Origin of the sequence: Pelosinus sp. UFO1 (assembly GCF_000725345.1) — a bacterium.
Taxonomy (GTDB): Bacteria; Bacillota; Negativicutes; order DSM-13327; family DSM-13327; genus Pelosinus.
Genome location: NZ_CP008852.1, coordinates 724,887 through 840,229 on the forward strand (window position 1 = coordinate 724,887; position 115,343 = coordinate 840,229).

Here is a 115,343-nt window from a genome sequence, read left to right on the forward strand (position 1 = left end):
CTTTTTTTCGCAGCTTTTGCGTGGATTAACAAATGCTTCTGAACGATATGGTTATAACATTTTTTTATATGGAACAGATGATAGTGTAGAGAAAGAGCATCGTTTTTTTCGTTCGGTTAAGGCTGAACGTTTAAGTGGTATTATTGTTATTCCTATCGATGCAAATAATACTGAAAGTTGTAAGCGGTTGCTGGAATTTGAGAAGGCGGGCGTTCCGGTTGTCCTTATCGACCGAGGCCTTAAACATTGTCGTTTAAACAGTGTGTTTTCCGAAGATTTCAACGGTTCTTATGCTGCTGTCGATTGTCTTTTACGGGAAGGGCATCGCCAAATTGCCACGATAAAGGGACCAGAGAACTCTCGTCCCGGAAATGAGCGTTGGCTGGGGTATTTAGCGGCCTTAGAAAAATGGGATATCAAGCCGGAAAAACGTTATATACGGCAAGGGGATTTTCATGAAGAATTGGCCTATGAGCTTATGCACAGTCTTATGGAGCAATCAGAACCGCCGACTGCAATTTTTTCATCAAATAATATGACCTCGTTGGGATGTCTTCATTATATTACGGAAAAAGGGATGAAGCTCGGTGAAGATATTTCAATGATTGGATTTGACGATATGGAGATTTTAAAATGTGCGAATATTCACTTAAGCGTTGTGGATCGTGACGTATATAGTATGGGATGGAATGCCATTGAGCTTTTAACAAGACGGTTAGAGGAGCTTCGTAATAAGGATAAAAATGAGACACCGTGCCGGCAAGAAATTTTTTTGCCGACAAAGCTTATCCTTAGGGGGTCGGAGAAATGGAGAGGATCGAAAAAATGACTTATCTGGAACTTTACGAACTACTGCTCGAGGAGCATCGGCAAGTATTTGCAGCACAGGATGAAATGCAGTTAGAAAGCATGATGAAGATGATTATTAAAGCTGCACGCATTTTTGTAACCGGTTGCGGACGTGAAGGAATTGCAGCCCGCAGTTTTGCGATGCGGCTGATGCATCTGGGAAAGGAAACCCATTGGCTTTGGGATGATACGACGCCAGGTATGCAGAAAGGAGATTTATTTATTGTAGTTAATGGTTATGGCAAGATAGGTCATATCAATTACCTTTTTGATCAGGCGGGAAAAACAGGTGTCAGCCGCCTAGTTATCACGGGTGCACCGCTAGAAAGAACGCCGCAAGAAGCTGAATACTCTTTATTTGTCCCTGCATGTGTCTATAAAGGAAGTGATATGAGGGTAGTGAAATCTGTTCAGCCTATGGGAAATCTTTTCGAGCAGCATTTGTTTCTTCTTTTTGATATTGTTGTTATGCTGCTAACGGATAAAATGAATTTGACACATGGGCAGATGGAGTCGCGCCATCGTAATATTGAATAAGGAAGGGAGATTTTTTCATGGGGAAAAAAGTTGCGGTTTTCGGAAGTTTTGTTGTCGATCTTATGGCACGAGCATCACATCTGCCGAAGCCGGGCGAAACGGTTAAGGGGTCTATATTTAAGATGGGAGCTGGCGGCAAGGGCTTTAATCAAGGCGTTGCTGCTCATAAATCAGGAGCGGACGTAGCAATGATTACTAAGGTTGGACATGACACGTTTGCAGATGTTGCGCTAAATGTCATGGATGAGCTGAATTGGAGCAAAGAATACATACTTTATAATCAGGATGTTAGTACAGGTTCTGCAATTATTATGGTGGATGAACAAACAAGCCAGAACAAAATCATCATTGTGCCTGGTGCGTGCAGTACGATTACGGCACAAGAGGTTGATGATTTGAGACCGCTACTGAAGGGGTGCGCTTATGTGCTTTTGCAGTTGGAGGTCAATCAAGATGCAAATGAGCGAGTAGTTGATATTGCAAACGAATGTGGATGCAAGGTAATTTTGAATACAGCTCCTTATCAGTCGGTCAGGGATGAATTTTTATCAAAGGTCTACATGGTGACACCAAATGAAGTTGAGGCAGAAATGATAACGGGTATACATGTAGAGGGTTTGGATGCAGCGAAAAGGGCTGCTGAGGTATTTTATGATAAAGGCGTCCAAGTCGTTTTAATAACATTAGGTGAACGGGGGGTGTTCATTTCTGATCATGGGCGTGAGGAAATTATCAGTGCATTTAAGGTTGATGCACTCGATACCACGGGTGCAGGGGACGCATTCAATGGTGGCCTCTTGACAGCTTTATCGGAGGGGAAAGACCTTTGGGAAGCTTCTCGCTTTGCAAGTGCATTGGCAGCGCTTTCTGTTCAGAGAATTGGAACGACTCCAGCGATGCCATCGCGAGAGGAGGTAGAGGTATTTCTTAAACATCATAAATAGATAGGAGGAAGGGGCATGTTAAAGGGGATTCCTAAATGCATTAATCCAGATTTATTGAAAGCATTGGCCGATATGGGACACGGTGATCAAATTGTAATTGCCGATGACTTTTATCCGGCAGTATCTATGGCGAAAGATGGTATTACAATTAATGCTGACGGTATCGGGGCGGCTGAGATGGTTGATTCAGTACTTCAGCTTATGCCGCTTGATGTCGATTATGTAGACCATCCGGTGATGATTATGGACATGATGGATCATTTAAAGGGTAAGATGGAAAGACCGAAGGTTTGGGATGACTTCATTGCTGCGGTTAAGCGAAATGAGCCTAAGGGAGAAAAGTGTATAGGATTTATCGATCGATTTGATTTTTATGAAAAAGGAAAAATCGCCTTTGTTACTGTATCCACGGGGGAACGGCAGCCATATGGCTGTATTATATTACAAAAAGGTGTCATGTAAATTAAGGAGGGGATATTCATGGGTAAGAAAAAGTATCTAGCAGTTGCGTTAGGGTTACTTTTCTGCGTCGGACTGGCTGGCTGTGGAGAAAATTCTAAGAAAGCTGATGCTCCGAAGGCATCAGCACAAAAGGTTGTTACAACAACGGACGTAGCGACACAGGGCCAAAAGAAGGACTGGAAAATTGCAGTTGTTGTAAAAGACTCTTCAAATGGATGGTTTGCCCGTATGGAGCAAGGTGTTAAACAGTATGCTGCTGATACTGGCATCAATGCTTACCAGAAAGGTCCTGCTTCGACGGATGCCGCACAACAGGTTCAGGTTATTCAGGATGTTATCAATCAGGGAATCAATGCGCTTTGTGTTGTACCAGTTGATCCGGCAGCTTGCGATCCTGTATTGAAAGAAGCCCGGGATAAGGGGATTGTTGTTATCACGCATGAGGGATCAAGTTGTAAAAATGTAGATTACGATTTAGAGGCTTTCAATAATGCTGGATATGGTGCTTTCATTATGGATAAGCTTCAGGAATCTATGGGCGGGAAAGGTGTTTATACTACAATGGTTGCTCATCTTACTAACGCTTCACAGAACGAATGGGCAAATGGCGCCGTTGCGCAGCAGCAGTCGAAGTATTCGGGGCTGCAATTGCTTGATAATCCAAAGCGTGTAGAATCGCAAAATAATTCGGAAAAAGCGTATCAGGTTGCTAAGGAAGTCTTGAAATCACATCCAGAGGTTAAGGGATTTGTAGGTACCTCCTCTATGGATACACCGGGGATTGCTCGTGCAATCAATGAACTTGGTCTAAAAGGAAAAGCTTTCGTTGTTGGTACCGGTATGCCGAATGAATGTCGCTCTCTTGTTAAAGATGGATCGCTTTCATATATTACGCTTTGGGATCCGGCAGAAGCTGGCTATGCAATGTGCGTTATGGCTCGTCAAATCCTCGAGGGCAAAAAAATCACTGATGGTACCGACCTTGGCTTAAAATCTTACAGCAAACTTATCCAGAGCAAGGATAACCCAACGCTTTTCATGGGTGCAGGCTGGATTGCTATTAATAAGGAAAACGTAGACAACTACAATTTCTAAGGGGTGTTTAGGCAAAAGCGATGCAGCATTGGATGCCGCATCACTTTTGCCGATACATAGTGACGCCATAACAAAGGCGACATGTATTGTGTAGAAGCAAGGGGGGAGAAGTGTGTCAGATTATATTATAAAAGCAACAAATATTAAAAAATATTTTGGTGGTGTCAAGGCACTTGATGGCGTAAATCTTGAGATAAAAAAGGGCGAAATTCACTGCCTGGCAGGCGAGAATGGTTGTGGCAAATCGACAATTATCAATATCATTTCAGGCTTCTATACACCGGATTCAGGGACCATTGAAATCAATGGCATAAAATATGAAAAAATGAACCCCAAACAAGCGATAGCGAATGGTATACAGGTTATTTACCAGGATCTATCTTTATTTCCAAATCTGACGGTCATGGAAAACCTTGCAATCAATATGGAAGTCGCAGCGAGTAGAAAGTTTGTGAGTAAAGCACGTATGCGTAAAATTGCGGAAGAAGCTGTAGCCAAAATCGGTTTTGAAATCGATTTAGATGAAACTGTGGAAAATCTTACAGTAGGTATGCGTCAAATGATTGCCATTAGCCGCGCTTTGTTAAATGATGCGAAGCTCATCATTATGGATGAGCCAACAACGGCTATAACGAAGCGGGAAGTCAAGGCATTATTTAAAATCATTCAACAGTTACAGGTGAAAGGTATAGCGGTGCTTTTTGTTTCACATAAGCTGGATGAGGTATTCGAGATTGCTGAACGATTTACGATTTTCCGCAGTGGAAAAAATGTTGCTGAGGGAAATACGAAAGAGCTTGGTCAGAATAAGTTTACATATCATATGACGGGGCGTGAAATAGTTTCATCGCGGTATGAATATACGAGAGAAAATGCGCCAACAGTGCTAGAAGTCAAGAATCTTTCCCTGAAAAACGGATTTAAGGATGTTAGTTTTTGCCTCAAACAAGGTGAAATTATCGGCATAACAGGTCTCTTAGGATCAGGTCGTACAGAATTAGCAGAGACTTTATTTGGTTATCACGAGGCAGATTCAGGAGAAATTTTGATTGAGGGAAAACCGGTGGAAATCCGTTCAATAAAGAAGGGCATTGAAAATGGTATAGGCTATCTGCCTGCGGATCGTGTTACGGAAGGCCTCTTCTTATCGCAACCGATTGCAGACAATATTTCCATTGAAAAATGGCATGATTATGCGAATTGCTTAGGTAAAATTAATCGTAGGTCGGTTGAGGAGATGACAAGGCATTGGGCTAAAGAATTGTCTATTACCCTTCACAACATTGAAGACCCTGTGGGGACACTTTCAGGCGGTAATCAACAAAAATGTATTTTAGCAAAGTGGCTGGCACTGGATCTTAAGGTATTAATCTTGAATGGACCGACAGTTGGTGTAGATATCGGTGCTAAATTTGATATTTATGAGTTGGTAAAACGCTTAGCCAAACAAGGACTTACGGTTATTATTATCTCCGATGATTTGCCGGAGGTGCTCACGAACTGTAATCGTGTTATGGTTATGCAGTCAGGCCGACTAGTTGAAATTCTCTCGACACAGGGCCTCGAGGAGAGCTGCCTTGCCGAGCTGGCAAATTAGAAGGATAGGAGGATTCATATATGAATTTGCAGAAAACGGTGAAGTCAACCGAATTTTATGTAGCATTGATCATCCTGCTCCTATGTATGGCCATTCAAGTAAAAAGTGGACAGTTTTTTACGGGTAATAATCTGGTTGATGTTGTGCGGGCATTTTTGGTACCAGCGATGTTCTGTATCGGCGAAATGTTTATCATTATTACTGGTGGTGTAGATGTTTCATTTCCGGCCATTGCTTCCCTGTCTATGTTTGTAGTTTGTTCACAGCTAGAAGACGTTGCCTCGAACCCACTGGTCTTTTTTGGGGTTGCGATGTTTATCGGATTGATGGTTGGTATACTCAATGGTGTGATTATCGCGCGTTTTAAATTTCCAGCGCTTATCGTTACCCTTGGTACGAGCAGTATATGTTTCGGAATTATGCAGGGCGTGTTCAAATCGCGAGAATACCCACTTTGTGCGCCTCTTAAGGAACTTGGCGAGATGAAATTGTTTTCAGCGACAAATCCTGTTTCAGGACTGACTTCCAATATGCCAATCGGTTTTATTCTTATGATATTGCTTATTTTTTTGGGATGGTTTATTTTGAATAGAACGATGTTGGGACGTGGTATTTATGCGATCGGTGGCGATGTGAAAGCGGCACAGAGAGCAGGTTTCAACGTTTTTGGCATTTTACTGTTCATTTATGCTTTTTCTGGCTGCATGGCAGGACTCATTGGTATATTGCGTTCGACGATGCTCCTTGCCGTACATCCAAATAATTTAGAAGGTATGGAAATGACAGTTATTGCTGCTTGTGTCCTTGGCGGTGTGCGGATGACAGGGGGCAAAGGCAGTGTGCTTGGTGCAATGCTTGGTATGGCACTCTTGACTATTGTAGATAATAGTCTCATTTTATTGGGCATTTCGACGGTTTGGCAGAAAGTGTTTACTGGTGCGATTATTATTATTGGTACTGCAGCTTCTGCAATCCAAGCGAAGCGTAACGAAAGAAAGCTTGCCATCAAGATGAGCGAAGGAGGAAACTGGTATGGATACAATCAGACATGCAATAAATAGAGATAAAAACTTGGCTCGACTCCTAGTTGTTTTCCTGATGGTGTTTATACTTTGTACAGCCCTTAAGGGATCTATGTTCGTTAGTGTTTCAAATTTCCAGTCTATGGGCAAACAGTTTCCCGAGTTTGGCCTTCTGTCTATCGCTATGGCATTTACTTTGTTTACGGCGGGGATCGATCTTAGTGTTGTAGCAATTGCTAATCTTTGTGCCGTACTTATGGCAAAGTTTTTGTCAATTGTTATCGTGCCGGATATGAGCAGCAGTGCTGTATTTATGATGATTGCAGCGGCCTGTTTTATGGCACTGGCTGTTAGTATTCTTTGTGGTGCGTTCAATGGTTTTTTGATTGGGGTTGTTGGTATTACACCAATTTTGGCAACCTTGGGAACGCAGGCTCTTTATACAGGTTTTGCTATTGTCATGACAAATGGTAGTACACTCGGGGGATTGCCAAAGCAGTTGGCAGCTACAATCAACGGCAGTGTAGCGGGCATACCCGTTCCGATTATTATCTTCTGTGTATTTGCGGCAATCTCTGCGTTTATTATGAGTAAGACTACTTTGGGGTATAAGCTCCGTATGCTTGGTACAAGTGAAAAAGCCTCTACTTTTTCAGGGTTTGATAATGTACGCCTTTTTATTATTAACTATGTACTTAGTGCTGTGCTTAGTGCTGTTGCAGGGATTATTATGCTGGGACGATTCAATTCGGCTAAGGCGGATTATGGTGCATCTTATTTGATGGAGGCTATTCTTATTGCTGTTTTGGGCGGTGTAGATCCATATGGTGGAAAAGGTAATATAAGCGGTGTCGTTATGGCAACCCTAATTGTGCAAATGGTTAGCAGTTGGCTCAATATGTATGAGGATATATCAAATTTTTATCGACAGATCATTTGGGGTGGACTACTGATTTTTGTCCTTATTTACAACTATATTGTCAATGAACGTGAAAAAAAACAAGCTATGAAGGGGTGATGGTATGGATATTGCACAGATAATTGATCATACAATGCTAAAACCAGAAGCAACGCAAGAAACAGTTCGCCGTTATTGCGCCGAGGCACGTACTTATGGATTTGCGACCGTCTGCGTCAATAGTTGTCATGTGGCATTGGTTACCTCAGAACTGAAGGGTAGTGGAATTAAAACGTGCTGCGTTGTTGGTTTTCCATTGGGGGCGATGATTACTGAGGTCAAGGCTTTTGAGGCTGAAGCTGCTGTAAAAGCTGGAGCAGAGGAAGTCGATATGGTCATCAATATTGGCGGAATCAAAGATGGAAATATGGATCTCGTAACGGACGATATTCGTGCGGTTGTTGAAGCAGTTAAACCTGCTCTCGTCAAGGTCATCATAGAAACGTGTTTACTCAGTGATGAGGAGAAGATTGCCGCCTGCGAAGCAGCCGTGCACGCTGGGGCAGCTTATGTTAAGACTTCAACTGGTTTTAGTACAGGTGGAGCAACGGTGGATGATGTCAAACTTATGCGCCAAACTGTTGGTAATCAGGCCAAGATTAAAGCTAGTGGTAGTATCCGCACCCATGAATTTGCCTGTCAGCTGGTTGAAGCCGGAGCTGACCGTATTGGTGCAGGCAATGGGGTTGTTTTACTGAAATAGTATTAAAGTTATTAAAATAGAAGAGCAAACTTTTCAGTCCATCGACTAAGAACTTCTGTTGGTATTTGCAGCAGAGGTTCTTTTTGTTATGTGTATGAATTAATAAAATATAGTTTCACCCTATATGCCTAATATAGGGCGCGACGGAAGTAGACGGGGGTTGGTGGCTTTGTGATATTAACTTTTAACAAAGTGCTTGATAATGATGCTTTACAGATAATCATTATCATCATATAATAAAAGTAATCAAACAAACACATTTAATCTCTGAGTAGGGATTTTAGATAAGAGAATTGATAATAAGAAAGGATTGATCATAATGAAAACTTGTTACGGCGGATATTGCTATGAACATAAAGAAGACAAAGAATTTAGTAGTGTTTTATCTTCACCGATGAAGCCATTTCTAGTTTCCTTGGCCATTGTACTTGCACTAGCTGTGGTGACAAGATTTTTGCGTCTGTAATTCGTGGTTGTGACGTTGATAAACCAAGGAATTTGGCGAGGTCAGTAACAGTAGAATAGGTAAATGAGTACCGCCCCTATCCTCAAAATATTGAGGGTAGGGGCGGTTTGTTAGGGAAAAACTATTCTTTTTAGAAGAGATATTTTTTCTGTAAGGAGGAGAAGGGTCAATGTTATTAACGCTACGCCGTGATACTTAACCTTCGCTTATAATAACATTGACCATTTCGACTATTTAGGTAGACTCATCAAATTTCATCATAAGTTAGTCCAGCCCTGCCAATGATTCTAGAAAATGAATGATGAAATCCTGGAAAGGAGATAAAATTAGTATTGTGGATGAGGCGCAGCCTTGTTCTTCATTGGTTAAGCTACTTATTCGTAGATAGTTACTGAATTTTAATATTGTATAGTACTTAAGATTAATCGGGGGGAATCGTATCATTGGTAATGGCGAAAAAATAAGCCATTTCCAAATTGTATTAATCTGGAAATGGCTTGTTTTTGTCAGTTAGAATGCATTGATGATTTGATCAGAATATAGCGAAACAATGCTTGCTGATATATTACACTCGCGTAAAGTACATCTCTTAAGGCGGTAATGGTTTTACAATTTTTTAAAGAAGGGGTTTATTAAAGCTTTTTTTCGGGCGATATTAGATAAAGATTAACTATTGAATCGAAAAAATCTGCAGCAAGAAGCATGCTGCAGATTTATAAGGGAATTGTGAATTTCAGGCTTGAGTAAGTTTATGGTTTATTGCTTTATATTTTTATATAATATGTCAATTAAGGTTCCATCCATATCTTTACTTAACTCCCACAGCATAACACCTCCAAGGTTATGATCGCGAACAAACTTTACTTTATATTCCAGTGCCTGCGGGTCGTCGTAGGTAATAAAAACTTTGGTTTTAGGATTGAACAAGTAGGCCGCTTTGGCTGTCTCATCCCAGTAGCGGGTAAACCCTGTTTGTTTGGTATAGGCGAAAACTATTTCTTTGTAGGAAACATCACGAGCATTTTTTGTGGAGGCTTTTTGATACAAACCGTTGTTCTTTGGCTCTACTTGTTCCCAGAGGCGTCCGTAAAACGCAGTGCCTAGTACAATTTTGCCGGAAGGGACACCGGCGGATATATAACGGAGCGCCGCATCAGCCGCGCCGCCGATGCCCAAAGTATCCAATTTGTTGGCATAGAGGGCGGTATGGTGTCCGGTTTGGGCTTCCCAGCCGCCATGATAATCATAGGTCATAAGATTGATGTAATCAACTAGCGGTATTACTTTGTCGATTTCAATATTGTCAATAGCCCATTGATTCACATTAGCGGCGTAGGTTAGCAGATAATCCTTTTTGGTGATTGTGCTCAAGTTGTCCAATTCAGCACGAATGGCTTGTAGGAATAAGGTAAAGTTTTGCTTGTCTTCCGGTCTGGCTTTAATAGCGCCCCAGCCGCCTTGAACCGGAAACTCCCAATCAATGTCGATTCCATCCAGATCATGTTTGCTCAAATAGTCAGCAACACTTTTAGCAAATATATCACGGGATTCCGGTGTCAGCGCGGCGTCGGAAAAGCCGTCGCCGCCCCAGCCGCCAACTGCAATTAATACTTTTAAGTCGGGGTTTTCCAGTTTGGCTTTTTTCAATTCTTGAAATTGAATAGCTTCAATCCCTTTTCCATCAATTTTTACGTTGGCAATTTTTCCGTCTTCAATTCGCGCAAACGATAAATTGATATGCGTTAATTTTTTAGCTGGAATGTCTTGTGCTGACCAGTTTTCCCAAGCAGCCAGATAAGCAACAATTTTGTGGTCTGTAATAGCATTGTCCTGAGCAAAAACGGGTGTGATGACAAGCGCACAGGAAATTAAAATTAATACCAGAACTGCCCCAAATGCCCTCTTAATCATTCGTAAAGATCCTCCCTCAAAATTTTGTAGGTCTATCACCGGTAATTGTTATCAGTCTTGACCTATTTTTTGATTATGCAAATAGCATGCCAGCTGGATCGCATTTTTAAAAACGTTGAAATGCAAGTTTAAAATAAGATAATTACTTAACGGATTCTAATTTAAATAGATTTTCAGGACATCTATTAATAAAGAAAAAACAGTGTAAATGCATTACACACTGTTTCTCTTTGTTCTACACGCTAGGTTTGAGTTTTACACACCTGTGGCTGGCTTCTGGGGAATGTTAGTATGGGTACCATGACACTTTGTGATGTTGTGGTCTTCATGCCCATTGCCTTTATGAATGCATGAGCGAACAGTATTGCCAAATTTCGCAGGAATTTGGCAGGAGTTCTTTATGATATGACAAATATAGATGGTTAATCAACACTCGTGTACTAATGTAAAACTATTTTAAATCAGTATTTATTTAGGATGAACATAAAAAGCATCATTTCTTTGAACCGAGAAATATTTGTTGCGAGCGCTTGGTCAAATTTTATGAAAGATTTGCAAGAGTCAGAGTGATTTCAATGGGAGGTGTTTATTTTGAAAAGCTTTGGGAAATTACAGGGGACACACTTGTTTAGTCAATTACCAGAATCTGTTATAGCTCAATACTTTAGTCATTGTCGTACACACAAATTCAAAAAAAAGGAAGAAATATTTGAATTAGAGGAACACTCGGACTATATTTATATTGTTCTTCAAGGGCGGATTCGCGTGTATTTACGGTATCCAAATGGCAAAGAATTTACGCTTACTATTTTAGAATCTGGTGCTGTTTATAGCGGGCATACGCGTGCTTTTGGTCAAGCCCTTGATGATGGTGAAATTGTATTTCTTCCTATACAATCATTTCGTAAATTGCTAATGGAAGTACCGTTGTTTGTGATGAGTGTAATTTCAGTGCTAGGCGATTCGTTAAAGAACTCTATTAATACAATTGAAAGTTTAGTGTTCAAAGAAGTGAATAAAAGATTGTATCAGTTTGTGTATAGTCTAGCCCTCGCTGGTGGTGAGCAGAGTACAGCAACCTTTCAAATTACTTTAGGTTTAACACATCAACAGATTGCAACGATCGTCGGTAGTACAAGACAAACGGTGAATACTTTCTTTAATAATCTTCAAAAGGAAGGATTGATCGTACTAGAAAAAGATAAAATTATCATTCGAGATTTTAATGAAATAACAAAGCGTGCAAAGGATGATACAGAGTAGCAAGTCGTTAACGCTATAAGTATACAATCAAGTAATTTCAACTAAAAAGGAGAAAGATGTCGGCTAGCTGACATCTTTTTTTTCATGTTTATGTTAGTTTATAAGTAGAGAAGGCTAAGATTCAGGAGTTTTTTTGCAATATAACGCCTTACAGGACTTGATTATCAGATAAATGGTGAGGGAGATGTATATATTATGCATAAATCACAGAAAATTCAGTCTATTAGTTTGGATCATGATATTGAGATTCTTTATAAAAAAGCCTGTGAGGAAGGAATTGAAACCGCTTTTTCTCGTGCGGAGCAAAGCGCTGCTCGTTGCCCTTTTGGTTCAGCTGGGGTTTGTTGTCGGCATTGTTTAGAAGGACCATGCCGCATAGCACCAAATGGTAAAGGAGCGCAACGAGGGATATGCGGAGCTGACGCTGATACAATTGTTGCGCGAAATCTATTAACCAACCTTATTGAAGGTGTAGCTGGCCATGCTGAACATGGCAGGGAAACGGCCTTGGCTTTATTAGAAGCAGCTGAAGGTCATTCCGACTATACAATTAAAGGGATAGAGAAGTTATATCAGGTGGCGAAAGGTCTAGGCCTTAATACCAATGAAAAAACAGTAGAGGCTATTGCAAAAGAAGTGGCTCTCAAGGCATTAGAGGACTATCAAAAACAAGCGGGAATTATGAATTGGCTGACTCTTCATGCGCAAAAGCAATCAATCGATAAATGGAATGAGCTTGGTATTACGCCTGTTAATATTCATTTGGAAATTTCAAAGGCGATTACTAGAACTTCAATGGGCTGTGATGCTGATCCAGTAAACCTTCTGTTGGGCTGCTTGACGATGGGGCTTGTGGATGGTTATGGCGGTTTGCATTTGTCTACAGATCTGCAGGACATACTCTTTGGTGTACCTAAATTAGTAAAGTCAAAATTCAAACTTGGTGTGATAAAACCAGAAACGGTTAACATTGCAGTGCATGGCCATGTTCCCCTACTATCGGAGAAAGTTGTGGAATGGTCTCGTAAATTATCAGAGGAAGCAAAGGAAGTAGGCGCAACAGGAATTAACGTTGTTGGGGTGTGTTGTTCCGGTAACGAAATATTGATGCGTCACGGTATACCGGCAGCGTCGAGTTTCTCTTCTCAAGAACTAATTATTGTAACTGGTCTGCTGGAAGCAATGGTGGTTGATGTACAATGTATTATGCCAGGTCTGCAAAAAGTGGCAGAGTGTTATCATACAGAAATTATTACAACCTTACCCTATGTTAAAATTGCTGGCGCCACTCATATTGATTTTCATACGACTGAGGCAGATCAAGCAGCACAGGCGATTGTTCGTAAAGCAATTGCCAATTTCAAAAAGCGAGATCCTCAAAAGACCTCTAATTTTACAGGAACAGTAGAAGCTTATGCTGGATTTTCTACAGAACAAATTCTAGAAGCTCTAGGCGCACTGAATGGAAAGGAGCCTCTACAACCTTTAATTGACGCCATCACCAGTGGTGCCATCCGTGGTGTTGCGGCTATCGTCGGCTGTACCAATCCTCGTGAATTACAAGACTTCGGGAATGTTACAGTAGCAAAAGAGTTGCTTAAAAATAATGTCTTGGTGGTTGCCACAGGCTGCGCAGCTCATTCTTTGGCAAAGCATAATCTGATGAATATGGACGGGTTAGAATATTGTGGTCAGTCTTTGCGAGGGGTTTTGCAGGCCATTGGGCAAGCAGTAGGGCTTCCATCATTGCCACCAACCTTGCATATGGGAAGTTGTGTTGATAATTCACGTCCTGCTGCTCTGCTATTAGCCGTAGCAGATTTTCTAGGGGTGGAAATTAAGGATTTGCCTGCTGTTGGAACTTGTCCAGAAACTCATAGTCCCAAAGCGCTAGCAATCGGTACTTTTTTTCTAGCAAATGGTGTAGACGTTCATATCGGCGTTGATCCACAAGTGTCTGGTTCTAAGCTTGTTACTGACGTTCTCTGCAACGGCGCTGAGGATGAAGGTTTAAATTTGGAAAAATTATTTGGTGGCAAATTAATTTATGAACAAGATGCTGTAAAAGCAGCTAATATTTTGCTTGGGCGAATTGAAGAGAAAAGATTGGCGCTAGGCCTAAGTTCAAATTTTGATAGGTGGCAGGAGAAATGAGACAGAAAGGAATAAAGATTGCTATATCTGGTAAAGGTGGTGTTGGGAAAACTACACTAGCCTCACTACTGTGTCATGTATTATCTTCTAGAAATATCAAGGTATTAGCTGTTGATGCTGATCCTGATGCTAATCTTGGTATGGCATTAGGGTTTAACCCGGAAGTTCTTGCTAAGGTTAGCACCATCGCCCAAGATGAAAAACTCATTCAAGAACGTACAGGGGCAACACCTGGTGGATTCGGGGAGTGGTTTACTTTAAACCCTTTGGTGGACGATATACCTGAGAAGTATCTGGTAAGAAAGGATCATATCGGCCTTTTGCAAATGGGTACAAAATCGATAGGCGGTGCAGGATGCGCTTGTCCAGAAAGTATATTGCTAAAATCTCTTTTAAACCATTTGGTGCTTGAGCGAAATGAGGCAGTTATTGTTGATATGGAGGCAGGTTTAGAACATTTAGGTCGTGGCACTGCTGAAGGAGTGGATGCATTTATTATAGTAGTTGAACCTGGACAGCGTAGTTTTGTGACGGCGCGTGCCGTGGCAAAAATGGCGAAGGATTTAAATATACAAAAAATATATATTGTAATTAGTAAATTTCAAGGCATAGAAATGACATCCATAATAGAACAATTAGAAGATTTAAAGATAATGGGGGTCCTTCCTTACAAAATGGAAGCGATTTCTGCTGATTTCCAAGGAAGGACCTTATTCGAACTATGTCCTGAGTTAGTAGAAGAAGCGGCCTGTATTCTAGATAGGATCATGAATGAAATCTAATATACAAGAGGAGTAATGGCAACTTAATAGTCCATTACTCCTCACCTCTAACGGCGAAAAACTAGCATTAAGCTTTGCGTGTCATTAGCGACCTACGCTTCACGCGCACAATAGCGAAGCATAAACTAAGCACTTTAAAATAAACTTTAGGAGAAACCAAAAGAAATCTTCAAGATACTGGACTGCTACAAGATTGAGGAAGAAATCGTACAAGCACTACAACGGGCAGCCGTAGCAAATGAATAGGAGGTCATTAGTATGCTTATTGAAGTTGGTTCAAAAGTATCTCTCTATTTTAATACCTGTCATAACGGAACGATAACTAATATAGATGGGGCTAAGGTTTTTGTAAGGTTCGATGATAAACCAGATCAGGAAGAATCGTATTCTATGAATGAATTTCTGAAGATGTTGAAGGTAACTGAAGAATAGAACTTTAGAGGTGAGACGTAGAACCGTATCATTGGTAATAGCGAAAATAGTAGAACTCCTGCCAAACTTGTGGATTTGGCAGGAGTTCTGTGTGTTTTAGGGAATAAGACTATTGTATTCTGTTTTGCAGGGCCGGTATTACTGAGTCAGCTAAGCAAGAAAGAAGATAAAAGGGACAAGTCACTTGTCACAATAAAAAGCAGTGTGTTATAGAATAAAAGAAAGGCTTATTTCAATATTCGATGACCGTTTATAGTCAATCAGAGAGTATTTAAGTGTTTTTTTAGTTAAAAGCTTTGATTAACAGTGAAATATAGCCTAATAACCCTATACGGAGGTTTAAATGTCTATTTTGTTTATTCAATTAAATGATTGGTTATCCAAAAACATGTTCATCGTAGTGCTTTCTGGACTATTCTTAGGCTTTTTCGTTACTATTACTGATTCCCCGTTTCTACGACAAATTGTGGTGGCTTTATTCGCTTACATGACCTTTATCACCGCATTAGGTACAAGTTTTAAGGAATTCACTACCGTGCTAAAGAAGCCCTGGATTCCTATATGGGTGCTGATTTTAGTTCATTTTGTTACACCGTTGACAGCTTGGGCTGTTGGCATGATCTTCTACCCCAATGATCCTGACATCCGGCTAGGCTATCTAATCGGCTCTTCAATTCCAATTGGGGTTACATCTATCATCTGGACTTCGTTAATCAAAGGTGATTTAGGCATATCTTTTGTTGCAGTAACATTGGATACTTTAGTTGTACCTACAGTATTACCGTTATTTTTCCATATTGTTGTTGGCCAAACCATCGACATTAGCTATAGTAAAATGGTTATCGACCTTATGCTCATGGTTACGGTGCCTAGCATCATCGGTATGCTCCTGCATGATTGGACAAAGGGGAGGAGTGTTAATTTCGCTAACAGCATTGGGGGTGCCACATCAAAAGGAGCACTTTTTCTGGTCATCCTAATTAATTCAGCAGTCGTAATGCCACAAATTAATTGGGACATCTCCATACTAAAAACATTACTCGTTACCTTATTTGTTGTATCAGCAAGCTTCTTTGTCGGTTACCTAGGATCATTTGCATTAAAAGAACGAACTCAGAGTATTATACTAACAATGATTTTTAATGTGGGCATCCGTAATAACGCTTGTGGACTCGTCATTGCACTCACCTATTTTCCGCCAAGGGTTGCAGTTCCTATGACACTGGCTATTTTGTATCAGCAGCCACTCGCAACAATTGTATCTCATTTATATAAACGTCTTCAAGCAGCAAAGTGTCAAGGGGACAGGTTCGTTGACATTAGGTAAGCAAAATATAAAATGTATAAGTAAGAAAGGCATCTATGTCAAAGGACCTGTCCCCTTGACGTTGGACATTAAAAATAAATTTGCCGGTTACGGTGGTTGGATGACCACTGTAACCGGCTTTTTACTTTTACAATTAAGAATGTTATGTTCTGTACTGCCTATTATTTTGAGTTTTTTTGTAGTGTTTGACATGAAGTATTGCCTAGGACAATATTTTGCGCTTCGCGAGCATATTGACCATCTGACATTGGAGAGATATCGTTAAGAACACCAGAGTAAATACTATGAAAGAAAAACATTACTCCTGATATGAGTACTACGACGGCAGTTTGGCGTGCTTTGCTTTTTATCATAAATACAACTCCGTCAACGGGTAGTACCGAAAAATTTACTTTTTCGTTTTCACCCATATTGTTATAGAACAATTAATTCATAATCGCGGCTGCCCATGCCGATTTCTTCTCCATGCCGCATTTGGATAGTGCCGTCGATGTGAGGACGCAAACCATAAAACTTGTCTGCCCCGGCTTCAAGGTTGGAAGAAAGCAAAGAGTGAGAGAAACCAAGCTGTTTATTGATTAGGTCATAGCTTGCCTGATCAATAGCTACAGGGTCAGTGGATGCCAAAAAGCCGATATCAGGAACAATCGGTGCATCGCTCCATGATGCACAGTCACAATCAGGCGTAATGTTCAATAAAAAGTTTATATAACCGATACGTTTCTCATGAGTCTTATGAACTCCATAGCCGTACTCGGTCATTCGTTCAAGAAAATCTGCTAGGTCTGTTGCCCAGTCCATTCCGTTGGCTTTTACCGGACAAACGGTCAAACACTCCCCGCAGCCAATGCATGCATCAGGAGAAACATTTGCCTTCATTTCACTCATGCGAATGGCCGTTTCTGGGCAAACCACGCTGCACTTTGAGCAACCAACACATTTTTCTTGATCAACTACAATCTTAAGAGCATGCTGCTCTTTTTTTCCAAGCGCCGGTGCTCCGCCCATAGCCAGATTTTTTATAGCGCCGCCGAAGCCAGCCATCTCATGACCCTTAAAGTGAGACAATACAATCATACTGTCGGCACTGACAATGTCTGTAGCCAGTTTCACTTTACTAAAGTGTTTTTTATCAATCTGTACTTCGGTCATGCTTTCGCTGCGCAGTCCATCGGCTATGATAATGGGAGCTCCTGTAACCGTATAATCAAAACCATGTTCCAATGCGGTTAGTAAATGATCAACCGAGTTATGTCTGCTTCCCGAATAAAGCGTATTCGTATCGGTTAGAAAAGGCTTAGCTCCATTTTCTTTTATCTTATCTACCACTTGCCGCACAAAAACCGGACTAATAAAGCCGTCACTTCCGTGTTCGCCGAAGGTTAGCTTTATAGCTGTAAGGGCATCCTTTTGGATAAATTCATTAAAACCGGCACGATCAAATAAACTTCTTATTTTGCTGATTTTATTACTTTTGTCTGTTCTCGCTCTAAGGTTTACAAAATATACTTTGTTGGACATGTATTCATTCCCCTTCCTAAAACAAGCTATGTATTGCTCATATTCTATGTTACAACTTTGAGTCTACTCAAAGTCAATAGGGTTGATGCAATTTTTTATCACCCTAGTCAACAATTTTGGGTAGATAGGCTATCCATTACAAAAAATGCTTGACTTAACTTTTAGGATGGTTCCGGAGCTCGACCAACTGTCAGAACCCGATATTCCCACATGGTCTCCATAACCTGGATAGACTGTTCTTCTAAGCACTGGACGATGATCGTGATTTCGGGTAATTTTTTCGGAAGATGTCGATGCGTACCCTTGTTGATGAGAAGATATATTCCCAAAGCGATTGTAAAGCCAATAACGGCAGCTATTAGCCCCACAAAGATGGGCCCCCATGGCAAAATGAACCCGATACTCGTACCAATGACAGCGCTTCCCGTAGCACAGGCTACGCCTACCTCAAAACCTTTGGTATAAAGGTCGCGTGCTTTGGTAATAAACCGGACTGAGGGAGTGGGTTCTGTATCCATGGGTATTACCAGGATATGCTTTCTGGCAATCCCGTTATGTTCCAATACTGCTAAGACCTGTTCTAACTCAAGGGAATGCTCAAAAGTTCCAATAATTAGCAAATTTTCAGCACCTACTTTGCGGGGAATATGCGAACTTCGGAATTTTGGTAGCGATCGACGAGATGTTGGCGCTGTTCCAGACGAAAAAGCCGATTATGTTCCAAGGCTGTATAAAAGGCATGATAAATCGACCCTCCCCAAACGGATGGCATAAATAATAGCCAGTGCGGGTTAAGTATGGAAATCGATTCTTGAACATTGTGATGTAACAGGTACAAGAGGAAAGTATGTGCATGGGATAAGGAAAGGTAAATCCACCACCAGGTCATTCCGTAAAATGCCAGTAACCATTGATGATTGTAAAGTTGACCCAGACAGGGAAAGAAGAAAGAATATAAAGCTGCTATCCATGGATTTCTTTGTTCCAGATATTGAATTTCAAACGGATGAATGATTGTACATCGTAATGGTTCATTTTCGAGCTCTGCAAGCTGACACATTTTGTTTTGCACCAAGGCAGATCGATAACTGTCCCATATTGCAAAAAAATAGATGATGACATAGCCCAAGAGCCAGTGTGTTTTTATGACGGCTTTGGCCATTTCAAATTGTCCGCAAAAGGAATAAATAATTGCTTCGTTTATATGAATTAGTGTATTTGTAGTTACTTCAAATAAAGTTAATAAGGTAGCCCGTGCATATTGATTAAGCAAATAGTGACCAAAACCGGGGTATGAAGCGGATAACCAAGCTACCATATAAGGATTCTGCCGTTGGAAATATGTAACGCCATACAGGCTGATGGTCATGAGGGGACGGCGGGGTTGATTATGCATAGTAATAGTACCTTCTTAATAAAAAGTTGAGCGATATGCGTGTCTTACTATATTCTACCAGTTATTTTTGTAATTATTCTTCTTCTGTTGGTATGAGTCATGACAGTTTTGTGGATTTGTATTTGCTGGGTTATTTTGCCTTACAACATTTAAAGGGATAGGCTGATTGGCGTGGAATTAGTGGATAGCACTTTTAAAATTGGATTTTACACTTTAAAGGTTTAAACTTGGGACAGGAAGTGAGGTGCCAAATTACATGACACCGGATGTAGTTCATTTATCAGTAAAAAACTTAGTTGAGTATACCTTGCGTTCGGGTGATATTGATACTCGCTTTGTGGGTACTAGCAGAGCGGTAGAAGGAACCAAAATACACCAAAAGCTTCAAAAGGCTGGTGGCGACAAGTATTTGGCAGAAGCCCAATTGAAATATGAAATTAGATACAAAGAGTTTTTATTCCTTATAGAAGGCCGTGCGGACGGGATCATTATCGAGGATCAGCAGGTGGTGATCGATGAAATCAAAACAACGGCTGTTCCTTTGGAACGGATCGATGAGAATTTTAATCCCCTGCATTGGGCTCAGGCGAAATGCTATGGACTCATTTATGGTGAGCAAAATAATGTAGAGCAGCTGGAAATTCAATTGACGTATTACAATATTGATACGGATGAAATAAAAAGACTAAGAGAAACCGTTACTATGCAGGAGCTGCAAACTTTCTTTTACGGATTGTTGGATTCCTATTTAGTATGGGCAAAACATCTCAAGGAATGGAATATGTTACGAGATTCATCCATAAAAAAGCTGAAATTTCCTTTTGCAACTTACCGCCAAGGCCAGCGTGAATTAGCGGTGACCGTATATAAAACCATTTCGGATAACAAAAAAATGTTTATACAAGCACCCACCGGGATTGGGAAAACCATTTCTACCTTGTTTCCGGCCGTCAAGGCTATAGGAGAGAATAAAACGAGCAAGATTTTTTATTTGACGGCCAAAACCATTACTCGTCAAGTGGCTGAGGAAGCAGTAAACGCCATGCGGGGATGTGGCTTGGCCTTTAAATCGATTACGATTACTGCGAAAGATAAAATCTGTTTTAAGGAAAAGGCCATCTGCAACCCGGACCATTGCGAATATGCCAAGGGGCATTTTGATCGAGTAAATGATGCCATTATCGATTTATTTGTGAAGGAGAGGGCATTTACACGGGAAGTGATAGAAGCCTATTCGCGAAAGTATATGGTGTGTCCATTTGAGCTTTCCTTGGACTTATCCATGTGGGCCGACTGCATTATTTGTGATTACAATTATGTTTTTGATCCCAGAGTGTATTTAAAACGTTTTTTTCAGACGAGTCAGGGTGATTATACCTTTCTAATTGATGAAGCGCATAATTTGGTGGATCGAGCAAGAGAGATGTTTTCCGCAGAACTAACAAAAAGCTCTTTCTTGAAGTTAAAGAACATCTATAAAGGCCATAGTATTGGCAAGACCCTGGGTAAAATCAATACGGTTATGCTGGGAATGAGAAAGGAGTGCAGTGAAGAGGGGTATTATACACAATTACATCAACCGGAGGAAGTCTATCCCTTGCTTTGGACGTTTGTTAACAAAGCGCCTGCTTTATTAACTGACAATAGTAAAACAGAGGGTTATGATGCATTATTGGAACTCTATTTTAATGTACTCATATTTTTGAAAATGGTAGAGTTCTATGATGATCACTATATTACGTACGTAGAAAAATCCTCATCAGAGGTTACGCTGAAACTGTTTTGCCTTGACCCATCCAAGTTGTTAGGGGAAGCTGTTAAAAGGGGCAAGTCCAGCGTATTTTTCTCGGCAACCCTGGCTCCCTTGGATTATTTTTGTGAAATTTTAGGTGGTGAGGCAATGGATGCAAAAATTGCCTTCCCATCGCCTTTTAAGACCGAGAACTTATGTTTATTGGTAGCCGATCAGATATCTACAAAGTTCAAAAATCGCGAAAGTAGTTATGATGAAATTGCTCAATATATTCATTTGGCTATCCAGCAGAAAACCGGGAATTATCTAATCTTTTTCCCATCCTATCACTACATGCAGGAAGTGCATCATGTCTTTTCACAGTTGCATCCTGATACTGAGACTATAGTGCAAACCAATATCATGTCTGAAGAGGAGCGGGAAAGTTTTTTAGATCGGTTCCAGCCGAATCGTAATCGCATGTTAGTTGGCTTCTGTGTGTTAGGGGGAATTTTTTCCGAAGGCATTGACCTCAAAGGGGATAAACTGTTGGGGACTGTCATTATAGGAGTAGGACTTCCTCAGATATGTATAGAGCGCAACCTTATAATGGAACATTTTAAAAAGAAAAACCAACTGGGATATGAATATGCCTATATGTATCCAGGTATGAATAAAGTGTTACAAGCAGCTGGGCGCGTAATTCGTTCAGAAGACGATAAAGGCGTAGTACTTTTGATTGATGCAAGGTTTTCCAATTACTATTATAAAAAGCTATTTCCGGCACACTGGCGTTATCCTAGGGAAGTGCGAAACGGCAGTAAGCTCAATGCATTGATTCAAGAATTTTGGGATAAGTAAAGGATTCACACTTCGAATAAAGAGGTACAGGTCTAGATAAGGGGACGTTCCGTTGATTCGATTGAAAAAATGTGATAAGGATTATGTTTTGAAGAATATATGTGCCAATCACATATACTGTCTACACAAAATATAGCAGTCGCTTGTGAGGCGGAATATAAAAATAATTCTTGACCGATCGTTCTCAAAAGATTATTATTACTATTAACAGGAGGGGATGTAATGGGACGAAGCAAAGAATTTGAGGAAAGTGTAGTTCTCCAGAAAGCCATGGAATTATTTCGGAAACAAGGCTATGAAAAGACATCTTTGAGCGACCTGGTAGAGCATATGGGAATCCATCGTAGAAGTTTATATGATACCTTCGGTGATAAACATACATTATTTTTAAAAACAATAGACTGCTACGGAGAATTTATAAAAGCCAGACTAACATCTGAAATCTTACGCGCAGAAACGGCAAAACAAGCTATACAGTGTATCTTTGACTTTACGATCGAAGGAAGCGGGGATAGACTATTGGGTTGCCTATTTGTAAACGCAGCAACTGAGTTGGCTTCCCGAGATAAGGAGGTAGAAGAAAAGACGAAAGAAGCATTTATGCAAGCAGAGCATTTTCTTGCGGAACTTATTCGCAAAGGACAGCAAACAGGTGAATTTTTATGTGATCTTGAAGCTGAAGTTGTGGCAGAAAGCTTGCATAATACTTTGCTTGGGCTTCGGGTACTTGCAAGAACCTCAGCTAGCAAAGAAAAGTTACATCGTATAGCGGATTTTTCCTTAGCAATATTGAACAAATGAATTTTTTTTACATCAATTAGAACGATCGTTCTCAAAAAAACACATGCTTTACGCTCTTTGAAAATCTTGTTGCACAATAAAGTAAGTAAAGCCACTATATAAATCATTTATAGGAAAGGATTTATTTTTATGAAAATGGATTCCAACACAATTCTCATAACAGGAGGAACATCTGGGATTGGACTCGAGCTTGCTACTCAGCTCCTTAAGCTTGGGAACACTGTAATTATTACCGGGCGGGATCAGTCCAAACTAGAATTAGCCAAAAAGAAACTACCAAACGTTCACACATTTCAGTGTGATGTAAGCGATCCAAAGGCAATTTCTGACCTTTTTGAAAAAGTAATCAGTCAATTTCCAAAATTGAACTTTCTGATCAATAACGCTGGGATTATGCGTAAATTGAACTTTCAGGCTGAAGAGGTTGATTTAGAGGATATCACTCAGGAGATTGAAATTAACCTCAACGGTTCGATCCGCATGGTGAAACAATTCTTATCGCATTTAAAGACGAAGAAATACGCTGCGATTATGAATGTCTCATCCGCACTTGCATTTGTTCCTTATCCGATATCGCCAATTTATTGTGCGACGAAAGCCGGTATTCACTCATTTACACAATCACTGCGAATCCAGCTAAAGAATACGAATATTAGAGTGTTTGAATTAGCACCTCCAGTTACTCAGACCTCATTAATTGGAAAAGATTTTGATGCCGACGATTTCAAAGGCATAACGGCAATGGATGCTGGTGAGATGGTTAGGGTCACAATCAAGGGGTTGGAACAGGATCGCTTTGAGATCATGCCGGGCTTTAGCAGTACGCTGAAGTTCATGAGTCGGGTTGCACCTCAGTTTATGTTAAAGCAGCTTAGCAAACCCGTTGATAAAATGCTGACTAAAATCAAGCGTAATTGATGCCTGTAATAGTGAAAGCAAAAAAATATGCGAAGGAGCAAATTTAATGAAAACATTATTTGACCAAACAAAATTAACAGGAAATAAAGTATTTGAGCCATTTACATTGGCAGGTATAACATTTCCTAACCGAATTATTAGATCGGCAACTTTTGAAGGAGTGAGTGATGAGAGTGGCAAGCCTACAGAGCAATTACTTAAAAAGTACGAGGCATTAGCTAAAGGCGGTGTTGGTGGAATTATTACTGGCTTTATTGGAGTGGGTCAGCAAGGAAAGGCTTCAGATAATACGCCCATGATTGATAAAGCTGAAAATATTGAGGCCTTCAAAGAATTAACGAAGAGAATGCATGAAATGGGAACCCCTATTATAGCACAGCTTAATCATTGTGGCGGTCAGTCAAAAGAAGAAAGTAGCCATATGCCAGTTGTTGCACCTTCTAAAATATCTGACTATAAAGCAAAAGAAATGACTAAAACTGAAATTTTAGAAGTAATAGAAGCGTTCGTTCAAGGAATAAAAAATGCCAAAGAAGCAGGTTTTGATGGTGTACAAATTCATGTGGCGCATGGATATTTACTTTCAGAATTTGTATCACCCAGAATGAACAGGCGAAAAGATGAATGGGGAGGAAGCACAGAAAACAGATTTAGAATTCTTAAAATGATATTTGAAAAGGCTAGGGAGGAAGTTCTAAGTTACCCAATCATTGTAAAAATGAATGGATATGAAACATTAAAAAATGGTATGACCGTTGCAGAGTCTGTAAAAATTGCTAAACTGCTAGAGCAGGTGGGATGTGACGGAATTGAAGTTTCAAATGGAACAATAAAAGCTGGGCTGGCGACAATGCGCGGGCAGGTGCCTTGGAAAATGATGATAGCTCAAAATCAGAAGTTAAATAAAATGCCGGAATTTATGAAAAATTTCGTTGGTATAGTAGCAAGAAAAATGGTACCACAACCTCAGCCGAAAAACTTATATAATTTGGAAGCAGCCATGTCAATCAGGGAAGCTGTAAATATTCCAATTATTGTAGTAGGAGGAATAACTAATTTAGAAGAAATAGAAGACGTAATTAACAATGATAAATGTGATATGGTTTCCATGTCAAGGCCATTTATAATCGAATCAGATTTAGTAAATAAATTCAGAATAGGAAAACAGACACAATCAAAATGCATACAATGCAATTTCTGTATAGTCGGCTTGGAAAAAGGACCGCTTAAATGCTATTATGGAAAGCTTCCAGTAAGCAAGGCTTAGCATTTACTAGATAATTGATTTTTCATATAGGAAACTCCGTCGTGAACTTTTGAGTAAAAATTTTGGAACGAATCCCTGTCTCCGTTTTTTTAGGTTGCGACTGAAGCAGACGGGGGACGTGGTTTTTTAGTGAAGTCATTAACAGTAGAGTAATAAAACTTTCCTGAACGTGGCTAGAAAACATCAGCAACTTAAATAGAGAGCCAATAAACAGAGAACACAATATTAATGCCCGTTGTCAGATAGACAACGGGCATTTGTTATAAGTATGTTTTGGACTATTTGGATGTATTTCATTCAGAGGTAGATGTCTATGCGTAAGGGTATACTAGTGTAGACTCACGTGAACGCAACTGCAGCACTTCAAGTAGCGCAATCGTGGCGGCAAATGTTTTTTCGTATCCATCCTATTTCAAATACTTGGAAAAGAAGGATGTGAGCTTGTCAAAGGGGATATAATTCACCCGGTCGTACAGATCCACATGACCTGCGCCCGGAACAATGTAGAGTTCCTTCGGTTCGGCCGCCAGCTTGTAGGCGTCTTCGCTGAACTCTATGGAATGAGAGTTTTCACCTGCGATGAAAAGCATAGGACGAGGAGAGATCGTCTCTATGTCATTGAACGGGTAAAAATTCAGAAACTTAACGTTACTGGTGAGCGTTGGGTGCGTTGTAAGTTTTGGTGACTGGCCTTTGGGAGTGAATTCACCTCTTGGAGTACGATAGAAATCATAAAATTCACGTGCAATTGGAGGTGAATTTTCATCCAATTCGTCTACAGTACCACTGGTGTATTTTGTTTTGCCACCTGAAAACTCTACATAGCGTTGTTCTGCTGCGCCTTCAAGAGTCTCTTTTCTCTGTTCGAGGGTCGCGGAATGCCTGAGTCCGTTACGGTTGGCGGCACCCATGTCGTACATGCTGACTGTCGCAATGGCTTTCATGCGCGGGTCGATCTTGGCTGCGCTGATGGCAAAGCTCCCGCTGCCACAAATCCCGATAACACCAATCCGATCCCTGTCAACAAACGACCGGGTGCCCAGAAAATCCACCGCGGCACTGAAATCCTCGGCATAGATATCCGGCGAAACAGCGTTGCGAGGTTGACCCTCACTCTCTCCCCAGAAAGACAAATCCAAGGACAAAGTAACGAATCCCTGTTCAGCCATTTTTGTGGCATACAGATTCGCACTTTGTTCTTTTACTGCGCCCATAGGATGTCCGACAATGATCGCGGGATTTTTGGTGTTTTGATTCAAACCTTTGGGAATAAAAAGATTACCTACAACCTTCATGTTGTATTGATTTTTAAATGTAACCTTCTGCATGGTTACCTTGTCGCTCTTGTAAAAGTTGTCTGCTCCATTGGACATGTCTGCTGCGGATGCAACACCAGCGCCCGTCGTGGATAAAACCAAGCCCAGTACCATTGCTGTAAGTAGGTGAAGGCCACGTGTGATAATCGATTTTTTTTTCATTTTAAACCCCTTTCAATATTTTTCTGATTTCATTACTCTGTTCATGTTTATAAATTTTACAAAATATATGTTGCTGGAATTCCTTATTCCCCCTCTCTAGACAAGTTAAAGAATGGATAACATGTCTAATACCATATTTTTGCTAACGGTTTTTCTATTAACAGTTAAAACGTATCATCTGGTGTTAACACCAAGTCAATAGATTTAACAAAAATTTTTTGTTACTAAGTTATAAAGAGAGTGGCAATTGCTTTCACTCAAAAAAATAAAAAAACTTGACCTGGAGTTAAGACAAGGTGATAGCCTTAGAGTATAACGAAAAATATTGAGGAAAGACTTGAAAGAATGAGAGGCAGTCCATTTGATTCATAATGATTGAAAGAGGGGGTATTTTGTGATTAAAAAAACTAATTTACTTATTTTTATATTAACCATAGGCGTTTTTGGCATTTTAAATACGGAAATGGGGATGATCGGCGTATTGCCTTTTATGGCGGAGCGGTTCCATGTAAGTATATCCCAGGCGGGACTGCTCGTTAGTCTCTTTGCGCTGGTGGTCGCCATATCCGGCCCGACGATGCCGCTCTTGTTTTCTGGGATTGATCGTAAGAAGGTCATGCTGCTGGTATTGGGGGTTTTTATTGCCGGCAACATTGTTTCGATCTTTGCGACAAACTTTACGATTGCTCTGATTGCCCGTGTGATTCCGGCCTTTTTCCATCCGATTTATTGTTCTCTGGCGTTTACCGTAGCGGCTGCGTCGACCAGTCAGGAGGAAGCTCCTAAGGCTGTTGCAAAGGTGTTTGTCGGAGTATCGGCAGGGATGGTTATTGGCGTACCAGTCAGCAACTTTATTGCCGGGGCAGCTTCACTGGAAATGGCAATGGTGTTTTTCGCTGTCGTAAACGTGATAGCATTTGTTGCTACAATTTTCTTTGTACCATCCATGCCGGTAAAGGCAAGGATTTCTTATGGAGCACAGGTAAGCGTCTTAAAGAAAACAACGACCTGGATTTCCATTATTGCTGTTGTCTTAATGAATGGTGCAGTATTTGGAGTGTTCAGCTATCTGGCAGAATATCTAGAAAGGATTACAAAGTTTTCCTTGCATACAATAAGCCTCGTATTGCTGGTGTATGGTTTGGCAAATATTCTAGGCAGCATTATCGCTGGAAGACTGCTTACGAAAAATGCGCTGAAAACGGTAGTTGCTTTTCCGTTTGTAATAGGAGCAGTTTATGTTATATTATTCGTGACTGGGCAGTTTACGGTGCCTATGGCTTTGCTTACTTTGGCATTGGGAACTTTAGGCGGCATAGGGGGCAATATTAACCAATATTGGATTTCCACTGCAGCTCCGGAAGCACCTGATTTTGCGAATGGATTATTTTTAACAGCAGCTAACCTAGGAACGACCATGGGAACAACGGTATGTGGCTACTTTATATCCGGCCTCGGTATAAAGTACGTTGTGCTTGGGGGACTGTTATTTTCGCTGTTAAGTATCGTATTCATTTTTATAAGAATTTACATGCAGCCCGGGAAAACCAAGTTCTGTTATGAGTGATATGGTTGAAACGGGAACGAATTAAGGTAAAACAATGGAGAACTAAGGAGTGAATCAAATGATAATTTCAGAGGTCAGTGAAAAATATGGTATGACACAAGACGCATTGCGCTACTACGAACGAGTTGGTTTGATCCCACCGGTTCCGCGTAAACCAAATGGGATTCGCGACTATGACGATTACAGCTGTGGATGGATTGAATTTATTCACTGCATGCGGAAAACGGGTGTTCCAGTAGAAGTCCTTGTTGAATATGTCCAACTTTATCAGCAGGGAAGTAAAACAAAGGAGATAAGGAAGGAACTTTTACTGGCAGAATTAAACCGTTTAGATGAACGTATTGCAAATTTGCAGGCAACAAGGAAACGATTGGCCTCAAAAATTGAAAACTATGATGATCTTGAGAAATCTTGATATGCGGCAACAACCTAGTCAATCTTCATCGCCAAAGAAACCTGGGGTGACTGAGACAAGTTCTATAGAAATCGTTCAGATAAATCGGGAGGGAGATTTAGATGAAAATAAAGGGCTCAAAAAAAATCTTTCTTTTGCTGCTGTCTGTGCTTTTAATGTTCTCCCTGACTGCTTGCAGCGCTGCTAAGATCTCTGGAGAAACAGCAGCAGGCAGTTCAATTTTCGCCAATTCGGGTTCAACAATGCTAAATTCTGAGTCATCTAAGGAAAGCAAAGGGAGCAAGAAGACTAGCGGTGTTGAAGGTGAGAAAATGAGAAACGCGAAGATTACAGTAGGTAATAAAGTATTCACTGCGAAGTTTTATGATAACGAAACAGCACAGGCTTTAGTTTCAAAGTTACCGATGACTGTCAATATGAGTGAACTGAATGGCAAGGAGAAATATTACCATCTGGTGGAGAATTTGCCTGCCCAATCGACAGAGACGCCTGCAACAATCCATGCAGGCGAGATTATGTGTTGGTCTTCTAATTCCTTGGTGCTATTCTATAATACGTATGCCAATTCGTATGGAGGATACGTTAAGCTCGGGTTTATAGAAGACGTTTCCGGACTTACAGAGGCTTTGGGGCAGGGGAATGTGCAAGTGACATTCGAAGTTAGCAAATGAAAAACTGGATTCCGCATTTGGCGAAATCCAGTTAGAGAATTTTATCTTTATGATTTGATTGCCCAACGCAATTTGGCAGAACGGGCACGGCTATTGATATGGCATTCTTCTGCTGATGCCCGAATAGGATCGGGTGCTATTTCACAATAAACGCCTTCACGAAAAAATTGTCTAAAAGATTTTTTAACGCGACGATCTTCCCCGGAGTGAAAGGAAAGTATGGCAACGCGCCCACCCGGTGCCAAAGCATTAGGAAGCTTTTCTAGAAATTCGTCTAATACATCAAATTCCTTATTGACATCAATCCGCAATGCTTGGAAGGTTCGTTGACAAGATTTTTTAATATCATCTTTGGTGACTTTTTGAACATATTTCAGAGCATCTGTGATGATATTTCGAAGCTCAGTTGTTGTCGATATAACAGTTCCTTTTTTAATGTTGGAAGTAATAGCACGAGCGATTACCTCGGCATGAGGCTCGTCAGCATTTTCTATCAGCATATCTTGTAATTCATCTTGAGATATCTTCTTTAAAAGGCTTGCTGCAGAGTAACCCGCTTTCGGATTAAGCCTTAAGTCCAATGGTCCTTCATACTTAAATGAAAAGCCTCTTTCAGGATTATCTATTTGCATAGAGGAAATACCCAAGTCTGCCAAGACAAAATTAAATAGCCCTGATTCGGGAATGATTTGATCTATTTTGGAAAAGTTCATTTGCTTGATCTCTAAAATTTCGGGACCATAACCCAAACGCTCTAAACGCTCTTTGGTGCGCGGCAATTCAAGAGGATCTACATCCGTTGCATACAAGCGCCCCTTTGAATTTAAACATTTAAGCATCTCTAAGGTATGACCACCATAACCTAGTGTTGCGTCTAAGCCTATTTGTCCCGGTGTAATTTGTAAGAAATCCAATATTTCTTTAACGCAGATTGAAATATGCATACCAGCAGGCGTATTGCCCTTTTGGATAATTTTTGCCACATCATCCGCATATTGCTCTGGTTGCAGTTCCTTATATTTTTCTTTAAAATTCTTAGGGTGAGTGCCTTTATAGCGAACACGTCGCTGATGTTTGGGCTCTTGCTCATCCAATGTGTGATCTGGGGCCATTCTATTCCCTCATTTTTATCATATATTTTTGTACTTTTGTTACAGATATATGATAGCAGGTACAATTTATTAAAGCAACTGCAACAGTAGAATAGGTAAATGAGTACAGCCCCTATCCTCGGAATGTTGAGGATAGGGGCTTTTTTGTCGTTGGGAGATATGGTTTATGCTCTTTTTAGAAGGGATTTTATTGTTGTAAGGAGGGGAAGGGTCAATGTTATTAACGCTTCGCCGTGATACTTAACCTTCGCTTATAATAACATTGACCCTTTGCTCTAGATAAGAAAGGCACTATGTCGAAGGACCTGTCCCCTTGACATTCGCGTTTAGCTTTTTCAAGTTTTTTTGTGCAAATAAGTCAATTTTAAACAACTCAAGCCTGACCCCACTGACTTCCGTCCGTTTACGAGAACCATATTATTTACAATGGTGGAATAGAGAGAATTCCTGTCAAATCCTGTTGGATTTAGCAGGGATTCTTTGTTTTTTATGGAATTTTATAACTTATAGAATAAAATGCTGTGGGAATAACCCGATGGAGCCGTCCCCTTGAGTACTCGGGTCAAACCCGGTTTTAGCGAGCAACCTTATAAAGGGAGTGATTACTTGGATAACGCTCAATATATTTTAAAACAAATACTTGAGGGAAAATACCAAAGAATAATGCAGTTTATAAGTGACGGGCAGGAAGAGCATCTTTGGTTGGACTTTAAGGAGAACTCAGACCCAACGCGCCCAGGTATCTCAGGTGACGATAAAAAGAACTATGCCAAAGCTCTTTCTGGGTTCTCAAATGCCAACGGTGGAGTAGTCGTATGGGGTATTAAGGCACGAAAGGAGAGCAGTCATTCTCCTGATGTCGCTTGCGAATCTAAACCAATAATGAATGTTAAGCGCTTTTTAACGGACTTAAACAGTATAACGGGTAGTGCGTTAGTGCCAGTTAATAATGGTATTCAAAATCAGATTATCTTTGTCGATAATGATGAAAGCAGAGATGAAGGTTTCGTAGTTACATATGTTCCCGAAACAGATGGATTACCCCATCGTGCAATGTGTAGAGAGAACATTTACTATACCAGGTCAGGCGATAGTTTCTATATGTTAGAGCACCATCAGTTGGCAGATATGTTTGGAAAACGCCAAAAGCCAGATTTACATATTTTCTATCGTTTGCAAAAAAGGCAGGTTGGTGACAAATTTAAGTTAGAACTTATAGTAGGTATCGAAAATAAAGGGCGGTATCTTGCAACGTATCCTGCACTAAGGCTAAAGCCTATCCAACGCTTAGAATTATCTCGTTTCGGGGTTAACGGAAACAGTGGAGGGTGGGTACTCTTTCCTCAGGTTCAGTCCCACGAGTCAATTCGTGATCAGGGACAACTTTTCTCTGGTGGCGTTAATGATACCATATACCCTCAAACAAAGCTTGAGGTTGCAGTGCTCGACTCGACAATTGAAATTCATCGTGACCAGTACATATTCGAAGTAAATCCCAACACTACAGTATTCCTATTCAGTTATGAGATATTCTGTGAAGGATGTCCGACGAAAAGCGGTGAAGTAGCTGTTACAGAGGATAAACTTAAATTATTTATTGAATTGTAAACCCAGCACTTCGATTGTCAGATCGCCATACGGAAAGGAGGACATTATGCCGCTCGACCATTACGTGTCGCAAGTCCATCTCAGAAATTTCTACTCACAGAAGCTTGAAGTCTTAATGTATGCTATCCGAAAGACTGATCTAAAGTCATTCAAAACCAACTCGGAATCAGTGTGTAGAATTGAAGAAGGAAATACGAACTTGTACCTACAAGAAGATCAACGAGCAGTCGAAAAGTTTCTTAAAGGCATTGAGCCGAAGTATAATAAAGCGCTCGAAAAGTTAACAACTAACAACATCGACCAAGAATGTGTATATGTAATCGCTGGATTCGTCGCATATGTTCTCACGTGCTCACCAGCAGGTATGCGCATTCAGTCAGTACCGCTAAAGAATTTTGTTGAGGAGACTGAGCGGATAATTGACTCACAGGGGATATCTATTCCTCCACCATCTGAACTCGGTGGTGAAAGTCTAACCGAGTTATTGATCAGCGATAAGGTGCAACTAACAATCGATCCCAAATATCCACAGGCAATTGGCATTGCTTCGATATCCTCTCTGACAGCGGCGTTTGGGAATTGCATATGGGACGTTCTCATTAACCCCTTTGACGATACCCCTTTCTTTACAAGTGACTTTCCTATCGCAATTGAAGAGACCGAAGATATTCGTATTATCAATAGAATTGTTCCTCTTTCTCCGAAGATCGCGATTAGAATACGTCCCAATCTCACGATCGACAGAGATCACACTGACTTCTCTTTCTCAAACTTTCGCTATGCCGTTCGAAAGTTAAGTCGTAAAGAAGTGGTTGGCATTAACAGGCTAATTGTTCGTTGTGCTGAGAGTGTAGTATTTTTTCGCGATGACCACGAGTGGATTAGCAAGTTTGTGAAGAAAAATGCTACGTTTCGCATTGAAATGAATACATACAGGATGCCTCGTGGAAAGGGGACACTTCTTGGGTCTATGCTAAAGGTAGTTGATAACAAACGTGGTATTATATCATAAAACTGACAGTTGGTACGATCCTTTTTTGACAACTTTATGTTGCAGGAAAGGGAACGTCCCCAGTGTCCTTATTTTTATCGGACAGTAATTTTTTGAAAATAAGTAAGGGGTGGTGGGGTAGAATGGAACTTAAACACGTATTCATCAATCAGTATCGAGGAATTAGAAACCTGTCATTAAATTTTGGAATTCCTAAATCGAATGCGGATCTATTTGGTGATTTAAAGATCTCTGTTTTAGTCGGAGAAAATGGAACTGGGAAGACATCAATCTTTAAGTTGTTAACACTTGCCCTATGCCCACAACTTAACGTCGCTGAAGAAAACTATTCTTGTAGAATTCACTATACTATTAATAATCAGGATTACAAATTTGAAAATGGAATACCAGAGAGCATGGGCATCAATGAGTATCCTAATAAAGTTATAGTTTCTTCTTTCTCGGTATTTGATCAGTTTGTCCCCCCGAGGAAAGTTAACAGAGATTCAAAAATAGAGGATGGTTCCCGCTATGTCTATGGTGGACCACTAAATGGCATAAATTCATCTAGTTTGACTACTGTTATTCAGATTTTGTTAGAAACCTTTTATAAGACGAAAAAAAATAATGAACAATATAATGCATATAGAAAGATGTTAGAGGTAATTGGATACGGAGATATTCAATATCTAGAGTTTTCCTTAAATTCAGATAATTATGGAATAGGTTCGCGCTATCAGGATAAGTTACTTGAAAATGAAGAGTATCACGTAGAATACAATAATCGAAAAAAACTACGAGAGAAAACTCGGAGAATTAGAATAAAAAAATCCAATTTCCCTCATCGAGCTGGATATATTGTCGCAATAGACGATATTGACGAGTGTCTTTTTGAGCTGATGCTTGATGTTATAGCACAAGGGTTTTGTCCAATACGCGATGTCTGGATACGTAAAGATAATTCTGTTGTACCACTATCACGTATGAGTTCCGGGGAGTTAACAATGCTATTCAGGTTTTTTCCTCTAATTTCAGAAATTACTCATAACTCACTTGTTTTGATTGATGAGCCTGAGACACATTTGCACCCCAAGTGGGTGCAACGATATATTTATCATTTGGTAAAAATCTTCAGTAGCTTTAAGGCTCATATTATTTTGGCTACACATTCTCCACTAATCACAGCAGATGTTCCTGTAGAATGTATTGTGGGATTGATGAGAGACAGTCACAATATAATAAGTCAATATCCCATTCCGGAGAAAACTTTGGGTGGAAATCCTGAAGATATTATGAAAGCCGTTTTTGGCTTAAACCAAATAAATAGTGAATTTACAAACGGTATAATGGAAAAAATTTCGCAGCTCCTAGGAGAGCAGAAAAGGGATACTGCTTTAGAGTTATATAGTAATTTAAGTAACACAACTGAAAAATATAATCTATTTTTGAAAATTAGGGATAAATTGGAGTAGAACTATGTGGAAGATACAAACAACAAAAATCAATGAAATATATAGATTTACCGATTACTTCATAAAGGATTTAATGGACTGGGCTATTGCTAACCCTAATATTCAATGCACAGAGTTTGATACAATACAGAGTACAAAAATTAATGATAAGCTAAAAAGTCTTGCAGAAAGATATGAAGTCTTAAGACGAATCATGTCTCAATTATCCTGTGCACCGGATATTAAAAACATATCAGAAGCATATGTAATGTGTACAACTTGCTACAAAGATATTCTGAATGGAAGTATGAACTCTCCATTATTAGAAGCTGAAACTAAGACGATGGTTATAAAAGCTTTTAGGTATTTTTATAACTACTTGATTGACCAAGAATATTTCTGGCATACTTATAATCAATACGATCCATTTGTCTCTAAGTCGCAATTTAGGCAGGATGTAGGGATGAAAAGGAAGGTTTGTCCGTATTGTGATGCTAGTAAAATTACTACTTCTCGGCGAACAAACACTGATCATTTTTTGCCAATAACGCAAGTTCCTTTGCTGGGAATATATTGGGAGAATTTGATTGTATCATGTGTTTCTTGTAATAATATTTTGGTTAAGGGAGATGATTTTAAGCTTCCGATAACACATCCCTTTTTTGACGAAACAGCAGATCATGTCTTTTTTTCGTTTGATGATAAATTACATACTATTGATATAAATGGTGCTACAGATGCCGAAAAGAATTTTATCGAAGTTTTTAAGTTAAAAGATACATATAAAAATGAATGGGATCAAGTAAGTTTTACTCACAAATTGTTGACGAAAAGAATTATTAAACGGTTTAAGAATACTCCTAATAAGGATGACATACCTTTGCTTATAAATGAAGAAGTTGCAGATTACATGGCGATATTATATGATTTTGTACGGCGAAAAGAGTATACAAAATTAAATCTCGAGGTTTGTAATTATTTTAAAGCACTTCATCTAGATGCGTTTACTAGCTACTTATTATTTGAAGAGACTCTTTAAAGTATGTTATTTTCAGAAGACGAAAAAAATTTGCCGTTACCAATGATACGGTGAAACGTATCATTGGTAACGGCAAAAAACTATAATAAAGACACAGCCTATCCCTTAGCGCAACAGGGCCGTGTCTTTTGACAGATATCCACTCAGTTGACCGAGTAATTGAGACAGGTACGTTGACACTTGAGTAAGAAAAAGCTAAATTTAAAAGAAAAACCGCCCATTACAGCGGAGCATTTTAGCACATTCATTTTTATAAAATAACAACAGCTTTTCCACTTTACTTTCTCTTGCAATCCCCATAAAAAGTAATATAATTAGTAATAGGTGGAAATTAAAAAGTCGCCGTGTCCTAAGAGTGTTGGCGCACTCCTAGGCACGAGCAGGTGAACAGAGCACCTACACGTAACAGCTAGCTGTCTACGACGACAATTTATTATACCGTGAACTTTCCTTGAAGACAAGGGATGGTATGTTCGGGGGATAATAGGATTGTGGTGTATTGGCAGAGGCTTTGCGTCTGCATGCAATCAAGATGAAGCAAAGCGCATGTGTAGGTTGAATAGACCTCGCATGCGCTTTTTAATTTCCCCCAAAACAGCTGTTTGCTGGTTTCTTCTATCTGCAAAGACGGATAGAAGAAACTTCATGCAGTATGAAGATGGGGGGATATATAGTGGTGTCAGTAGAAGGTAAGAGATGGGTAATGCTTATAAAAAGAAGATTACATGGAGTACACGGATAAGGACAATTGATTAAGGAGATAGCAGGAGTTCATTTTAAATACTAAGGAGAGGATTATTGTGAAAAAAGAAAGCCTTTTTGAATGTGCAATGGATTCTATGGAGGATATTAGCCTTAACATACCACTACAGCAAATATCAAACGACTATTATTATTCCAATATAGCGGCTAAAGAATATGAAGAGGAACTACGTGCAGCACTCCCACAGAATTTACACCTCATTTTAAGTAGGCTTGCGGATAAAAACAATGAAAGGGAAGCAGCGAGTATGGCTGTTAGTTATCGGCAAGGGTTTTCTGACTCCATACGATTTATTATGCAGGCATTGTCCTGGGAGCCGTCAAGGCGGTGATTTTTTGGCAATTAAATGAAAGGTACTCTGTAAAGGGTGCCTTTATTTGAAAATGATAACGTCCCTATCCTCAGAGTGCCGAGGGTAGGGACGTTATCATTTGTATTGGGTCGCTCACGATTCGATAATATATGCACTAACGATCTCTCCGTAATAAGCGGTATGAAAATCCTTGTTTCTACTGTGAAAGGAACTATCAACGTCCTGTGGGTAAAAGATAGTCTTGTTTTCTTCTGTAATTTCACACTCATCTTGTTTTTGCTTGTATATAACCCTACACTCAAGCGTTAAAGGAAGTTCCTTAATAGCAGGAACAGAAACAGTATTAGGTGTTTCAAGTGTCAAGTTAAGTTCTTTGATTTTATCAATTGTACGACCGGATTTTGTCCCGCAAATCGCTAATATCTTTTTGTCAAAAGCACCATATGGTATATTTATTGTGAATTCAGGATTTTTATCAAGTTGATGTTTTGTAAAACGATTTTCTCTAACGAAAACGGTAAAAATGGGTTTTGCCCATTCAATTCCGAGTGTACCCCAAGAAATAGTCATAGAGTTTACTTTGTCATCTACCTTCGTCGTCACCAAAACACCTGTTTTGACCGCTTTCATAATTTCATTCGCATAATCAAATACTTCAATCTTTTTTTTCATAGTGCTAAGCCTCCTTGAAACTTCGATGTTTCTATGGTAAACTAATATGCGCTTGATAACAAGTATGCACTTTTTTGTGAGATACTATCCAAAAGGAGAGTATGTGTATGGTTCAAGAAGATGAGGTATTTTCCGCACCATTTGAATATACATTGTCAATCATTGGTGGAAAGTGGAAAATGATTATAATGTTTTGGTTGTCTAAACGAAAAATAATAAGATATGGAGAATTAAAAAAATTAATAAAAGGTATTACTCATAAAATGTTAAGTAGCCAACTAAAAGAACTTGAACATGAAGGAATTATTATTCGCAAAGAATATCATCAAGTTCCACCTAAAGTAGAATATTCTTTGTCAGAGAAAGGCTGGACTCTTATGCCTATATTAGAGGAAATGTGCAAATGGGGACATTTGTATTTTGAAGACAAATAATTTTGAAATGAGTACCGCCCCTATCCTCAGTAGATTGGGGGTAGAGGCGGTTTTGTGCTTTTAAACTGCTTTATCAAGTTTATGTTCCTTTCTGAGCGTAGCATTTTTTCTGATTTTGATCGTACCGATAATAATCTCTGGAAGTAAGACAAAGAATAGGCCGATATAACCAACGGAACCGTATCCCTTGACAACGATATTCGTTAAGCCAAAGACAGAGATACCTGTGCATATTACGATAGTAATAAGAGAAATGGCGATTCTACGAGTTCTCAATTGTTTGAAAATATTTCTTTTACTCAACACGGGCTCGAAACGAGCGACTGTAGAAAATATTAAGGAAATTGCAGTACCTAGTAATGCTACAAACAAAATGACACTGTATAGAATTTTTAGCCAAGGCAAGTCAAGTTTGGTAGTGACAAAATATACTGGTAATGTCTGATTGAGAACTTCTGGGGAAAAGCCTAGCAGCATGATACAAATAATTGCTAGAAATCCACCGTTTAGAATCGTGCCAAACAGCATAAACCGATTGCAGTCCTGAGTCGTTTTAATATTATGCGAGACAGAGATGATTGGTAGCACTGTGAAAGCTTGAAAGCCAATGTAAATTAACATATGCCAAACCGCATCTCCTAAGCTGGTATCAAAGGTTTCATGAGTAGCCAGAATTCGCTCGAAATTAAAGGCACCCATTTGAATACCTAGTACGCAGAGAAGTAGAAGGGTAACGATGATAAAGTACGTCTTAAGATTTAAGACTTTAATAATTAATTCGCTGCCAAATATGGTTAATAACAATACAATAAGTCCCACGGCTACGATGCCGATTCCATAAGGAATTCCCAGAGAACTATTTAATAGGGCACCTGAACCTGCAATGGAAGTACTTACACCACATACAATCAACAGGATAAAACCCAACTCAAATATAAGGGAAAAATATTTTTCATAAGGGTGAAAAAGAGCATCACAAAAACTTTTATAATCATAGGTTTTATAATCTTTTGCCAAGACCAGTGCATTCCGATGCCCCCATCCTAACAATAGCATGGCAATCAGAGGGAGAAAAAGTGAGTACCAGCCATATTTTACAAAGTAATTAACTTCTTGGTTCCCGGTAGCAAAGCCTCCGCCACTATGGGTTGCAAACCATACAGCCGCCATGGCAAATGCTGTTCCTATTGAACCAGATTTTGAATTTCCCATATTTTCTCATCCTCTCTTTGGTGTTTTTATTACATAGAAAAGCCCCTATTGACATGATGTCAATAGGGGCGACAATATCGCGGTACCACCCTACATTAGGCTCGTAGTTCAGCCAAACGTAAATACAATGGCTGATATCCTATAACGCGGATGTACGCTTTTGCCTAACGAAGTTAAATTCCTACCTTCAGCAAAAGAATTCATGGGCGAGTTTCGCAAAAAATGTCTGTACCGGTTTTCACCAACCACCGGATCTCTGAAACAGAATCATAGTTGCTTTTTCCCAATCATTATTTTTAAATCGATTTTAAATTTTGTAAACATTACACGCCTGCAGGACGAAGTAATTATTATAATAGTACACTTGTTAACAAATTGTCAATAAAATATTGAATAAAGATGAAATTAGTATTTTGTAATAATACAAACGTTCTTCACATAAAGATAGTGAGAATAATAGGAATTCCATTGTTAATGAAATCTAGGTAGAGTTTTGTTGGTTAAGTTACGATCCGTAGATAATTAGCCTTATAAGAGACTTTCACTATAAAGGAAAAGAGGCTATTACAAAACTCAAACGAGTTCTGAATAGCCTCTTCGAATAGTTCCATATTCTATTTTATTACTTTAAAGTGTGTATATAATCAATAAGATCTTTAAATTGTGCACCATTCTTATCAATTACTGGTTTAACGGCTGCTTGCCACTCAGCTACGTTCTCAACAGGAGTAATTGTAACGCCAGCAGCTTTAATTTTTGCGTTGGATTTTTCCTCATATTTAGCCCATTCTTCCTTTTCTGTAGTAACAGAAGCAGTAGCGGCATCTTGAATAATCTTTTGATCAGCCGGTGAAAATTTCTTCCACATAGCTAAGTTCATCAAAAGTACTTCAGGAACACGTTGATGTCCATCTAAAATATAATTTTTCGCAACTGTATAATGGTTTGCAGATTCAAAGGAAGGTGCATTATTTTCGGCAGCATCAATTGTACCAGTCTGTAATGCTCCAAATACATCACCATATGGCATTACAATAGGATTTGCACCTAGAGCAGTAACCATCTCAAGGGTAATTGCACTTTGTTGTACGCGTATTTTTTGACCTTTCAAGTCGGAAAGCTTGGTAAGAGGCTTGCTGGAATAGAAGCTTCTAGCGCCAGACTCATAGTAAGCCAATCCCATCATATTAGACGATTGAAGGTCTTTTAGCAGTTTCTGCCCTTTTTCGCTATCCAAAAATGCCCATTCTTGTTTTGAGTCTGTAAATAAATATGGAAGAGCAAACAATCCCATTTGGGGGTTGAAGGAGGTAAGTGTAGCACTGCTAACTCTTGTCATATCAACGGTACCACCTGTTTGAACCTGACTTACAACTGAGTTTTCGTCACCTAATGTTCCGCCAGGATAAACTTCAACATTAATTCTGCCGTTTGAGGCTTGTTTAACAAGTTCTGCAAATTTCTTGTCACCTAATGTTGTCGGATAGTCCGCGGGGTGAGCTTCTGCCAGCCTGATCGTCACTTTTGCTCCTTCACTCGATTTTTCCGCGGTTTTTGAACCTCCTGAGCTACAACCAGTCAACAAAGCAGCACATAGCAGCGTTGCAGTTAGAACGGACAAACTTTTCTTCATTTTCTTAGCTCCTTTTTAATTTGTTATTTTAAATACTTAAATGTATTTAACGCAAGAAATGTGGTAAATACGTAGATAATTGAGGAACGTAGATAATGACCATCAAACAAACAAACAGGATCGCATAGAATGGGACCATGTGTTTGACAGCTCTCCCGATCGGTGTATCTGTCAAGGCACACCCGATAAACAATACAGCTCCATGAGGTGGAATCGTCAAGCCAATTCCTAGGCTGAGCATCATAACAATTCCGAAATGGACAGGGTCTATATGCATGCTAAGTACAACTGGCTTTAAGATTGGTGTCATAATCATAATTAATGGTGCCATATCCATCGGTGCGCTCAGCAAAATCAACAAACAAGCGATGATAAACAATACGATGAGCGGGTTACTGGATATTTGTAATAGAAGTGCAGTAACCATATCGGGTATACGCAAGATTGTTAAAACATAGCTAAATGCTGCAGAAGCTGCCATTAAGAAAAACACAAGAGAGCAGATTCTTAATGTTTTTAATATAATAGGCCAAAACTCTGTAATGGGAATATCGCGATAAAAGAAGAAGGTAATAATGAAAGCGTACAAGCAAGCAATTGCTCCTGCTTCAGTGGCTGTAAACCAACCTGTAAAAATACCCCCGAGAATGATAACGCAAGGCATAATAGAAAATATTCCGTCAAAAATAGTTTTTCCGCGTTCTTCCTGCGGTATTATTTCAATCGTTGTGTAACCATTTCTAATCGCTAGAAATCGACCAGCAGTCATTAAGATTGCACAGATAACGAGACCAGGAAATACACCCGCTAAGAAAAGAGCATTGATAGACGGAGCCGATGCGCCATAAGCAAGGGCATACAAAATCAAATTATGACTTGGTGGAACAACAACACCTTGTATCGCACCAGAAATAGTAAGGCTTGTTGCAAATTCTTTACTATAACCTTTTTTGACCATCTGCGGGATCAAAACAGTACCCACAGAAGCGATATCAGCAGCAGCTGAGCCGGAAATGTTACCAAACAATAGGCAAGCAAGGCAGTTTACCATAGCAAGACCACCCTTAAAGCGGCCAAAACCTAGCAATGCGAATTTTATTAATCGTTTGGCTAGCCCACCTTCACCCATAATTTGACCAGCCAAAATAAAGAACGGAATGGTAAGTAACGCATAGTTATTAAGGCCATCGATCATTTTGTGAGAAATTAACTCAAGACCAAAATCCTCCATTAAAAACACAACTAGGGTGGAGGAGACAATGCATAACGAAATTGGCACTCGTATCAGCATTAACCCAATAAATGTTACTGTAAGTGCAATAATTTCAAGCGTAGTATAATCCATCAATGCCCACCCCCTATTCCTTTATGTCTTTTCAAATCAACACCAAAAAATTGAAATACGCCATAGAACAGAATAAAGACACCTGATACCGGTATTGCGAGAGTTCTGTAAGCTATAGGCAAATCACCCATGGTAGGAATCGTTTGACCAAAGTCGTTTAACATAAGCTTTGATCCATAAACAATCAATATTAATGCAAAAATAATTTCAGTAATCGAAATGACCTTTTCAATATAAAAATTCGTTTTTTCGCTAAAGTCGATAGAAGTAAAAGCTAGGTGTATTCTTTCCCGAAAGCCCATCGCAATGCCCATAAATGAAAACCATATCAGTAAAAATATTGTGATATCTAAAGACCAAGTCGGTGTATAGCTAAACAATTTTCTCGCAAACACTTGAAAACATACAATCACGATCATGGTTAGCAGCAATATCTTTGATAATTCTTCAAAGGCCTTATCGATGGATACAAGTAAATTTGCTATCCAATTTACTCCGTTATTTTGAATTTGAGCGGGTTCTTTTGAATCTGCCAAAATATCATCTCCTCATATATCATTTAATACCAATTCTTACTACTTCACATGGTTTTACCGGCAGAAAGAGCAACAGCTGCAAGAATCTCCGAATCAGGTGATTTTAAAAGCTGCTGCAAGACCAAGAGTTTCGTTAATTCCATCACGTCCTTTCAAACTGCAGCCAGTTGCAGAACTTAATTAACTTAATTTAGTTAGTCTATATATTATGATAATTTGCTATTTGTTTGAAAATTCCTGCTAAATTCTTTATTCCGAATTTTTTATTTTTAAAAGAATGACAGCGGGGACGGTCCCTTTTGTCACATTAGTTTCTCTTCTAAAAAATTGTCAAACAAGGGACAAGGGAATCTCACTGTCAGGTTTCATTCATTTATCACTGGTCGTGAGGAAATCCTCCCGTAACGGTGTGAAAGCATCTACCAGAATTGAATCGTCTTCCAAGGCCACAACGCCATGCCAGACTGTCTTGGCAGCATAGTAACAATCACCCTGTTTGGCAACTTTTGTTTCGTTACCTACAGTAATTTCAAAACTTCCTTTAGCAACATAACCAATTTGCTCATGGTCGTCATGCTTATGCAAAACACCAATTCCACCTTTATCGAAATAAAATTCTACCATCATAATTTGATCCCCGGCGACGAGGACCTTTTGTGATGTTTTGTCACCTGTTTTTTTAATTTGCACGTCTTTGTTGGTTATAATCAAGAAAAATCCTCCTTTATTGTAGGAATCTAAGCTCTATTCCAGCATCCCCCAGTTCCTACTATCAATTATACTTCCAGTTTAATATAATTATCACCCTTTGTCTTGATTGAATATTGTGACAAAATGTTGTTATATTGCGATTTGGGAGTGATCGATTTATCATTGATAAATGATTTTGATTGTTGAACTAACTGCACATCCCCATCAATTTATCTGCCGTCATACCACCCCGGCGTGGAATTCATCTACGTTCACGAGGGAGAAGGTTCGGCTATCATTGATCAAGTCATCTATCCCTTCAAACCAGGATCGTTAATGTATTTTAAGACCTTCCAGCTTCACAGGGTAAAGGCGAAAATACCTGAAACAGGCTCTTACATTCGGTCAAAGCTGTGGTTAGAGCCATCGGTTCTCAAGTCTTGCATGGAACAATTAACAATCTTACAACGTTTCTTTCTATACTTGCGTCAGAAACCTGCTAATAAAAAACTATTGCTTTTTATTAGCAGGTTTTTGAAAACAAGGTTTTTTTTCTAAAAAAGAGGTGATGAGATATGCCAAGAGAAGCGAGAAAGTTAAGTGAGAGTGGTTCTACCATGTGATATTTAGGGGAACAAATCATCAGAATATCTTTGTAGAAGAAGACTTTGAAATATATTAGAGAAATAAAACTGACAGAAAAGAAACGTCCCGTGTGTCCAATTTGGAAAGGTTCCAGTAAGCAAGGCTTAGCAACCGCCCCTATCCTCAGAATGTTGAGGGGAGGGGCGGTTTTATTAGGGAAAAACTTTGCCGCTTTTGGCAAAAGTACTAGAGGTGTCCATTGATAAACTGCTTACTGGAAGCAATTTAAAGGAAAATACAAGTCCGTATGATGGGGAATATGAGAAAGAGGAATACTATTGGGGACTTAAACATTCTTTACTTGCCGAACAGGTTCTATAGAAATTAGCTTTGGATAAAAGAGCGGAATTCTAAAAAGAGGAAATTTAAGAAAGATATGGACTGATTGATCCAGAATTGTTATACTAATATTCGGAGGATGAAAAAAATGGCGAGACCCAAAGAATTTGAAAGAAAAGAAGCCTTGGCTCAAGCCATGAAGGTCTTTTGGCTAAAGGGTTATGATGGTACGAGTATTCCCGACTTAATAGAAGCAATGGCAATAAGTCGGTCTAGTTTGTATGATACTTTTGGTGACAAAAGGCAACTGTTTTGTGAGACCATAGAGTATTACGCTGCGATGGTTAGGCAACGGCGTAGGGAGATACTGGCATCGGCACCTTCTCTACGACAAGGTATAGCTTGTTTTTTGCAAGAGATAATAGATCTAGCTGTACATGAAGGTTATCCAGGGGGTTGCTTTTTTACCAATACGGCTACGGCATTGGTTACAGCTGACCAAGAGACTCGTGAGATAATACAGGGCAGCGCCGAAAAGATGGAAGACGAGCTGACTGCTTTCATTGCACAGTGGCAAGACCGTGGTGAACTAGCTGCTGGGCGGGATGTTCGGTCTTTGGCTAGGTTCTTCGTGGCTTTAGCTACTGGCATGAATGTAGACGCCAGACGGCGTTGTAACCGCGGTGTTTTGGAAGATATGGCCAAGGTGGCACTAACAGTTTTAAACTGAGGGTATTATAGGCATCGATTTTTTGAATTGATGCCTATATATAAAATAATTCTGGACTAAACAGTACAGAAAGGAGACGGTGGCATGGAAGAAAAAATTTTGGAGGAAATTCGTCGGTTCGTAGCGACAAGTCTGGGAAATCGGCATGAGGAAACGGGGTTGATATATTTTTCAGAACCTCTAGTGGGTTATGCATCTTGGGATGATCCCTTGTTCAAGGAGTACAAGAATAGTATTGGTGAGTTTCATCTTACGCCACGCGAAATCTTCGCAGCTACTTTGGATGGTAACAGGGGAGCAGCCGGAACAGTAATCTGTTGGGTCCTGCCTATCAGCGAACTAGCAAGACAAAGTAACCGTTCGCAGGAGCAGTGGCCTGGACGGGAGTGGGCTCTAACTCGATATTTTGGTGAAGAATTTAATTGCGAACTTCGTCGTCATATGGTTGAGTATCTTACTGGACTTGGCTATCAGGCGGTGGCGCCAACACTATCAGGCGTATTTCAGTGTTTTTCAGACACACCAGTAGGCATTGCCTCCAATTGGTCGGAGCGACATGCAGCCTATGCGGCAGGCTTGGGGACTTTCAGTATGAATGATGCATTCATCTCAGAAGCTGGTATGGCTATGCGATTAGGATCAGTCATCACCGACCTAAACCTGCTGCCAACTTTACGAAAAGAACAGGATTACCGAGCCAATTGTTTAAATTGTAATGCCTGTATTTCTCGTTGTCCCGTAGGGGCGATTACGATGAGTGGTCATGATAAGATCAAGTGCCGGAATTATTTATTTTGCGAAGAGTCAGTGCAGTTGGCTGAAAAATATGGTGGTCAAAGGACATCTGGTTGTGGTCTTTGCCAAACTCGTGTACCCTGTGAATTCAAAAATCCAAGGGGAAAAAACGAAGCAATATAAGTCAAAGGGGACATTTCTTTAGTACTATAAAAGAAACGTCCCGTGTGTCCAATTCTTTGAGTTTTCCTTGTGATAGAATGATCCTAATACTATTTTAATGGAGGGAATTAAAACATGAAAAAAGTGGTCGCTTTTTTGGGGAGTCCAAGAAAAAATGGTAATACGGCTACCCTCGTTAAAGAAGTTATTCACGGAGCTAAAGATGCTGGTGCCGAAATAACTACTTTTAATCTGTATGATATGAACATCAAACCTTGCCAAGGCTGTCTGGTTTGTCGTAAGACCGGACAATGCGTCATACAAGAAGACGATTTCGATAACATGTTTAAGCATATTATCGATGCTGATGTTGTGGTTTTCGGCTCACCTGTATATGTTTGGCAGGTAACAGCTCAAATGAAGCTGTTATGGGATAGACTCTGCGGCTTGTTCGATGAAAATTTCAAGCCCAGGTATGCCGCTAAAAAGCTGATTATGGTATATTCTCAAGGGAATCCAAACGCCCAGGCTTTTCAGACATCTTTTCAAAGCAATGAAGCTGTGCTTAAAATGTTTGGTTTACATGTAGTTGACACTATTTTAGTGACGGGCGGCTCAGACCCCAACACCGCAGCAAATAATAAAGAAATTTTATTAAAAGCTTATGAAGCAGGAAAAGGTGTTTAGCCAATAGGCAATAGTCAGCCTCTTAAAGGGGAGCAATTGGGTCAGGCTTGACTTATGTCAAAATTGAGTTGTTTTCCTCATGATCTCGTATTAGTCACATAAATCAAATTATTAATAACTCAAGCCTGACCCTACTTTTCCCGATTTATAATGCAGGCATTGTCCTGGGAGCCATCAAGACGGTGATTTATTGAAATAGAACGAAGGGTACTCTGTAAAGGGTGCCTTTTTGTTTCTTTGTCTTGACTCGGAAGGGACTGGTGAATGGTTAACTTTAAAAAGGGAAATCGCCTATTACAATTTATATGCTTTGTTGCTGCAGTATTGATAGTATATACATTCTGGGGTAATATTTAAAACTTATTTTGGCATCTATATCCTTCGGGAGAGGAACGCAGTGTGAATCCGATGTATAATGGATAAATATCCTTATCTATAATTTGCTTTCTTAGAATTATACATAGGAAGACTTTGTAATAGCTAAGGAACAGGGGCGGATACCATTGCCAAAGATAGCTATACCAAACTAGATAGCATGGATATCAGCGCGTTTAATTATGTATGTATTCACTAAAGGTAATGGAATTTAAGATTCTAAGAAGAAAGAAGGAAAAAATTGATGAAAATTTCGAGAATTGTTATTATATTACAAGTGTGTATGATTTTATTATTAAATCCTCAGGCCCAGGCATCCCCTTTTTATGTCGAAGATGGAAAAATTTTTGGACATAAAGGGCCGGATAGTACGATTTCATTTTTTGTACAGGATGCAGCTCCTAATTGGAAAACACAAATTCATAAAGTATTTTCCACCGATAGTAAATATTACTATTTTCTTTATGTAGATGTTATTGATCGAAATTTTGAAACAAATCCTCTTCCCAATATGGTGATGACTTTAAATGGTCAAAATATACCTTTGAAGTTGCTGGAAGGGACTAAGCCAGTTATTGAGAAAAAGAATTTAAGTGCTTATTATGAGTTGCCTGAAGAGGTCATTCAAACGCTTGCAAAAGCGGATACCATGGTTTTGACGCTTCAATTTGACAATGCAAAGGTTGCAACCCGGAAAACGATTCCATCAAAGTTTGCTGGATTTAAGCAGATAGCAGTAGTAGATAAAAGCTCCTACATTCGAGAAGGTCAACTATTAGACCAGAATCAAAATATTGAGAAAACGATTTTTCATCCGCAAATATTTATTCCAAACGCAACACCGGAAGAAGTAATTGATGCATTGATATATGAAACAAATTTTAGCACCTACAAAGGGAAAGAAGAGTTTGATTACTCAAGTGGATACTTTGTGTATCACACATCAGATCCGCAAGTTGTTCAACTGCTATGCAGGGAAGGTCTCAGTAGCGGCTATGATTTCGTCACAATAGCATGTCGTCCTTATAATAATGGCGTCTGGGTAACTCTAAGCTTAATGGCAGATGCTTCTGATGGCTATACATTCTACGAGCAGACAAAATCAAGTAGTTTTGTTGGTACAATGGGGTATTGGAGGAGCAATTCCCGGTTATGGGCTATGAAACTGCATTCGGTGTATGGGAAGCTTTATGGAAAAATAGACTATGGCTTTATCTGTGATCCGCAGAATAGCGAAAAAGGTCCTTTTAAAATTAAATCGGTGGACGTAAATATGTTTCCTCAGTTGGATGGTGTTAAGGTTGGCGATATTCTAACTAGTATTGATAATGTTTCTACAACGCTTATGTGTAGTCTAGATCAAGAGTATTGGCTAGATAATGGTATTGGCGGCCCAAGAACATTTACATTTAGAACTGCTGCAGGGGAAGAGAAAAAAGTTACAATAACTCCACAGTTCCGTTCCAGCAAACTGGAAGAAAGAAAGGATTACAAGAAAGTGCTTGCAGAGAAGATGCCTAAATGGTTCATAAAAAAAGAGACCAAGGTTGTTTCCCAAGATGGATATTTTCTGGAAAGCGATATCTATAATCCACTAGGAAGAAATCTAAAATAGTTTCGCCCTTATCAATATTTTATCTTTAGTATGGTTTTTGAAATATTTGTCCCTCCCTGCCGCCGTGTTTTTACGGTAATGAAGCAGAGGGGCACGTGGTTTTTTAGTGAAGTCATTAACAGTAGAGTAATAAAAATGATAACGTCCCTATCCTCAGAGTGCCGAGGGTAGGGACGTTATCATTTTTATAGAATCGCTCTTTAAGAAAGAATGTTCTTTTATTGTATGAGGGGAAGGGGCAATTTCAGGCAGATGTAGTGCCCTGCCCAATTTTTGTAGAAATTGTGGCAGGAGTTCTTTGTGCTTATAGGAAATATTACAAAGATAGAGTGAGGATAGTAGATTTTAATTATTGGATTGATTCGTCGGAGCCGGCTATGCGAATTTACTAAAAGATATGGCATGGACTACCTGAAGATAGAAAAACTTTCGAATAGAAACAAGCAAAAAAATATACATTGGAGATTTTTTAAATGATAAAGTTAATTGCATCTGACATGGACGGAACGCTCATATTTGATCAGAAAATTTCGAAGGAAAATATAGAAGCGATTCACGCAGCGCAAAAAAAAGGAATAAAGTTTGCTATTGCAACTGGTAGACCCTATGAGGACGTTAAGCCATTCTTAGATCAATACGGGTTAACATGTGAATGTGTGGTTTTGAATGGGGGAGAGTATCGGGATATTGCAGGTTCGATAGTGGAAGGAATTTATATTGAGAAGAGTTTGGTAACCGAAATTATAAGTATACTATCTGAGTACAAGTTAGCAATTGAGATATATACAAATGATGGATATTATACAACAAATACAGAGAAAGAAATATTAGATAGTATGGTTAAACGATCAAAGATTTTCCGACCGCACATTACAGATCCAAATGAAATTTACCAAAATGCGTTAAATCATCCGCATTTTGTTAAAATGAAATACATAACGAATATAGTTGAATTTTTGAAAAGCAATGTAGAAATAGGCAAATTTATATCTTTTGCCGATTCAGCTGATGAATTAAATGGACCACGAGAAAAATTAAATAAATTGAGAGGAATAGTGGTATCATCTAGTTTTACAACGAATATTGAAATTAATGATAGGTATGCAACCAAAGGACGGATATTAGCCAAAGCTGCAGCAAGAATGGGGATAAATAAAGACGAAGTAGCTATTTTAGGCGATGGGTTTAATGATTATTCTATGTTTGTAGAGTTTCCCAATTCATTTGCTATGGAAAATGCAATACCAGAAATTAAAGAGGTGGCGAAATATATGACGGCAAGTAATGTGGAACATGGTGTAGCAAAAGCGATTTATCGCATGTTAAAATGATCCTAATACTATTTTAATGGAGGGAATTAAAACATGAAAAAAGTGGTCGCTTTTCTGGGGAGCCCAAGAAAAAATGGCAACACGGCTACTCTCGTTAAAGAAGTTATTCACGGAGCTCAAGATGCTGGTGCCGAAATCACTACTTTTAACCTGTATGATATGAACATCAAACCTTGCCAAGGCTGCCTGGTTTGTCGTAAGACCGGACAATGCGTCATACAAGACGATTTCCAGAACATGTTTAAACATATTATCGATGCTGATGTTGTGGTTTTCGGCTCACCTGTATACGTTTGGCAGGTAACAGCTCAAATGAAGCTGTTATGGGATAGACTCTGTGGCTTGTTCGATGAAAATTACAAGCCCAGGTATGCCGCCAAAAAACTGATTATGGTATATTCTCAAGGGAACCCAAATGCCCAGGCTTTTCAGACATCTTTTCAAACCAATGAAGCTGTGCTTAAGATGTTAGGCTTACATGTAGTTGATACTATTTTAGTGACGGGCGGCTCAGATCCCAACACCGCAGCAAATAATAAAGAAATTTTATTAAAAGCTTATGAAGCAGGAAAAGGTGTTTAGCCAATAGGCAATTGTTAAATCAGAACATGTCAAGGGGACGGGGTTGTTGACACTATTGTTGTCGAAACCCCGTCCCCTTGACATCTTTAAAGCTTGACTTTAATTAGCTGGTCTTTGTCCCATCCAGGCCTTAGGGAAAGGCGAACCGGGGTCATGGAACTTTTCATAATAGATTTGCATAGTATATAACAGGAAACCCCAATACTCCAAAAAAAAATTAGAGGAGGGATGTATGAGTGAACAACTGTGACCATAAGCACATGCACGAGGAGCATATGATGCATGACAATTGTATGCCGATGCATGACGGGCATATGGAGCATATGATGCATATGATGCACGGTGGACACATGATGCCCGGCATGGACCACATGATGATGGCTATGATGAGTATGGCCTACTTCCGGATGCACTCCGACCCTATAACTGAATATGCTTGTATGCAAGTAAAAAAAGTCGGTGTCAAATGTGCTATCATGGAAGCAGCCCTGCTTGGGTTGCTGATTGGCATGGGATATAGCCATGAAAAGGCCCACATGGTACTTGACACCTGGAAAAAGTGCTAATTAAAACAGGAAACAGTCCGCCGCTCGTCAATGGTCAAGCACCATTTTAGTAGACACTGAAAAATACAGCTAAGTGATAAGCTGGCGTCTATACTCGACAGGCGTCAGTTTATTTAATTTTCGTTGGGCTCTATCTTTTTTTGTAAAAAGAATACACTCAGAAATACTCCTTAGTACTTCATCTAAATTTGATATATGATAAGGGTAGAGCGCTTCTACCTTAAGGTGTGAAAAGAACCCAATAGAGGTATTGTCTAAAAACGTGACAGGGTACTAACCATGACCGATATGGATTTAGCACTTTTCTAAGTCTTTGGTGCTTAGTATAAGTGAGTTTGAATATATAGCAGGATTTAGTATTTGTAAAAGAGAAGCTAATAAAAACAATTTAGAATTATCGTTTTTAATTAGGACAAGGAACCTGTCCCTTGTAAGATGTAGTATAGAAGGGTTATTTTGGAGATGGTGACGAAAGGAAACGTCTCCAGTGTCCTATTTTGTTGAAATAGAAACAAAAATTTAATATAATATTGCTAATGCACCAACGGGTGGGAGGACAGGCCATGAACAAAGAAGAACAGGTCATGATGCGTTTCAGGGACTTATACAACAAGATGGTTTGGCTTAATAAGCTTAAGATGGAAGACAGTTTAAAGGGGTATAAGCCTTCTGAAGTACATTGCATCGAATACATTGGAGGAAATGTAGATTCCAACGTGACAAAACTTGCGGAGCCCTTTTATATGACTAGGGGGGCCATAAGTAAAATGACCAAGAAGCTCATAAAAAAGGGTGTCATTGAAAGCTATCAGAAGCCAGATAATAAGAAAGAAATTTATTTCAGGCTTACTGAACAAGGGCAAGAAATTTACAAAGTCCATGAGGAGCTGCACAAAGAGTTTCAAGAGCGGGATAAAGCCGTATTTGAGCAGGTAACCGAGGAACAATTTGACAGTATGCTTAGCTTCGTGGAAAAGTATAATAGGCATTTGGATGCAGAAATAAAGAAACAGGGTATAGAGATTAAGTCGGAATAAACTAGACTTGATTCAGATGGAGTGTTAAACTCCATCTGAATCTTAGTCGACGTTATCCAGGGACTTAGCCGCTCTTTATTCACCGCCTATAGAGGCGGGAGTATTAGAGCGGGTTAGTCATCGGATAAACTTGAATAATGAAATGAAACCACAGGCAGCCCAACTCTATTGAGAACGGGCTGCATTTTTATTGCAATCATTTTGTTGACAAAGAAACAAAACGGTGATAAGATGATTTTTGTTGACAAAGAAACAAAAATATCATCTTTTGAGAGGAAAATTTAAATGTTCAAATTTAGATCACAAAATGTACAGAACACAGAACAAACCGTAGATAAAAAGGCTTTACTATTCGGTCTTATGTTTGTGTTTCTTTGCGGAATAGGCTTCGGTATCATAACACCTGTCGTCCCATTCTTAGTGCAGCCTTATACAAGCAATCCGGGAGATCAAGCGATAGCTGTTACGCTGCTGACCTCTGTTTATGCAGTCTGCGTGTTTTTCGCGGCCCCCGGACTTGGAGCTTTGAGCGACAGATATGGCCGTCGTCCAGTACTCTTAGTATGCCTTTTGGGTTCCGCAATCGGGTACTTAGTTTTTGGCATAGGAGGAGCTCTATGGGTACTATTTGCTGGGCGCATAATAGAAGGTATAGCAGGCGGGAGCATAAGCACAATCTTCGCATATTTTGCAGACATCACTCCTCCAGAACAGAGAACAAAATACTTTGGATGGGTGAGTGCGGCTTCAGGTGTAGGCTTCGTCATTGGCCCAACTCTAGGCGGATTACTTGCCAAGTTTGGTTATTCTGTACCCATGTATTTTGGAGCAATAATAACTTTATTGAATGTTGTTTATGGATTCTTTTTTATGCCTGAGAGCCTTGACAAGAATAATAGACTAAAAGAGATTGCCTTTGTAAGACTGAATCCATTTACACAGCTTGTAAACGTACTTTCCATGAAAAACTTAAAAAGGCTGTTTGTCTCAGCGTTTTTACTTTGGATACCCAACGGATCTTTACAGGCAGTTCTTTCACAATTTACAATAGATACTTTCAGTTGGGAGCCTGCACAAATCGGACTTGTGTTTTCAATTATGGGCTTCCAAGACATCATTTCACAAGGTCTTATAATGCCAAAGCTTTTGATAAAACTTAGTGATAAACAGATAGCAATTCTTGGAATGGTTTCCGAGATTATAGGCTACAGTCTTATTGCAGCATCGGCTTTGTTCTCATTCTATCCTCTTTTTATCGCTGGAATGTTTATATTTGGTTTTGGTGATTCGCTCATTGGGCCTTCATTCAATGGGATGGCCTCTAAGTCTGTCGATTCTAGTGAACAAGGAAGGATTCAAGGAGGTAGCCAATCTATTCAGGCTTTAGCAAGAATAATTGGGCCTATCATTGGAGGTCAAATCTATGTATCACTTGGTCATGCCGCACCCGCTTTTATGGGGATGATCCTTATAGCAGTGGCAATACCAGTTTTGTATAAGGGTACGCAAAAATCAATACACAATCTACAGAACAAACCGTAGATAAGGAGGAAAGAAGAAAAATGAAAATTATCGGAATTATTGCAAGTCCGCGGAAAGAAGGCAATACCGCCTGGATAGTAAACAAAATACTCGAAGGTGCGAAAGAACAGGGTGCCGAAACCCAATCTTGGTATTTCAGCGATCTTGATATCAAACCGTGCCAGAGTTGTTATGGCTGCAAAAAGGGCGATCGGGGTTGTATTATCAACGACGACATGCAGAAACTTTATGGCGCGATTGAGCATGCCGATGCCCTTGTTCTCGGCTCGCCGGTTTACATGGGGCAGATGAGTGCCCAGGCGAAGATATTCACCGACAGGTTGTTTGCGCGATTTTCTCCACGATTCTCTCCGTATTTCAAAGAAGAAAATGCCGCGAAAAAAAAGCTGATTCTTGTGTTTACTCAGGGTAATCCTGATTCCGGCATGTTCCAGTTGTATTTTGATTATACGAAAAACATGTTTCAGCTGCTGGAATTTGATGTTAAAGAGGTACAAGTCGTTGCCGGTATGCGAAATGAAGCGGCGCATGAAAGAAAAGATCTGCACACTGTCATGAAGGATATCGGTTCATCGTTGGTTTCGGAACGATTCCCGGAATAATGAGGATATTGCAATTGCGGATAAGCAGGGGTAGAGCGGGTGTATCGAGGGTTTAAGATTAATCGGGGGGAACGTATCATTGATAACGGTGCAAAATGTCCTCAATCCTTGTGTATGCAGGGATTGAGGACATTTCTAATTTTACTTTTTGCCAATAAAGATGTATTTATACGATTATCTATAGTTCTTTTTTACATTTTACAATTATAAATTTCACTGGAGGTTTATTTTTAAAGTTCTTATTTGACTCATCAATTTCTTCAAATTCTATCAATCCATATTTTCCAAATTCTCGTTTTACTGAATCAGAATCACAAAAGAACATTTTTACGCCTTCCATTATCTCAAATCGGTCTTTACTCAGTTGTTTTCCCTTTCCAAACATTGGAGCTTTTTTTGAAACAGTTGTAGGAGGGACAGGGGGACAGGGACACTGTCCCCGTTTTCCTCAGGGTCCATTGGAATCATTATTATGGTGATTTATTTAAATTGGAGGCTACCATTATATTATAAAATTGCTTAGGAGTAACACCATATTCATTTTTAAAAGATCTGAAAAAATTTGAATAATCACCAAATCCAGCTTGTTTGTAAACGCTATTTATTGGATAGTCTTTAAGAATTAGCTCTTTGGCGAGAATTAATTTTTTTTGCACAATATACCTGTGAATGGTAGTACCTGTATGCTTGGAAAATTCTCTGGACAGATGGAATTTACTAAGATAACTTTCTTTAGAAAGTTCATCAAGGGTAATGTCTTCATCGATATGATTATTAATATACTCAATTATTCCTTCAATTAGGTGGTTCTTCTGGACAGTAATATCTAAGTGAGATTTATCGTTAAAAGCAAGATTGTTTAAGTATATGGCAAGCTCTATAATATAAGCCTTATAGAGCAAGGTTTTGCCGGGAACTTTGTAGTTTTCTAGACTCAGCAGTTTATTGAGCTGTGTCTTTATGTTTTGTTGATTTTCAATATCAGCTCTTATTACATTTTTTTTTGCTAGGCTTTCAAAGCATAGGGTAAGATCAATTTCTGGTGTTGATAATCCCTGTAGAAAGGATTTATTTATCCAAAGCACGATACGCTCATAGGGAATCTTCATGCTATTAACAATTGCTTGGTGAAGTTCCCTTGTATTAATTAATACAATGTCCCCTAATTGTAGGTTATAGGATTTGCCTTCGATTAAGTATGTCACATCTCCAGACATATATAGATAACACTCATAAAAATCATGATGATGTAAATATAAAAAGGGAAGATCAGTATTTAAAAAATGAAAGACTTCATAATCATGGGGAAGCATATGTTTGCGTGTCAAAAATTCGTGTATGCCTTTTTTTTTCATTATTATCACCTTTTAAACAATTTGTATAAATTGCGGTAAAATTTTCTGAATTATTCCGCTATTAAAGAGTTTGAATGGTAAAAAATAACTGTAACTAGTAGTGCGTGTTAGCGAAGTTTATCTATATTATATTTTGTACAGCAATTTTTGCAAGTTTTTGAGCAATGAAAACAAACTTTTTATATCTTTGTTCAGTTATAATTTAGTCGTAGTATTTGAAATATAAAAAAAATTCGAATAAATTAAAGGAAATTCAATGAGGTGATAAAGGGCAATCGAACAATAAAAATAATCCAAGTAAGAGGGAGGAATGAAGTTTTTTCTTAACAGGGAGGGGGAATTGTTGTAGCAAGTTTATATTGATGCGACAGTAATTGAAAAAATAGAATAGTACGGTAACTTTGCTAAAAGTAGATAATAAACAGCCGGAATAAAATGTGTTAAAAGGAGGGGAAATATGAATTTATTACAGATTGATGTTAATGATGATTTTATTGAAATGCATACTGATGAAGCTTGGGTACGAATGATATTTCTTAGTGCAGACATCTTTCGGGTACGGGTTTCCTGGAATGAAAAGTTTCTGCCGGATCGTTCGTATATTCTGGTAAAAACAGCATGGGAAGACGAATTAGACGACTTTATGAGCAGTGAAAGGATAAAGGTAAAACCATATGTAGCCCGCCAGGAAGAAACAGCAGAAAATGTAATTTTTCATACTGACTCGTTAGAAGTCAGAATAAAGAAAGCGCCCTTTGCTATTTCTGTATATAACAAACAAGGCGTGTGTCTACATGCAGATGTTCCGGAGATTGCTTATGGCAAAGATCATTTGGGGCGTGTTTATCACTATAGTGTGAAACATCCTGATAATTGTTATTACGGTTATGGGGAAAAAACAGGATTTCTTAATAAAGATAAACGGCGTTTGCGTATGAGCAGCAAAGATACGATTGGCTATGATCCACGTCAAGCTGATCCGCTTTACAAGCATATTCCGTTTTATATGGTGCTAAATAAAGAGGGTAAAACCGCTCATGGCATTTTCTATCATAATGCGTACGACTCTACTTTTGATATTGGCGCAGAACGCAGCGGCTATTGGGCCCCTTATACTTATTTTGTTGCTGACGGGGGAGAAATGGACTGGTTTTTCTTTAACGGACCTACGGTTAAAGATGTTGTTGCTAATTATACAGATATTACTGGAAAAACAGTGCTTCCTCCGCGCTACAGCCTAGGGTATATGGGGTCAACTATGTATTATACCGAACTGCCGGAGAAATCTGATGAAGCAGTACTTGGTTTTATCGCGCAAGCTAAAGCAGAAGATATTCCCTGTGAAGGATTCTTCTTGTCTTCCGGCTATACCAGCGGTAAGGATGGCAAACGGTATGTATTTGAATGGAATCAAGATCGTTTTCCTGATCCGGCAGGGTTTGTTACAAAGCTGCAGCAAAATGGTGCTGAATTATGTCCGAATATAAAGCCGGGCATGCTGCTTACGCATCCACAGTATGCAAAATTTTCGGCTGGCGGAGCGTACATAAAAGATGCTAAAGGAGAGAAGGCGCGAATCGACCGTTTTTGGGGCGGTCCTGCGTCCTTTATCGATTTTACCAGTCCGTCTGGCCGGGAGTTTTGGAAAGAGGGCATGAAAGAAGCGTTGATTTCTAAAGGCGTTGTGGCTATCTGGAATGATAACTGCGAGTATGAAACGCAGGATATGCTGGCATCCTGTCATGGGGACGGCAAAGCTGAACCACTCGGAGGACTTCGCCCGATAATGTCAACACTAATGGCGCGTGTGGCTCACGAGGCTATGGCTGAAGCAAAACCTGGGGTGCGCCCTTATGTTTTAAACCGGGCTGGCTTTGCCGGGATTCAGCGTTATGCATCAACATGGTGCGGTGACAACTTTACAAGCTGGGAAAGTCTGAAATTCAATGTACCGACAATGTTAGGCATGGGGTTGTCCGGTGTAGCTAATCAGAGCAGTGACATTTGCGGGTTTGCCGGACCGCGTCCGGAACCTGAGCTTTTGGTGCGCTGGATTCAGCAAGGGATTTTTCAGCCGCGTTTTTGTATCCACTCCTGTAATGACGACAATACAGTGACTGAGCCCTGGATGTATCCTGACTATACTCCTTATGTCAGCGAAGCTCTTAAATTCCGTTACACCTTAGTTCCATACTTATATTCCTTAATGTATCAGGCTTCCATAGAAGGTGCGCCAATAATGCGTCCTATGTTGTTCGAATTTCAAAATGATTCTAAGGTTTATGAGGAAAGCTTTGATTATATGTTTGGACCGAGCATGTTGGTGGCCAATGTACTGGAAAAGGGGGCGACTACACGAGAGATTTATTTGCCGGAAGGTACAATCTGGCGCGAATGGGGTACTTGGCGGAAGATGGAAGGTGGACAGAAAATTACCGTGGAGACGCCGCTTGCTAGAATACCGCTATTTATTAGAGGTGGCAGCATTATTCCGATGACCGAAGGTATTACAAATTTAAGAACACAAGAAATCACCCGAATTAAGTATCTGATTGAGCCAACGGCTGCGGGCGAGTTTACGATGTATGAAGACGATGGTTATACTGATAAATATAAAGATAAAGAATATCTCACAACGCAGATTATTTGTACTGCTGAAAAGGAAGCCTGCAATATCGAATTTATCCGCAGTGGTGAGTACCAAAGTACTGTAAAGGAGGAGGAAATTCAAATAATTTGTCCCGAAAAGGCGCCGCTTGAAGTACGAATTAATGAACAATTATTACCAAGAATTATGAATGTTGCAGACGGAAAACAGGGCAAAGATAGTTGGTACTATGATGCGCAAGCAGGTATTGCCTCAATTTCTTTATTTCAGCAGCAAGAGAAGATAAGTGTAGAAGTGTTGTTTGCCAGCAAAGATTTGATTTCGATCTAATAATATTTAAACGAACTCAAAATAAATAGCAGGGGAGATACGAAAAATGGGCAAATTTAAACAATTGCGTTGGTCCATACTTGTCCTATTTATTGCCGGTGTAACGATAAATTATATTACAAGGAATTCGCTAGGAATATTGGCGCCTGAACTGCAACGTATCTTGCATATGTCTACGCAAGAATACTCTTGGGTTGTTGCTGCGTTCCAAGCAGCCTATGCAATTTTCCAGCCAATCTGTGGATGGGCTCTGGATTTTATTGGATTGAAGGTTGGTTTCTTTGTTTTTGCTACAGCTTGGGCGTTAGTCTGCATGTTTCATTCGCTGGCTAACAGCTGGCAAGTACTTGCTGGTTTAAGGTTTCTCATGGGAATAACTGAGTCTGTCGCAGTACCCGCTAACTTGAAGATTTTAACGGATTGGTTTCCAGCGAAAGAAAGAGGAGTTGCTGCCGGATGGGCAGGTGTTGGTTTTTCCTTGGGTGGCATGCTGGCACCGCCGTTAGTTGCTTTTATTAGCCTGCAATTTGGCTGGCAGATGGCGTTTTTGGTAACTGGTTTTATGGGGTTAATCTGGGCTGGTATTTGGAAAATTTATTATGATAATCCTAAAGATCACAAGTCGATTTCTGAAGAAGAAAAGGCTTACATTTTAGATGAAGAGACTGTAAGATCAAATGAGTCATTGAAAACTAATCTTTGGACTAGTATTAAAGACATTTGCAAAGTAAAAAAATTCTATGGCGTTGCTATACCTGCTTTTCTCGCTGAACCGGCATGGCAGACAATGAGCTTCTTTGTTCCTTTGTATTTGGCGACAGAAAGAGGGATGAATCTAAAAGAGATTGCCCTGTTTGCCTGGCTGCCATTTTTAGCAGCGGACATTGGAAGTGCTATTAGTGGCTATTTAGCAAAATTTTACCGGGGAAAATTAAAATTATCAAACAACAATGCCGCAATTTGGAGTTCAGTATCAGGAGCATGTCTTATGATTTCTCTGGCATTTGTTCCTTTTGTGCATAGCCCGTATGCAGCCATTGGACTAATATCGATTGGCGGCTTTGGGCATGCAGCGATTTCTGCGATGCTTGGTGTTTTGATTATGGAGAATTTTGAATCGAATCAGGTTGCTTCGGTCAACGGTATACGTGGTTTTTCAGCATGGACAAGCGGATTTTTATTCTCACTATTGATTGGCGCCATTGTACCGAAGTTTGGCTATAGTCCTATATTTATTAGCATGGGCTTTTTTGATATAATTGGTGCGGCCTTTATGTTGTGGTTTATTTATGAAAAAGGGGTAAAGACCTTAAAATCCAAGTGATTTTTGCTAAATGGGTGTCTTAGAAATGGGGCTTCATCCTGTCTAGACATCCTTTTTTCTATAGGTGTCATGGGGACGGAGTTGTCGGCACACAGCTGTAAGCAAGAATCGTGTGGACGGTCTTATCTGAGTCAGTCGGATTTGGTAGACTTAAGCAGAAACGTCAACGCGAGTCATTCCGGTTTTTTTGTAGGGCAATGAGGGCGACTCATTGCCCTGTTTCGCTGTTATACCCGATACGGGGAACCGTATCATTGATAACGGTGCAAAATGTCCTCAATCCTTGTGTATGCAGGGATTGAGGACTTTTCTAATTTTACTTTTTGCCAATAAAGATATATTTATAAGATTATCTTTATAGTTCCTTTTTACATTTTACAATTATAAATTTCACTGGAGGTTTATTTTTAAAGTTCTTATTTGACTCATCAATTTCTTCAAATTCTATCAATCCATATTTTCCAAATTCTCGTTTTACTGAATCAGAATCATAAAAGAACATTTTTACGCCTTCCATTATCTCAAATCGGTCTTTACTCAGTTGTTTGCCCTTTCCAAACATTGGAGCTTTTTTTGAAACAGTTGTAAAAATCATATATCCGTTTGGTTTTAACTGACTATAACAATCTTTAATAAATTTCTTCCTCTCACGATTATTTAATAAGTGAATAAGTGCATAGGAAAATATACCGTCATAAAGTTTGTTATCAAAAGGCATGTCAGTTACTGAACCATGATAGATACTAATATCAAGCCCGTTTTGTCTTGCCAAATCAATCGCTGTTTCTGAAATCTCAATGCCTGTTACATTAATTCCGTTGTCAATAAAAGCCTTTGCATTTCTGCCGTATCCAATACCTGGTATCAATATATCCTTAACTTTCTTTTCAAGGAAAAAGTCCTTTGTCAAGATTGTGGAGTCTGAAGGTTCAAATCCCCACATCGTTTGTTTTTCTATAAAACTTGATTCCCAGAATTCTGTCATATCTCTATCTCCTTTATGTTTTATTTTAATTAGAATATTGTCTTGCTTGCGGCTAGCGTAATTTACGTAATGCTTATACGTCTAAACTCCAATAAATAAAGTATTCCTATAAATACAGTCAACAGTACCGCGGGAACTGAGTATTGGACTAGTAATTTTCCAATCGGTTTCTTTTTAAGTTCTTCAATTTTGTTCATTTGTATCCCTTTATAAAATATATTATAGACATTTAATATCTATGATTAGAGTGCAAAATCCTATTGAATAATCAATCAAATACTGATTGATTATTCCGTACCGATTCTACAAGTTGATTTGCTCTGGGCTACTTCATAAAGCTTTTTATCCTGCAGATACGTCTCCATGATATTTTCTGCTTCTGCCATTGCTTTATGTATCAAACACTTGCTTTCTGTTTGGAAACTACAATCAAATAATGATCCGGTTCCTTCGGTTGCCTTAATAACATCCATAAAGGAAATGTCCTCAATCTTTTTGCGCAAGGCGTAGCCGCCTTTCACACCTGAAGTTGATTCAATTAAATCCGCCTTAACCAACTGCGTTAAAATTTTTGAAAGATAGGTAACGGAAACATTGAAGTGATCCGCCAGTGTCTGTACACTCAGTTTCTCGTTTTGAGCATGTTCAATCATGTATACAATCGTATGCAGAGCATAGTTTGTTGCTTTTGTATATTTCAAATGAAAACCTCCATAAAAGATATTGTAGACTTTCTTTATCTATGATTATATGAATAACAGATGATTTTGTCAATCCAATAAGTTGATTTATATTTTGAATACTTTAACGATCTCCATGATAAACTTAGCGGATTTTGTTACGCACAATCCAGTAATGCAAGGAATTTACGATGAAAAGACGATTTTATTGACACAAAATGGGTAGATTTACAAGTTCTCGGATCGCGTATAGTGCTCCTGTCCAGATGGAAAAAACTCGCTGTTTGATCCGATACGCAGAACTGTATCATCTTCCCATCATTTAATATACGTACTTTTTGGATATGGTGACGAAAGGGAACGTCCCCAGTGTCCTATCCAGTGTTACGTTCCTGCTAAAATATGGAGTACTATTACCTCTGCCAGGCTGTAAGAAGGTATCACACAAAAAGATTGTGAGTTTCTGAAATACTCTATTTAGTTAGATAAGTTATTCATTGGAAAGATCGTCAATCGCTTGAACAGCTAGTTCCAATGATTTAATTCTTCTTTCTAAAAGCGTTCTTTGAGGACTACCTGCCTTTGACTTAGCATAAATGTTCTCAATTGATGGGAATAAACCAATAAGAACATTGCGAGCTTCTGCTAAATCTTCCTGGGTATAATGATGGGGTCTTTGATTCCAAACGTTTTCTAGCATGGCTAAGCCGATGTAAAGAGCGTTGAGTCGTTTCTTTAATAAGGTAGTATTTGAGCCTTTCTGAGTCATCTGAGCTAAGGCATTTTCGGATTTACTGATTGTCGATTGGAAGGATTTTATTGATTCTAATTTATTTACATTTGATACGTTTTCCATGTTAATGCTGTCCTCTCTTCTTCTCTGAATTATTTTGCTTGATACTTGATAAAATTCGTTAAGAACCTGATCTCACTCACTCTGTAACCCCCAACCATAGTTAGAGAGTATTAGTAGAGGAATTTTATCGACAATCCAATAGTGCATACCTAGGATTAGTATTACTCTCTCTATCAAAACAAAACGTGCTGGGTCTGGCGTCTTAATCCTATCTCGAATAAAAAAGTGCGCTTAAACCAGGTGTTTAAATCACTATCAATTACATAGTGAAAACCTTTAATAAGTTTAACCTTATCTTTACTTTGAATTCGCACTTCGTTAATTTTTTTCACAGACCCCTCCCTAATTAAGAATTTTTTTTTTATATAAGCATGTGGGGTATTTATCATCAATACTCTTCTATATACAAGAGTGAGGGCAATGAGGGCGAGTTTAGTGTACTTTCCCGCACCATTTGACCCGATACGGAGAAACGCATCATTGGTAATGGCGAAAAATAACTTGTTATATACAAAAATAGTCGAAGTTCCTGCAGAAAGTTCTGATACTTTGCAGGAACTTCGTATTTTTATGGTAAATTTATTGATTGTAAGCTTAATAGGACTTTTAGACTCCAGAGAACCGTCCCCGCGAGTCTGCTTACAGTATAAATGAAATATAGGTTATTGACGAGAAGGACTTCTGCATGAGAAGTCTTATTTTTATGTATATTAGTAAATAATGAAGTAGGAGGCTATTCAAATAATGAGTAGCCTCCTACTTCATTAAGTGGATTTTACCGGAGAATTTCATCACCTGACACTGGTTATAAATTTCTATCTAACAACATTCCTACTTGTTCCGCCATAACACGAGGTGGAAATGGCATTTTATTTGCAAACCACCATTCTAGTATTCCTATATAAGCTGATGCAACAAACTGAATAATGATATCTTCATTTAGGTCTTTGTTCTTGCCTTTTGTTGTATTAACCTCGTTACTCAAATCTTCGATGAGAAGGGCAAGGAGCCGATTACGAAAAGAAGGGGCACCTTTACTCGCTAACATTGTTGAAAAAAATAGATAATTATGTTCAAAATATCCGAACCAAATCAGATTCCCGTCTATAAAATCCATATCACCGGATTCTTCGCATAGTCTTTGGAGTTCATTTATATGTGTTTCCATCAACTTATCTAATAGATCATATTTATCTTGATAGTGGAGATAGAGAGTTCTACGGCTAATATTTGCGCGGTCAGAGAGGTTTTGAATGGTAATGTCATCAAAATTTTTCTCAGACATTAATTCTATGAAGGCCTTAGTTATTGCGTCTTGTGTTTTGAGTATTCGTCTATCAACTTTAGACATTGGAAAAGACACCAACCTTTCTTAAAGATAATTATCATATCTACTTAGAACGTGCATTAATACACATTCTATACTTATTTGGCAATTGCAAATCGTTTGTTTTTGAATATAATTATACACAGATGAGCATTAATACGTCAATGTGAATTATTAATCTAATATTAATTGTTAGAGATAGATGGGGGGGATGTAGAATAACTCTGCAACCTTAAAGAGGATATTTAATAAATTTACTTATTAGAAAGTGAGGAATAATCAATGGAATATGTAAAACTTGGAAATACTGGACTGGATGTATCTAAAATATGCCTGGGGTGTATGAGCTTTGGCGATCCTAAAAAATGGCAGGCAACCTGGGTATTAGAGGAAGATGCCGCCCGCAAAGTCATCAAAAAAGCCCTTGATCTTGGCATCAATTTCTTTGATACAGCAAACTGCTATGGTCTTGGCGCAAGCGAAGAAATCCTTGGCCGCGCTTTAAAAGATTATGCGAAACGAGAAAACATCGTCCTTGCTACCAAGCTGTCTGTAAAAATGCGAGATACCCCAAATGGCAGCGGCTTATCCCGCAAAGAAATTTTCTATGAAGTAAACGAAAGCCTGAAACGCCTACAGACAGACTATATTGATCTGTTATATATCCACCGCTGGGATTATGGCACACCAATTGAAGAAACCATGCGTGCACTGAACGACCTGGTTACTGAAGGAAAAGTCAGATATATCGGCGCCAGCTCCATGTATGCATGGCAGTTCCAAAAAGCACAATATACTGCCGAAAAACATGGCTGGGTGAAATTCGTCACAATGCAAGGACACTACAACTTATTATATAGAGAAGAAGAACGCGAAATGAATCCTCTCTGCAAGGATATGGGCATTGCCCTGACTCCATACAGCCCACTGGCTGCGGGAAGACTAAGCCGCGACTGGTTCGCAACAACCGCCAGAGCTGAGCAGGATCAGATTGCAAAAATGAAATACGACAGCACTGAGGATTCCGACAAAATGATCGTTGACCATGTCGGCGAAATTGCTGAAAAGAAGGGTATTACAAGAACAGCGGTTGCTCTTGCCTGGCTCTGGGCCAAAGGTGTTGTCGCTCCAGTTTACGGTCCAACCAAGGAAAAGTATCTTGATGATGCGGCCTCCGCTTTGGATGTCAAACTGACTGACGAAGAAATCTCCTATTTGGAAGAACCTTATATCCCTCACAAAATTATGGGGCATTGCTAAAAAACATATCCCGGAATCCATTCCTGTACGTAAAGATAAATAAAATACCGAAATGTGATTTACACGATATCCTAAAAAAACAAAACCATATTTACTAAGAAAAAGAGGTTAACTATGGAATCCACAAAAAAAGGAACTACTATTTTAGATATGTCACGTCCAAACAATAAAGTTTTAGCAGGACGCGTAGCCTTAGTTACTGGAGGCAGTTCCGGGCTTGGTTTCGGCGCTGCTAAGCGCCTGGCTGAGGAGGGCGCATTCGTTTATATTATTTCGCGGCGAAGAGATCAGATTGAGCAGGCGGCAGCGCGGATTGGAATATCAGTGCGTGGAATCGCGGTTGATGTTACGAAGAAGGATGATATGCTGCGTCTTGCTGAGACAATCAGGAAAGAGCATGGTGGCCTTGACATCATTTTTGCAAATGCTGGCGGAGGTAAGGCCATCTCGTTCGAAGATCTTACAGAGGAAGATGTCGACCACTTGTTGGGCGTCAATATCAAGGGCGTAATCTTTACTGTTCAGACAATGCTTCCGATTCTCAAGGACGGCGCTTCAGTTATTCTGAACGCTTCGATTACCGCCGATATGGGCCTGCCAGGGTTTGCTGTTTATGCGGCGACGAAGGCAGCTATTCGGTCCCTCGCCCGCAGTTGGACTACCGACCTCAAGCATAGGGGCATCAGGGTGAATTCGGTTAGCCCGGGCGTTGTGCCAACGGAGGGATACAATACCGAGCAAAACATGACTGACGCACAGGTGGCCGATTACGTGCAGCGAGTTACGAGTGAGATTCCGGCAGGCCGTGTCGGAACGCCGAAAGATATCGGTGATGCTGTGGTCTTTCTAGCCTCTGATGCGAGTAGCTTCATTACTGGTATTGATCTGGTAGTTGATGGTGGCATGACGCGAGTGTATGCGGGGAGAAATTGATCGATATCGATCAACACGCTCATTGAACATAAAGCCGGAAGGTATGCGAACTCTACTAACTAAAAAGGAAGATGACCAATGCAAAATTCAAAATTAGACGAACAACACATCATTTGCGAATTGCGTTGTGAAACACCGAACCGCGAAAAGGTAAAAGAACTCATCTTAGAATTTGTCGGGCCTGCACGTCTTGAAGAAGGGTGCCTTTACTACGACTTATATCAAAAGATCGAAGATTCCAACATTTTCTACATCATTGACGGTTGGGTTAATGAAAAAGCTGTTGCTGAGCACGCTCAGCATCCGAATGTGGCAAGAGTTATGGAACATTTGGGCCCCTTACTTCTGTATCCTCCGAAGATTACACTGAGTCAGCGTGTGAGTGAGCCGTCATAGTTGCAATATTGACTAGGTAGGGGGAGCTATTAAATCGATATTCCCAAAGATAAAAAGGAACTGAAAGAAGTTGTATATCAACTTTCGGTTCCTTTTTTCGAAAATGAAGTGTAAATACGGCTAGTTCAAAAGTGAGGGAAAAGTATGGCATGACAGGATACGTTGGGATTATGAACGCGTGGGACTGTTAGGAAAATCATTATATTAGGGGATGGATAATATGAACTATGTAACTTTAAATAATGGTGTGAAGATGCCAATACTAGGTTTTGGTGTTTATAAGATGGAAGATGAAGCACAGTGTGAACAGTGTGTATGCGATGCAATCCAGAGTGGTTACCGATTGATTGATACGTCATCAGCATATTTTAATGAAGAAGCAGTTGGAAGAGGAATAAAAAGAAGTAGAGTTCCAAGAGAAGAATTGTTTATTACAACGAAATTATGGATTCAGGATGCCGGATATGAGAATGCAAAGAAGGGTTTTGAAGAATCATTAAGAAAACTTCAGATGGATTATCTTGATTTATATCTGATACATCAACCTTTCAATGATTATTATGGATCTTGGCGTGCAATGAAAGAGCTCTATAACGCCGGAAAAATTAGAGCAATTGGTGTTTCTAATTTTACAAGTGATCGTTTGCTAGATTTAATTATAAATAATAACATTGTTCCGGCTGTAGATCAGGTAGAAGCTCATCCGTTTTATCAGCAAAAAGATGCGAAAAAATTAATGGACGAATATAAGATTCAAATGGAAGCGTGGAGCCCATTTGCTCATGGTGGGAATGATATTTTCCAAAATGAAGTTCTTATTTCCATAGGCAATAAGTATGGGAAATCAGCTGCACAGGTAGTTCTTCGCTGGCATATGCAAAGGGGCGTAGTAGCTATTCCAAAATCAGTTCATAAGGAACGTATTCAGGAAAATTTCAACATTTGGGATTTCAGTTTAAGTGATGAAGATATGAAAGTGATTGCAGCTATGGATAACAGGGGAAGAATAGCAGATCTTAGTGATCTGGAACTGGTAAAAAGGCTGAATGCTTTAAAAATCCGCTAATGAATTCGTCGACGGTGGAATCTCAAGAGCAATTGGGGTCAGGCTTGACTTATGTCAAAATTGAGTTGTTTTTCTCATGATCTTGTATTAGTCACATAAATCAAGTTGTTAAGAACTCAAGCCTGACCCCAGTTTTTGCACTCGATATAATAGAATAGATCTTCCAAGAAAATCATTGATGGGAAACAGCTATTTGTCTAATGATAGGCAAATAGCTGTTTTTTGTGTGCCGTGGGGAGATGTGGTGTATAATTGTATTTAAAAAACATTGACAAGACGACATAAAATGTTGCAATATATACAAATGACCTCATAATATTTTTGTTTTTAAAAATAAAGGAGAATTATATTATAATGATACTCGATAACTACGACAAAGCAATTCTTAGAGAGTTGCAAAAAGATTCTTCAATATCCAATTTAGATTTATCAAAAATGATTGGTTTGTCTACCTCAGCGTGTCTAACAAGGACAAAAAATCTAAAAGAACTAGGTGTTATCAAGCAGTTCACAACGATTGTTGATGAAAAAAAACTTGGAATGGAAACTATTGCTTTTATTATGGTGGTTTTGTCTCCGCTGACGAGAGAAACAGTTGATTTTTTCTTGGAGCAGATCAATAAAATTCCACAGGTTCTTGAATGTTATGCGATTACTGGTAATCGAGACTATCTTTTAAAAATTGTTGCAAAGGATATGCCTACTTACAAAGATTTTGTAATCGATTTACTTATGGCGATACCTGGAGTAAGTCGGGTGGAAGCTAACATTGTAATAAATACGGAAAAAAGAACATTATCAATACCAATTGACGAAGATTAATTTTGTAAGAGGGGGAGAAGTATGGACACCAATAATACGAATCAGTATGTGCAACGTGGACTTAAGAATCGTCATATCCAAATGATCGCGTTGGGGGGAGCCATCGGTACAGGATTGTTCTACGGTTCTGCTACAGTAGTAAAAATGGCTGGACCAGCGATTACTTTATCTTATTTAATCGGTGGCGCAATTATATTTTTTATTATGCGAGCATTGGGAGAAATGGCTGTCGATCATCCAGTGTCAGGCTCATTCAGTGAATATGCTTATCAATATTGGGGCGAACTTCCGGGATTCATTGCTGGCTGGAACTATTGGTTTAATTATGTAGTTGTTGGTATGGCTGAATTATCAGTGGTAGGCGTTTATATTAATTATTGGTTTCCGGATATTCCAACATGGGTTTCAGCACTGATATGCTTGGTGGGCGTTACATTAATTAATATGATAAATGTAAAAGTTTATGGCGAGTTTGAATTTTGGTTTGCCATTATTAAGGTAATAGCAATCATTGGCATGATTGTTTTTGGTATAGGGATGATTGTTTTTGGTGTTGGTAATGGTGGACAACCTATTGGGATCAGTAACTTATGGACACATGGAGGATTTTTACCAAATGGCATACAGGGAGTGGTGATGTCGCTGGTTTTAGTCATGTTTTCATTTGGTGGTGTAGAGCTTGTAGGAATTACTGCTGGTGAAGCTGAGAATCCTGAAAAAACCATTCCACAAGCCATTAATCAAGTTGTATGGAGAATTTTACTATTTTATATAGGAGCTATGGGAGTGATTTTAGCAATATTCCCGTGGATTGAAATGGAGTCAACGGGGAGTCCTTTCGTACAGATATTTTCTCATGTAGGTATTTCGTCAGCAGCTAATTTGTTGAATTTTGTAGTTCTTACGGCAGCTTTATCAGCATATAATAGTGCTTTATATAGTAACGGAAGAATGTTATACGGTTTGGCCGAACAAGGAAATGCTCCGAAAATCTTTGGTAAATTAAATTCAGCAGGTACACCAGTAAATGCAGTATTGGTTTCTACAGTGTTTACATTAATTGTAGTGTTATTAAGTTATTTAAACCCAGAGAAAGTATTCTTATACTTAATGTCATTGGCGACTATTTCGATTATTATTAATTGGGCGATTATTTTAATTGTACAGTTAAAGTCTCGCAAACATAAAGAACAGGCCAATAAACACATATTGTTTAAAATGCCGTTATACCCTATTGCATCTTATATCGGTTTAGCTTTTTTAGCAGCTGTTGTTGTTATTATGGCTTTCATGCCTGACATGCGTTTCTCGTTGTATATTGCACCTGTTTGGTTGTTATGTTTGTATATTGGTTACAAAATTAAAACAACAGCCCAAAGTAAATAGCTGTAGTTATAAAAGGATGGTAAGTAGAAACTTATCATTTATAATGACGAAAGAATCCCCTGCCGCAATTGAAGTGCACCCTAGTTCGGGAAGATAAAAAAACACCATATGTAGGATTACTTGAAATTAAGCAGACTGGCGCCGTTTTTCAAACGGTGTCAGTTTTGTTTTGAGGTTATACCGTTCATAGTTATAGTAATGTATGCATTGCTCAACAGCTTCTCTTGCTTCATCTATGGTTATAAACTGAAGCCAAAGTTGCCCAAAAAGCACAGTATCAGAGCACGTAGGATACGTCTACCCTTTTTAGGGAATAACAGCAATAAATTAGAACCAATAATTATTTTAAAAAACAGAAGTCTGTTTTTAAGGTAGTACGCCTTTATGGATAACGCGAAAGGCAATATGAAATTCCCTCAGCTATCAAATGATAGGAACAATGATGTAATTCTTTGCGATGACGAGAACGTATACCCTATAAGGACAATGGGATGAAATGTAGTAAATAAAAAGAGGATTTACAAATTTTGTATTGAAAAGTAAATAGTAAGAATATTGAAAATGTACAGGAGGATCATATGGAAAAGGTTTTTTCTAATTTGGATGCTAGTAAGGCCGACCTCGTTAAAGCAATTCAGACAGTAATTGGATTTCACAGTGTTAAAGGAGATCCACAGCCAGGTGCGCCATTCGGCAAAGAGAATAAAGATGCGCTGGACTTTGCATTGGCGGAAGCTAAAAAACTTGGTTTTACCGTAAAGAATCTTGATGGATATTGTGGTTATGCTGAGTATGGCGTGGGGGAAGAATATGTTGCCGTACTTGGACATTTAGATATTGTACCTCTTGGTAAGGGCTGGACTTCTCCACCTCTTGAGGGGAAAATTGTGAACAATTGTATCATAGGACGTGGGGCGATCGATGATAAAGGGCCAATTTTTGCTGCTTTATATGCCTTGAAAGCCATTAAAGATGCGGGAATAACGCTGAAGCATCGCATTCGAGTTATTTTTGGTTGCGATGAAGAAGTTGGTATGATGGATATGGAGCATTATTTGAAACATGAACCAGCACCATGCTTTGGTTTTACTCCTGATTCTACTTTCCCGGTAACCTATGGAGAAAAGGGACATGTCAATATTTTTCTCTCCGCAGTGCTTGGGGAACAACCAGCAACCAATGTGATTGTAAGCATCGGCGGTGGCGATACGATGAACGTCGTACCAGATTATGCAGAAGCTACCGTAAGAGTAACTGATCCTAGTGCTTTCATAGCATTATCCCAGAGATATACCCAACGGGAAAAATGTCAGCTGACTGCCGAAGGCGGTAATGGCAATGAAGTGGTGATAAAAGTAAAAGGCAGACCTGCTCACGCTATGGAACCAGCGATGGGTGATAATGCTGTTAGCCGTCTGTGCGCTTTTTTAGTTGAATGTCAATTGAGCGGGACCCTTGCAGAGTTTGTTGGCAAAATCAATACACTCCTAGGGCGGGAATGTGATGGGCAGTCTTTAGGTATTGCGTGTAGCGATGAAGTATCCGGTGGTCTGACCTTGAATTTTTCACGAATTATATGCAAGAATGGGAATGTGGAAGTTGGCTGTGACATCCGTGTACCAGTGACTGTCAACCCAGAAACGATAGCGGAAAAAATAAAAGGGGCTACCGCTGCTTTAGGATTAAAACTGGAGATACCCGAAATTACCCAGCCTCTATATTATCCTAAAGACAGCTTTTTGGTCACGACATTGACCGAAATTTTTTGTCGGCAATTTGGCAAAGAAGTAGCACCTATGACTACAGGTGGCGGTACTTATGCAAAAACAATGCCTAATACTGTGGCTTTTGGTATGGCCTTTCCTGGAGGAATATCTAAAGGTGAACATGAGGCTGACGAAAAACTTGATTTAGATGAATTGACGCTAGCGACAAAAATACTTGCGGAAGCCATGATAAAACTAGCGCAATAATAAGGTATAATAGTAAAAAGATAAGGGGTAGTAGAGTTATTTTCTCTACTACCCCTTATCTTTTTATAATCACACGTCTATAAAGGGCGCGATGGAAGCAGACGGGGGAAATGGTTTTGTCTTTGTTTAAGGCAACCTTAACTTACGGTGGATGTCCTCAAAAGTTCTGTCAATTATTGAGCGAGATTTGTTTGTATATTTGCATAAATAGTTTAACTTATTTATGGATATTGTCTCTATTTATACAATTTTTACATACTCGTCTTTTATTTTTAGCGTAATTTTTTCACTTAGCTCTTACCCAATAGTTATGAGATTTCGACCATTGTTTTTGCTCTGATACATTAATTGATCTACACGCTTTATTAGACTGTCTATAGTATCTTCTGCTTTTACTAACGTACCTCCACCTGATACAGTTACACACAATAACCCTTCGTTGATGTGGAGACATGATTTTTCTACCAAGATTCGAAGTTTATTAGCAGCATATTCTAGTTTATTTTCTGTTAAATTACCACTGAGAATAGCTATTATTTCTTCGCCACCCCATCTAATGACTACATCAGAAGCTCTGAGGCCGTTAACTAGTGTCTTGCTAACCATTTTTAAAACAGAATCACCAACGTCGTGACCATACTCATCATTTACTTGTTTAAAATGGTCAATGTCAAAAAAAAGTATTCCTAGTATAGCCCCGTTTCTGTGCACCTCATGTAGCTTGGATGTCAGATAGTCCTCAGCAAAACGTCTATTCTTTAGGCCGGTAAGTGTATCAACCATTACTAGCGCATTCAGCTGGTGGATTTCTTTTGTTAATTCATCGTGAACTGAGTTGTCTACAAATACTTCTGTTACTCCCAAAGTTTCGCCATCATCATCCAATAAAGGAATTACCCGTATAGACACTGGAACCCGATATCCTTCTTTATGATGAATGTAAACTTCAACTTCGCGAATTTGAGAGTCTTTTAGAGTAGCATCAATTGGACATTCCTTCGTACAGAGGTTATTTCCTTCTCCATCAATATGCATTAATATGTTACTGCAATAGGGTTTTTTAATTACTTCGGAATGTGAGTAGCCAGTAATCTTTTCAGCGCTCATATTCCAAAATAATATTCTCTTGTCTTTATCTACAATATAGAGACCATCATATAAGTTATTTAAGATGCTCGGATTGTAAAGTTTTTCTTTCATATTCTGGTCGTTGCCTCCTTACGGTAATAGCACTAATTCGCCAAAACTTTTCAAACTCCTGTCCAAGCAGTTTAACGATATATAATAGCTAAGAACTCCCGCCCAATTTGTGGATTTAGCAGGAGTTTCGTACGTTTATGAGAAATGTTACAAAGATAGATTAAGGGCAGTAGATTTTGTTATTGGATTGATTTATCGGAAGAAGCGTCCTTGAGAGTCTGCATTAGGGCGAAAGTAAATGTTATTAAGCAAAATTTCCAAAAACATTGATGAAGATGTTGTTATTGGAGGCTCTTTTAATTATGGAATTAAGACAAATTGAATATTTTTGTATGGTAGGCAAATTACAGAGTTTTACCAGAGCGGCGGAACAATTACATATTTCTCAGCCTTCTATTACTCAGGCCATTCGCAAGCTGGAGGAAGAAATTGATGTTCAGCTTTTTGACAGGAGTAAAAAGAAAGCCGTTCTTACGGCAGAAGGTCAGGCTTTCCTCTCACGAATGGAAAAGATTCTTGATGACTGTCAACAAGCCGTTCAGGAAGCAAAGGACTTTAAAACATGGCGAAAAGGTACGGTTAAATTAGGTGTTCCGCCCATGATTGAATCTTACTTATTTCCTGACATTTTCTCTTGTTTTAAACAGGCCTACCCAGCTTTACAACTGATTGCTTTTGAAGAAACATCCTCCTTGGATGCTGCTGCTAAACTAGAAAAAGACGAACTTGATTTGGCAATCATCATTCTTCCTGAGAATTCGGAAACTCTCAATACCTCGGTAATCACCCAGGAACAACTTGTTTTGTGCATGCATCCCAATCATCCACTACGACAGCAGAATGCAGTACGATTTGATCAACTAAAGAACGAACAGTTTATCTTATTAAAAGAAAAATCGTATCAGCACCAAGTTGTCATCAGTAGGTGTTTGCGTCAACACTTTATGCCTAATACGATACTTTCTTCCAATCAAATTAAAACAATAAAGAGTTTAATCTCCAATGGTTCGGGAATTTCGTTACTAATGACGATGGTTGTTCGTGATGATCATCATATTGCTGTTGTTCCATTACAGGAACCTATTATATTTGATATTGGCTTAGCGTGGAAAAAAGATAAGTGTTTGTCCAATGCATCCATAGCGTTTATAAAGTTTATTAAAGAGCAGTACAAGCTTACAAAAAATCACTGATTCTGCTAAACAATAAATCATAACGACTTTTGATGTATTGTTGCCTAAACCATATAGTAAAAAGAAACGAGAATTTCACGTTTCTTTTTTTTTTTGCTACTTTGTTATCAAGCATCGCTCATCCTGCTAAGAGGAGGCCTTAGTATTTTAAGCAGCAACAACTGTCAATTTCAATTAATTACAATTACTATAGGAGTAAGTTATCAACTCATTGTTATAATATATTTCACTTTGATGATTGTACATGATAGTGTTTATTTATGGATATGGAATTGCAAAGTAAATAATTTTAGTTTGCAAATTTATTGGAGGTAGAATGAATGATAACCGATGAAATCAAAAAGAAAATTCGTAATATTGTTGGGGTAGAAAATGCGATTGATTCGAAAGACGAGTGTTTTGGCTATTCTTATGACTCATCCTTTGTGCCCATGTCATTAGAAAATATTCCCGATCTCGTAGTCATTCCGAGCACTACCGAAGAGGTATCAGCCGTCATGGCGATTGCAAATGAATATGGTATCCCAGTCACACCTCGTGGTACCGCAAGTGGTCGCACGGGCGGCAGCATACCTGTCTGTGGTGGTATTTCTCTAGCGCTACATCGTATGACAAAAATCATTGAACTGGATGAAGGTAATATGATGATTACCGTGGAAGCTGGCGTACGTACTATCGACATTTACGATTATTGTGCTGCCAAAGGTTTGTTTTTTCCTCCAGATCCAGCTAGTTGGAAGTATTCAACCATTGGTGGAAATGTAGCAGAAAACGCTGGTGGCATGCGGGCCGTTAAGTATGGCGTGACCAGTAACTATGTCATGGGGCTTGAGGTCGTATTAGCGGACGGTAGTATTATTAATACGGGCGGTAAAGCACTGAAAAACGTAACGGGCTATAATCTTACGCAATTGTTTACCGGTTCGGAAGGAACCTTAGGGGTTGTCACAAAGGCACTATTGCGCTTAATTCCGATGCCCAAAGTACGGAATACCATACAATTAATGTTTTCTTCACTTGATGATGCTTGTAAGACCATTCACAAAATGCTGATGTCAGGAGTGATACCAGCGGCGGCAGAATTAATGGATAAAATTAGTATTCAAGCAGTAGCCAGACATCGTAAGCTTGAGATTGATTCTTCGATAGAAGCCTGTGTAATCTTAGAAATTGATGGAGCAAGCAATGACGATTTAGTAGAACAAGCTGAGAGAATTCAAACTATCGCTAGCGAATTTGACGTAATCGAAGTTCGGGTTGCGACTTCTCAGCAAGAGATCGATGAAATTTGGGCAATACGCCGTGGACTTAGTTCAGCCATTGGTGCTGCGGCTCCAAATAGATTTGGCGAAGATATTTCTGTACCACGAGATGCGTTTCCTGAGACCGTTCGTCTTATCCGCAAAATATCAGAAAAATATAAGCTGACAATTGCCGTTTATGGACATGCTGGTGATGGAAACATCCATCCTTCTGTACTTTGCGATCTGTCTAAGCCTGGAGAAGAAAAACGAGTTCATGAAGCTGTAGATGAAATTTTTGCGGCAGCTCTTTCGGTAGGCGGTACTTTATCCGGTGAACACGGTATTGGCATCACCAAACGGCCTCATATTGCCAAGGCTTTAGGTGAAGCAGGGGTCAATGCGCTGGAAATGGTCAAGCAGTCCTTTGATCCTAAGGGAATTCTTAATCCAAATAAAATTTGGTAGAGAGGAGTTTGAAATGATAAATACAGATATAAAATCATACTTCAAAGACGTGGAAGATATTGTGAGTCAGTGTGACCGTTGTGGTACTTGTCTAACAGTATGTCCTTTATTTGGAGCAAAAGATATAGAATCATCAAGTGCCCGCGGCAAAAATAATATAGCCAGGGGATTGATACAGGGAGTTGTTAAACCCAGTACTGAGATACTCAACATTGCTAATTTCTGCCTTTTGTGCCGAACTTGTGTAGATAACTGTCCTAGCAAGGTGAAAACCGATGATGCGATGATTGCTCTTCGTCAATATTTTGCCGATAAAAATGGTAGTCCTGGTGCTAAATATAAAGCGTTAGGTACCTTAATGAAGAATCGAACCCTTGTAAAATTATCTGCTGGGGCACTTAAGGTATTACGTAAGGTTGGCATGAATACGATGATCCCGCATGGTATGGCCCCTAGCGAATTTACCCGCAAGCAGTATTTGGCATCATTTGCAGGTCCTGCCGCCCTGGGGAGTGTTGCACCGATGTCGCCTATTAAGATATCAGATAAAAGCAAGGTTGCCTATTTTAAAGGATGCGGTATGCGCATGATGTTCCCTGATGCAGTAGAAGGGACACTTGCTATCTTACGGACACTAACAGAACCACAACTAATCAATAACATGTGTTGTGGATTACCCCACCTTGCTCATGGACTTCGTACTGATTTTTTAGATATGGCAAAAGAAAATATTTCTTTATTTGAGAATGCTGATGTGATTGTTAGTGATTGTGCTAGCTGTAGCGGTACATTGAAGCACATTGGCGCTTATTTCACTGACGACCCAGTGTGGAAAGAGCGAGCAGCGGTCTTTAGTCAGAAAATCATGGGCCTGAGTGAATATCTCATCCATGTTGGCTATAAGCCTCAGCACAGTGTTAATACAAAGCTGACATTTCATGAACCGTGCCACTTGGGGCGAGGTCAAGGCATAAAAAAACAGCCTCGTGAGCTTTTAAAAGCAACTGGCAACTTTATTGAAATGGCAGGATCCAATATTTGCTGTGGCGGTGCTGGATCCTTCCATATCGACTATCATGATATTGCAGCATCCATCTTAGAAAAGAAACGAATTAATATTGAAAATTCTGGGGCACAAATTGTTGTCTCAGAATGTCCCACTTGCCTTGTTCAGCTAAATAAAGCAGCAGCACAAAGTGGTGGTAAATTCAAGGTAATGCATATTAGCCAAGTCATTTAAAATAACTAAGGTTCAGGTCGGTGCGATAAGGATAGGAAATTTTAGGGAGGTTTAATTAATGATTTGGATTGGTGTTTTAATTGTACTTTTAACATTCCTCGCTATCATCAAACGTTATGAAACTAGGTTGGTTCTATTTGTAGCAGGTGTTGCAATGGCTTTAGTCATCGGCAAACCTTTAGTTGCCATAGATGCATTTGCCAAAGCAATGGTGAACGAAGGGCTTGTAACCACGATTTGTACAGTGATGGGTTTTTCTTATGTAATGAAACTGACTGGCTGTGATAGTCATCTAGTAAACTTCTTAACTAGCTTATTAAAAAGATTTAAATTTATCCTGATACCAGGAGCCATAATAATGACTTGGGTTCTTAATATTGCTTTACCGAGTACGGCTGGGTGCGCCGCTGCAGTTGGTGCTGTATTAATACCTACTTTGATTGGAGCTGGTGTACACCCTGCTATGGCTGCCGCTGCTATCATGTCCGGCACATTTGGTAGTACCATGAGCCCTGGTCTTGTTCATAATCCATTTGTCGCTAAGTTAGCTAATGTTGATGTGATGACAGTTATTGCTGGTCATACCTCAGCTGTGCTTATTGCACTTGCTGTTGCAGCACCGATACTAACTCTTGTTTCCTATTTGCGCAAAGAAGGTCCTAGTGCTGAGCGTGCCGGAAAATTAGCTATCAATGAGCAAGATTTTAAAGTTAACTTTGTAAAAGCGCTAGTTCCTATCGTTCCTCTTATATTGTTGGTGTTAGGCAGCAAAATGGTTGGTTTTATTCCTGCCGTTACAGTTCCCCAGGCTATGATTATGGGTGTCATACTAGGATTTATAGTAACATTGGGGAACGCTCAAGAAATATCCAAAAGCTTTTTTAAAGGCATGGGTGAGTCTTATGGCGAAATAGTGGGTATTATTATTGCAGCTGCTGTATTTACACAAGGGATGGAGACAATTGGACTCACTGGTGCACTCATTGAAAAAATGAAGGAATCACAGGATATAGCTAGATATGCGGCATCTTTCGGCCCATATTTGCTTGCAATTTTGAGTGGTTCGGGTGATGCTGCCGCTCTCGCATTCAATGGTTCAGTTACCCCTCATGCTGCTCAATTTGGTTTTAAAATCACTGATATGGGCTCACTTGCTACAATATCTGGAGCTCTCGGACGTACTATGTCTCCAGTAGCAGGTGCTACCATTGTTTGTGCAACAATTGCTGGAGTAAACCCTATGGAGATTGCTAAACGTACTGCCCCAGGAATGTGCGTTGCGATAATTGCCGTTTTAATTGTGTTCTCATTAAAATAATTCGTCGTTTGACTCGATACAAAGTAGTCTCAAACCTTGTAAACACAGGGGGAGAGACTACTTTTTGAGAAAATGACTTTTTACAGTTTTGTAAGCTTTTCAGCTATCAAATGCAGAGTGCGATTTGAACCTGCAATCATTTCTAAAATGTCACAAATTGGCTGGTTTGCAAGCCGATCAATATCTAAGCGATTACTGTGGGTATCAAAAATAATAACATCGGATGAAATATTATTAAGAACAGATTTTGTAACGGCATTTTGAATAATATCCAGCGCTTTATTACTGGAAACAACTAGATCGTTGACTTCAAGCCTGATTTTTTTCAAATCAGCTTCAGCAGGCGAGACGTTACTTTGCAAATCCGACTTTATTTTTTCAATGTTATCAGCGATATGACGGTAAAATTTTGTAGCAATATATTGAATTAGTACACAGGCAGAATGGACAGATGCGGCGCGGGTTGCTGGAATGATTGTGACGTCTTTACGCAAGTAGGGGCGATAGGCTGGTGACAAAAGACCACCTTCACCAACAAAGCGGTCAACGCCGATTATATATTTGGCTTTTTGCAATCGCGCTGATATTTCTTCTTGCGGCATTTCACGATAGGCGATCGGCACAAACTCAACGCAGGTAATACCAAGGTTTTTGCAATAATTCCCTAATATAGTTGCATATTCTAAATGATTGTTAAAAATATAAACCGTTTCGTTTTTAGGAATACGAGCTACTGCAATAAAAAATTTTGAGTTGGGCATTAAGTCAAGTAGAACAATTTTTTCTTTTGGGACTACTTGTGACAGTGACTTTAGCTGTGTTTGGGCGCAAATATAGATATCAGCAATGGAACTATCCTCAATTTCACAAGTCAAGTATGTCTGAATATCGATATTTTCACTTAACATTGATTGTATAATACCCGCGATTTCACCAGCAATCAATGGGCCGCTAGCAACAACAGCGATGTTCAATTTCATAGTAGTATCTCCTTTTAAAATAATAAAGGCAATTTAAAGGTGTTAAACAAAAGTCTCTTTCGCTAAATCAAGGAAAGCTTGTGCAGCATGTGAAAGAGCTTTATTTTTTTTTATAGCAATGGCGATATCAATCATCACGGGAGTATTTAGCGGAATAGTGATCAGAGAAGTGTCACATAAATCCTGCGGTAAGATTGTGAGACCTGCATTACAGGCAACGAGGCTTTTAATGGTCTGGATGTGATTGGATTCAAAGGCTATCTGGGGTAGTGTATTGAGCCTTTCAAATTCCTTTATAATTATCTTTCGGAGCAGACAGTTTTGGGTAAGCAAGATTAATGGCTCATTTACTAGTTCGGACAGCTCAATAGAATTTTTTCTTTGAAAGCAGTGTTCTTTTGAACAGCAGACAACTAGCTCTTGTGAGCCGAGGCGAGTGTAATCGAGAAGGATATTATTGTCACCTAAAATGACGATGCCAAGATCTGCTTTATCCTCAATTAATAATGTTTGTATCTCGGGGACATTACCTTCAATAAAAGAAAGCTTGATATTGGGATATTGTTTTTTAAACATTTTTAAAAACATAGGAATTGGCCGTGTTCCGGCAATTGGCGTAATTGCTAAAGTTAAAACACCGTTATTCAGGTTTTTTAATTCATTTATTTCAAAAATTGTTGTTGATACGCCACGCATAATATTCTCGACATGCTTACAGAATACTTGTCCCTCGGTTGTCAGGATTGCTTGCTTTTGATTACGGTCAAATAGCTGGATGCCGAGTTCTTCCTCTAAACTGCGAATAGCGTTTGTTACGGCAGGCTGTGATACGTAGAGCCGTTCTGCTGCCCGCGTGAAACTGTTTGTCTTACTTACCATAAGAAAGTATTCCAGTTGTCGTAATTCCATAATCGTTGCTCCCACGCATTTATAATATAATTAATTCTATCATGGAAAATCTAATTAGAGTGACTTTTATGCGGGAAAAGCGATAAGATTTTCTTATGATAAAATAAGTTAAATTTATTCAACTATTAAAAAAGTAGAACAATAAATAGTTATAAGCTAAACTTTTTCGAAAAGAAGCTGTTTTATCCGATAGCTAACCCGCTCTAATACGCCCACCTCTATAAGCGGTGCATAAAGAGCGGCTAAGCTCCTGGATAACGTCGACTAAGATTCAGTTGGAGTTTTAAATCCAACTGAATCTTAGTCGACGTTATCAGGAGAAGTAAATTTTGCATAAGATTTTGTTATGAAATGATAAGTTGCCGATATTTCACTGTTAATTCTGAAAATGATAACATTTAGTCAAGGTTATTCATTGCTTGCGCTATGTGCGCAGGGGGAGTGCTGAACGAAATTTCGAAAGGGGTTTTATAAATGCCATCAACAACAATTGACAGTCAAATTTTTGGATGTCTATTTAGTACTGACAAAATGAGGGAAATATTCAGTGATAAGAATATGGCTCAGAAATGGCTGGATACAGAAGCTGCACTGGCAAAAGCACAGGGCGAACTCGGTATTATCCCAAAAGAGAAAGCCGATGAAATTAATGCGAAAGCCAATGCGGAATTATTAAATATTCCACAGATTGGTGAAAACTACAAAAGTTCAATAACTATAGTACCGTTATTAAAAGAATTTAAAAAAGTATTGGACGGAAATGCCGGTGAATATGTTCACTGGGGTGCAACTAGTCACGATATTGTAGATACTGGACTGGTTCTACAGATGAAAGAAGCGTATGCCGTCATCTTAGAACAAATGAAAGCATGTCAAAAATCGACACTGAAGTTAGCCAGAGAGCATCGCGATACCATTATGTGTGGTCGTACCCACGTAATTCATGCATTACCTATTACTCTTGGTTATAAAGTAGCGATCTGGGCAGATGAATTGGGCAGAAATATTCAGCGTTTAGAAGAAATTAAAGACCGAGTTTTTGTCGGCGAACTAGGTGGTGCTGTAGGCACACTTGCATCACATCCGGAAAAAGGACTTGAAGTCCAAGAAAGAATGATGGAAATTTTAGGTCTGAATGTTCCGGCAATTGCTTGGCATGTAGCACGGGACAGTCAAGCAGAATTTGTTAGCGTACTTGCTATTTGTGCAGGTACAATCGGCAGAATTGCCAGCGAAATTCTTTCCTTGCAGAGAACTGAAATTATTGAATTAGAAGAGCCATTTTTCATGGGGAAAGTGGGTTCTAGTACCATGCCTCATAAACGCAATCCGCAAGTCGTTGAGAATATTATCGCTGTTTGTCGTAGCGTTAGAAGTATAGCTCCGGCAATTGTAGAAAGCATGGTAAGTGAAAATGAACGTGACTGGGGCTGCTTCCTTACCGAATGGGAAGCAATTCCACGTGCTTGCCATCTCATGGGCGCAGCACTAGAAAAATCCATGGATGTATTAGAAAATTTAATCGTTTATCCAAAACATATGGAAGCAAACTTAAACAAATTAAGAGGCATAATGATGTCAGAATGTGTAATGATGCATTTAGCGCCTAAATTAGGGCGGATGACAGCCCACGATATTGTTTACAGGACTTGTATGAAAGCATATGAAGAAGAAGAGCAGATGGACATAGCATTAAAGGCTGAACCCAAGGTCCGCGAAGCCTTTACCGACGAAGAAATTGCCGATATGATAAACCCTCGGAAATATATTGGTTATGCGCCGCAATTTGCTGATCGTGTTCTTGCCAAATATAAAGCATAACACATTTCAATAAATGTCCGAATTAACGGGCGTATGCCGTAATAATTATGTGAATTTTCATTTATACGGCATACGCCTGGTTTCTAAGTTATAGTCAACATTTGTAGCAGATAAATTGGAATTTCTAAAAAAGGATGTGAGATAATGCCATGAGCAAAGATATGCGTAATGGATTAATTGTATTGGCTGTTGGCGCCGTTATATGGTTCATGCCGGTTCCGGCAGGTTTAAAGGTGCAGGCGTGGCACTTATTCGCCATATTCGTGACTACGATTTTAGGCTATATTCTCCAGCCCTTGCCCATAGGCGCAATTGCCTTTATTGCTGTTACCTTTAGCGCTCTGTCCGGAACACTGAAGGTGGCAGAGGCTCTGATGGGCTATGGCAACGGGACAATGTGGCTGATTGTCTCAGCGTTTTTGTTTGCCCGCGGTTTTATAAAAAGCGGCCTGGGCCGAAGAATCGCTTTTGTTATTATTAAATTTATAGGCAGGTCTTCCTTGACCCTCGGTTATGCAATTACGCTTAGTGATTTTGTGATATCACCGGCAACGCCTTCCAGTGCAGCGCGGGCTGGTGGTATTATCTTCCCGATTATCAAGGGGTTATCTTCGGCCCTTGACTCTGAACCAGGGCCGACAGCTCGTAGATTTGGCGCCTATATCATGCTGGTTGAATATCATGCCAATGCCATTACCTGTGCCATGTTTATGACGGCTATGGCGGCCAATCCTCTTTCCGTTGAGATTGCCTCTAAAGCAATCGGCGTGCAGCTTACCTGGACTTCATGGGCTGTGGCCGCCTTTGTTCCCGGTGCTGTTTCTTTGCTGCTGATTCCGTACATTCTCTATAAACTGTATCCGCCGGAAATTAAGATGATGCCGGAGGCCAAAGGCTTAGCGATTAAGGAACTGGAAGCAATGGGACCCATGACGAAAATGGAAAAAATTGTATCATTGGTATTTATAGGAGCAATGATCATGTGGGCGACCTCAGAAATTACCCATATTGAAGCAACTGTTGTCGCCATGAGCGCCGTTTGTGTCATGGTTATTTGTCAGGTACTTACCTGGCAGGATGTAATTGGTGAGAAAGGCGCATGGGATACGCTGTTTTGGATGGGTTCCCTTGTTGCTTTGGCAACAGAACTGGCAAAATCCGGCTTCATTGCATGGATTGCAAAATCGGCAGGGGTAGTAATTACGGCATCCGGTTTATCTTGGATCATGGCCTTTGGCTTGCTGATTATAATTTACGTATATTCTCACTATGGCTTTGCTAGTGTTACTGCACATATTAGCGCGATGTACGCAGCGTTTATTGCCATTTCTGTAGGGGCAGGGGCACCGCCGCTTCTTGCGGCATTAGCTTTTGCTTTTCTATCTAATGTTATGATACCCTTGACCCATTATAGCGGTTCGGCAGGTCCAATTCTCTTTGGCGCGGGCTATGTAACACAAGGGGAATGGTGGCGAATGGGTTTTATACTTACCACCATTAATGTAATTATCTGGCTCGGTATAGGCGGTGCATGGTGGAAGGTTCTTGGTCTTTGGTAGTAAAATTGCAAACTGGATAAATATTAAAGCAAGAAGGCACAAATAACACAAGACTCATAATTTAGGAGGGGAATTTATGCCTAATCATTTGGTGCAAACACCGACGGAAGGGCCTCCAAACTCTTCGGCTACGCCTTTCTATGCGGGGTTGGGTTTTCAAGTTACAGCTGGAATTGTATTAGGTTTGGCATTAGGCTTTATCGCACCTAAAATAGCTATCGACATGAAGGTGCTAGGCGACATCTTCTTGCGTCTCATCAAGATGGTAGTGGCTCCACTGGTATTCTTAAGTGTTGTGCATGGTATCACTTCTGCTGGAGACATGAAAAGTGTTGGTCGTATCGGTTTGCGAGCTATTATTTATTTCGAAATTGTTTCAACGATAGTATTGATCATTAGCATGATCATTGCCAACTTTGCCGATCTCGGTACGTCTATGCACTTAACCGCTACGGCAGCGGCGAAAGCGGAAGCGGCGGCTAAATACGCAAAGAGTGGCGGTGGGATGACCATGCAACACTTTGTTGAAACGATTGTTCCCGAGAATTTCCTAGGGGCGTTTACTACTGGTGGATTACTTCAGGTTTTAACAATTTCAATCGGTTTTGGTGCTGCTGTTTTAATGCTAAAACCTGAGCAACGACTCGACGTTGAAAAATCACTGGCCCAAATGTCGGAGTGCTTTTTCAAGTTTGTTGATGTCATCATGAAATTCTCGCCATTCGGCGCATTTGGTGCCATTGCCTATTCCATTGGTAGCAGTGGCATGACAGCTGTGATCTCCCTCGGATATTTACTGTTCGTTATGTATGCCGCGCTGGCATTCGTCATTATTGCTGTTTTCGGCATCATCATGCGCATCTATGGCTTTAATCACTTTAGGTTTCTGCGGTATTTCAAGGAAGAAATCGTAATTCTGTTTGCTACAGCATCATCCGAAAGTGTTTTACCCAGGCTCATTGAAAAATTGCCAAAACTGGGATGTTCAAAACAATCCGTCGGTTTGGTGATTCCCACCGGATATGCATTTAACCTTGACGGCACCTCTGTCTATATGCCGCTGTGCACACTGTTTCTTGCCAACGCATATGGTGTCAGCCTCGACTTTCAGCAGCAAGTCGGAATTGTTTTGATCATGCTGTTAACCTCTAAAGGAGCAGCAACCGTCTCCGGAGGGACATTCATCGTTTTTGCTGCAACAGTGACGGCGTCCGGAATTCTTCCAGTTGAAGGGTTGCCGTTATTATTTGGTATCAATCGGTTTACGTCTCAAGCCGTGTGCGTTTGCAATGCTATGGGTAACGCCGTAGCAACAATGGTCGTCTCGAAATCCTCTGGCGAGTTTGACGCCAACACAGCGAGAATCGAGTATCAACAAACATTCGGAAAAGAGATTGGCCAAATAATATAAATATTAATTCTGATAACGATGTGAAAAAACAAAAGCTACAGGTTGGCACTACTAGGAGGTGCTACCCTGTAACTTTATCTTTTCAAATGGAATTTGTACATACGTTAATTAGGTTGAATTAAGATACTAAAAAAAGATGTAAGGATATGACGAACGATATTTAATAGGGTCAATATTAAGATTGGAGAGGTTGAAAATGAGCATAAGAACAAAAATAATTTGTCTGTTGGTAAGTATGATCTTTGCTACAGGAATTTTGCTCAGTGGTACATATTTATATTCGTTGTATCAGTCTGTGCACGAAGATAATAAAGTAAATCTCCATAATCAAGCACTTCAACTCTCAGATGCTGTTGACGCTTATGTTTCTTGTATAAAGAGTACAGGACTAGCAATATCGATGAATCCAATCATTGAAAAAGGTGATTTTATTGCGAAGCAAGCGCAACTAGAATATTTTTTCAAGGCCATTCCAGGTGTCTACATTCTATCAATTACCGATATAAATGGTTCAGTTGTTAATACCTATCCATATAGTGCCAAGGCAATAAGCGCAAGTCGTGCTGATCGTGATTATTTTAAGGCTGTAATGACGACAGGGCAGCCCCAAATTAGTGATGTAATCGTATCGAAGGATACGGGCAAAGTTGCAATTGTGTTTGCATATCCGATAAAAAGTGATAACGCAGTAACTGGAATGCTGATTCAAGGTGTAGAGGTAGATTATTTGCAGTCTATAATTAGCAAAGAGCAGATTGGTAAGACTGGATATGCTGAAATAATCTCACCATCTGGTAAATTTGTCGCTCATAAAAACAAAGAATGGGTAATTGAAGGAAAAACAATTTCAGAAGAGGTAAAAGCATTAATAAAGGACTCTTCAATTATAGCTAATGAAATAACGGATGAAACAGGCGAAAAAAATATTGCAGCCGTAAATTCGGTGCCATCCTCAGGCTGGAGTGTTTTAGTAAATGTACCCAAGAAAGAAATATTAGAGAACTTTTATCATAGTTTAAAATCATCATTAATTATTTTATTTACGCTGGCCATACTACTATCATTTTTATCATGGATAATTTTAAAACAAATGTTGCAACATCTTTCTATGATTATGGAGTTTATTGGATATTTAGGCGATGGAGAATTAAGAAAGAAACTTTCAATTAACGCATCAGGAGAACTGGGGCAATTAGCCAATGAAGTCAATAAAACGATCGATAAAATGCGTGATGTTACATTTAATCTAGTAAAGCATTCTGAACATATAGCAGCATCTTCTGAAGAAATGACAGCGGGTGCTGAACAGTCCGCTCAAGCCTCAAACCAAGTAGCTGTATCTATTACGGAAGTTGCACAAAGAGTAAATGAACAATTAAAACTTGTAGATTCTACAGTAGAAGTTGTTGAGGAAATATCAAAAGAAATTCAACAAGTTTCGCAAAAAGCAATGATCGTTTCTGAATCGGTAAAAAGGACAGAGCAAGCGGCTAATGATGGTGAGCGTTCTATAGAAACAGCAGTACGTCAAATGGGTGTAATTGAAGAAAAGACATATGAGACTGCAAATGTAATTGGCGAATTAGAAGAAAAATCAAAACAAATTGGTCAAATTGTTGAAGCAATAGCTGCAATTGCAGGACAAACCAATCTTTTAGCACTGAATGCGGCGATTGAAGCAGCAAGAGCTGGAGAAACAGGAAGAGGTTTTGCTGTTGTTGCTGATGAAGTTCGTAAACTTGCTGAACAGTCGCAAGAATTCGCAAAACAAATTGCTACCTTAATTGCTGAAATTCAACAAAAAACTAATAATGCAGTACTATTTATGAATGAAGGTAGAAAGGAAGTCAATCGAGGTTCAGAAGTTGTAAATCTAGCAGGAAAAAGTTTTCGAGAAATTATTCAGATGATTAGAGAAATATCAAATCAGATACAAGGAATATCTGCTGCAACTCAGCAGATAATGAGCGGAGCTGAAAATGTGGTAAATGCTGTGCAAGGGATTGATAAAGAAAGTAAAATTATTGCGGAACAAACAGAAACAGTGTCAGCGGCGACAGAGGAGCAATCGGCATCTATGGAAGAAATTGCGTCGGCGAGTCAATCATTGGCTACAATGGCAGAAGAGTTACAAAAAATAATAGGAATGTTTAAAGTTTAAAAAACATTTAAAAATAGATAGTGAAAAATACCCTCTCTTGTAGAATTTCAGTTATGAAATGGACAAGAGGGGGTAGTTTTATATGATTTGGACATTTCAAGGAGAGGAATAGATATGGAAGGCCTTGATGAACACTAATTAACTTTTCATCATATTATGTTATATAGAGCTTAAAAAGGGGGGCTATTATTTATGAGGCAATACGGACCTCCGACCTCTCCGCCACCAACAGTTATTCCCCCAAAACCATCATATTCTTATATCATTGATTGCTTGTACTACACCACTTATGTATGGTTTAAGAATGGAAGACAATTTTGGTTTTATCCAACAAGCGTAGAGTATGGTGCAGTTACGGGCTATAGATGGACTGGAAGGCATTGGACTTTCTATGGTTTCGACTCAAGATTGATTGATGAGGTCGCATGTTTGGTTCCTACACCATATCGTAATTTATCCGATGACAAGTCGCTCTAAGACTCCCATCTTCTCCAAGTGGGAGTCAAGAGCGACTAAGTCTCTGGATAAGTGCGACTAAGATCCAGATGGAGTTAAAACTCCACCTGAATAAAGTCTTCTTTATAAGCTAACTTTAGCATCTAGACACTGCTACTTTGTTGGCAGTGTCTAGATATTTATATGCCCCCTAAGACATTCCTTTGCCAGTTTTTTGGCGAGCTGCCAAAAATTAAATCTGTGTAGGTTGCACTCAAATGTGACTTACTTCTTGGCTATTCATTGAATATCCATCTCTCATAAGATCACTTGTATATAATGTATTATCTTTTATTTCAATAGTATTAAGTTTCTTAACTGCTCCATAAGGTTCTTTTAAGGAAAGCTTTTCTCCTCTCCCAGAAATAACCCATAATGTTTTATATCCCTTAGGTATTGAGAGAAGTTTATCTTCACCTTTGCCATCTGTAAAATACACTAACAAATTAGTCTTATTATTATTAGCATATTCAAAAACGGGGGTAAATTTAGTGCCTCCTCTTAGATTCATTCGAGCTTTTATATCCTTGACAGATTTGACTTTATACACACGTCTGATTTCACTATCACATTCTATAATCGTAATTTCATGATTAACATTTTTTACTATATTGAGTACTTCTTTTATGGCTTGATTAAATTCTTCGTCACTAATGCTTCCACTTATGTCAAGGGCAACAACAACTTTTGCTTTATGACTCCTAAGTTGACCTCTTAAATCGAATCGATCGGGCTGTCTTCGATTTCTTCTTGTTATAATCTTCTTTTTATTACTTTCAACAGTTCCCATCATCCTCTTAAGATATAAATTCCAAGGCAATTCAGCCTTGCTATTTTTAAGTGATGATATCATGCCTTCTAAATAGTTTGGAATATTGCCTTTTTGCGAAGCATCAATAAACTTCTCAGTAAATTCTTTAAGGGTTTTTTCATCTATATCACTAGAATCTTCCCAAATATCATGGGTTTTTTCAGGGGCATAATCAGTTTCTATTTTCTCATCTTTATTACTATCATCCTCTGCTGCATCTTCATCTTCTTCTAATAAATCTATGGCAATTTGAATTTTTTCTGCATAATATTCAAAGGATTCAAAGGGCAAGAGTTTTAAAGAGTAATTTAAATTTACCCATTCTAAAGTTGTAGCATAGGGGGGCAGATGATCTAAATATGTATTTACTACTACATCCATTGCCATATTAACAGCTAATGTTCCATATTTAGCCTTACATTCTTTTGCTCTTATTAAATGCATAGATAATATATGGAGTATTTCGTGTTTAATTGTACTTTCCATTTGTTTTATAGTAAGGGTTAAAAAAATTATGGGGTTAAAATAGATAACATATTTCGAACCTTTAAAATTCACGGCAGTAGGACTGCTTATATCAAATCTTATTTCTCTTGACATTTGAAACAAAAAATATCCATAGAAATTATCTTTGTCTTCCATCAGACTTAAATTCACTTTATCTACAAGGCTAAAAAACTCTTCATTAAAATCTTTTGGTATATTTATTTTAACATTATTATCTCTACGATTTTCTTTTATAAAAATGTTAATAATTTTCGTTACTTTTTCATAAAGCACTTTAACAAGGGTTTCAAAATAAGTTTCCATACATTATCACCTTATTGCATTATAAGATTCAAAATAGGATTCTACAAAAGCTTCATTTTCTATGGCATGTTTGTATACTTCAGGATAACTATTTTTAATATCCTTCATGATTCCTATCATTAAATCTACAGGATATATTTTTAAAAACTCAATCAGTCTGTCAATATAATAACTTGTGTCATAATCACCATTTTTTATATTGGCTTCTAAGTTTTTTAGAATATTCTTTGCGGATAGATAAAGTCTTGTATGACTTTCGTTTTTTACTCTTTCTATAATAGAATGATGAAGAGAATCTCCTGAAAAAACATCTTCATAAGAAAGTAGTGAACTATAATCTGATTCAACAAAGCTAACAAACTCTTCTGCAATGAATTTCCCGACATTTCCTTTTATAACATTTAAAAACACGGATCTAGGTATTGAATCTTTTTTCTCCTTATAAATTTTATAAATGCTAGAAATTCTTTCGTAGCTTCTTGGAGTTGCTCTTATATCATCTTCATTTATTTTATGTAAATATTCTGGGAAAGTTGAGATAAACTCGATAACCTTTTGCTCAATTCCTATATTGATTGCCCAATCTAACCACTGCATATAATCAGGTTCCATGTGTAACCACACAAATCTATTTTCTTGCGCTACATCCATATCTACAACTTGGTAATCAAAATCCGAACCATATTTACTTGAAGGATTCATAGCGGCTATTATTTTTACATCTTCGTGTAACTTATATCCATTAATTTCTCTATTTAATATTAAATTCATAAGTTCCTGTTGTACTGTATGTTCACAACGATTTATTTCGTCGATAAATAAAAGAACTGTTTTTTGTTGCGCTATTGCTTCATCAATTTCCCTTAACTTATTATGAACGGCATATACTGTAGTTTTCTTTTCAACTTTACCTCCTTTAGAATTAACTTTTGTATAAGATTCTATAGTTGGAAGACCACCTATTTCACCTTCTTTAAGGAGATTCCCGTCAATAACAATTAAACTCCAATTATTTACACTCGCAATTTCCTTGGCTAAAGCTGTTTTTCCTATGCCACTTTCGCCAACGATTAAAGGTACTTCTCCAGTAGATAGTACTAAATCAACACTTTTTAATGTATCTATAAAATTCATTATATCTCCACCTATTTCATCTTTAGCTTTTCATCTACAGCTATTTTTTTTGCCTTTTTACTTCCATATTTATAAATAATCATCATCTTGTCCATTCGCATAATATCACTATTCTTATTTATAGTACTATTTAAATAATCTCTAACATATTTTTCTTCAACATCTTCATTTGATAATGCTTCCTTTAAAACTTGTTCTAATTCATCTTTAGATATTTCTATTTCTTGCATAACATATTTAATCACTAAAATATTTACTTTCAAAAATTCTAATATCTTATTTTTATCTAAATCAGAGATAAGTCTAATAGCCCTCTCATCATTCTTGACAGCAATAAGCTCTGCATTATGTGTAGGTGAATTTATATATCTTAATGCATCATAACTTATTTTTACCGCTTCTTCTTGTACACTTTTGTAAGGTTCTTTTATAAACTTTATTGAATCGTAATTTTTTCTTACAGCTAATAATTGCAATTCCTCACTTGGATTATTAGCATATTTAATAGCCCATCCAGTCTGATTTATAGCGAATTTAATTAATGTATCGGTTGGATTTTTAATATACTCTAAGTTAACCCATCCATCATTTATAACTTTTATCATCATATCTTCTGTAGGGTTATTTATAAATTGAATCGCTCGAGCATTATTGTCTATAGCTGATTCTTGCATCTCTCTAGTTGGATAATCTATATATTGTAACGCAAGTCCGTTTTTTTTAATAGCCAATAACTTCATCTCATCTGTAGGATTATTTATATATGCTATAGCATTAGGATTATACTTTATCATTTCAATAAACTTTGATTTTTCCATAATGGTACTTTCCCTCTGTCATTATTTTTTTATATGTAATTATTACTTATTATCTTTACGTTAATCTAAATAGAATAATTATACCACTGTATAAAAAAAGGGGCTATAAATGCTACTGAAACAATAGTGATTGACATGCAAAAAAAAGCCGCATAAAATGTGTAATTCAGAATTAGATAATGAGAATATACGTCGATATAGTAGTTACGGAGAACCGTATCATTGGTAACGGCTAAAATTATGAAAGAAGGGACAAGGGGACAGGTCACTTGTCTCGGCAAAAAACAGTGTATTATGGAATAAAAGATTAGGTTTATTTCAATGTTCGATGATCGTTTATAGTCGGTAAGAGCTTATTTTCAAGAACGGCTATGGTGATGGGCAATTTATGACTGTGAGTTAGTGATGGTTTTTGAACATATTAGAAAGGGAAATCCTTGCTGTTGACGAAGTGTAAGGAAAAACTTAATCGTAAAAAACAGATGAACAGGCATATTGTTTCATTGAAAGGATATTGGTATATATGAAGTTAGATTTTGATAGAAATGAAATACCAAATTATTTAAGATTGGAAGCCACGAATTTCGTGGTTTTTTTGTTTGTGTGAATTTGGTAGGGGGGAGTTTGCTAATGAATTAAAGCTTGTAAAAATTGAGTGTGGGGTGTTTATCAAATGCGTATGAATTTTTGCAAAAACATATTGCAAATAGTTCTACTTTTTCGGATTGCCATTAGTCTTTATACTAAACATGCGAGGTGGATACCATGACTAGCAAAGAATTAGATCTAATTCTTCTCTTAGCATCACGAAATGAATATATTACATACCATGACCTGAAAACAACATTGCAAAAATCAGAAAGAACAGTTCGGTATTATTTAGAACAAGCCAATCAACTTCTACAGCAAAATCACTTGCCTCATATTGAGCAAGATCGCAAACTTGGTGTGAAATTAGAATTTACGGATTATCAAAAAGAACAGTTTTCCTATCTACTTAATTCTGCGCAATATCATGTGGAGTATTATTCGGCGGAAGAACGGGTGCTCATGATCTTATTCTCGATTTTAGATGAAATCACACCCACCTTTGCGACCACTTTTATTGACGAATTAATTACGAGCAAGAGTTCTATCGATTCAGATATGAAAACAATCCGCAAGCTGGCTCAAGAATATGGGGTAATTGTTAAAAGTACGCCTAAAGAGGGGTTTAAGCTTCTTGGCGATGAATGGTCAATCCGTTTATTTATTAATAATGTTATTAATAAATATATCAATTTAGAAATGATGATTGATAATCGTAGCAGTCATTCTGTTTTTTCTAAGAAAGAAAAGGTCGTTATTGCGTATTTACAGAAAGAACTTCCTGCTAAAATTTATCAGTCTCTTCAACAAATAGCCCAAGCAGAAGGATTAGTCTTTAATGAAATACATTGCTGGCAAATGTCGATTATTTTTGCTATTTGGTATAAGCGCTTTACGCAAGGGTATATGGTCAATAGTACGAATAGTCTGCCACTTCGTTATGAAAAACTGCATTCGTATCAAATCGTTATTCAACTATTGCAAGACGTAATGGGGATTCAGGCGAGAACAATCAGTGAATATGAACGCTATTATTTATGTTTTATTATTGATAGCTTTAATATTAAAAATCTAGCGTCTTTGAAAATCGACTGGGGAGGATTGCAATTACTGACCATTCAGTTGATTAAAGAAATGGAGCAGATTACATTGATTCCTTTTCTTGAAGATAAAGAACTTTTTGAACGATTATTCAACCATATTGAGCCTTTGGTTAACCGTAGCAAAAATGGGGTAAGTATCTTTAATCCTCTTAAAAATATGATTATGGAGCAATACAGCACTACGTATAATGCAGTTCGTAAAGCTGTCCGAATCTTAGAAGTATATTGCCGCCAAAAGATTTCTGAAGAAGAAATTGCCTACATTACTCTTCACTTTAGTGCTTCAGAAGAAAAGCTTGCTCAACATAATCCGGGTAAGTATAGAGTTGTTGTTATTTGCGGTCATGGGGTAGCAACTGGCGAATTATTAGCGGAAAATCTAAAAAAATATTACCAGTTTGATGTACTGGGGGTTGTCAATGGTTATGATATTCATGCCATTAAGCGGTTGGGAGCTGACTTCGCCTTAAAAACGATTGATATTGAAATTGAAAATTTGCCTTCTTTAAAAATAGATCCGCTTTTGACAGAGTATGATCGAAAAAAAATAAAAAGATTTATCGAAAGTAATCCTGATATAGAAAAGTCGGGCGGATCTAATTTTGATGCAGTTGATTTTTTTAAAGAAATTTGTAAAGTTGCTGAAAAACACAGCATGAAAATAAAGATGGAAAATTTCATTGAAGATCTTGAACAACTATTTGAAAAAAATAAAATCATTCTAAATCGACAGGGGGTTCAACCAATGATTCATGAAGTACTTAAAGACCAGCATATTTTATTGCAGTATACAACAAAAGATTGGGAGACCTGTATTAAAGATGCGGCGCAGCCATTACTTGATGATCACTATATTAATCAAGATTATATTGAGGCAATGATTGCAGCTGTCAATAAATATGGGCCATACATTGTCGTCGGAAAAGGAGTAGCGCTTGCTCATGCGCGCCCAGAAGATGGCGTGATCAAACTAGGACTGAGTGTTATGACGTTAAAAGAACCAATTTCTTTTGGTCATGAAACAAATGATCCTGTAAAATTAGTTTTTTGTTTAGCAGCAACCGACAATTTTTCGCATTTGAAGGTTATGAAATCCATAGTTAATATTATTAATGAAGAATGGAAAATTGATAAAATATCAAACCAATATACTATTGATGATTTTAAACATGTATTAGATGAGTTCGAGGAGGTCGTATAGATGGCGAAAAAAGACTAACTGTTATTACAAGAGGTGGCGGATACAAGTGGCATTAACTTGATATTTCATGGAGGCGTAACGCATCTTAGCAAGGAATGAATACGGCTAGTCGATGGTATCAGTGGCCAAATGGTAGGGATAGAAAATAATTATTTTTATGCTGTTAGAAGCAGTAGTTATACATAAAAAGAATAGGATAAAAGACATTTTGTATGTTGGTAGAAAAAATTAGATTATTTAGAAAAGAGGGGTAATGATGAAGAAAAAGGTCAAAATGTTAATGGTGTGTGGGGCGGGGTTAGGCAGTAGTTTTGCTTGTCAGATGAGTGTGGAAGATGTTTTGCGCAAGATGGGGGTGGAAGCGGACTTGGATCATTGTGATATTTCGTCGGCAGTTTCAATGAATCCAGAAGTTATCATTACGGCTATGAATTTTAAAACACAATTTGAACAGTTTACGATTCCCGATACAACGACAATTTTATATTTAAAAAATATTGTTGGTAAAGCAGAAATTGAAGAGAAATTGACTCCAGTATTACAGGCTAAAGGTGTGCTATAGAGGTAGCGATAAAAAGTAAGGGGGATTTTTGATGTCAATTATTAATTTCATCATTACCAATATTTTGACGCAAGCGGCGATTACAATTGCTTTAATTGCTATGCTTGGTTTGATTCTGCAAAAAAAATCTACTGGTCAAACTATAGCTGGAACGTTTAAAACACTATTAGGTTTTCAGGTATTATCTGCTGGTGCTGGTATCATTGTTGGGAGTTTGATTTATTTTGGCAAGATTTTTAGTGAAGGCTTTCATATGCAAGGTATTATACCTTCAATAGAAGCGATCAATGGACAGGCTATGAATGAGATGGGACTGGGCAGCCCGATTGCTTTTACTTTTCTAGCGATTTTCATTGTAAATATTATCATTGCCCGATTTACTAAATGGAAATATATATTTTTGACTGGTCAGGCTATTTTGTGGATGGCCACGATGTGTACGGTATTTGGTTATTTTGCGGGTTTGAGAGGCGCAACTTTGATTATTGTCGGTGGTATTATTGGGGGCATTTTTGCTGTGGCAATGCCGGCTATTGCTCAGCCTTTGATTCGCAAGATAACCGGTAGCGATGATATTGCTTTAGGACATTTTTGCACCATCGGGTATCTCTTTGAAGCAGGGGTGGCCAAATTGGTTGGTAACCCGGAAGATTCTACAGAAGATATCAAATTGCCTAAAGCATTTGAGTTTTTACAAGATACTTACCTATCTGTTATGGTCGTTATGGTACCACTATATTTAGTAACAGCGTTTTTTGCTGGACCTGAATTTTGTGGAAAATTAGCCGGCCATACGGATTATCTGGTACATGCATTTTTGCAAGCCATTCAGTTTGTCGTTGGGGTCTATGTATTGTTGGCTGGAGTACGCTTGATTTTAGCAGAGATTGTGCCTGCATTCCGCGGTATTGCTATGAAACTGGTGCCGAATGCTATACCAGCGCTTGATTGTCCGGTACTGTTTCCCTATGCACCGCATGCTGTTATTATTGGCTTCATAACTACTACTATTGGTACAATCATTGCAATGTTTGTCTTACCGACGTTTGGTTTAGCGATGATCTTACCGGGGATGTTAACTAACTTTTTTGCTGGCGGCACGGCGGGGATTTTTGGTAACGCTACTGGCGGCAAACGGGGAGCGATTATTGGCGGGATTGCCCATGGATTTTTTATTACACTGTTGCCAGCGCTGTTAGTGACTATTTTTAATAACCTAGGATTTGCCAATTCGACGGCTACGGATGTTGATACGGTTGCTGCCGCATTATTATACGCTTGGATTATTACGCCACTGATGAATATATTCTAAGATAAAGAGGGTATCTAAATGTTCTTCTTTAAGAAAAAAAATCAACCTACAGAGACGGTAGCTAGTATAACAAAAACGGAGGTTGTTGGGCCGGATCTGCGTATCAGAGTCGAACAGCTGAAAAATGAATTAGAGGTAGCAAATGGTGATTTGAGGCTACAGATATTAAATGAATTAGGTAGCAAGTCATTTGTATTACAGGAAACGGATGCTGCTATCCAATATTATGAAATGAGCATTCAAGAAAATCGTACCTTGGGAAAAGCCTATACCGATTTGCTTAAATTGTACAATATCAAGAGGAAAGAAGCAGTTAATAGTAAGAACGATGAACAATTACAGCAATATTTAAGTAAAATTGATGATCTGATGAAGCTTTCTAAAGACGTAATTCGCGGTTTAGACTGAGTGAAAGTTATCTTACAGTAAAAAACAGGAGGATTTGTACGGTATGTATACAACCTTGAAAAAAGTAACAGATAAAGCGACACGTTTGAATTTTACAGTAGGGGCATTTAATATGCATAATTTAGAAATGCTGCCCGCAATGATTAGAGCAGCAAAAGACATGGGATCGCCCATTATTATTCAAACTAGTGCAGGAACTGCTGAGTATATTGGCTATGGCGTAATTGCGAATGTATGTAAGTATTTGGCGGAGTATGAAAGTGCTGAAGTGGTACTACACTTAGATCATGCTAATCATTTTGCCGATATACGAAAGGCGATTGATGCGGGTTATTCTTCTGTTATGTACGATGGTTCGTCCTTGAGCTTTAAAGAAAACGTGCTGAGAACACAGGAAGTTGTTGAGTATGCTCATGCACGAGGTGTATCGGTTGAAGGTGAACTGGGAACAATCGGCGGAATAGAAGATGGTGTTGCTGTACAAGAAAATAAAAAAGCGTATACGAATCCAGAAGATGCCAAACGATTTGTTGCTGAAACTGGTATTGATGCCTTAGCAGTTGCTGTTGGTACCAATCATGGTCAGTATAAGTCAAAGACGGAATTAAATATACCTTTATTAAAAGACATTCACGGAACAGTGGATATTCCTCTGGTGATTCATGGCGGAACCGGAGTAAAGGATGAAGATATTCAGCAATGCACCAATCATGGAGTACGCAAATTTAATGTAGGAACTGAATTGCTAGTCGGGTGGACGCGGGAAGCAGCAAAATTATTCTCGCAAAGCAAAGATAATGCCTCATTGCGAAAAAATATTGTTCCTTGCAATGAAGTGGTTGCTAATGTGATTAAACATAAAATTGGCATTTTCTTGAATGCTTAAAAGACGATTTACTATGATATTAATAATGTTCAAAGAGAGCTTGTAGAATCTTATTATAGGCGGATAATTATCATTTGGTCATGAATTGATTTAATATTGTGAAGTTTCTCGGGTTGTTATGAATCTTGTCGAACAGACCATATGGTTATGAACTATGCCATTGGACGTTCTTGAAGATCTATAACAACCTCTTATTTTGTAAAAGGGGTACTTATAAAATGAACAAAAAACTTATATTATTGGCTGGATATCCAGGTACGGGAAAAACATATTTGTGTAATATTATACTAGAATGGAGAAATTGCTTTGTTGTATTATCACCAGATGATATTAAAGAAAAGTTTTGGGATGAATTGGGATTTGATAGTTTAGAAGAAAAAGAGAAAACTATACAACTGAGCTGGGATTATTACTATAAGAAAATGAAAGAAATAATGCAAGGTGGGTCATCCATTATTTCCGATTATCCTTTTAGTGAAAAACATAAATCAAAAATAGAGTTGCTATCGGAGCAATATGGTTATCAAATTGTTACTATTCGATTAACTGGAGATTTGGATGTTTTGTTTGAGCGACAGAAAAAAAGAGATCTTGACACTAACAGACACTTAGGGCATATTCTTAATTGCTATCATTATGGAGAACATGTAAAGAACCGGAGTGAAGCAGATGGCTTAGTTGATTATAAAGAATTTACAAAGCGTTGCCGAACTCGGGGTTATGGAAATTTTGAGTTGGGGCATTTAATTGAGATGGATATGACAGATTTTAGTTCTATTGATTACTCTGAGTTACTTCGACAATTAAAAAAATTAGAATAGTTCTATTGGAATCATCAAGAAACACAGGAATCTAAAATGTCCCCTTCTTTCAGGATCTGCTCGGGTTTCTACTTAAGCAATATCCTGAATCCAAGAAGACTATCTTCCTTAGAATCCGGATGTTAAAGCAAAATTAAATAAGTAGAGCAAAACTTGAGTATTAGTATACACCAGGTTTTGCTCTTTTTTTTATCTACCTTCTTATTGGATGTTTGCTTTCAATAAAATAATTTATCGGTAAGAGCTAGCAAGAAATAACCTCATTAATTCCCCCAATAATTATAAATAGCATAAAGAAATGCTCTGAGAAAATTGAAAAAGTGGTATGGATTAAGGTACGGAGAAAGTTATTACTAGTAATATAAAAAGAAATAAAAAATTAAAAAAACTATAGATAGATGAAGGGATTGTATACATTGTGACGAAGATTGTAATCTCGTGAAAGAATTTATACTGTGACATGAATCACTTTAATTATTCCTTATTTATGATACAATCGTCAAAAACAGATAAAAACATGAATTGAGAGATAAGATAGATATATATGCTTAGCTTGCATTTTGTATTCTGTATTCAATATTCTGTATTCTAAAGTAGTAAATGCGCTGGAGGAGTGGGTGAGAAAAACAAGCGGATATGATTTTGGAACGAATGGAATAAAGAAATAGATGACTATAATAGCCGGAGCTTTACGCGTTTTTTAGTATAAAAAAAGGCTGTCAAAAGAAGGTATGATGTCGAGTGTGAGTGGCAGACTACTATTGTACGTAAGTAATTCTTTATCGAAGGAGGAGAGATAATATGTTACTAGATTTTGGAAATATTGGATTATTACTGCTCGTTGCTTTGGTTTTTCCCCTATTAGCGTTAGGGACTGCATTTTTTATTCGCCCTCGCCCTCGCCAGCATGGTATAGAAAAATCTTTGCCTTATGAGTGTGGTGTAGATACGGTTGGCGAGACTTGGGTACAATTTAGAGCAAGTTATTTTTTGTATGCATTAGTATTTGTCGCTTTTGATATTGAAACTGTTTTTCTATATCTTTGGGCGATTAAGTTTCAGCAGTTGGGAAAGTTTGCCTTTATTGAAATGTTTATTTTCCTTAGTATTTTATTGGTAGGGCTAGGATATGCCTGGAAGAAAGGAGCCTTGGAATGGAAGTAACTAAACTGCAATCACAAGAAGAGCAAGACAATGATTTGTTGCAGAAAAATATAATTTTAACAAGTTTTGATACCGTATTAAAATGGGCGCGAAGTAATTCACTGTGGCCGCTGTCTTCGGGTCTTGCTTGTTGTGCGATAGAGATGATGTCGGCTGCCGCCGCGCGGTTTGATTTGTCAAGATTCGGGTACGAGGTTTTTCGTGCTTCACCAAGACAAGCTGATTTGCTCATTGTTGCGGGCACCGTGACTTGGGCAATGGCTGGTCCGTTAAAGCGTTTGTATGAGCAGATGCCTGAACCCAAATATGTCATCGCCATGGGCAGTTGTGCAAATTCTGGAGGTCCTTTTGCCGACTCGTATTCGGTTGTTCCCGGTGTGGACAAGATTTTACCAGTCGATGTGTATATTCCTGGTTGCCCGCCGCGTCCGGAAGCTTTGATTCACGGAATGTTGGAATTAAAACGCAAGATTAAGAATCCCGAGGTTGCGAGGAGAAAGTCATGAGTAATCAAGACATAAATAATTCATTGGCTGAGCTACAAGCTCGGTATTTAGAGGACGTAAAAATTATTGGCGAGGAAGCGCAGTCAGCTTTACTTGTGGAGCCACATCGTTTGCTAGATATACTCGAGTTTCTTAAAACTAACGAGTCGTATCAATTTAACATGCTGCGTAATCTGACGGCAGTCGATTATTTGGAATATATAGAAGTTGTTTATCATTTATATTCCTTGCCGCTTCGTCAGTCGATTACAGTAAAAACCCGTTGTGGTATGGAAGATTCTCAAATTCCATCAGTCACCGTTATTTGGCCTTCTGCAAATTTTCAGGAGCGGGAAATATATGATTTGTTAGGCGTAAGATTTACCGAGCATCCTGATCTAAGGCGTATTTTACTGCGAGATGAGTTTGATGGACATCCATTGCGCAAAACGTACAATATTGGTAATGCAGGGGGAAAGGAGGTAAAGAGTTCATGCTAAAGACAGAAACCTTTACTTTGAATATGGGACCGCAGCATCCTAGTACGCATGGTGTATTACAAGTCGTGCTGGAATTGGATGGCGAAACGGTAGTTCAAGCTATCCCGAATATGGGGTATCTACATCGTGGCATTGAAAAGTTGGCGGAAAGTCGAACTTATGCCCAATTTATCCCCTATACGGATCGGTTGGACTATGTTTCATCCATGGGAAATAACTTAGGATATTGTCAGACGGTAGAAAAGATGATGGGCATTAAAGTGCCCGAACGTGCGGAATATTTGCGAATCATTATGACTGAATTGAATCGAATTGCCAGTCATCTGATTTTTATGGGCTCGCTGGCAATTGACCTTGGCGCTTCTACCGGAATGATGTTTGGTTTTCGCAGTCGTGAGCGGATTTTGGATTTGTTTGATATGGCCTGCGGTGCTAGGCAGACCTATACTTATATACGATTTGGCGGTGTCTCAGCTGATATACCGGCAGAGTTTATCCCCGCACTGCAGCGTTTTTTGACAGATTTTCCTGCTATGCTTGATGAATACCACCGTTTATTGACAGGCAATGAAATTCTGTATCACCGTTTAAAAAACACTGGCGTGATTAGTGGTCAAAGAGCAATAGAAATTGGTCTGACTGGACCTGCCTTGCGGGCTTCAGGCGTTGACTATGATATTCGAAAAGTGGAGCCATATGGTATTTATGACCGTTTTGATTTTAGTGTGCCACTAGGCCAAGTTGGTGATTGTTGGGACCGTTATATCGTCCGAATGGAAGAAATGAAGCAGAGCGCTAGTATTGTTGCACAGGCGCTGGAGCAAATGCCTGAGGGTATTGTTATGGCTACTATTCCCAAAGTGTTGAAGCCACCAGCTGGTGAGGTGTATCATTCCATCGAAAACCCGCGCGGCGAGCTAGGGTATTATATCGTTAGCGATGGCGGAGTTAACCCCTATCGCCTCCATGTGCGCCGCCCATCCTTTATTAATCTGCAGGTACTGAATGAAACCTGCCAAGGCTTGCTTATCGGTGATGTTGTAGCTGTACTGGCGACATTAGATTCATTGATGGGGGAAGTGGATTGCTAAACTTTATTAAGAGGAGTCATAAGGCATGCAAGAGATAACAGGATTGTTTAAAATTGCAGAAATACTAAGAGCTATCTTAGGACGCTTTCTACCTGACCCACAGTTAGTAGATATCTGCATGAGTTTAATAAATATTGGGGCTATTTTTACGATTATTTCCTTGACGGCAGTTGTATTGGTTTACACTGAGCGAAAGGTAAGTGCCTTCATGCAGCGACGGTCAGGTCCTAACCGCGTCGGTCCAGGGGGTACGTTACAGTCGGTAGCGGATATGATTAAGCTAATGGCAAAAGAAGATATTATGCCAGCTGGCGCTGACAAATGGATGTGGATGTTGGCACCGATGCTCTTGTTTATCCCCGCAGCTGCAGTTTTTGTAGTGTTTCCCTTTGATAATAAGGCTATTTTTGCGGATTTAAATATTGGTATTTTTTATTTTATAGCTATGTCCTCCCAGTCGGTTTTACCGTTTCTGATGGCAGGGTGGGCCTCGAATAACAAGTATTCTTTGGTGGGCGGTATGAGGACGGTCGCCCAAATGCTTAGTTATGAGGTTCCGATGGTGCTTTCGATTCTAGGAATCGTGATGATGTCGGGATCGATGCGGATGAGCTCGATAGTAGCCGCACAACAGCATACTTGGTTTATCCTTTTACAACCTATTGCCTTTGTGGTTTATGTTATTACGGCAACAGCAGAAATTAATCGGGCGCCTTTTGACTTAGTTGAAGGTGAGTCAGAAATCGTTGCTGGACCATTTACCGAATATACTGGCATGCGATGGGCTCTGTTCTTTTTGGCAGAGTATGCAAATTTATTGGCGGTTTCAGCGATAGCAACCACATTGTTTTTGGGTGGTTGGAGTGGACCATGGCTTCCTGGTTGGGTCTGGTTTTTTCTTAAAGTTGGCGGAATGATTTTCCTATTTATGTGGTTTCGCTGGACGTTTCCCAGGCTGCGCATTGATCAACTTATGTCTTTCGGATGGAAAGTGTTACTACCATTGGCGCTACTTAATATCATTGTTACCGGAATTGGCATGTATATTTACGAGTTTTTTAGTTAGGAGGGGAAGCTATGGTTGGTAAAGGATTATTAGAGGGCATGCGCGTAACCTTAAAAGCTTTTTTTAACAAAAAAGAAACGCTGCAATATCCCGAAATAAAGCTAACCATGCCCGATCGTTTTCGTGGCGGTGAGCTGGAGTTAGATGATAAAAAATGCATCGCGTGCGGACTGTGCGCAAGGGCATGCCCTAATCATGTTATTGAGATGACTACAGGCATTGATGAACAGAAAAAACGGCACTTAAAATCATATCTATATCATTCAGGATTGTGTCTGTATTGTAATTTTTGTATTGAAGCATGTCCGACAAATGCTATTTGCTGGGACAAAAATTATGAGAATTCTCGGTACTTTAAAAATGACTTGGATGTTAATTGTTTAGCGATTGCAAAGCAAAAGTCAGCGGCAACAGTCGATGTAGTCCAAGTGGACAAGCCCAATGCTGAGCAAGAGGATACCTTAAGAGGAGGGAGCAGGGATGAATGAGCTGAGCTATACTGTCGCATTTTATATATTTGCGGCGATTACAGTAGCTGCTGCCTTTGGAGTTGTGACAAAAAGTAATCTTGTACACAGCGCATTACTGCTGGCTTTATGTTTTATCGGCGTAAGCGGGTTGTATGTGCTATTGCAGGCGGACTTTTTGGCAGCAGTCCAAATTCTGATCTACAATGGGGCAATTGCTATTGTTTTTGTTCTTGGGACGATGCTTACCAGGCGTAGTCAGCGGCATGGGACGAATGATACGGACGTAAATATTCCGTCTCGCGTAGTTACACTGGTAAGCGGCTTGTTTGTCGTTGTTACCTTGGGAGTCATAGCTACTACACCCTGGCATTATTCCAGTAGTGTCATTGTTGAAGATACCCCATCACTCCTTGCTCAGTTAATACTGACCGATTATATGGTGGTAATGGAAGCAGGGGCAGTACTCTTACTGGCAGCTATGATTGGTGCGATTGTTTTGGCAAAGGGAGTGGAAGAGTGATTGGATTAGTTCATTTTTTAACAGTCGCGGCTATCATATTTGCGATTGGCTTGTATGGGGTATTGAGCAAGAGGACAATCGTCGGTATTCTGATGAGCATTGAGCTGATGCTTAATGCGGTCAATATAAATTTAATTGCCTTTTCACGCTTTATAACACCGGAGGTTTTAACCGGACAAATATTTGCCATATTTACGATTACAGTAGCGGCTGCTGAAGTAGCGGTTGGAATGGCAATGATCTTTCGAGTATATTATGATCGGAACACGGTGCATGCTGCGAGACTTGATGAGATGCGCTGGTAAGATTGCATTAGAGAGTAGGTGAAGAAATTTGTTTAGCCAATATGCGTTGTCTCATGTTGTGCTTATTCCGTTGTTACCGGCAATAAGCTTTATAATATTGGGATTTTTTCTGCGTCGTCTTCCTATATTGGCAGCGACGGTATCTGTTTGCATGAGCTTAATCAGCTTTGTCTTGTCCTTAGGGGTAGGCTATGGTGTGATAGCTAATAATATCACGGTGGATAATCCGTTGATTCAGAGAATACCTTGGTTTTCTATATCAGGACTCACTGTTGATATGGGAGTATATATTGATCCTATATCGGCTATGATGCTGGTAATCGTTACATTGGTAGCTCTGATGGTGCAAATCTATTCTATTGGATATATGCGTGGTGATACTGGATTTGGACGTTTTTTTGCGTACTTATCATTGTTTGCATCTGCCATGTTAGGATTAGTTATTGCGGTTAACTTTGTGCAGTTGTTTGTTTTTTGGGAATTGGTTGGATTATGTTCCTATCTCTTAATTGGCTACTATTTCCACAAGATTTCTGCGCGGGAAGCTGCTAAAAAAGCCTTTATTACTACGCGCATTGGTGATTTCGGATTGCTGGTTGGAATCTTGTTTTTGCAGATTTTATTTGGTACGTTGGATTTTCAGCAGATAGCATCTAATTTGCCTCTATATGTTGCAGAGCATGGCACAAATTTGCTGGCGATAGTAGGCATCCTCTTATTCCTTGGTCCTATTGGAAAATCTGGACAATTTCCGCTGCATGTATGGCTGCCTGATGCGATGGAGGGGCCAACACCGGTATCAGCCCTTATTCATGCCGCTACTATGGTAGTAGCTGGGGTGTACTTAGTAGCTAGAGCTTTTTTCTTATTCAGTGTTTTGCCAAATGCAATGGAGGTAATAGCCTGGATCGGAGCGTTTACAGCTTGCTTTGCTGCTAGTATCGCATTTACCCAGCGGGACATTAAACGCATTTTAGCGTACTCTACTGTCAGTCAGTTGGGGTATATGATGTTAGCGCTTGGAGTAGGTAGTGTTACGGCCTCCATGTTTCATCTGATGACACATGCCTTTTTCAAAGCATTGATGTTCTTAGCAGCCGGCGCGGTATTACACGGTTTGCCAGATAAAAATGACATTTTTGAGATGGGCGGCTTGCGTCAGAAAATGCCAGTTACTTTTGCCGCTATGACGATTGGTGTACTCGCTATATCCGGTATTCCGCCATTTGCTGGATTCTTTTCAAAGGATGAAATTCTGTTGGTGGTTTCCCAGGTTAGTATGCCATTATACACCATTGCCGTAGTGACTTCTTTTATGACGGCGTTTTATATGGCAAGATTGCTGATTGTCGTCTTTTGTGGACCGGAGAAACCTGACAATCATCCCCATGAGGCGCCAATGTCCATGCGAATACCATTGGTAGTGCTTGGCGTTCTTGCTGTTATTGGCGGTTATATACCTTATGCTAACCATTTTGGTGACTGGGTTCGTTTTGGTTCGGCATCACACGAGGGCTTAAATTGGAGTATCGCGGCAACGTCGACGGTATTGTCTATACTAGCGATTTCCTTGGCTTGGTATATATACGGTTCGGGCAAGGTTTCATCTGATAAACTGTCCAGACGTTTTAGCACTTTATATAAGCTAAGTTTCCACAAATATTATATTGATGAGTTTTACTTGTGGCTCAATCACACCTTTGTTGATGGATTAGGCAAGATTTTATATTGGTTGGAGCTTCATTTTGTTGAAGGTATTGTAAATGGGATAGCTGGTTTACCGGTTGGACTTGGCGATTTGGTGCGCAAAGGCCAGACTGGTAAGCTGCAGCGATATGGTTTAATCATGTTCGGAGCCATGTTAATCGTTGTAGTATGGTTAGTGTTACTCAGCCCACTATTTAAGGGTGTCTTATCGGGAGGTGATTACTAAAATGGTTGATTTTCCATTATTAACGGCAATTTTACTAACGCCTATCTGGGGGATACTAGTATTGTCCTTTATGCCGCGTGAAGCTGACAAAACGATAAAAATGATATCAGCTGTAACGATGGCAATCGCTCTCGGCCTAACCTTGTATGCCTACTGGGCCTATGATGTTAGCTTGGGTGGGCTTCAATATATAGAGAATGTCCCTTGGATTACCGAGCTTGGAGTATCGTATGCTTTAGGTGTGGATGGAATTTCCTTGCCGCTGCTGCTATTAACTATGCTAGTTGGTTTTTCCACTATCTTTGTTTCTTGGAATGTGGAGAAACGCTCTAAAGAATTCTTTATTCAATTGCTGCTCTTGGTAGTCGGTGCAATCGGAACGTTTGTATCTCAGGATTTGTTCATATTCTTATTGTTTTATGAACTAGGGATAATACCAAGTTATATTATGGTAGTTGTTTGGGGTTCTTCGGAAAGAGTGAGTAAAGAATACGCGGCGATGAAGCTGACAATTTACTTATTGTTAGGCTCAGCCTTCATGCTTGCCGGGGTTATCGCGTTATACGTTAATGCTTTTCCGGCAGGGATGCGAACATTCAGTATGCAAGTTCTAGCTCAGGCTCATATGATTGGAAACTTATCAGAAGATGTTCAAGTCTTCACATTTTTCTTATTGCTACTTGGCTTTGGTTCTACTTTATCAATGTGGCCCTTTTATAGTTGGGCACCGGATGGTTATGCGGCAGCTCCGACAGGGGTATCTATGCTCCATGCTGGAGTGTTAAAGAAAATTGGCGGCTACGGCTTGATTCGAATTGGGTTGCTGATTTTACCGCTAGGGGCTAAATTCTGGGCACCGTTTATTGCGTTTTTTGCAGTGGTTAATGTTTTGTATGCCGCGTTTGTTACCATAGCGCAAAAAGACTTAAAATATATTGTCGGGTATTCGTCAATATCTCATATGGGATATATACTGATTGGTTTTGCAGCCTTAAATGTTATCAGTATTGATGGTGCGATTGCAAATATGTTTGCCCATGGGATAATGAGCGCCTTATTTTTTGCAATGATTGGTCTGGTCTATGATAAAACAAATACTCGGCAGGTTCTCAGTCTTGGCGGGTTAGCACATCAAATGCCCCGTGTTGCTACTGGCTTTATGTTAGCTGGGATGAGTTCCTTGGGACTTCCAGGGTTAGCTGGATTCGTCCCCGAGTTTACGAGCTTTGTGGGCGCGTTTAAAGTATACCCCCTCTTTACTCTTCTAGCCATTTCCGGTATTGTTTTCACTGCGCTTTATATATTGCGCGTGCTGGCAAATGTGCTATTTGGGCCGCGGCGTGAAGAATTTGATACTTGCCGTGATGCCTCTGGAGTTGAATTAGTATCCCTTGTATTATTGGGGACTGTTTTAGTAGTAGTTGGTGTTTTCCCACAATTATTAATGGGTATGGTTAATAGTGGTATGGAGCCGGTAATGGCGTTACTGGTTAAGCTGCACGTTACGCCGACCTTGCTGGGAGGTGTTTTTCAATGAATATTGCGCTGTTGACCAGTGAGATAGCCGTTGTAATTCTTGCTTTGCTTATCATTGTCTTTGACTTACTGATGCCGCGTCAAGAAGCTCGCCGTAGTTTAGGGTATTTTGCAGTTTGTGGTTTATTGGGGATTCTAGTTTATACCTTTAACCAACATGGAACTTCAGCTACGGTGTATCATGGTTTTTTTGTTGTTGATAAATTTGCTTTGTTTTTCAAGCAGTTATTCATAGTGGCGACGATCTTAACACTGCTGTTTTCCTTTGATTATATAGAAGGACTAACTCACAATACTGGGGAGTTTTATGCATTATTACTCCTAAGTTTAGTGGGTATGATGGTTATGGCGTCCGCAAATGATTTATTAACGGTGTTTGTTGGCTTGGAATTGATGACCATTATATTTTATATTTTAGTTGGATTTGATTTAAGAAGTATTAAGTCAAGTGAAGCTGGCACAAAGTATTTGATTCTTGGTTCGGCAGCGAGCGCAGTTTTGCTGTATGGTATGAGCTGGGTATATGGCTTTACCGGCAGTATTGTGCTGAGTCAAATCGCTGCTCATCTTACTGCTAGTCCGGCTATGCTTTTAGGATTAGGGCTTATGCTTGCCGGTTTCTGTTTTAAATTGTCTATTGTTCCTTTTCATATGTGGGCTCCTGATGTTTATGAAGGCGCGCCGATTCCCGTTACTGCCATGTTGGCGATGGCATCAAAAGCTGCTGGGGTTGCGGTATTACTGCGGGTTTTCTTAGTAGCATTTGCAGACTTACAAGCATATTGGTTGACTATTGTCAGTCTATTAGCTGGGCTAAGTATGATTGTAGGTATTGTAGTTGCGATATGGCAGACTAATACCAAGCGCATGTTGGCCTATTCCTCCATAGCGCAAGCTGGTTACATTTTATCGGGTCTCTTGGCTGCTGATGCAGCCGGAGTCAAGGGGATGTTATTTTATGCTGTGCTGTATATGGTGGCCAATGTTGGTGCCTTTGCAGTCACTACTGCCGTTAATAACCAATACGGTTCAGATAAAATTGATGATCTTTCCGGATTGTCCCAAAAGTCGCCGTTCTTGGCAGTGGTTATGACGGTATCATTGTTATCTATGGCAGGCCTTCCGCCAATGGCAGGCTTTGTCGGTAAGATGTATATATTTATGGCAATTACAGATAAAGGTTACTTCTGGATTGCTATGTTAGGGCTTGTAATGTCGATGGTTTCGGTGTATTATTACATGCTTGTGGTCAGAGTGATGTACAGTAAGGAAGCAAAGAATGAGCAGGAGTTTACTGCTAGTGTATCACTGCGTATTGTGGCTCTGATTAGTTTGATTGCAACTTTGTTTATTGGTATATACCCTGGCCCATTAGCTGAGCTAGCAAATGCTGCTGCTCGGTCGCTCTGGTAAAGGAAAAGGAATTTTTCCTCCAAAACTTTTAATTAAAACTTTAGCAGCTATAAATGATATGGAGAACCATATCATTTATAGCTAAAGAACTCCTGTCAGATTATTGTATAAATCTGGCAGGAGTTTATTTTTGCTCGCCAACCGAACTGCCAACAATTACTCGTTGGCAGTTTTTTTATGTGCGCCCAGCATGGGCGCTTACTAGTCGATGTAAGTCCGATACAGGGGCTGATAGTGCCAACCTTAGCTTAAGACAAGGCTCCCCATCGTGAGGTGAAATCTGAAGGAAATTGGTGGCAAAGCTCTGCTCCGCATACCAAGAATATGATTGGCTGTGACTTATATCATAGCGTAGTAGATGCAGTCTGTTTTATCACTAGTTATGATATTGATTAAAAATAAAGTGACTTAATAACTGTAAGGGTGATGTAATGTTTCGTTTAGGCGTAGATATAGGCTATTCTACATTCAAATATATCATTTTAGATGACAAAGAACGAGAGATAGGTAGTGAATATGTGTTCCATAGAGGGAATATTGAAACAGCATTTAGTAACATGCTGCAAAAAATAGAAAATGAATATAAAATCAAGGAATTTTACTTTGGTATTACTGGGGATCAAGCAGAGCGGATGCCTAAATTGGGAACGTCGCAGTGTTGTAGTAGTGCAAAAGATCAAGTTAGTATATACGGAGATAATATTGAAAAAGTACCAACTGTTACAAAACAATATGAGATGGTAATGAGTGTTTAAGGTAAGCGTGGCAATAATACTTACAGTTATCTGTCCATTGATGCCATATTAAATGAAATAAACCAATTTTAAAATCCCAGAAGCCTTCAAAATCAAGGTTTCTGGGATTTTAAAATTCTGGTGGGCATGTCCGCGTACTGGCGGGCTTTCCGTTGTCAATTTAGGGCATACTAAAAAAATACTTGACTTGGAGTTAACTTCAAGTGATAGACTAAATTTCAGGAAGTAAACAATTTTGCATCAAAAGTTATTGAATTAACCGATGATGTTTTATTTGGATAAGTTCTTATAATTAGGAGGATGGATTATGAAATATCGAACAATAGGGAAAACAGGAATTCAAGTCTCAAGTTTATGTTTTGGTACGATGTCTTTTGGCGGAAACGCTGATGAAGAAACATCCAAAGCAATGTTTAAGCGTTGTCGTGAAGCTGGTATCAACTTTTTTGATACTGCAAACGTTTATAGTCAAGGGCGGTCTGAACAAATACTAGGAGAATGTATTGCTGATTGCAGAGATGAAATTGTACTTACTACAAAAGTTTTTTATCCAACAGGAAAAGATATTAATGCCGGGGGACTTTCTCGTCGTCACATTATGCTTGAATTTGAAAAAAGCTTACGACGGTTAAAAACGGATCGCATTGATTTTTACTTTGTGCATTGTTTTGATGAGAATACCCCTATGGAAGAAACACTTCGTGCACTTGATGATCTTCAAGCACAAGGTAAAATCCTCTATCCAGCGGTAAGTAATTGGGCAGCTTGGCAAATTACTAAGGCATTAGGGATTTCTGCAAGAGAGCAGCTTGCTCGTTTTGAATTAATACAACCCATGTATAACCTAGTTAAACGTCAAGCTGAGGTTGAGATTTTGCCTCTCGCCGTTTCTGAACAAATCGGAGTTATATCCTATAGTCCTTTAGGAGCTGGACTTCTTACAGGTAAATATGGGGTGAACAAACGGCCAGAGCAAGGACGGCTAGTTGAAGAAAAAAGATATACGGATCGTTATACAGATGAAATAAATTTTGTTGTAGCCGACCGATTTAATGCATATGCTGCGGAACATGGCTTGCATCCTGCAACGCTTGCAGTTGCCTGGGTTATGTCTAATCCTGCAATAACAGCCCCCATTATCGGGGCAAGAAATTTAGAACAGCTCGAGTATTCCCTCGCTGCTATTGATGTGGATATGAGTCCAGAATGGCGTAATGAAATCTCTTCACTTTCTATTACTCCTGCACCTGCAACAGATCGTGCAGAAACCCTGCTACCTAGTTGGACATGATTTTTGGATGAACATCTCTATCTAAACATAGGAGGGAAATTTGGAACAGAAATTTGTAGCAGCAAAAAAGTTATTTACGAATCAGGATTTATACAAATTATTTCTGCCCGTTATCGTAGAGCAGTTTTTAGAATATCTAGTAGGATTGGTAGACTCCATCATGGTAGCGCATGTGGGGGAAGCAGCCGTGTCTGGCGTATCTTTGGTGGATTTTGTCATGGCACTACTCATTAGTTTGTTTGCAGCGCTGTCTACTGGTGGCGCAGTGATTGCGGGGCAGTATCTGGGCAGGAAACAGAAGGAAGAATCGAGAGAAGCAGCAAATCAGCTCGTATGGTTTTCCGGTGCCATATCTATCATAATCATGGTCATTATCTATCTAGCGAAACCGCTTATTTTAAATGGTCTGTTTGGGCAGATTACGGATGAAGTACGTAGGGATGCGAATACTTATCTGATGATTACAGCCATATCCATTCCCTTTTTGGCACTATATAATGCGGTCGCGGCAATATTTCGTACCATGGGTAATTCAAAACTGCCTATGAATATAATGCTGGCTATGAACATAGCGCATGCGGTAGGAAATGCAATACTTATTTACGGCTTCCACTTTGGGATTGAGGGTGTTGCCATACCGACCTTGCTATCACGTATAGCGGCTGCAGTTATTATAATCACATTGGCTTTCAACAAAAAGCATTCCATATATATAACGAAAAGTTTAAAACATAAATTTAACTGGTCGATGATCAAAAGAATCTTAAGCATAGGTGTTCCATATGGAATAGAAAATGGTTTGTTCTATCTGGGAAGAATTATCGTGCTCAGTCTTGTTGCTACGTTCGGTACGGCAGCAATTGCGGCAAATGCGGTGTCAGGCACCATTGTAATGTTCCAAGTGGTGCCGGGGATGGCAATTGGTCTTGGATTAACTGTAGTTATAGCAAGATGTGTAGGCGCAGGGGATTATGAACAGGCTAAATATTATACCAAAAAGATTATGGGTATTGTGTATGTGGCTCATGTGGTGAGTTGTGCAGTGGTACTTGCTTTACTGCCTTCCATAATGGATGTTTATGGGCTATCTGAGACGGCGACTGCGATGACCACGAAAAATGTATGGTGGCATGCAGCATTTATGGTTGTAATTTGGCCCCTTGCTTACACCTTACCAGTGACGTTCCGTGCATCGGGAGATGCCAAATATCCCATGATTGTTGGTATTTTGTCCATGTTTTTCTGTCGTATTGCACTAGCTTATTTACTAAGTATTTATTTTAATATGGGAATGTTCGGCACATGGGTAGCTATGTTTATTGATTGGATTGTCAAGTCAATCATTTTCGTTCACAGATATATAAGTGAACGATGGACTCAGTTTCATGCAATTTAACTGATTTCTGTATAGGATCCCGCAAACGTCTGAAAGTAAATGCGGTTGCCCAGTACTATCAGCATTGCGTCGAGAAAGTTGCCGGAGTCCTACAGAGTCTGATTAAGGAAGACAAGGTCAAGTATAGGAGGGAGGGTAAATATGGAATATCGAATTTTAGGAAGAACAGGTATCAAAGTAAGTGCCATTGGGATTGGCGGTGAGGGATTTGAAAATAAAAAATATGAAGATTGCGAAGCAATCATTGATTGTGCAATCAGTGAAGGTATTAATTTTATTGATCTATATAATTCAAATCCAGAAGCTAGAAATAATGTTGGTAAAGCGTTAAGTAAATATCCTCGAAGTAGTTTTGTTATTGAAGGACATCTATGTTCTACTTGGGATAACGGACAATATCGACGTACCAGGGAATTTAATGAAGTTGTTAATGCATTTGAAGACTTCTTAACTAGAATGCAGTTAGACTATGTCGATGTAGGGATGATTCATTATGTTGATGATCAAAAAGATTTTGATAACATTTTTAATGGAAAAATAATTAAATATGCAGCAGAATTAAAGGAAAAAGGAGTTATTAAGTCTTTAGGAATATCCACACATAATACAGATATTGCTTTTAGAGCAGTGGAAACAGGAATCATTGATGTAATTTTATTTAGCATCAATGCTGCTTATGATATGCTGCCAGCCAGTGAGGATGTAAATATATTATTTGAGGAAAGTACTTTTAAAAACAGAACTTATGAAGGTATTGATCCAAAACGTGATAGGTTATACCATACTTGTCAAAATGAGGGTGTTGCATTGACTGTTATGAAGGGATATGCTGCGGGAGTGTTATTAAGTGACAAAGGATCGCCCTTTGAAAAAGCACTGACACCAGTACAATGCTTACATTACTGTTTAACGAGACCGGCAGTTGCTTCCGTAATGGTTGGAGTATCTAATATAAATCAAATACTTGCAGCAACCGCCTATGTCACTGCAAGTAATAAAGAAAAAGATTATAGTGAAGTTCTTGCAAAAGCACCAAGGAATTCATTTAGCGGACATTGTATGTATTGTGGACATTGTGCCCCATGTTCGAAAAAGATAGATATTGCATCAGTAAATAAATATTTAGATTTGGCATTAATTCAAGAAGATGTTCCTGAAACATTAAAGAATCATTATGATTTATTAGAACATCACGCAAATAAATGCATAGAATGTGGGTTATGTATGAAAAATTGTCCATTCAATGTAGATATTATTAATAAAATGAAACAGGCTGTTACACTTTTTGGCAAATAAGCAATTATGAGGTATATGGAATACTATAGCTTTTCAAAACTTGCACTTACATGCATTGAAATTATTCTGGAAAATAACTGAAAATAAAGGAGACGATATCGACATGGAAAAGAAAAAATTGGGATTTGGATTTATGAGGTTACCTGTAAAGAATCAGAATGATCCAGCAAGTATTGATATGGATACATTAAATCAAATGGTAGATACTTTTTTGGAAAGAGGCTTTACTTATTTTGATACAGCTTATATGTATCATATGAATAAGAGTGAGATAGCAATAAGAGAAGCGTTAGTAAAACGTCATAAAAGAGACAGTTTCACGTTAGCGACAAAATTACCAACAATGTTTTTAAAAACAAAGGAAGATCAAGAAAGAATTTTTAACGAACAATTAGAAAAATGTGGTGTGGATTACTTCGATTATTATCTTCTTCATAATCTTGGGGTAGCCCATTATGAGATAGCACAAAAATTTGATAGTTTTGCATTTATTCAGCAAAAGAAAAAAGAAGGAAAGATCAGGCATATCGGATTTTCTTATCATGATAATGCTGATTTATTGGATGAAATCCTGACAGCACATCCGGAAGTAGATTTTGTCCAGTTACAGATTAATTATCTGGATTGGGACAGTGAAAGTATTCAGTCAAGAAAGTGCTACGAAGTGGCAAGAAAGCATAATAAACCTGTTATTATTATGGAGCCTGTCAAAGGCGGTATGCTTGCGAAAGTGCCTGAAAAAGCAGAGCAACTATTTAAAGAATATCATCCTGACATGTCTATACCATCATGGGCTATCCGTTACGTGGCAAGTCTTGAGGGAATTATGATGGTATTAAGCGGAATGTCTGATATGGAGCAGTTACTGGATAATATGGGTTATATGCAAGAGTTTAAGCCATTTGTTCAGGAAGAATATGATCGTGTTGAAAAGGCAGTTAGGATTATTAATGAAGCAATTGCCATTCCCTGTACAGCTTGTCAGTACTGTGTAGAAGATTGTCCGAAAAACATAGCGATTCCGAAGTATTTCTCGTTATATAATACGGAAAAACAAACTTTGAGCACCGGGTTTTCTATACAAAGAGTATACTATGATAATTATACAAAAACACATGGAAAAGCATCCGAGTGTATCGGATGCAAAAAGTGTGAAAAAAATTGTCCACAGCATATTGAGATTACAAAATATTTAAAAGATGTAGCGGGTGTTTTTGAAGCATAACTTCCTTTCCAAAGATATGGAACAGAAAAATCCTAAGTGGATGAGAAATGTCTATACGGATTAAATACTCCAGAGCTGTTAGAAAGAATTATGAGGATTACATGTTCATGAAATAAACCAATTTTAAAATCCCACAAGCCTTCAAAATTAAGGATTGTGGGATTTTAAAATTCTAGTGGACATATAATGCGTATAGTCTGTTACATAAGTGATTGTGAAAGGATTAGGCAATCATTTGGGACGAATGCGATAACGGTCTCTTTCTTATTTGTTGCATAATTATAATAAGGATGCTGAAGCTTGCTCCATAACTTTATAGGAAAAATAAGGCTCTATTTCAATTAGCCAGGCTACTTATAACGAAATCACATAAGACCATTAAGTATAGGAGAATATAATGCTTACCTTTAAGAAAATACTTGAACCACAATACCTTAAGAAGTTTCATTGCATAGCATCCGCCTGTCAGGACAGTTGCTGTACGGGCTGGGACGTCGTTGTTGATAAGGCTACCTACGATATTTACCAGCAAAGTCAGAATATACTTTTAAAACCTATGTTTCATGATCACATTATGATCAATATTGACAGTACCGGGAACTCTTCCTATGCGCGAATTGCAATGAATAATTATGTTTGCCCATTTTTAACGGAAGATAGACTTTGTATAATTCAAAAGACATTGAATGAAGAATCGTTGTCTATAACTTGTGATACCTATCCACGCACTTTTAATAATCTTGACGGATTGCTGGAACGATCGCTGTGTGTATCATGCCCTAGTGCTGCTGAACTGGTGCTGATGAATGAAGAGCCAATGCAATTTAATAGTAGTGAAACCGTTGTTTTGGTTCGGAATAACCAGATTCCCGTATTAAATACTGGTGACGACGTGAACGCTAAACCATATCGCTACTTTCAGGAGATACGCAACTTCATTATTACTCTATTGCAAGATAGAACGTATCCACTGTGGCAGCGCTTAGTTATTCTCAGTGTGTTTTGCGACCGCCTCGACCAAGTTAGCGCGGAGTTATACGACGAAGATATTCCATATATTATTGCGTATTTTAAGGATAAAATTCAGAAGGGAGAATTCCGTGAGTCAATGGATAATGCTGGCGACCGGTCGGAGATACAACTGCAGGTAATGAGAATTCTAATTGACCATCGTTTAAATGGAAACTTTGTAAGCAAGAAGTTTCTTGTCTATGTGAATGAGTTTGTCAAAGGGCTTGGCGGTATCGATGGTATTTGTCAAGAAACAATTAGTTTGCGGTATAAAGAGGCATATACTACATACTATCAGCCGTTTATGGAAAAACACGAA

The 115,343-nt window shown here is 39.0% G+C and carries 106 protein-coding genes and 1 other annotated feature (2 of these 107 cut by a window edge); of the genes, 80 read left to right on the forward strand and 26 right to left on the reverse strand.

Annotated elements, in window-relative coordinates; genetic code table 11:
* The 10 genes from UFO1_RS03230 to UFO1_RS25395 form a co-directional block, all read left to right on the forward strand.
* A protein-coding gene (locus tag UFO1_RS03230; protein ID WP_038667897.1) for a LacI family DNA-binding transcriptional regulator crosses the window boundary here: on the forward strand, positions 1-829 show its 3' portion. Its footprint begins 218 nt before the window's first position; 829 of the gene's 1,047 nt are visible here — the last part of the coding sequence; its start codon lies off the left edge, out of view; its stop codon occupies positions 827-829.
* Positions 808-1,386 (forward strand): SIS domain-containing protein, encoded by a 579-nt coding sequence (locus UFO1_RS03235; RefSeq protein WP_236639319.1) that lies wholly within the window; start codon positions 808-810, stop codon positions 1,384-1,386. Before UFO1_RS03230 ends, UFO1_RS03235 begins: the two co-directional genes overlap by 22 nt.
* A gap of 17 nt (positions 1,387-1,403) precedes the next feature.
* Positions 1,404-2,330, forward strand: a complete 927-nt coding sequence (rbsK, locus tag UFO1_RS03240; protein WP_038667900.1) for a ribokinase — start codon at positions 1,404-1,406, stop codon at positions 2,328-2,330.
* Between the two features lie 15 nt (positions 2,331-2,345).
* Entirely contained in the window at positions 2,346-2,792 is a 447-nt protein-coding gene (locus tag UFO1_RS03245) for an RbsD/FucU family protein (protein ID WP_038667903.1), read from the forward strand.
* An 18-nt stretch (positions 2,793-2,810) separates the two neighbouring features.
* Positions 2,811-3,887 (forward strand): autoinducer 2 ABC transporter substrate-binding protein, encoded by a 1,077-nt coding sequence (locus UFO1_RS03250; RefSeq protein WP_038667904.1) that lies wholly within the window; start codon positions 2,811-2,813, stop codon positions 3,885-3,887.
* 112 nt (positions 3,888-3,999) lie between these two features.
* On the forward strand, positions 4,000-5,484 hold the full coding sequence (locus tag UFO1_RS03255; RefSeq protein ID WP_038667906.1) for a sugar ABC transporter ATP-binding protein: 1,485 nt from the start codon (positions 4,000-4,002) through the stop codon (positions 5,482-5,484).
* Positions 5,485-5,510: 26 nt separating this feature from the next.
* Positions 5,511-6,545, forward strand: coding sequence for an ABC transporter permease (locus tag UFO1_RS03260; RefSeq protein WP_236639320.1), 1,035 nt, complete (start codon positions 5,511-5,513; stop codon positions 6,543-6,545).
* On the forward strand, positions 6,517-7,524 hold the full coding sequence (locus tag UFO1_RS03265) for an ABC transporter permease (protein ID WP_038667908.1): 1,008 nt from the start codon (positions 6,517-6,519) through the stop codon (positions 7,522-7,524). Before UFO1_RS03260 ends, UFO1_RS03265 begins: the two co-directional genes overlap by 29 nt.
* A 4-nt stretch (positions 7,525-7,528) precedes the next feature.
* The gene (gene deoC / locus UFO1_RS03270) at positions 7,529-8,167 is read left to right on the forward strand and encodes a deoxyribose-phosphate aldolase (RefSeq protein ID WP_038667909.1); all 639 of its coding nucleotides are present in this window, start codon (positions 7,529-7,531) and stop codon (positions 8,165-8,167) included.
* A 319-nt stretch (positions 8,168-8,486) separates the two neighbouring features.
* A complete protein-coding gene (locus UFO1_RS25395; protein ID WP_173406204.1) occupies positions 8,487-8,633 on the forward strand; it encodes a hypothetical protein in 147 nt (48 codons plus the stop codon).
* A 756-nt stretch (positions 8,634-9,389) separates the two neighbouring features.
* On the opposite strand, the gene UFO1_RS03275 is transcribed toward UFO1_RS25395, so the two are convergent.
* Entirely contained in the window at positions 9,390-10,544 is a 1,155-nt protein-coding gene (locus UFO1_RS03275; protein ID WP_038667911.1) for a glycoside hydrolase family 18 protein, read from the reverse strand.
* Positions 10,545-11,135: 591 nt separating this feature from the next.
* Between UFO1_RS03275 and UFO1_RS03280 the strand changes: the two genes are divergently transcribed.
* From UFO1_RS03280 to UFO1_RS03300, 6 genes are all read left to right on the forward strand, one after another.
* On the forward strand, positions 11,136-11,807 hold the full coding sequence (locus UFO1_RS03280) for a Crp/Fnr family transcriptional regulator (RefSeq protein ID WP_038667913.1): 672 nt from the start codon (positions 11,136-11,138) through the stop codon (positions 11,805-11,807).
* 195 nt (positions 11,808-12,002) lie between these two features.
* Entirely contained in the window at positions 12,003-13,961 is a 1,959-nt protein-coding gene (gene cooS / locus UFO1_RS03285; RefSeq protein ID WP_038667915.1) for an anaerobic carbon-monoxide dehydrogenase catalytic subunit, read from the forward strand.
* Positions 13,958-14,743 (forward strand): AAA family ATPase, encoded by a 786-nt coding sequence (locus UFO1_RS03290; RefSeq protein ID WP_038667917.1) that lies wholly within the window; start codon positions 13,958-13,960, stop codon positions 14,741-14,743. Before cooS ends, UFO1_RS03290 begins: the two co-directional genes overlap by 4 nt.
* Positions 14,744-15,001: 258 nt before the next feature.
* Positions 15,002-15,175 carry a hypothetical protein gene (locus UFO1_RS25400; protein ID WP_173406205.1) on the forward strand — a complete coding sequence of 58 codons (174 nt, stop codon included), beginning with the start codon at positions 15,002-15,004 and terminating at the stop codon, positions 15,173-15,175.
* A gap of 343 nt (positions 15,176-15,518) precedes the next feature.
* Complete coding sequence (locus UFO1_RS03295; RefSeq protein WP_038667919.1) at positions 15,519-16,502, forward strand: bile acid:sodium symporter family protein; 984 nt, start codon at positions 15,519-15,521, stop codon at positions 16,500-16,502.
* Positions 16,489-16,767 (forward strand): hypothetical protein, encoded by a 279-nt coding sequence (locus UFO1_RS03300; RefSeq protein WP_038667920.1) that lies wholly within the window; start codon positions 16,489-16,491, stop codon positions 16,765-16,767. Before UFO1_RS03295 ends, UFO1_RS03300 begins: the two co-directional genes overlap by 14 nt.
* Before the next feature lie 149 nt (positions 16,768-16,916).
* Here UFO1_RS03300 and UFO1_RS03305 read toward each other — a convergent pair whose 3' ends face one another.
* From UFO1_RS03305 to UFO1_RS03315, 3 genes are all read right to left on the reverse strand, one after another.
* Positions 16,917-18,023, reverse strand: coding sequence for a DUF362 domain-containing protein (locus UFO1_RS03305; RefSeq protein WP_038667922.1), 1,107 nt, complete (start codon positions 18,021-18,023; stop codon positions 16,917-16,919).
* A 161-nt stretch (positions 18,024-18,184) separates the two neighbouring features.
* The gene (locus tag UFO1_RS03310) at positions 18,185-18,643 is read right to left on the reverse strand and encodes a hypothetical protein (RefSeq protein ID WP_051788799.1); all 459 of its coding nucleotides are present in this window, start codon (positions 18,641-18,643) and stop codon (positions 18,185-18,187) included.
* An 11-nt stretch (positions 18,644-18,654) separates the two neighbouring features.
* Entirely contained in the window at positions 18,655-19,419 is a 765-nt protein-coding gene (locus UFO1_RS03315; RefSeq protein WP_038667924.1) for a hypothetical protein, read from the reverse strand.
* Between the two features lie 256 nt (positions 19,420-19,675).
* Between UFO1_RS03315 and UFO1_RS03320 the strand changes: the two genes are divergently transcribed.
* From UFO1_RS03320 to UFO1_RS03335, 4 genes are all read left to right on the forward strand, one after another.
* Positions 19,676-22,012 (forward strand): ATP-dependent DNA helicase, encoded by a 2,337-nt coding sequence (locus UFO1_RS03320; protein ID WP_038667926.1) that lies wholly within the window; start codon positions 19,676-19,678, stop codon positions 22,010-22,012.
* Between the two features lie 222 nt (positions 22,013-22,234).
* Positions 22,235-22,813, forward strand: coding sequence for a TetR/AcrR family transcriptional regulator (locus UFO1_RS03325; protein WP_038667928.1), 579 nt, complete (start codon positions 22,235-22,237; stop codon positions 22,811-22,813).
* 129 nt (positions 22,814-22,942) lie between these two features.
* Positions 22,943-23,731, forward strand: coding sequence for an SDR family oxidoreductase (locus UFO1_RS03330; RefSeq protein WP_038667930.1), 789 nt, complete (start codon positions 22,943-22,945; stop codon positions 23,729-23,731).
* Positions 23,732-23,777: 46 nt separating this feature from the next.
* Complete coding sequence (locus UFO1_RS03335; protein ID WP_051788800.1) at positions 23,778-24,998, forward strand: NADH:flavin oxidoreductase; 1,221 nt, start codon at positions 23,778-23,780, stop codon at positions 24,996-24,998.
* A 407-nt stretch (positions 24,999-25,405) separates the two neighbouring features.
* Here UFO1_RS03335 and UFO1_RS03340 read toward each other — a convergent pair whose 3' ends face one another.
* Positions 25,406-26,476, reverse strand: coding sequence for an alpha/beta hydrolase (locus tag UFO1_RS03340; protein WP_038667931.1), 1,071 nt, complete (start codon positions 26,474-26,476; stop codon positions 25,406-25,408).
* A 394-nt stretch (positions 26,477-26,870) separates the two neighbouring features.
* Between UFO1_RS03340 and UFO1_RS03345 the strand changes: the two genes are divergently transcribed.
* The 3 genes from UFO1_RS03345 (at position 26,871) to UFO1_RS03355 (ending at position 29,129) form a co-directional block, all read left to right on the forward strand.
* Positions 26,871-28,043, forward strand: a complete 1,173-nt coding sequence (locus tag UFO1_RS03345; RefSeq protein ID WP_038667933.1) for an MFS transporter — start codon at positions 26,871-26,873, stop codon at positions 28,041-28,043.
* Between the two features lie 58 nt (positions 28,044-28,101).
* Positions 28,102-28,458, forward strand: coding sequence for a MerR family transcriptional regulator (locus UFO1_RS03350; protein WP_038667935.1), 357 nt, complete (start codon positions 28,102-28,104; stop codon positions 28,456-28,458).
* 101 nt (positions 28,459-28,559) lie between these two features.
* Positions 28,560-29,129 carry a cyclophilin-like fold protein gene (locus tag UFO1_RS03355; protein ID WP_051788801.1) on the forward strand — a complete coding sequence of 190 codons (570 nt, stop codon included), beginning with the start codon at positions 28,560-28,562 and terminating at the stop codon, positions 29,127-29,129.
* 47 nt (positions 29,130-29,176) lie between these two features.
* Here UFO1_RS03355 and rsmH read toward each other — a convergent pair whose 3' ends face one another.
* On the reverse strand, positions 29,177-30,241 hold the full coding sequence (gene rsmH, locus UFO1_RS03360) for a 16S rRNA (cytosine(1402)-N(4))-methyltransferase RsmH (RefSeq protein WP_038667937.1): 1,065 nt from the start codon (positions 30,239-30,241) through the stop codon (positions 29,177-29,179).
* 606 nt (positions 30,242-30,847) lie between these two features.
* On the opposite strand from rsmH, the gene UFO1_RS03365 reads away from it, so the two are divergent.
* The 5 genes from UFO1_RS03365 to UFO1_RS03385 all read left to right on the forward strand — a co-directional run bounded on the left by UFO1_RS03365 (position 30,848) and on the right by UFO1_RS03385 (position 36,424).
* Positions 30,848-31,849, forward strand: coding sequence for a helix-turn-helix domain-containing protein (locus UFO1_RS03365; protein WP_038674874.1), 1,002 nt, complete (start codon positions 30,848-30,850; stop codon positions 31,847-31,849).
* 46 nt (positions 31,850-31,895) lie between these two features.
* Complete coding sequence (locus tag UFO1_RS03370) at positions 31,896-32,861, forward strand: DUF4238 domain-containing protein (protein ID WP_038667939.1); 966 nt, start codon at positions 31,896-31,898, stop codon at positions 32,859-32,861.
* 122 nt (positions 32,862-32,983) lie between these two features.
* On the forward strand, positions 32,984-34,312 hold the full coding sequence (locus UFO1_RS03375; protein ID WP_038667941.1) for an AAA family ATPase: 1,329 nt from the start codon (positions 32,984-32,986) through the stop codon (positions 34,310-34,312).
* Between the two features lie 4 nt (positions 34,313-34,316).
* Positions 34,317-35,330, forward strand: coding sequence for an HNH endonuclease (locus UFO1_RS03380; RefSeq protein WP_038667943.1), 1,014 nt, complete (start codon positions 34,317-34,319; stop codon positions 35,328-35,330).
* Positions 35,331-36,130: 800 nt separating this feature from the next.
* On the forward strand, positions 36,131-36,424 hold the full coding sequence (locus tag UFO1_RS03385) for a hypothetical protein (protein ID WP_038667945.1): 294 nt from the start codon (positions 36,131-36,133) through the stop codon (positions 36,422-36,424).
* Positions 36,425-36,538: 114 nt separating this feature from the next.
* Here UFO1_RS03385 and UFO1_RS03390 read toward each other — a convergent pair whose 3' ends face one another.
* The gene (locus UFO1_RS03390; protein WP_038667947.1) at positions 36,539-37,078 is read right to left on the reverse strand and encodes a flavin reductase family protein; all 540 of its coding nucleotides are present in this window, start codon (positions 37,076-37,078) and stop codon (positions 36,539-36,541) included.
* 107 nt (positions 37,079-37,185) lie between these two features.
* On the opposite strand from UFO1_RS03390, the gene UFO1_RS03395 reads away from it, so the two are divergent.
* Complete coding sequence (locus UFO1_RS03395; RefSeq protein WP_038667949.1) at positions 37,186-37,512, forward strand: helix-turn-helix domain-containing protein; 327 nt, start codon at positions 37,186-37,188, stop codon at positions 37,510-37,512.
* Between the two features lie 60 nt (positions 37,513-37,572).
* Here UFO1_RS03395 and UFO1_RS03400 read toward each other — a convergent pair whose 3' ends face one another.
* From UFO1_RS03400 to UFO1_RS03420, 5 genes are all read right to left on the reverse strand, one after another.
* A complete protein-coding gene (locus UFO1_RS03400) occupies positions 37,573-38,724 on the reverse strand; it encodes a hypothetical protein (protein ID WP_038667951.1) in 1,152 nt (383 codons plus the stop codon).
* Between the two features lie 61 nt (positions 38,725-38,785).
* Positions 38,786-39,024: a binding site (T-box leader), on the reverse strand.
* A gap of 322 nt (positions 39,025-39,346) precedes the next feature.
* Entirely contained in the window at positions 39,347-40,357 is a 1,011-nt protein-coding gene (gene dctP, locus UFO1_RS03405; protein WP_038667954.1) for a TRAP transporter substrate-binding protein, read from the reverse strand.
* 46 nt (positions 40,358-40,403) lie between these two features.
* Positions 40,404-41,702 (reverse strand): TRAP transporter large permease, encoded by a 1,299-nt coding sequence (locus tag UFO1_RS03410; RefSeq protein ID WP_038667956.1) that lies wholly within the window; start codon positions 41,700-41,702, stop codon positions 40,404-40,406.
* Positions 41,702-42,238 (reverse strand): TRAP transporter small permease, encoded by a 537-nt coding sequence (locus tag UFO1_RS03415; protein ID WP_051788803.1) that lies wholly within the window; start codon positions 42,236-42,238, stop codon positions 41,702-41,704. The genes UFO1_RS03410 and UFO1_RS03415 overlap by 1 nt, the downstream gene beginning before the upstream one ends.
* Before the next feature lie 369 nt (positions 42,239-42,607).
* Positions 42,608-42,949, reverse strand: a complete 342-nt coding sequence (locus UFO1_RS03420) for a cupin domain-containing protein (protein ID WP_038667958.1) — start codon at positions 42,947-42,949, stop codon at positions 42,608-42,610.
* Positions 42,950-43,183: 234 nt separating this feature from the next.
* On the opposite strand from UFO1_RS03420, the gene UFO1_RS24265 reads away from it, so the two are divergent.
* The 8 genes from UFO1_RS24265 to UFO1_RS03455 all read left to right on the forward strand — a co-directional run bounded on the left by UFO1_RS24265 (position 43,184) and on the right by UFO1_RS03455 (position 50,635).
* On the forward strand, positions 43,184-43,486 hold the full coding sequence (locus tag UFO1_RS24265) for a hypothetical protein (RefSeq protein WP_071841981.1): 303 nt from the start codon (positions 43,184-43,186) through the stop codon (positions 43,484-43,486).
* A 514-nt stretch (positions 43,487-44,000) separates the two neighbouring features.
* Positions 44,001-44,582, forward strand: a complete 582-nt coding sequence (locus UFO1_RS03425; protein WP_038667960.1) for a TetR/AcrR family transcriptional regulator — start codon at positions 44,001-44,003, stop codon at positions 44,580-44,582.
* Between the two features lie 84 nt (positions 44,583-44,666).
* Entirely contained in the window at positions 44,667-45,500 is an 834-nt protein-coding gene (locus UFO1_RS03430; protein ID WP_038667962.1) for an epoxyqueuosine reductase, read from the forward strand.
* Positions 45,501-45,614: 114 nt separating this feature from the next.
* Complete coding sequence (locus tag UFO1_RS03435; RefSeq protein WP_038667964.1) at positions 45,615-46,166, forward strand: flavodoxin family protein; 552 nt, start codon at positions 45,615-45,617, stop codon at positions 46,164-46,166.
* A 658-nt stretch (positions 46,167-46,824) separates the two neighbouring features.
* Positions 46,825-48,156, forward strand: coding sequence for a hypothetical protein (locus UFO1_RS03440; RefSeq protein ID WP_144390860.1), 1,332 nt, complete (start codon positions 46,825-46,827; stop codon positions 48,154-48,156).
* A 473-nt stretch (positions 48,157-48,629) separates the two neighbouring features.
* On the forward strand, positions 48,630-49,487 hold the full coding sequence (locus UFO1_RS03445) for a Cof-type HAD-IIB family hydrolase (RefSeq protein WP_038667968.1): 858 nt from the start codon (positions 48,630-48,632) through the stop codon (positions 49,485-49,487).
* Positions 49,488-49,520: 33 nt separating this feature from the next.
* Positions 49,521-50,069 carry a flavodoxin family protein gene (locus tag UFO1_RS03450; RefSeq protein WP_038667971.1) on the forward strand — a complete coding sequence of 183 codons (549 nt, stop codon included), beginning with the start codon at positions 49,521-49,523 and terminating at the stop codon, positions 50,067-50,069.
* A 236-nt stretch (positions 50,070-50,305) separates the two neighbouring features.
* On the forward strand, positions 50,306-50,635 hold the full coding sequence (locus tag UFO1_RS03455) for a hypothetical protein (RefSeq protein ID WP_038667973.1): 330 nt from the start codon (positions 50,306-50,308) through the stop codon (positions 50,633-50,635).
* A 69-nt stretch (positions 50,636-50,704) separates the two neighbouring features.
* Here UFO1_RS03455 and UFO1_RS26170 read toward each other — a convergent pair whose 3' ends face one another.
* Entirely contained in the window at positions 50,705-50,878 is a 174-nt protein-coding gene (locus UFO1_RS26170; RefSeq protein ID WP_144390921.1) for an IS3 family transposase, read from the reverse strand.
* 320 nt (positions 50,879-51,198) lie between these two features.
* Between UFO1_RS26170 and UFO1_RS03460 the strand changes: the two genes are divergently transcribed.
* The 3 genes from UFO1_RS03460 (at position 51,199) to UFO1_RS03470 (ending at position 53,816) form a co-directional block, all read left to right on the forward strand.
* Positions 51,199-51,672, forward strand: a complete 474-nt coding sequence (locus UFO1_RS03460) for a MarR family transcriptional regulator (RefSeq protein ID WP_038667976.1) — start codon at positions 51,199-51,201, stop codon at positions 51,670-51,672.
* A 285-nt stretch (positions 51,673-51,957) separates the two neighbouring features.
* A complete protein-coding gene (locus UFO1_RS03465) occupies positions 51,958-53,214 on the forward strand; it encodes a tetracycline resistance MFS efflux pump (RefSeq protein WP_038667977.1) in 1,257 nt (418 codons plus the stop codon).
* A gap of 20 nt (positions 53,215-53,234) precedes the next feature.
* Positions 53,235-53,816 (forward strand): flavodoxin family protein, encoded by a 582-nt coding sequence (locus UFO1_RS03470; protein ID WP_038667979.1) that lies wholly within the window; start codon positions 53,235-53,237, stop codon positions 53,814-53,816.
* A gap of 470 nt (positions 53,817-54,286) precedes the next feature.
* Here the strand turns inward: UFO1_RS03470 and UFO1_RS03480 are convergent, their stop codons facing one another.
* A complete protein-coding gene (locus UFO1_RS03480) occupies positions 54,287-55,171 on the reverse strand; it encodes an AraC family transcriptional regulator (protein WP_038667981.1) in 885 nt (294 codons plus the stop codon).
* 457 nt (positions 55,172-55,628) lie between these two features.
* On the opposite strand from UFO1_RS03480, the gene UFO1_RS03485 reads away from it, so the two are divergent.
* Complete coding sequence (locus tag UFO1_RS03485; protein ID WP_038667983.1) at positions 55,629-58,109, forward strand: TIM-barrel domain-containing protein; 2,481 nt, start codon at positions 55,629-55,631, stop codon at positions 58,107-58,109.
* Between the two features lie 46 nt (positions 58,110-58,155).
* Positions 58,156-59,433, forward strand: coding sequence for an MFS transporter (locus UFO1_RS03490; RefSeq protein WP_051788804.1), 1,278 nt, complete (start codon positions 58,156-58,158; stop codon positions 59,431-59,433).
* A gap of 355 nt (positions 59,434-59,788) precedes the next feature.
* Here the strand turns inward: UFO1_RS03490 and UFO1_RS03495 are convergent, their stop codons facing one another.
* From UFO1_RS03495 to UFO1_RS03515, 5 genes are all read right to left on the reverse strand, one after another.
* Complete coding sequence (locus UFO1_RS03495; protein ID WP_038667987.1) at positions 59,789-60,418, reverse strand: bifunctional 2-polyprenyl-6-hydroxyphenol methylase/3-demethylubiquinol 3-O-methyltransferase UbiG; 630 nt, start codon at positions 60,416-60,418, stop codon at positions 59,789-59,791.
* Between the two features lie 287 nt (positions 60,419-60,705).
* On the reverse strand, positions 60,706-61,119 hold the full coding sequence (locus UFO1_RS03500; protein ID WP_038667989.1) for an Rrf2 family transcriptional regulator: 414 nt from the start codon (positions 61,117-61,119) through the stop codon (positions 60,706-60,708).
* 469 nt (positions 61,120-61,588) lie between these two features.
* Positions 61,589-61,954, reverse strand: a complete 366-nt coding sequence (locus UFO1_RS03505; protein ID WP_038667991.1) for a hypothetical protein — start codon at positions 61,952-61,954, stop codon at positions 61,589-61,591.
* A 173-nt stretch (positions 61,955-62,127) separates the two neighbouring features.
* The gene (locus UFO1_RS25120) at positions 62,128-62,286 is read right to left on the reverse strand and encodes a hypothetical protein (protein ID WP_158442772.1); all 159 of its coding nucleotides are present in this window, start codon (positions 62,284-62,286) and stop codon (positions 62,128-62,130) included.
* Between the two features lie 473 nt (positions 62,287-62,759).
* The gene (locus UFO1_RS03515; RefSeq protein ID WP_038667995.1) at positions 62,760-63,305 is read right to left on the reverse strand and encodes a TetR/AcrR family transcriptional regulator; all 546 of its coding nucleotides are present in this window, start codon (positions 63,303-63,305) and stop codon (positions 62,760-62,762) included.
* Positions 63,306-63,563: 258 nt separating this feature from the next.
* Between UFO1_RS03515 and UFO1_RS03520 the strand changes: the two genes are divergently transcribed.
* From UFO1_RS03520 to UFO1_RS03545, 6 genes are all read left to right on the forward strand, one after another.
* On the forward strand, positions 63,564-64,541 hold the full coding sequence (locus UFO1_RS03520) for an aldo/keto reductase (RefSeq protein WP_038667997.1): 978 nt from the start codon (positions 63,564-63,566) through the stop codon (positions 64,539-64,541).
* 114 nt (positions 64,542-64,655) lie between these two features.
* On the forward strand, positions 64,656-65,474 hold the full coding sequence (locus UFO1_RS03525) for an SDR family NAD(P)-dependent oxidoreductase (RefSeq protein WP_201771049.1): 819 nt from the start codon (positions 64,656-64,658) through the stop codon (positions 65,472-65,474).
* A 78-nt stretch (positions 65,475-65,552) separates the two neighbouring features.
* Entirely contained in the window at positions 65,553-65,870 is a 318-nt protein-coding gene (locus UFO1_RS03530; RefSeq protein WP_038667999.1) for a putative quinol monooxygenase, read from the forward strand.
* A 220-nt stretch (positions 65,871-66,090) separates the two neighbouring features.
* Positions 66,091-66,936 (forward strand): aldo/keto reductase, encoded by an 846-nt coding sequence (locus UFO1_RS03535; RefSeq protein ID WP_038668001.1) that lies wholly within the window; start codon positions 66,091-66,093, stop codon positions 66,934-66,936.
* Positions 66,937-67,290: 354 nt separating this feature from the next.
* Entirely contained in the window at positions 67,291-67,758 is a 468-nt protein-coding gene (locus tag UFO1_RS03540; protein WP_038668003.1) for an Lrp/AsnC family transcriptional regulator, read from the forward strand.
* Between the two features lie 21 nt (positions 67,759-67,779).
* On the forward strand, positions 67,780-69,144 hold the full coding sequence (locus UFO1_RS03545) for an amino acid permease (RefSeq protein WP_038668005.1): 1,365 nt from the start codon (positions 67,780-67,782) through the stop codon (positions 69,142-69,144).
* A gap of 126 nt (positions 69,145-69,270) precedes the next feature.
* Here the strand turns inward: UFO1_RS03545 and UFO1_RS26175 are convergent, their stop codons facing one another.
* A complete protein-coding gene (locus UFO1_RS26175; RefSeq protein ID WP_084159774.1) occupies positions 69,271-69,417 on the reverse strand; it encodes an IS3 family transposase in 147 nt (48 codons plus the stop codon).
* A gap of 305 nt (positions 69,418-69,722) precedes the next feature.
* Between UFO1_RS26175 and pepV the strand changes: the two genes are divergently transcribed.
* Positions 69,723-71,117, forward strand: coding sequence for a dipeptidase PepV (gene pepV, locus UFO1_RS03550; RefSeq protein ID WP_038668007.1), 1,395 nt, complete (start codon positions 69,723-69,725; stop codon positions 71,115-71,117).
* Between the two features lie 297 nt (positions 71,118-71,414).
* Here the strand turns inward: pepV and UFO1_RS03555 are convergent, their stop codons facing one another.
* On the reverse strand, positions 71,415-72,317 hold the full coding sequence (locus UFO1_RS03555) for a sensor domain-containing diguanylate cyclase (RefSeq protein ID WP_038668009.1): 903 nt from the start codon (positions 72,315-72,317) through the stop codon (positions 71,415-71,417).
* Positions 72,318-72,619: 302 nt separating this feature from the next.
* Between UFO1_RS03555 and UFO1_RS03560 the strand changes: the two genes are divergently transcribed.
* The 4 genes from UFO1_RS03560 to dcuC all read left to right on the forward strand — a co-directional run bounded on the left by UFO1_RS03560 (position 72,620) and on the right by dcuC (position 77,777).
* Complete coding sequence (locus UFO1_RS03560; protein WP_038668011.1) at positions 72,620-73,510, forward strand: LysR family transcriptional regulator; 891 nt, start codon at positions 72,620-72,622, stop codon at positions 73,508-73,510.
* 320 nt (positions 73,511-73,830) lie between these two features.
* Positions 73,831-75,219: an FAD-binding oxidoreductase gene (locus UFO1_RS03565; protein WP_038668013.1), complete on the forward strand. Its 1,389-nt coding sequence runs from the start codon at positions 73,831-73,833 to the stop codon at positions 75,217-75,219.
* A gap of 13 nt (positions 75,220-75,232) precedes the next feature.
* Positions 75,233-76,459: a (Fe-S)-binding protein gene (locus UFO1_RS03570; protein ID WP_236639322.1), complete on the forward strand. Its 1,227-nt coding sequence runs from the start codon at positions 75,233-75,235 to the stop codon at positions 76,457-76,459.
* Between the two features lie 58 nt (positions 76,460-76,517).
* Positions 76,518-77,777, forward strand: coding sequence for a C4-dicarboxylate transporter DcuC (gene dcuC, locus UFO1_RS03575; protein WP_038668015.1), 1,260 nt, complete (start codon positions 76,518-76,520; stop codon positions 77,775-77,777).
* A gap of 80 nt (positions 77,778-77,857) precedes the next feature.
* Here the strand turns inward: dcuC and UFO1_RS03580 are convergent, their stop codons facing one another.
* Together UFO1_RS03580 and UFO1_RS03585 are read right to left on the reverse strand one after the other, a co-directional pair.
* The gene (locus UFO1_RS03580; protein WP_038668016.1) at positions 77,858-78,757 is read right to left on the reverse strand and encodes a hypothetical protein; all 900 of its coding nucleotides are present in this window, start codon (positions 78,755-78,757) and stop codon (positions 77,858-77,860) included.
* Between the two features lie 42 nt (positions 78,758-78,799).
* Positions 78,800-79,666 carry a LysR family transcriptional regulator gene (locus UFO1_RS03585; protein WP_038668018.1) on the reverse strand — a complete coding sequence of 289 codons (867 nt, stop codon included), beginning with the start codon at positions 79,664-79,666 and terminating at the stop codon, positions 78,800-78,802.
* Positions 79,667-80,140: 474 nt separating this feature from the next.
* On the opposite strand from UFO1_RS03585, the gene purB reads away from it, so the two are divergent.
* From purB to UFO1_RS03605, 4 genes are all read left to right on the forward strand, one after another.
* Positions 80,141-81,487, forward strand: coding sequence for an adenylosuccinate lyase (gene purB, locus UFO1_RS03590; protein WP_038668020.1), 1,347 nt, complete (start codon positions 80,141-80,143; stop codon positions 81,485-81,487).
* Positions 81,488-81,648: 161 nt separating this feature from the next.
* Positions 81,649-83,046, forward strand: a complete 1,398-nt coding sequence (locus UFO1_RS03595) for an anion permease (protein WP_084159916.1) — start codon at positions 81,649-81,651, stop codon at positions 83,044-83,046.
* 76 nt (positions 83,047-83,122) lie between these two features.
* Positions 83,123-84,457, forward strand: coding sequence for a cation:dicarboxylate symporter family transporter (locus tag UFO1_RS03600; protein WP_051788805.1), 1,335 nt, complete (start codon positions 83,123-83,125; stop codon positions 84,455-84,457).
* Positions 84,458-84,653: 196 nt separating this feature from the next.
* Positions 84,654-86,618 (forward strand): methyl-accepting chemotaxis protein, encoded by a 1,965-nt coding sequence (locus UFO1_RS03605; RefSeq protein WP_051788806.1) that lies wholly within the window; start codon positions 84,654-84,656, stop codon positions 86,616-86,618.
* A 709-nt stretch (positions 86,619-87,327) separates the two neighbouring features.
* Here the strand turns inward: UFO1_RS03605 and UFO1_RS03610 are convergent.
* The 3 genes from UFO1_RS03610 to UFO1_RS03620 are packed head-to-tail and all read right to left on the reverse strand — an operon-like array spanning position 87,328 to position 90,686.
* On the reverse strand, positions 87,328-88,734 hold the full coding sequence (locus UFO1_RS03610) for a VWA-like domain-containing protein (RefSeq protein WP_038668025.1): 1,407 nt from the start codon (positions 88,732-88,734) through the stop codon (positions 87,328-87,330).
* 6 nt (positions 88,735-88,740) lie between these two features.
* Positions 88,741-89,868 carry an ATP-binding protein gene (locus UFO1_RS03615; RefSeq protein WP_038668028.1) on the reverse strand — a complete coding sequence of 376 codons (1,128 nt, stop codon included), beginning with the start codon at positions 89,866-89,868 and terminating at the stop codon, positions 88,741-88,743.
* A gap of 11 nt (positions 89,869-89,879) precedes the next feature.
* A complete protein-coding gene (locus UFO1_RS03620) occupies positions 89,880-90,686 on the reverse strand; it encodes a hypothetical protein (protein ID WP_038668030.1) in 807 nt (268 codons plus the stop codon).
* A gap of 765 nt (positions 90,687-91,451) precedes the next feature.
* On the opposite strand from UFO1_RS03620, the gene UFO1_RS03625 reads away from it, so the two are divergent.
* The 23 genes from UFO1_RS03625 to fliB all read left to right on the forward strand — a co-directional run.
* Positions 91,452-93,578, forward strand: coding sequence for a BglG family transcription antiterminator (locus UFO1_RS03625; RefSeq protein WP_038668032.1), 2,127 nt, complete (start codon positions 91,452-91,454; stop codon positions 93,576-93,578).
* Between the two features lie 253 nt (positions 93,579-93,831).
* A complete protein-coding gene (locus UFO1_RS03630) occupies positions 93,832-94,140 on the forward strand; it encodes a PTS sugar transporter subunit IIB (RefSeq protein ID WP_236639323.1) in 309 nt (102 codons plus the stop codon).
* Positions 94,141-94,171: 31 nt separating this feature from the next.
* Complete coding sequence (locus UFO1_RS03635; RefSeq protein WP_038668037.1) at positions 94,172-95,452, forward strand: PTS sugar transporter subunit IIC; 1,281 nt, start codon at positions 94,172-94,174, stop codon at positions 95,450-95,452.
* Between the two features lie 18 nt (positions 95,453-95,470).
* On the forward strand, positions 95,471-95,860 hold the full coding sequence (locus UFO1_RS03640; RefSeq protein ID WP_038668039.1) for a hypothetical protein: 390 nt from the start codon (positions 95,471-95,473) through the stop codon (positions 95,858-95,860).
* A 43-nt stretch (positions 95,861-95,903) separates the two neighbouring features.
* A complete protein-coding gene (locus UFO1_RS03645; protein WP_038668042.1) occupies positions 95,904-96,746 on the forward strand; it encodes a class II fructose-bisphosphate aldolase in 843 nt (280 codons plus the stop codon).
* 218 nt (positions 96,747-96,964) lie between these two features.
* Positions 96,965-97,567 carry an AAA family ATPase gene (locus tag UFO1_RS03650; protein ID WP_038668044.1) on the forward strand — a complete coding sequence of 201 codons (603 nt, stop codon included), beginning with the start codon at positions 96,965-96,967 and terminating at the stop codon, positions 97,565-97,567.
* Positions 97,568-98,368: 801 nt separating this feature from the next.
* A complete protein-coding gene (locus UFO1_RS03655) occupies positions 98,369-98,731 on the forward strand; it encodes an NADH-quinone oxidoreductase subunit A (RefSeq protein WP_038668046.1) in 363 nt (120 codons plus the stop codon).
* Positions 98,722-99,237: an NADH-quinone oxidoreductase subunit B gene (locus UFO1_RS03660; protein ID WP_038668049.1), complete on the forward strand. Its 516-nt coding sequence runs from the start codon at positions 98,722-98,724 to the stop codon at positions 99,235-99,237. The genes UFO1_RS03655 and UFO1_RS03660 overlap by 10 nt, the downstream gene beginning before the upstream one ends.
* Positions 99,234-99,716, forward strand: coding sequence for an NADH-quinone oxidoreductase subunit C (locus UFO1_RS03665; RefSeq protein WP_038668052.1), 483 nt, complete (start codon positions 99,234-99,236; stop codon positions 99,714-99,716). The genes UFO1_RS03660 and UFO1_RS03665 overlap by 4 nt, the downstream gene beginning before the upstream one ends.
* On the forward strand, positions 99,710-100,807 hold the full coding sequence (locus tag UFO1_RS03670; protein ID WP_038668055.1) for an NADH-quinone oxidoreductase subunit D: 1,098 nt from the start codon (positions 99,710-99,712) through the stop codon (positions 100,805-100,807). Before UFO1_RS03665 ends, UFO1_RS03670 begins: the two co-directional genes overlap by 7 nt.
* A 25-nt stretch (positions 100,808-100,832) precedes the next feature.
* The gene (nuoH, locus tag UFO1_RS03675; RefSeq protein ID WP_038668057.1) at positions 100,833-101,873 is read left to right on the forward strand and encodes an NADH-quinone oxidoreductase subunit NuoH; all 1,041 of its coding nucleotides are present in this window, start codon (positions 100,833-100,835) and stop codon (positions 101,871-101,873) included.
* Between the two features lie 11 nt (positions 101,874-101,884).
* Complete coding sequence (locus UFO1_RS03680) at positions 101,885-102,361, forward strand: NADH-quinone oxidoreductase subunit I (protein WP_038668060.1); 477 nt, start codon at positions 101,885-101,887, stop codon at positions 102,359-102,361.
* Positions 102,354-102,863: an NADH-quinone oxidoreductase subunit J gene (locus UFO1_RS03685; protein WP_038668063.1), complete on the forward strand. Its 510-nt coding sequence runs from the start codon at positions 102,354-102,356 to the stop codon at positions 102,861-102,863. Before UFO1_RS03680 ends, UFO1_RS03685 begins: the two co-directional genes overlap by 8 nt.
* Complete coding sequence (nuoK, locus tag UFO1_RS03690; protein ID WP_038668065.1) at positions 102,860-103,168, forward strand: NADH-quinone oxidoreductase subunit NuoK; 309 nt, start codon at positions 102,860-102,862, stop codon at positions 103,166-103,168. The genes UFO1_RS03685 and nuoK overlap by 4 nt, the downstream gene beginning before the upstream one ends.
* Before the next feature lie 28 nt (positions 103,169-103,196).
* Positions 103,197-105,101 carry an NADH-quinone oxidoreductase subunit L gene (nuoL, locus tag UFO1_RS03695; protein ID WP_038668067.1) on the forward strand — a complete coding sequence of 635 codons (1,905 nt, stop codon included), beginning with the start codon at positions 103,197-103,199 and terminating at the stop codon, positions 105,099-105,101.
* A 1-nt stretch (position 105,102) separates the two neighbouring features.
* Entirely contained in the window at positions 105,103-106,638 is a 1,536-nt protein-coding gene (locus UFO1_RS03700; protein ID WP_038668068.1) for a NuoM family protein, read from the forward strand.
* The gene (locus tag UFO1_RS03705) at positions 106,635-108,050 is read left to right on the forward strand and encodes an NADH-quinone oxidoreductase subunit N (protein WP_038668071.1); all 1,416 of its coding nucleotides are present in this window, start codon (positions 106,635-106,637) and stop codon (positions 108,048-108,050) included. The genes UFO1_RS03700 and UFO1_RS03705 overlap by 4 nt, the downstream gene beginning before the upstream one ends.
* Before the next feature lie 431 nt (positions 108,051-108,481).
* A complete protein-coding gene (locus UFO1_RS25545; protein WP_038668074.1) occupies positions 108,482-108,805 on the forward strand; it encodes a hypothetical protein in 324 nt (107 codons plus the stop codon).
* 307 nt (positions 108,806-109,112) lie between these two features.
* Positions 109,113-110,096 (forward strand): aldo/keto reductase, encoded by a 984-nt coding sequence (locus UFO1_RS03715; protein WP_038668076.1) that lies wholly within the window; start codon positions 109,113-109,115, stop codon positions 110,094-110,096.
* A gap of 40 nt (positions 110,097-110,136) precedes the next feature.
* Positions 110,137-111,492, forward strand: coding sequence for an MATE family efflux transporter (locus UFO1_RS03720; protein WP_038668078.1), 1,356 nt, complete (start codon positions 110,137-110,139; stop codon positions 111,490-111,492).
* A gap of 141 nt (positions 111,493-111,633) precedes the next feature.
* Positions 111,634-112,788: an aldo/keto reductase gene (locus UFO1_RS03725; RefSeq protein ID WP_038668080.1), complete on the forward strand. Its 1,155-nt coding sequence runs from the start codon at positions 111,634-111,636 to the stop codon at positions 112,786-112,788.
* Between the two features lie 103 nt (positions 112,789-112,891).
* Positions 112,892-114,013 carry an aldo/keto reductase gene (locus UFO1_RS03730; RefSeq protein WP_038668082.1) on the forward strand — a complete coding sequence of 374 codons (1,122 nt, stop codon included), beginning with the start codon at positions 112,892-112,894 and terminating at the stop codon, positions 114,011-114,013.
* 397 nt (positions 114,014-114,410) lie between these two features.
* A protein-coding gene (gene fliB / locus UFO1_RS03735; RefSeq protein WP_038668085.1) for a flagellin lysine-N-methylase crosses the window boundary here: on the forward strand, positions 114,411-115,343 show its 5' portion. It continues 324 nt past the right edge of the window; only the first 933 of its 1,257 coding nucleotides appear in the window; its start codon is at positions 114,411-114,413; its stop codon lies off the right edge, out of view.

Excerpts from the sequence above, each read along its gene's own strand:
- UFO1_RS03235 (WP_236639319.1), top strand. The coding sequence starts at position 808 with ATGGAGAGGATCGAAAAAATGACTTATCTGGAACTTTACGAACTACTG.
- rbsK (WP_038667900.1), top strand. The coding sequence starts at position 1,404 with ATGGGGAAAAAAGTTGCGGTTTTCGGAAGTTTTGTTGTCGATCTTATG.
- UFO1_RS03245 (WP_038667903.1), top strand. The coding sequence starts at position 2,346 with ATGTTAAAGGGGATTCCTAAATGCATTAATCCAGATTTATTGAAAGCA.
- UFO1_RS03250 (WP_038667904.1), top strand. The coding sequence starts at position 2,811 with ATGGGTAAGAAAAAGTATCTAGCAGTTGCGTTAGGGTTACTTTTCTGC.
- UFO1_RS03265 (WP_038667908.1), top strand. The coding sequence starts at position 6,517 with ATGGATACAATCAGACATGCAATAAATAGAGATAAAAACTTGGCTCGA.
- deoC (WP_038667909.1), top strand. The coding sequence starts at position 7,529 with ATGGATATTGCACAGATAATTGATCATACAATGCTAAAACCAGAAGCA.
- UFO1_RS25395 (WP_173406204.1), top strand. The coding sequence starts at position 8,487 with ATGAAAACTTGTTACGGCGGATATTGCTATGAACATAAAGAAGACAAA.
- UFO1_RS03275 (WP_038667911.1), bottom strand. The coding sequence starts at position 10,544 with ATGATTAAGAGGGCATTTGGGGCAGTTCTGGTATTAATTTTAATTTCC.
- cooS (WP_038667915.1), top strand. The coding sequence starts at position 12,003 with ATGCATAAATCACAGAAAATTCAGTCTATTAGTTTGGATCATGATATT.
- UFO1_RS03290 (WP_038667917.1), top strand. The coding sequence starts at position 13,958 with ATGAGACAGAAAGGAATAAAGATTGCTATATCTGGTAAAGGTGGTGTT.
- UFO1_RS25400 (WP_173406205.1), top strand. The coding sequence starts at position 15,002 with ATGCTTATTGAAGTTGGTTCAAAAGTATCTCTCTATTTTAATACCTGT.
- UFO1_RS03295 (WP_038667919.1), top strand. The coding sequence starts at position 15,519 with ATGTCTATTTTGTTTATTCAATTAAATGATTGGTTATCCAAAAACATG.
- UFO1_RS03305 (WP_038667922.1), bottom strand. The coding sequence starts at position 18,023 with ATGTCCAACAAAGTATATTTTGTAAACCTTAGAGCGAGAACAGACAAA.
- UFO1_RS03315 (WP_038667924.1), bottom strand. The coding sequence starts at position 19,419 with ATGCATAATCAACCCCGCCGTCCCCTCATGACCATCAGCCTGTATGGC.
- UFO1_RS03320 (WP_038667926.1), top strand. The coding sequence starts at position 19,676 with ATGACACCGGATGTAGTTCATTTATCAGTAAAAAACTTAGTTGAGTAT.
- UFO1_RS03325 (WP_038667928.1), top strand. The coding sequence starts at position 22,235 with ATGGGACGAAGCAAAGAATTTGAGGAAAGTGTAGTTCTCCAGAAAGCC.
- UFO1_RS03330 (WP_038667930.1), top strand. The coding sequence starts at position 22,943 with ATGAAAATGGATTCCAACACAATTCTCATAACAGGAGGAACATCTGGG.
- UFO1_RS03335 (WP_051788800.1), top strand. The coding sequence starts at position 23,778 with ATGAAAACATTATTTGACCAAACAAAATTAACAGGAAATAAAGTATTT.
- UFO1_RS03340 (WP_038667931.1), bottom strand. The coding sequence starts at position 26,476 with ATGAAAAAAAAATCGATTATCACACGTGGCCTTCACCTACTTACAGCA.
- UFO1_RS03350 (WP_038667935.1), top strand. The coding sequence starts at position 28,102 with ATGATAATTTCAGAGGTCAGTGAAAAATATGGTATGACACAAGACGCA.
- UFO1_RS03355 (WP_051788801.1), top strand. The coding sequence starts at position 28,560 with ATGAAAATAAAGGGCTCAAAAAAAATCTTTCTTTTGCTGCTGTCTGTG.
- rsmH (WP_038667937.1), bottom strand. The coding sequence starts at position 30,241 with ATGGCCCCAGATCACACATTGGATGAGCAAGAGCCCAAACATCAGCGA.
- UFO1_RS03370 (WP_038667939.1), top strand. The coding sequence starts at position 31,896 with ATGCCGCTCGACCATTACGTGTCGCAAGTCCATCTCAGAAATTTCTAC.
- UFO1_RS03375 (WP_038667941.1), top strand. The coding sequence starts at position 32,984 with ATGGAACTTAAACACGTATTCATCAATCAGTATCGAGGAATTAGAAAC.
- UFO1_RS03380 (WP_038667943.1), top strand. The coding sequence starts at position 34,317 with ATGTGGAAGATACAAACAACAAAAATCAATGAAATATATAGATTTACC.
- UFO1_RS03390 (WP_038667947.1), bottom strand. The coding sequence starts at position 37,078 with ATGAAAAAAAAGATTGAAGTATTTGATTATGCGAATGAAATTATGAAA.
- UFO1_RS03395 (WP_038667949.1), top strand. The coding sequence starts at position 37,186 with ATGGTTCAAGAAGATGAGGTATTTTCCGCACCATTTGAATATACATTG.
- UFO1_RS03400 (WP_038667951.1), bottom strand. The coding sequence starts at position 38,724 with ATGGGAAATTCAAAATCTGGTTCAATAGGAACAGCATTTGCCATGGCG.
- dctP (WP_038667954.1), bottom strand. The coding sequence starts at position 40,357 with ATGAAGAAAAGTTTGTCCGTTCTAACTGCAACGCTGCTATGTGCTGCT.
- UFO1_RS03410 (WP_038667956.1), bottom strand. The coding sequence starts at position 41,702 with ATGGATTATACTACGCTTGAAATTATTGCACTTACAGTAACATTTATT.
- UFO1_RS03425 (WP_038667960.1), top strand. The coding sequence starts at position 44,001 with ATGGCGAGACCCAAAGAATTTGAAAGAAAAGAAGCCTTGGCTCAAGCC.
- UFO1_RS03430 (WP_038667962.1), top strand. The coding sequence starts at position 44,667 with ATGGAAGAAAAAATTTTGGAGGAAATTCGTCGGTTCGTAGCGACAAGT.
- UFO1_RS03435 (WP_038667964.1), top strand. The coding sequence starts at position 45,615 with ATGAAAAAAGTGGTCGCTTTTTTGGGGAGTCCAAGAAAAAATGGTAAT.
- UFO1_RS03440 (WP_144390860.1), top strand. The coding sequence starts at position 46,825 with ATGATTTTATTATTAAATCCTCAGGCCCAGGCATCCCCTTTTTATGTC.
- UFO1_RS03445 (WP_038667968.1), top strand. The coding sequence starts at position 48,630 with ATGATAAAGTTAATTGCATCTGACATGGACGGAACGCTCATATTTGAT.
- UFO1_RS03450 (WP_038667971.1), top strand. The coding sequence starts at position 49,521 with ATGAAAAAAGTGGTCGCTTTTCTGGGGAGCCCAAGAAAAAATGGCAAC.
- UFO1_RS03460 (WP_038667976.1), top strand. The coding sequence starts at position 51,199 with ATGAACAAAGAAGAACAGGTCATGATGCGTTTCAGGGACTTATACAAC.
- UFO1_RS03465 (WP_038667977.1), top strand. The coding sequence starts at position 51,958 with ATGTTCAAATTTAGATCACAAAATGTACAGAACACAGAACAAACCGTA.
- UFO1_RS03470 (WP_038667979.1), top strand. The coding sequence starts at position 53,235 with ATGAAAATTATCGGAATTATTGCAAGTCCGCGGAAAGAAGGCAATACC.
- UFO1_RS03480 (WP_038667981.1), bottom strand. The coding sequence starts at position 55,171 with ATGAAAAAAAAAGGCATACACGAATTTTTGACACGCAAACATATGCTT.
- UFO1_RS03485 (WP_038667983.1), top strand. The coding sequence starts at position 55,629 with ATGAATTTATTACAGATTGATGTTAATGATGATTTTATTGAAATGCAT.
- UFO1_RS03490 (WP_051788804.1), top strand. The coding sequence starts at position 58,156 with ATGGGCAAATTTAAACAATTGCGTTGGTCCATACTTGTCCTATTTATT.
- UFO1_RS03495 (WP_038667987.1), bottom strand. The coding sequence starts at position 60,418 with ATGACAGAATTCTGGGAATCAAGTTTTATAGAAAAACAAACGATGTGG.
- UFO1_RS03505 (WP_038667991.1), bottom strand. The coding sequence starts at position 61,954 with ATGGAAAACGTATCAAATGTAAATAAATTAGAATCAATAAAATCCTTC.
- UFO1_RS03515 (WP_038667995.1), bottom strand. The coding sequence starts at position 63,305 with ATGTCTAAAGTTGATAGACGAATACTCAAAACACAAGACGCAATAACT.
- UFO1_RS03520 (WP_038667997.1), top strand. The coding sequence starts at position 63,564 with ATGGAATATGTAAAACTTGGAAATACTGGACTGGATGTATCTAAAATA.
- UFO1_RS03525 (WP_201771049.1), top strand. The coding sequence starts at position 64,656 with ATGGAATCCACAAAAAAAGGAACTACTATTTTAGATATGTCACGTCCA.
- UFO1_RS03530 (WP_038667999.1), top strand. The coding sequence starts at position 65,553 with ATGCAAAATTCAAAATTAGACGAACAACACATCATTTGCGAATTGCGT.
- UFO1_RS03535 (WP_038668001.1), top strand. The coding sequence starts at position 66,091 with ATGAACTATGTAACTTTAAATAATGGTGTGAAGATGCCAATACTAGGT.
- UFO1_RS03540 (WP_038668003.1), top strand. The coding sequence starts at position 67,291 with ATGATACTCGATAACTACGACAAAGCAATTCTTAGAGAGTTGCAAAAA.
- UFO1_RS03545 (WP_038668005.1), top strand. The coding sequence starts at position 67,780 with ATGGACACCAATAATACGAATCAGTATGTGCAACGTGGACTTAAGAAT.
- pepV (WP_038668007.1), top strand. The coding sequence starts at position 69,723 with ATGGAAAAGGTTTTTTCTAATTTGGATGCTAGTAAGGCCGACCTCGTT.
- UFO1_RS03555 (WP_038668009.1), bottom strand. The coding sequence starts at position 72,317 with ATGAAAGAAAAACTTTACAATCCGAGCATCTTAAATAACTTATATGAT.
- UFO1_RS03560 (WP_038668011.1), top strand. The coding sequence starts at position 72,620 with ATGGAATTAAGACAAATTGAATATTTTTGTATGGTAGGCAAATTACAG.
- UFO1_RS03565 (WP_038668013.1), top strand. The coding sequence starts at position 73,831 with ATGATAACCGATGAAATCAAAAAGAAAATTCGTAATATTGTTGGGGTA.
- UFO1_RS03570 (WP_236639322.1), top strand. The coding sequence starts at position 75,233 with ATGATAAATACAGATATAAAATCATACTTCAAAGACGTGGAAGATATT.
- dcuC (WP_038668015.1), top strand. The coding sequence starts at position 76,518 with ATGATTTGGATTGGTGTTTTAATTGTACTTTTAACATTCCTCGCTATC.
- UFO1_RS03580 (WP_038668016.1), bottom strand. The coding sequence starts at position 78,757 with ATGAAATTGAACATCGCTGTTGTTGCTAGCGGCCCATTGATTGCTGGT.
- UFO1_RS03585 (WP_038668018.1), bottom strand. The coding sequence starts at position 79,666 with ATGGAATTACGACAACTGGAATACTTTCTTATGGTAAGTAAGACAAAC.
- purB (WP_038668020.1), top strand. The coding sequence starts at position 80,141 with ATGCCATCAACAACAATTGACAGTCAAATTTTTGGATGTCTATTTAGT.
- UFO1_RS03595 (WP_084159916.1), top strand. The coding sequence starts at position 81,649 with ATGCGTAATGGATTAATTGTATTGGCTGTTGGCGCCGTTATATGGTTC.
- UFO1_RS03600 (WP_051788805.1), top strand. The coding sequence starts at position 83,123 with ATGCCTAATCATTTGGTGCAAACACCGACGGAAGGGCCTCCAAACTCT.
- UFO1_RS03605 (WP_051788806.1), top strand. The coding sequence starts at position 84,654 with ATGAGCATAAGAACAAAAATAATTTGTCTGTTGGTAAGTATGATCTTT.
- UFO1_RS03610 (WP_038668025.1), bottom strand. The coding sequence starts at position 88,734 with ATGGAAACTTATTTTGAAACCCTTGTTAAAGTGCTTTATGAAAAAGTA.
- UFO1_RS03615 (WP_038668028.1), bottom strand. The coding sequence starts at position 89,868 with ATGAATTTTATAGATACATTAAAAAGTGTTGATTTAGTACTATCTACT.
- UFO1_RS03620 (WP_038668030.1), bottom strand. The coding sequence starts at position 90,686 with ATGGAAAAATCAAAGTTTATTGAAATGATAAAGTATAATCCTAATGCT.
- UFO1_RS03625 (WP_038668032.1), top strand. The coding sequence starts at position 91,452 with ATGACTAGCAAAGAATTAGATCTAATTCTTCTCTTAGCATCACGAAAT.
- UFO1_RS03630 (WP_236639323.1), top strand. The coding sequence starts at position 93,832 with ATGATGAAGAAAAAGGTCAAAATGTTAATGGTGTGTGGGGCGGGGTTA.
- UFO1_RS03635 (WP_038668037.1), top strand. The coding sequence starts at position 94,172 with ATGTCAATTATTAATTTCATCATTACCAATATTTTGACGCAAGCGGCG.
- UFO1_RS03640 (WP_038668039.1), top strand. The coding sequence starts at position 95,471 with ATGTTCTTCTTTAAGAAAAAAAATCAACCTACAGAGACGGTAGCTAGT.
- UFO1_RS03645 (WP_038668042.1), top strand. The coding sequence starts at position 95,904 with ATGTATACAACCTTGAAAAAAGTAACAGATAAAGCGACACGTTTGAAT.
- UFO1_RS03650 (WP_038668044.1), top strand. The coding sequence starts at position 96,965 with ATGAACAAAAAACTTATATTATTGGCTGGATATCCAGGTACGGGAAAA.
- UFO1_RS03655 (WP_038668046.1), top strand. The coding sequence starts at position 98,369 with ATGTTACTAGATTTTGGAAATATTGGATTATTACTGCTCGTTGCTTTG.
- UFO1_RS03660 (WP_038668049.1), top strand. The coding sequence starts at position 98,722 with ATGGAAGTAACTAAACTGCAATCACAAGAAGAGCAAGACAATGATTTG.
- UFO1_RS03665 (WP_038668052.1), top strand. The coding sequence starts at position 99,234 with ATGAGTAATCAAGACATAAATAATTCATTGGCTGAGCTACAAGCTCGG.
- UFO1_RS03670 (WP_038668055.1), top strand. The coding sequence starts at position 99,710 with ATGCTAAAGACAGAAACCTTTACTTTGAATATGGGACCGCAGCATCCT.
- nuoH (WP_038668057.1), top strand. The coding sequence starts at position 100,833 with ATGCAAGAGATAACAGGATTGTTTAAAATTGCAGAAATACTAAGAGCT.
- UFO1_RS03680 (WP_038668060.1), top strand. The coding sequence starts at position 101,885 with ATGGTTGGTAAAGGATTATTAGAGGGCATGCGCGTAACCTTAAAAGCT.
- UFO1_RS03685 (WP_038668063.1), top strand. The coding sequence starts at position 102,354 with ATGAATGAGCTGAGCTATACTGTCGCATTTTATATATTTGCGGCGATT.
- UFO1_RS03700 (WP_038668068.1), top strand. The coding sequence starts at position 105,103 with ATGGTTGATTTTCCATTATTAACGGCAATTTTACTAACGCCTATCTGG.
- UFO1_RS03705 (WP_038668071.1), top strand. The coding sequence starts at position 106,635 with ATGAATATTGCGCTGTTGACCAGTGAGATAGCCGTTGTAATTCTTGCT.
- UFO1_RS25545 (WP_038668074.1), top strand. The coding sequence starts at position 108,482 with ATGTTTCGTTTAGGCGTAGATATAGGCTATTCTACATTCAAATATATC.
- UFO1_RS03715 (WP_038668076.1), top strand. The coding sequence starts at position 109,113 with ATGAAATATCGAACAATAGGGAAAACAGGAATTCAAGTCTCAAGTTTA.
- UFO1_RS03725 (WP_038668080.1), top strand. The coding sequence starts at position 111,634 with ATGGAATATCGAATTTTAGGAAGAACAGGTATCAAAGTAAGTGCCATT.
- UFO1_RS03730 (WP_038668082.1), top strand. The coding sequence starts at position 112,892 with ATGGAAAAGAAAAAATTGGGATTTGGATTTATGAGGTTACCTGTAAAG.